This window comes from Cellulophaga sp. RHA_52, from assembly GCF_007827205.1.
GTDB lineage: Bacteria > Bacteroidota > Bacteroidia > Flavobacteriales > Flavobacteriaceae > Cellulophaga > Cellulophaga lytica.
Window position 1 is genome coordinate 1,536,029 of the sequence record NZ_VIRZ01000001.1, and the last position, 86,472, is coordinate 1,622,500.

Annotated in this window: 62 protein-coding genes, 2 tRNA genes and 1 rRNA gene (1 of these 65 running past the window's edge); 31 read left to right on the forward strand and 34 right to left on the reverse strand. The window is 32.6% G+C overall.

Going from position 1 to position 86,472, the window contains the following annotated elements; all coding sequences use genetic code 11:
• Positions 1-430: the 3' portion of an SDR family oxidoreductase gene (locus JM80_RS06830; RefSeq protein WP_013620297.1), read on the forward strand. Its footprint begins 284 nt before the window's first position; 430 of the gene's 714 nt are visible here — the last part of the coding sequence; its start codon lies beyond the left edge, outside the window; it ends in the stop codon at positions 428-430.
• Between the two features lie 85 nt (positions 431-515).
• On the opposite strand, the gene JM80_RS06835 is transcribed toward JM80_RS06830, so the two are convergent.
• From JM80_RS06835 to JM80_RS06895, 13 genes are all read right to left on the reverse strand, one after another.
• A complete protein-coding gene (locus tag JM80_RS06835) occupies positions 516-1,769 on the reverse strand; it encodes a PQQ-binding-like beta-propeller repeat protein (RefSeq protein WP_144709558.1) in 1,254 nt (417 codons plus the stop codon).
• A gap of 185 nt (positions 1,770-1,954) precedes the next feature.
• Positions 1,955-3,019, reverse strand: coding sequence for an ArsO family NAD(P)H-dependent flavin-containing monooxygenase (locus JM80_RS06840; protein ID WP_144709559.1), 1,065 nt, complete (start codon positions 3,017-3,019; stop codon positions 1,955-1,957).
• Between the two features lie 113 nt (positions 3,020-3,132).
• Complete coding sequence (locus JM80_RS06845) at positions 3,133-4,650, reverse strand: leucine-rich repeat domain-containing protein (RefSeq protein ID WP_144709560.1); 1,518 nt, start codon at positions 4,648-4,650, stop codon at positions 3,133-3,135.
• A gap of 229 nt (positions 4,651-4,879) precedes the next feature.
• Positions 4,880-5,842 carry a TIGR03571 family LLM class oxidoreductase gene (locus JM80_RS06850; protein WP_144709561.1) on the reverse strand — a complete coding sequence of 321 codons (963 nt, stop codon included), beginning with the start codon at positions 5,840-5,842 and terminating at the stop codon, positions 4,880-4,882.
• Positions 5,843-5,900: 58 nt separating this feature from the next.
• Positions 5,901-6,839, reverse strand: coding sequence for an aldo/keto reductase (locus tag JM80_RS06855; protein ID WP_144709562.1), 939 nt, complete (start codon positions 6,837-6,839; stop codon positions 5,901-5,903).
• A gap of 3 nt (positions 6,840-6,842) precedes the next feature.
• The gene (locus tag JM80_RS06860) at positions 6,843-8,051 is read right to left on the reverse strand and encodes an MFS transporter (RefSeq protein WP_144709563.1); all 1,209 of its coding nucleotides are present in this window, start codon (positions 8,049-8,051) and stop codon (positions 6,843-6,845) included.
• Between the two features lie 18 nt (positions 8,052-8,069).
• The gene (locus JM80_RS06865; protein ID WP_038504844.1) at positions 8,070-9,008 is read right to left on the reverse strand and encodes a cyclase family protein; all 939 of its coding nucleotides are present in this window, start codon (positions 9,006-9,008) and stop codon (positions 8,070-8,072) included.
• Positions 9,009-9,144: 136 nt separating this feature from the next.
• A complete protein-coding gene (locus tag JM80_RS06870; RefSeq protein ID WP_186439759.1) occupies positions 9,145-10,242 on the reverse strand; it encodes an L-dopachrome tautomerase-related protein in 1,098 nt (365 codons plus the stop codon).
• Positions 10,243-10,275: 33 nt separating this feature from the next.
• Positions 10,276-10,758 carry a cupin domain-containing protein gene (locus JM80_RS06875; protein ID WP_144709565.1) on the reverse strand — a complete coding sequence of 161 codons (483 nt, stop codon included), beginning with the start codon at positions 10,756-10,758 and terminating at the stop codon, positions 10,276-10,278.
• Positions 10,759-10,876: 118 nt separating this feature from the next.
• Positions 10,877-11,449 carry a Crp/Fnr family transcriptional regulator gene (locus tag JM80_RS06880; protein ID WP_144709566.1) on the reverse strand — a complete coding sequence of 191 codons (573 nt, stop codon included), beginning with the start codon at positions 11,447-11,449 and terminating at the stop codon, positions 10,877-10,879.
• A 170-nt stretch (positions 11,450-11,619) separates the two neighbouring features.
• Entirely contained in the window at positions 11,620-12,489 is an 870-nt protein-coding gene (locus JM80_RS06885; protein WP_144709567.1) for a DUF4435 domain-containing protein, read from the reverse strand.
• Positions 12,490-13,890, reverse strand: coding sequence for an AAA family ATPase (locus JM80_RS06890; RefSeq protein WP_144709568.1), 1,401 nt, complete (start codon positions 13,888-13,890; stop codon positions 12,490-12,492). It abuts the gene before it with no gap.
• A gap of 318 nt (positions 13,891-14,208) precedes the next feature.
• Positions 14,209-14,281, reverse strand: a tRNA-Met gene (locus tag JM80_RS06895).
• Between the two features lie 241 nt (positions 14,282-14,522).
• Here JM80_RS06895 and JM80_RS06900 point away from each other — a divergent pair.
• The 3 genes from JM80_RS06900 (at position 14,523) to JM80_RS06910 (ending at position 18,538) form a co-directional block, all read left to right on the forward strand.
• Positions 14,523-16,001, forward strand: coding sequence for a Na+/H+ antiporter NhaC family protein (locus JM80_RS06900; protein WP_038504830.1), 1,479 nt, complete (start codon positions 14,523-14,525; stop codon positions 15,999-16,001).
• A gap of 50 nt (positions 16,002-16,051) precedes the next feature.
• Complete coding sequence (gene era / locus JM80_RS06905; RefSeq protein WP_013620291.1) at positions 16,052-16,936, forward strand: GTPase Era; 885 nt, start codon at positions 16,052-16,054, stop codon at positions 16,934-16,936.
• An 84-nt stretch (positions 16,937-17,020) separates the two neighbouring features.
• Positions 17,021-18,538 (forward strand): choice-of-anchor I family protein, encoded by a 1,518-nt coding sequence (locus JM80_RS06910; RefSeq protein ID WP_144709569.1) that lies wholly within the window; start codon positions 17,021-17,023, stop codon positions 18,536-18,538.
• 54 nt (positions 18,539-18,592) lie between these two features.
• On the opposite strand, the gene JM80_RS06915 is transcribed toward JM80_RS06910, so the two are convergent.
• Positions 18,593-19,105 (reverse strand): GTP-binding protein, encoded by a 513-nt coding sequence (locus JM80_RS06915; protein WP_144709570.1) that lies wholly within the window; start codon positions 19,103-19,105, stop codon positions 18,593-18,595.
• 78 nt (positions 19,106-19,183) lie between these two features.
• On the opposite strand from JM80_RS06915, the gene der reads away from it, so the two are divergent.
• Positions 19,184-20,488 carry a ribosome biogenesis GTPase Der gene (der, locus tag JM80_RS06920; protein ID WP_013620287.1) on the forward strand — a complete coding sequence of 435 codons (1,305 nt, stop codon included), beginning with the start codon at positions 19,184-19,186 and terminating at the stop codon, positions 20,486-20,488.
• Positions 20,489-20,530: 42 nt separating this feature from the next.
• Here the strand turns inward: der and JM80_RS06925 are convergent, their stop codons facing one another.
• Entirely contained in the window at positions 20,531-21,556 is a 1,026-nt protein-coding gene (locus JM80_RS06925) for a LacI family DNA-binding transcriptional regulator (protein WP_144709571.1), read from the reverse strand.
• A 188-nt stretch (positions 21,557-21,744) separates the two neighbouring features.
• On the opposite strand from JM80_RS06925, the gene JM80_RS06930 reads away from it, so the two are divergent.
• The 5 genes from JM80_RS06930 (at position 21,745) to JM80_RS06950 (ending at position 31,413) form a co-directional block, all read left to right on the forward strand.
• A complete protein-coding gene (locus JM80_RS06930) occupies positions 21,745-24,339 on the forward strand; it encodes a TonB-dependent siderophore receptor (RefSeq protein WP_144709572.1) in 2,595 nt (864 codons plus the stop codon).
• An 83-nt stretch (positions 24,340-24,422) separates the two neighbouring features.
• Positions 24,423-25,724: a trehalase family glycosidase gene (locus tag JM80_RS06935; protein ID WP_034646437.1), complete on the forward strand. Its 1,302-nt coding sequence runs from the start codon at positions 24,423-24,425 to the stop codon at positions 25,722-25,724.
• A gap of 11 nt (positions 25,725-25,735) precedes the next feature.
• Positions 25,736-27,382 carry a sodium:solute symporter gene (locus JM80_RS06940; protein WP_144709573.1) on the forward strand — a complete coding sequence of 549 codons (1,647 nt, stop codon included), beginning with the start codon at positions 25,736-25,738 and terminating at the stop codon, positions 27,380-27,382.
• Between the two features lies 1 nt (position 27,383).
• Positions 27,384-28,571, forward strand: a complete 1,188-nt coding sequence (locus JM80_RS06945) for a glycerate kinase (protein ID WP_144709574.1) — start codon at positions 27,384-27,386, stop codon at positions 28,569-28,571.
• Positions 28,572-28,659: 88 nt separating this feature from the next.
• Positions 28,660-31,413 carry a TonB-dependent receptor gene (locus JM80_RS06950; RefSeq protein WP_144709575.1) on the forward strand — a complete coding sequence of 918 codons (2,754 nt, stop codon included), beginning with the start codon at positions 28,660-28,662 and terminating at the stop codon, positions 31,411-31,413.
• 83 nt (positions 31,414-31,496) lie between these two features.
• Here JM80_RS06950 and JM80_RS06955 read toward each other — a convergent pair whose 3' ends face one another.
• From JM80_RS06955 to JM80_RS06975, 5 genes are read right to left on the reverse strand one after another with little or no spacing between them, the layout of a single operon-like run.
• Complete coding sequence (locus JM80_RS06955; RefSeq protein ID WP_186439760.1) at positions 31,497-32,285, reverse strand: YgcG family protein; 789 nt, start codon at positions 32,283-32,285, stop codon at positions 31,497-31,499.
• Entirely contained in the window at positions 32,266-32,703 is a 438-nt protein-coding gene (locus JM80_RS06960; RefSeq protein WP_013620279.1) for a TPM domain-containing protein, read from the reverse strand. Before JM80_RS06960 ends, JM80_RS06955 begins: the two co-directional genes overlap by 20 nt.
• Positions 32,704-32,711: 8 nt before the next feature.
• Positions 32,712-33,311, reverse strand: a complete 600-nt coding sequence (locus JM80_RS06965; protein WP_013620278.1) for a LemA family protein — start codon at positions 33,309-33,311, stop codon at positions 32,712-32,714.
• Between the two features lie 42 nt (positions 33,312-33,353).
• Positions 33,354-33,683 (reverse strand): MerR family transcriptional regulator, encoded by a 330-nt coding sequence (locus JM80_RS06970; RefSeq protein WP_013620277.1) that lies wholly within the window; start codon positions 33,681-33,683, stop codon positions 33,354-33,356.
• Positions 33,683-34,660: a M23 family metallopeptidase gene (locus JM80_RS06975; RefSeq protein WP_013620276.1), complete on the reverse strand. Its 978-nt coding sequence runs from the start codon at positions 34,658-34,660 to the stop codon at positions 33,683-33,685. Before JM80_RS06975 ends, JM80_RS06970 begins: the two co-directional genes overlap by 1 nt.
• A gap of 200 nt (positions 34,661-34,860) precedes the next feature.
• Between JM80_RS06975 and alaS the strand changes: the two genes are divergently transcribed.
• The 3 genes from alaS to JM80_RS06990 are packed head-to-tail and all read left to right on the forward strand — an operon-like array spanning position 34,861 to position 39,071.
• The gene (gene alaS / locus JM80_RS06980; RefSeq protein WP_038504819.1) at positions 34,861-37,476 is read left to right on the forward strand and encodes an alanine--tRNA ligase; all 2,616 of its coding nucleotides are present in this window, start codon (positions 34,861-34,863) and stop codon (positions 37,474-37,476) included.
• A gap of 9 nt (positions 37,477-37,485) precedes the next feature.
• Complete coding sequence (locus JM80_RS06985; protein WP_144709577.1) at positions 37,486-38,442, forward strand: GSCFA domain-containing protein; 957 nt, start codon at positions 37,486-37,488, stop codon at positions 38,440-38,442.
• Positions 38,443-38,444: 2 nt separating this feature from the next.
• The gene (locus JM80_RS06990; RefSeq protein ID WP_144709578.1) at positions 38,445-39,071 is read left to right on the forward strand and encodes a DUF4230 domain-containing protein; all 627 of its coding nucleotides are present in this window, start codon (positions 38,445-38,447) and stop codon (positions 39,069-39,071) included.
• Position 39,072: 1 nt separating this feature from the next.
• On the opposite strand, the gene JM80_RS06995 is transcribed toward JM80_RS06990, so the two are convergent.
• From JM80_RS06995 to JM80_RS16430, 3 genes are all read right to left on the reverse strand, one after another.
• Positions 39,073-40,824, reverse strand: coding sequence for an aromatic amino acid hydroxylase (locus tag JM80_RS06995; RefSeq protein ID WP_144709579.1), 1,752 nt, complete (start codon positions 40,822-40,824; stop codon positions 39,073-39,075).
• 154 nt (positions 40,825-40,978) lie between these two features.
• On the reverse strand, positions 40,979-41,533 hold the full coding sequence (locus JM80_RS07000; protein ID WP_013620271.1) for a DUF4136 domain-containing protein: 555 nt from the start codon (positions 41,531-41,533) through the stop codon (positions 40,979-40,981).
• A 79-nt stretch (positions 41,534-41,612) separates the two neighbouring features.
• Positions 41,613-41,780, reverse strand: a complete 168-nt coding sequence (locus JM80_RS16430) for a DUF5522 domain-containing protein (protein WP_161633467.1) — start codon at positions 41,778-41,780, stop codon at positions 41,613-41,615.
• Between the two features lie 168 nt (positions 41,781-41,948).
• Between JM80_RS16430 and JM80_RS07005 the strand changes: the two genes are divergently transcribed.
• From JM80_RS07005 to hemL, 4 genes are read left to right on the forward strand one after another with little or no spacing between them, the layout of a single operon-like run.
• Positions 41,949-42,278 (forward strand): hypothetical protein, encoded by a 330-nt coding sequence (locus JM80_RS07005; protein WP_075694432.1) that lies wholly within the window; start codon positions 41,949-41,951, stop codon positions 42,276-42,278.
• A gap of 12 nt (positions 42,279-42,290) precedes the next feature.
• Positions 42,291-43,196 carry a 1-aminocyclopropane-1-carboxylate deaminase/D-cysteine desulfhydrase gene (locus JM80_RS07010; protein ID WP_144709580.1) on the forward strand — a complete coding sequence of 302 codons (906 nt, stop codon included), beginning with the start codon at positions 42,291-42,293 and terminating at the stop codon, positions 43,194-43,196.
• Positions 43,189-44,031, forward strand: coding sequence for a glucosaminidase domain-containing protein (locus JM80_RS07015; protein ID WP_013620267.1), 843 nt, complete (start codon positions 43,189-43,191; stop codon positions 44,029-44,031). The genes JM80_RS07010 and JM80_RS07015 overlap by 8 nt, the downstream gene beginning before the upstream one ends.
• Before the next feature lie 9 nt (positions 44,032-44,040).
• Complete coding sequence (hemL, locus tag JM80_RS07020; protein WP_013620266.1) at positions 44,041-45,321, forward strand: glutamate-1-semialdehyde 2,1-aminomutase; 1,281 nt, start codon at positions 44,041-44,043, stop codon at positions 45,319-45,321.
• 49 nt (positions 45,322-45,370) lie between these two features.
• Here the strand turns inward: hemL and JM80_RS07025 are convergent, their stop codons facing one another.
• From JM80_RS07025 to JM80_RS07045, 5 genes are all read right to left on the reverse strand, one after another.
• A complete protein-coding gene (locus JM80_RS07025) occupies positions 45,371-45,883 on the reverse strand; it encodes a hypothetical protein (RefSeq protein ID WP_038504813.1) in 513 nt (170 codons plus the stop codon).
• Between the two features lie 155 nt (positions 45,884-46,038).
• Positions 46,039-46,218, reverse strand: a complete 180-nt coding sequence (locus tag JM80_RS07030; protein ID WP_034646448.1) for a hypothetical protein — start codon at positions 46,216-46,218, stop codon at positions 46,039-46,041.
• A 330-nt stretch (positions 46,219-46,548) separates the two neighbouring features.
• Entirely contained in the window at positions 46,549-49,029 is a 2,481-nt protein-coding gene (locus JM80_RS07035) for a zinc-dependent metalloprotease (protein ID WP_144709581.1), read from the reverse strand.
• Positions 49,030-49,369: 340 nt separating this feature from the next.
• Positions 49,370-50,800, reverse strand: a complete 1,431-nt coding sequence (locus JM80_RS07040; protein ID WP_144709582.1) for a DASS family sodium-coupled anion symporter — start codon at positions 50,798-50,800, stop codon at positions 49,370-49,372.
• Between the two features lie 101 nt (positions 50,801-50,901).
• The gene (locus JM80_RS07045; protein WP_144709583.1) at positions 50,902-52,407 is read right to left on the reverse strand and encodes a hypothetical protein; all 1,506 of its coding nucleotides are present in this window, start codon (positions 52,405-52,407) and stop codon (positions 50,902-50,904) included.
• A 149-nt stretch (positions 52,408-52,556) separates the two neighbouring features.
• Here JM80_RS07045 and yiaA point away from each other — a divergent pair, with 149 nt between their 5' ends.
• Entirely contained in the window at positions 52,557-53,036 is a 480-nt protein-coding gene (gene yiaA / locus JM80_RS07050; protein WP_013620260.1) for an inner membrane protein YiaA, read from the forward strand.
• A gap of 119 nt (positions 53,037-53,155) precedes the next feature.
• On the opposite strand, the gene lysS is transcribed toward yiaA, so the two are convergent.
• Entirely contained in the window at positions 53,156-54,847 is a 1,692-nt protein-coding gene (gene lysS, locus JM80_RS07055) for a lysine--tRNA ligase (protein WP_144709584.1), read from the reverse strand.
• A gap of 271 nt (positions 54,848-55,118) precedes the next feature.
• Between lysS and JM80_RS07060 the strand changes: the two genes are divergently transcribed.
• Positions 55,119-55,277 (forward strand): YqaE/Pmp3 family membrane protein, encoded by a 159-nt coding sequence (locus tag JM80_RS07060; RefSeq protein WP_013620258.1) that lies wholly within the window; start codon positions 55,119-55,121, stop codon positions 55,275-55,277.
• A 15-nt stretch (positions 55,278-55,292) separates the two neighbouring features.
• Positions 55,293-55,997, forward strand: a complete 705-nt coding sequence (lipB, locus tag JM80_RS07065; RefSeq protein ID WP_034646452.1) for a lipoyl(octanoyl) transferase LipB — start codon at positions 55,293-55,295, stop codon at positions 55,995-55,997.
• A gap of 4 nt (positions 55,998-56,001) precedes the next feature.
• Here the strand turns inward: lipB and JM80_RS07070 are convergent, their stop codons facing one another.
• The 3 genes from JM80_RS07070 to JM80_RS07080 all read right to left on the reverse strand — a co-directional run bounded on the left by JM80_RS07070 (position 56,002) and on the right by JM80_RS07080 (position 59,861).
• Positions 56,002-56,679, reverse strand: coding sequence for a hypothetical protein (locus JM80_RS07070; RefSeq protein ID WP_144709585.1), 678 nt, complete (start codon positions 56,677-56,679; stop codon positions 56,002-56,004).
• Between the two features lie 125 nt (positions 56,680-56,804).
• Complete coding sequence (locus JM80_RS07075; RefSeq protein ID WP_144709586.1) at positions 56,805-59,225, reverse strand: ribonuclease HII; 2,421 nt, start codon at positions 59,223-59,225, stop codon at positions 56,805-56,807.
• Positions 59,226-59,264: 39 nt separating this feature from the next.
• A complete protein-coding gene (locus JM80_RS07080) occupies positions 59,265-59,861 on the reverse strand; it encodes a ribonuclease HII (RefSeq protein ID WP_144711178.1) in 597 nt (198 codons plus the stop codon).
• A 426-nt stretch (positions 59,862-60,287) separates the two neighbouring features.
• Between JM80_RS07080 and JM80_RS07085 the strand changes: the two genes are divergently transcribed.
• The 8 genes from JM80_RS07085 (at position 60,288) to JM80_RS07115 (ending at position 76,618) form a co-directional block, all read left to right on the forward strand.
• The gene (locus tag JM80_RS07085) at positions 60,288-63,407 is read left to right on the forward strand and encodes a TonB-dependent receptor (protein WP_144709587.1); all 3,120 of its coding nucleotides are present in this window, start codon (positions 60,288-60,290) and stop codon (positions 63,405-63,407) included.
• Between the two features lie 15 nt (positions 63,408-63,422).
• The gene (locus JM80_RS07090; protein WP_144709588.1) at positions 63,423-64,841 is read left to right on the forward strand and encodes a RagB/SusD family nutrient uptake outer membrane protein; all 1,419 of its coding nucleotides are present in this window, start codon (positions 63,423-63,425) and stop codon (positions 64,839-64,841) included.
• Between the two features lie 112 nt (positions 64,842-64,953).
• Positions 64,954-65,388 carry a hypothetical protein gene (locus JM80_RS16515; RefSeq protein WP_222428949.1) on the forward strand — a complete coding sequence of 145 codons (435 nt, stop codon included), beginning with the start codon at positions 64,954-64,956 and terminating at the stop codon, positions 65,386-65,388.
• Entirely contained in the window at positions 65,385-66,179 is a 795-nt protein-coding gene (locus tag JM80_RS16520) for an IS3 family transposase (protein ID WP_255436849.1), read from the forward strand. Before JM80_RS16515 ends, JM80_RS16520 begins: the two co-directional genes overlap by 4 nt.
• Before the next feature lie 399 nt (positions 66,180-66,578).
• Entirely contained in the window at positions 66,579-69,842 is a 3,264-nt protein-coding gene (locus JM80_RS07100) for a SusC/RagA family TonB-linked outer membrane protein (RefSeq protein ID WP_144709589.1), read from the forward strand.
• A 4-nt stretch (positions 69,843-69,846) separates the two neighbouring features.
• Positions 69,847-71,361, forward strand: a complete 1,515-nt coding sequence (locus JM80_RS07105; RefSeq protein WP_038504803.1) for a RagB/SusD family nutrient uptake outer membrane protein — start codon at positions 69,847-69,849, stop codon at positions 71,359-71,361.
• A gap of 528 nt (positions 71,362-71,889) precedes the next feature.
• Positions 71,890-75,078 (forward strand): TonB-dependent receptor, encoded by a 3,189-nt coding sequence (locus tag JM80_RS07110; protein WP_144709590.1) that lies wholly within the window; start codon positions 71,890-71,892, stop codon positions 75,076-75,078.
• Between the two features lie 10 nt (positions 75,079-75,088).
• Positions 75,089-76,618, forward strand: a complete 1,530-nt coding sequence (locus JM80_RS07115; RefSeq protein WP_186439761.1) for a RagB/SusD family nutrient uptake outer membrane protein — start codon at positions 75,089-75,091, stop codon at positions 76,616-76,618.
• 150 nt (positions 76,619-76,768) lie between these two features.
• Here the strand turns inward: JM80_RS07115 and JM80_RS07120 are convergent, their stop codons facing one another.
• Entirely contained in the window at positions 76,769-77,473 is a 705-nt protein-coding gene (locus JM80_RS07120; protein WP_144709592.1) for a hypothetical protein, read from the reverse strand.
• 1 nt (position 77,474) lies between these two features.
• Positions 77,475-81,737: a thrombospondin type 3 repeat-containing protein gene (locus JM80_RS07125; RefSeq protein ID WP_144709593.1), complete on the reverse strand. Its 4,263-nt coding sequence runs from the start codon at positions 81,735-81,737 to the stop codon at positions 77,475-77,477.
• A gap of 280 nt (positions 81,738-82,017) precedes the next feature.
• Here JM80_RS07125 and JM80_RS07130 point away from each other — a divergent pair, with 280 nt between their 5' ends.
• The 3 genes from JM80_RS07130 (at position 82,018) to JM80_RS07140 (ending at position 86,385) form a co-directional block, all read left to right on the forward strand.
• Positions 82,018-83,991 (forward strand): putative porin, encoded by a 1,974-nt coding sequence (locus JM80_RS07130; RefSeq protein ID WP_013620244.1) that lies wholly within the window; start codon positions 82,018-82,020, stop codon positions 83,989-83,991.
• Between the two features lie 686 nt (positions 83,992-84,677).
• Positions 84,678-86,197: ribosomal RNA gene (locus JM80_RS07135) — 16S ribosomal RNA — on the forward strand.
• Between the two features lie 114 nt (positions 86,198-86,311).
• Positions 86,312-86,385: transfer RNA gene (locus tag JM80_RS07140), tRNA-Ile, on the forward strand.
• Positions 86,386-86,472 lie beyond the last annotated feature (87 nt).

Genomic DNA, 86,472 nt, shown 5'->3' on the forward strand with positions numbered 1-86,472 from the left:
TATAGATGAAATGAGTGCAGAAGACTGGAACTCGGTTATAGATATTAATTTAACTGGTGTTTTTAACACAGTTAAGGCAGCAATACCAGCACTTAAAAAGTCTAAAGGATACATTTTTACAATATCTAGTTTAGCAGGCACCAATTTTTTTGAAAACGGAGCCGCATATAACGCTAGTAAATTTGGTGTAGTTGGTTTTTCACAAGCAATTATGTTAGATTTAAGACCGTATGATATTAAAGTAACTACTATTATGCCTGGTTCTGTAGCTACGTATTTTAACGGACACACACCTACAGATGCAGATGCTTGGAAAATTCAACCAGAAGACATAGGTCAAATGGTAGTAGATTTAATACGTATGAACCCTAGAACCTTACCAAGCAAAGTAGAGGTTAGACCATCTGTGCCGCCATCTGCACGTAAATAAAAGGAGAATTAATAGCTAAAAAAGAAAGACAGTATCATAACAATGATACTGTCTTTCTTTTTTAATAATAGGTTTATGTAAATAATTAATTAGCTTTTACAATTTCAAAATATAAATTAAAAGCATCATTAACCTCATATTTAAGCTTAATATCTTTGTAAGTGTACTTGTTTGCTTTAAGGTTGTAGGTTACAAAATAGTTTTTTGTTAAAAATGACAAGTCACCATTATAAACAAAAATGTTAGATAATATCTTCTCTTTAGGCTGTCTTATTTTTAACTGTTTACCATCTGTAGCGTTTAACATAAAAAAAGCATTGTCGTCTGCTTTTGTAAAACCAAAAATATAGTTATTGTATTTGCTAAAGTACCTAACATCATCACCCTCAATATTTAAGCTGGTTTTCCATATTAGTTCTCCATTATCACTATTTAAAGCAATAACATCTAATGTTTTACTATCTGTTTCAGATGCAAAATAATAATTTCCACCGTCTAGTATAGTGTTACTATCTATATTAGCGTATTTACCCTCGGTTTGGTATTCCCAAGCTATAGACGCCATATCGTCAATATTTAGAGCATAGACTTTATTATATTCGTTAGCAATGTAAGCTTTTTTATCATCAATCTGCATTAAAGAATACATAGGAGTATTACCAAAACCTCTTTGCCAAATGGCTTGTCCTGTTTGTGATTTAAAAGAGTACACATAAGGCGCGTTAGATATTACAAGATTCTCTTTGTTTAAAACAGGCGTGTAATTATTATACGGAAACTGTAGTTTGTAGTTCCATACTTTGTCTCCTGTATATTTGTTAAAAGCGTATAATTGTTTGTTGTTAGAAGCTAAAAAAATTAAATTTCCTTGTATTGGTAAATGCTGACCACTAATTACATACCTCTTATCTACGCCAGAGTGCATACCAATTTCTGTTTTCCAGTAAAGACTACCATCATTTACATTAGCCGCAATAATTTCTTTCTGTGTACTAGTAGCGTATAAAATAGAGTTTTCAATTTTAAATTGATTCCTCATTTTATTATAAGAGCTATCTGTAAACTTAATATTCCATTTTTGGTCTAAACTTTCTAAATCATAAGACGTTATTTCTCCATCGTTTTTTAAAACAATAATAAGGTCTTCCTCTACTTTTTCACTACCTAAAATCTCCTTGTTATTAGTAGTGCTTAGGATCTCTTTAATTGATGTAGCAATTTTGTCATTACTGTACTGGTTTGTTTCGGGTTCATCACTCCCAAGACTTATTGTTTGCCCTAATGCAAAAGCACTAATAAGTAGTGTACATATTGTTGTTAGTAGATATCTATTTTTCATTTTATATTAGTTTTTGTAAACGTATTATGGTTTTTAGCTAAGTAAAGTAATTTACAAATGCTATAAAATGCTTAATTTTTTTTCGTGCTGTATCAGTATATATTCGTGTCATAAAAAGTAAAAAGCCACAGGTTTATAAACAAATCTGTGGCTTTTATACGGTTTGTAATTTTAATAATGCAGTCTTACAAACCGCCAACATATACAGCAATCTCCTTTACAGTTTGTTTGGCAGTTTTTCCAACACCATAAATAGTAGCAGACGCAAAACCCGTCCAGTTGCCATAGCCAACCAGCCACAAACCATTTATATCTGTAGCTTTTGTACCTGTAGTATTTATTTTATTGTTTTGGGTAATTTGCAATGCAGATAAATGCTCTAAATTAGCTCTAAAGCCAGTACACCATATAATTACATCTACAGGTTCTTTAGTAGTATCTTCCCAAATAACACCATCTTCATAAAAGGAAGTGAAAGGTCTATAATCTTTAAAAACATCTCTTTTTAAAGCTTCTTGTACTGTTTTAATTTGTACAATATCACTTAATGACACTTTCTGGGTATAGCTTTCTGTATCATTATTAACATAGCTTTCTGTAGCTTGTTTAAACAAATAACGACCATCTATCTCTTTAGGTAAAAATTTTGGTTCTTTTAAGGTGACCCATTTTGTTTTTGCAACTTTAGATACTTCCGCTAAAATTTGAGCACCAGAGTTACCTCCACCAACAACAATAACATTTTTGTTTTTTAAATTACTAGCGTTTTTATAATCTACAGAGTGTATTTGTTCTCCCTTAAAAATGTCAGCTTTTAGATATGTTGGAATAAAAGGATTTTTAGCAGTACCTGTAGCACTTACTAGTGTTTTGCTATAAAAATCACCTTTGTTTGTAGTTACTTTATAAAAATTATTTTCTTTAACTACCTGTTGCACAGTAGTACTATAGTTTACAGGAAAATTGTATCTTTTTTTATAAGCAGTAATATAATTAATAAATTCCCCTTTTGTTGGGTATTCTTCATCTGTATTAGGCATTTGCCAACCAGATAATGAACTGTATGCAGTAGGCGAAAATAGTTTTAAGCTATCCCAGGTTTTTAGCCAGGCACCACCAGCGGTATCTTGTTCATCTAGAATAAGATACGTTAATTTAGTTCTTCTAAAAAAGTAACCAACAGATAAACCTGCTTGTCCGCCACCAATTATTATACAGTCGTATATTTTATGTTCAGAGTTACTTTTCATTGGTACTAAATTTAGTAATTACAGACTAAAGTTACTTTCATTTTTTAAGTAGAAAAAGAACATTAATCATATTTAAATACAAACGAGATACTAACCATAGAAAAGCAATACACTTAGTTACAAGTTACGCCGGAGTCAATAAAAATAGTAGTGTTATTTTTACTCTTTAAGTCGCATACACTTTGTGGTATAGTACTAAGTTCATTTTTTTCTAAAAATAAATCTTCTAAATATTTAAGGTTTCCTATTTCAGCAGGTATACTAGTTAATTTATTGTTTTCTAGGTTTAAGGAAGTTAGTTGGGTTAATTTATCTATTTCTTTAGGAATGCTAACTAGTTGATTGCCGTTTAAAGACAATGTTTTAAGGTTAGTAAAAACTGTTATTTCATCAGGAACAGCATTTATATTGTTATTATTAACAGCTAAAGTGGTTAACTTAGAAAGTGTATTAATTCCTTTAGGAAAACCAGTTAAGTTATTATTATCTAAACTTAAGGTAACTAGGTTTTTTAGTGTCCCAATTTCTTCTGGAAAGCTAGCTAAATCCATATTAATAATAGACAAACTAGTTAAGTTATTAAGTGTACCTATTTCAGTTGGGAAACTAATTAATTTACAGTGTAATGTTACATGTGTTAGGTCTGTTAGGTTTTTTAAATCTATAGGAAAACTAGTTAAATTAATTAAGTTAAAGTATAACCTGTTAAGCTTAGTTAAGTTATTAATTGTAGTAGGAACATTTGCAATGTTATCACCTCCTAAAGACAGTGTTGTTAAATTACTTAGAGTACCAATTTCTGTTGGTATTTCTTTTAATTCATTATCTCTAATGTGTAAACTCTCTAAGTTTTTTAAATTACCTATTTGTTTAGGAATAGTTTTTAGTTTGTTGTTAGCAATATTAAGGTCTTTTAATTCCGTTAAATTATCAATTTCCTCTGGAATTTCTGTAATATTATTGCTAACAATATAAAGAGATGTAAGACTTGTTAAATTAATTATTTCTTCAGGTAAATTAGATAATTGCCCCTTTATAAGAGCAAGTTTTTTTATACTTTTAAGACTTCCGAATGATGGTGGTAATGTTGCAATATTTTTGTTAATAATTGTAACCTCAGTTACATTGCCATCAGTATGTTTAACACCATACCAAGAATCCATTGTAGAGTCGCTTAAATCCCAGTATAAAGTATTGTCTGGATTTGCGTTGTAAAACTCTAATAAAATTTCTCGATCACTAAGTTTTTTATCCTCAATTACTACTTCTACTTTATACTTTTGCTCTGTTTTATCTTCAGCGGTAACAGTATAATAAATAGTGTTGCTAAAATCTTGTTCTGCTTTAGTTTTAGGATTTATTAAAGAATTTGGAGATATTGATATTGTAGGTTTAAGCTTGGTAATATTAGTGTCAAAAGGAAAAGAAACCGAAATTATTTTTTTGTCTTGGTCTATTTTAGCTTCAATATTAGCTGTTAAATTAGAATTGTCTTCTGTTTTAAAAGTAAATTCTATAATCTCTTTTTTACTACTTAGGACTTTATTGTCGTCATCATTACTGCAAGATGTAAATAAGGTTAAAATGCTTATCGTTAATAGAATTGAACAAGCTTTAAATCGATTAATCATAACGTTGGCTATATTATAAAATTTGGGTTCATATTGTAATTTACAAATGCAAACTTATAAATATCACGTTAATTTGTAGTCTAATATATGTTAACAAAAAAATATGTCATCATATTTTAGATAGAAATGCAGCAAGTTTCATTGAAAATGTATACCTTAAAATAGGAGCATTAACTTTTTTTTAGAACTGCTTATCATTGCTTTTAATAAAAAGTTTAACCAAGCTTCTTTATAAAAACTCTGGCAACACCACTTCCTTAATTTTAGTAATAGCCTCACTTACGGGAGTTTCAGACTTTCTTAGGTTGATTGCCATATGGTTGACTCCCACATTTTCATAGGACTTTAAATATTCGGTAAGATGATTGATGCCTACCGTACCACCAAAACGCTGTGGTCTAAAAGTCGCGTTGTCGTCTTTTGATAGGTTTAAATGTATAGCCGAAATATAAGGTTTTGCTGCTTGGTCTTCGTCATACAACGCATTACACCAGTATTTTCTGTTCTCCAAAGTTTCGGCAACAGGTCTTGGGTAATTAAACCAAGCTTGTGCGTTTTTTGCGATCCAATTGATACTTTGTCCGGAATGACCTGCTACTACAAACGGAATGTCATTTTTCGGTTTAGGGTACACTTCTATACCACTAGTTAAAAAATCGTATTTAGATTTTAAATTGCTATTTGTTTTCCAAGCTTCTTTAATAATATCAAGATTTTCTCTAAAGATTTCAGGTCTTTTTTTATAGTCGATATTATACATTGGAAACTCTACAGGTCTGTCTCCCAAACCTAAGCCTAACAAAAGTCTGCCATCACTTAAATTTTCTATGGTAGCAGCGGCTTTTGCTAATTTTATAGGTTGTTGTAATGGCAATACTATGGCAGCTGTACCCAACAAAATGTTTTTGGTAGCAGCAGCTAAATAGCCTAAGTACGGTAAGGTGTCAAACAATTGTGCGCCATCTCCAAAATTTGGGTCGTACACAGGAACATCTCTCATCCATAAGGCTGCGAAGCCTGCTTCATCAATTTGTTGTGCTAAGGCTAAATGATTGGAGATATCTGGAACTCCGAAAGGTCTGTTATCTTCCAAGCGTTTGCGATTTCCTTCGGTTGACCAATCGTTATCTAAAGGAAACTCTATACCAAGTGTCATTTTACCTGGTTTGTATAGTTTATCAAATGGATTCATAATATTTGTTTTATTAAATTCATCAGGTATCCGTTAAGACACCTGATGAACAATGTGATTAAGCATTCCAGATACTATCTGCAGTGTATGGTCCGTTTTCAACTTCCCAGAATTCACCGTCAATAAAGCGGTGTCCTTTATCCAAATCCTTCAACAACGCCATATCTTCTTCGGTAAGCGTATGGTTTAACGTCTCTAAATTCTGAAGCAATCTCGCTTCATTTATAGATTTAGGAATTACCGCAATGCCTCGTTGTATTGTATACGCCAATGCTACTTGTGCAGGCGACATACGTCTTGCTTTGGCAATGTTTTTTATCGTATCATTTTCTAACAAACGTAGCGTGCTATTTTCATCTACAAGCGAACCTAAAGGTGCGTATGCAGTTAGCAGAATATCGTTTTTTACGCAGAATGATTGTAATGCTTCTTGCTGTAAAAACGGATGCATTTCCACCTGATTCATCTCTGGTTGATGCACTGCAGTCGCCATTATTTCTTTCAACTGATTTTCATTGAAATTGCTCACGCCAATATGTTTTGCAAGTCCTTCCTCTAAAGCAGCTTCCATCCCTTTCCAAGTATTGGTTAAAGGCACCTCGGATAATGGAATAAAATCGGATGCTGTTTCTGGCATTTCCGTTCCTTTTTTAAGAGCGACAGGCCAATGGATAAGATACAGGTCTAGATAATCTAGTTGTAAATCTTCTAAAGTCTGGTTTAGTGCAGGAATCACATTTTCCGCTCCGTGGGAAGCATTCCATAATTTGGAAGTCACCCATAAATCGTTACGCTTAACCAAACCTAGTTTTATCGCATCGGCAATGGCGTTACCTACTTCTTTTTCGTTTCCGTAAGCCGCAGCGCAATCTATATGTCTGTATCCTATTTTAATAGCCGATAGTACAGCATTGTACACTTCATTTGGTTCAGAACGAAACGTTCCTAAACCTAAAATTGGCATTTCGTCGTTATTTCTAAATTTTAATGTAGTCATTATTTATATTTTTTCTTTTTTGAATAATACTAAGGTTAATAAGAATCCCACAATTACTAGAATACCACCAACCCAAGGAGTCGCTTCAATACCTAAGCTCGATTCTACCACCATACCGCCTACATAAGCACCAATAGCAATACCAACGTTAAAAGCTGCAATGTTTAAGGCTGATGCTACATCTTCGGTTCCTGGCAAGTATTTTTCAGCCATTTTTACGACGTATAATTGCAATGCAGGTACGTTTGAAAAGGCTAATATTCCCATAAAAAACAAGGTTACAATAGCAAAAATCTGACTTGAAGCGGTGAAGTATAACACAAACAATACGATGGCTTGTAGAGCAAACATTACCAATAATGCTTTTCCTGGTTTATTGTTAGATACTTTACCACCAATGATATTCCCAATCGCGATGGCAATACCATAAATTAAAAGAAATACACTAGTCATATCCGAAGAGAAACCAGTCACTTCTTCTAATAGCGGTGTTAAATAAGTAAAAGTTACAAACGTACCACCATAACCAAATGCAGTAATGGCTAACACCAATAAAATAGACGGATTCTTAATCACCTTTAATTGATCAATAAGGCGTAATGGAGCCGATTGTTTTATGTTTTTAGGAACCAAAGCTAAACTAGTTATTGCACCTACTAATCCTAAAAGGGCAACACCAATAAAAGTAGCTCTCCATCCAAAATTCTGACCGATGTATGTTCCTAAAGGCACACCAGTTACAATAGCCACAGTAAGACCTGCAAACATTATAGAAATAGCTGTTGCTCGCTTATCTTTTGGCACCAAACTAGCTGCAATGGTAGACCCAATAGAAAAGAACACACCGTGTGTAAAACCTGTTACCACTCTAGATAATAGCAACAACTCAAAACTTGGTGAGATAGCTGCTAAACCGTTACCAATTATAAATAGTAACATAATACCCATTAGTAATTGTTTTCTTGGAATTTTACCAGTTAAGGCAGTTAATATTGGTGCACCAATGGCAACACCAATGGCGTACAGACTTACTAATAATCCTGCTGATGTTAATGATGTGCCTAGGTCGTTTGCAACGGTAGATAATAAACCTACAATTACAAATTCCGTTGTTCCTATAGCAAATGCACTTATGGTCAATGCCCATAATGCTACTGGTAGACGCTTCTTTTTGGCTACCGTAGTATCTCTATGTATTGTTGATGTTTCCATAATTTCTAATCGTTTTTGTTATTTAATGGCAACAGGGTTTATTTGTACTTGCGTAGAGCCTTCATATAAAGGGTGACCTAATACAAAAAGAAATTCCCAGGCTTTATCCTCAACCAACTCATCTACAAGAATATTTTCCAATACTTGTACACCGTATTCAGTTGCCATCATTTGATTTACAGGGAAAGACAGTGCGCTATTTTCGTGTGGTACTGCTTCAAAAGACCAGTTGTCTGCACCTGCTGCAACAATTCCTTTTTCACCTAAATAATGCGCAGCTTCCGTACCAATTCCAGGTCCGCCAGCTAGGTAACGTTTGTCATCTTTACCCATTAATTTGGTCCATCCTGTGTAAAACAAAACCACATCTCCTTTACGGATTTCAATGCCTTGTTTTTTGGCTACTTTTTCAATGTCTTCTACTGTAAAAACAGTGCCTTCTTTTACAATATCTTGATTGTAATATGAGCGCATATCTAATACAATACCTCTAGTTACAATTGGAGGTAATTTTTCTAGACCTAACTTTTTCACACCAGAAACGGTTAAAAAATCTTCTACTTTATGTCCGTTATAATGCACATTGTCTCTACCATAATGTGCCAATCCGTTTATTTGAGATCCAACACCTGTCCAACCAATTAATTGGTCATCTACGTAGGTGAATTTATTAGAACCTACAGCAGCAGTTTCTGGTTGTAACGTTTCAATATGAAAATATCTGTGACGGAAAGCTGCAGTTTGTGCATTTACTACCATTCCTAAGCGGTATACTTTTCCTTTTTTAACCAATTTTACGGCATCTAAAACCGTTTCTTCATTTAAAAGATTAAGTGCACCAATTTCATCGTCTGCTCCGTAAGGAGACGTTGGTACTTGTTGTGCGTTTGTACTTAAAGCAGTGAAAAATGTAGCTGCTAACGCTATTATTTTTAAAGTATTTACTATTGTTTTCATTTTATTATGTTTTTTTAATTTCTGATACAAATTTCCGATTAAAGCAAAGGGTGTGCGAGGATGTACATCACCATTTCAAAGTGATGTATGTCACATTTAACACTGCGCATACATCACTTGTTTTTTTTAGAGATACTTACTCTTCAATCTTCATCTTTAACACCAAGTAAGGCGGTTTACTAGCATCTTTTCCTTCATTTAACAAAGGCAGATTATGAAGTTGATTAGCTACGATATACAAGTAGTTTCCGTGTATGGCAACACCATCGGGCCAAGACAGGTCTTTTTTAGATTCCGCAATGGTTTTCATTCCAGAAGGTGTACTTTCTACAATAGCTGAATTTTCAACATCGGTGACATACACTTTACCGTTTGCACCCACTTTAAATCCGTCAGATTTTGGTTTATTGGCATAAAACTCGATGTATTTATTAAGGTCGCTATCTTGCTTGCTTTCATCCGCTAAAACAGCAGACGGAATGCGATAAATTTTAGTGTTTCCCATTGCACCATAGTAGATGTACTTGTTTTCGTCATCTATAGAAATTGGATTTAACGGATATCTTGGTTGAATGGTAGTACCGTCTTTTCTTTTGTGAGAGACTAATCTACCGTGAATTTTCACTGGTTCATCAGCCGGCAAAAATGATGCATTCCCTTCCAGAACGCGTCTTATATAACCTGTTTCTAAGTTAATCACTACAAAAGCAGGTGCAATTGGCGGATTTAAAGCATCGGTCATATCTGCAATTACAGCAGTGTTGTTTTTTACATCAATCACAAAATCCTGTAAAAAAGGTTTTGAAGACAATACTGTATTCGGAATAGGAAAAACCTTTGTGACCTTACCGGTAACCAAATCAAATCCAACTAATTTTGGTGCCTGGTTTTGTTTGATGTTACCCATATCCAACACCCAAAGGATTCCGTTAGCATCAGCTTGAATTCCGATGGTTGAATTAATCCCTTTTATACTTCCGTTTTCTGGTTTTACAATCCACTCTTTATCTCCAAACGGAATGGCTTCTCCATTAGGCAAAATTTCTTTCACCATATATTTTGAAGCGCTTAAGGCACTCATTGTTACAAATATTCTTCCGTCGTTAGACACTGTTATATTCCCTGGTCTAGATTCTGGAAACGTTGCTATAGTTTCTAATTGTGCTTGTGCTAATAGTGTAAAGTTCATTACAAATGCAAACAAGACTGTTTTTATAATTGTTACTGTTTTCATCATTATTGTTTTTAAAAATTGAATATGATTTACTTAGTTGCCTAAAAATTTCTTTTGCGTTGATGGGTCTACCCAGATAACATCGCTTGGGTCTCTGGCTATGGCGTCAAAAACGAGAACGTCTAACGGACCTTCTAAAATTTTTCCGTTACCGTGTGCTGTACCTTTTCCCCAAAATAATAAGTCGCCTTTTCCTGCAACAACAGGACCTTTATCGGCAACATAAAATTCTGCTTTGCCATTTAAAATGTAGAGGTAGGCATCAGATTTTGCGTGGTAGTGCATAGGTACTTCATCATATAACCTGAAGATTCTAACACCTGCGTGCTCACGGTCTATTAATCTGATGTCTTTGATGATACCGTTGTGGTCTTTAGGAAGTAGTGTTACGTATTCATCAATATTGATAATACCGTAGGAGTTACCCATTAACGGTCTTTTGTCTTCTTGCGCATAGGCGTTAAAACCTATGGCAATTACTGTAAATAATAGAAAAAGTGTTCTTGTATTTTTCATAGTACATTGTATTTAATTGTTCGATACAAAATTCTATGAAAACAAAGGGGTGTGCGAGGACATACATCACGGATTTTTTGTGATGTATATCAATATGGAAAAGTGATTTAGGTCACTTTTAGCTATTAAAACGACTTAAAGTCTCTCTGGATACGCCTAAATAAGAAGCGATTAATTTTTTAGGAACGCGTTGTATTAATTTCGGAAGCTTATTTAAGAGGTACTCATACCTACTTTCTGCGGTCATTGTAAGCAAAGACAAGATTCTTTGTTGCAAATTGATGTAACCGTGGTTGGATTTAATTCTGAAAAAGTTGGCAACGGCAGGGACTTCAAAACAAATTTTTTCCCTGTTCTCTAAAGACAAACAGAAAAACTCAGAACCTTCAAGACAATCTACAAAAATAGTACCTGGTTCTTGATGTTGAAAAGCGCAATGGTCACTAACCCAATAGTTTTCCATAGCAAATTGAAGAATGTGTTCTTTGCCTTTTTCGTCTATGGAATACGCTTTTACCAAGCCTTTAATAATCCAATATTCAAAATCTACAGGTTGCCCTACTTGTATTAAAAATTGGTGTTTTTTAAGACTTTTAAATTCGAAGTGCGATTTAACAAAGTTCCACTCCTCATCAGTTAAAGAAACGATTTCTTCAAAATGTTGTCTTAGTAACTGTAATTTGTCTTCCATAAAGCAAATTTATCTTTACTTAATTAAAAACAAAAATAAACATTGATTTTTTATTTTATTGAGTAGAAGCGCCTACTTAAATTTAGCGCATAAAAACTCATAGAACTTGTTTTAGAGTCTATGAGTTTTTACTTGTTTTTTACCACAGTACTTTGTTAGGCAATAGTTATTTATTCAATATATTGTTCAATTGATAATTTTAACCCATTAAGGCTTGTGAATGAACAATTTCCTGAAAGACGATAACAAAAGGATTCAACATTTCTTGATACTAGTCCAAATAGAGATTCTATTACTTGTTTAATCATTTTAACAAGATACTTTCCTGGAACATGTTTGATACATAATTGATTATTGTTAATGTTTACAATTTCCTTTACTTTCTTGAATTGTGATGTTAGTTTTAATCTTCCATCAATATTACTTAGTTCAGTTTGAATATCTAACTTATATCGATTCAATTGAACAGGTTTTAGACAAAAGTCACCGTTATTGAAATCGAAAAATCGTTCATGATTTAAAGAAATATTCTTTATTCTAGAACATTTTTTTTGTACTACTAAATGTAAATGGATTAACTCGCTTAATTTATTGTTGATGTTTTGAATATTTGCCTCTAAATCAAATAGATTATTTATATCGGCTCGTTTTAATTTTGGCTTTTCTCCAATAATATATTCAACTATTGCATCTTTTTCTATTAGGTGGTTTTCTATAGAATACCTATCTAGATAGAATAAATTATCATTATTATTGATTTTATTGAGGATGTCATCAAAATCTTTGTCAACTATAAAAACCTTTTTTTTATTTCCAATATTTTCGTTTGATTCATTTATTACATTCTCTTTTCTATTTAAAGGAAAAATTTTGTCAATTTGGATATCAGGAAATAAGTTTTTTAAAATACAGAAAAAGAAATTTTCTTGGTCTTCATCTTCTATGAAAAAAGAAATTTCATTAAATTGTAAATAGAAAATATCTTCTGCTAATCGATAATTTGTATTTCTTGTAGGTATGCTTTCTTCGATTGTTATCATTTAATACGGTAATAAAACTTTACAATAAGACTTGTTTTTACCAACAATTGCTGGTGAATGAGTTGCAAATAATAATTGTGTATTATCAGGCATAATTGTTTTAATACCATCTAAAAAGTTTTCTTGCCATCTTGGATGTAATGATAATTCAGGTTCATCAATAATAAATAACTTACCTAATTTATTATTGAATTTTATGTAAGTAAATAGAATTAATATCTGTTTTTCTCCAGAAGAGAGATTCTCAATTTCTCTATTTTCTTTAATTGATTTTGAATTTTTATCTAATATTCTAAACTTTAATCTTGACGTGTTTTTGTCGAAATATAATTCTTTTGAAGAGTCCTTTAAGAATAAGTTCACAGTATCGAGATACTGTTTTAATGGTTCAAAAAACTTTTTACTTTTATTTTCAAAATCTTCAAAGTCTTTTATTAGTTCTTTGATTTTTCTAAATTGATTTAGATTAGTTATGTATAAAATGTCTAAACCTTCTTTTTTCTCTTGATTAACTTGAATTAGTATAGCTTTTAGGTTAGAAAAATATCTTTCAATTTTATCAAAGGATTCTTTTTCATGTTTTTGCCTAATAGAACCAGCTCTTTTACGGTCTAGTATATTTTCTTGAAAATATTCTTTAACTTTAATTTCTAGTGATTCGACTTGCTTTAATGGTATTCTAGGTGATTTTAGTATTTCACTTATTGTATCGTTTGTTACAGTTTCCTCAAACGAAGAGAGCATTATTTTATCATTAAGTCTTCTATTTAGGTCAAGAATTTTATTTTTAAAACGCATATATTCCGTTCCTGACAATCTCATTACTTTTTCTAGAGGACTTTTAACCCCTTGACCCTTGCTAGAAAGTCGTTTTCTAATCACTCCATTATGGTCTTCTAGGTACGACACTTCGTCACCTTCTTCAGTAAATAAATTTCTATCTAAACCAATAACTATTGGATTTGGGATTTTACTAAAAAGAAAATTCCAAGTTTCTTCTTCATGCTTTTCAGCTGTAAGATCAGCATATTCAAGTGATAATTTTTCTACTAAGCTATCTTTTCTATTTAACTTTTTTGGATGTATTTTAAAATCAGCTTGAATTTGTGGAAAATCATAACCAGAAGAAAGGTTTTTTAAATCAATTGTTACTTCTTTAGTGTTTTGTCGACTTACTATTTTGTAATTTTCTTTTTGAAAGTTAAAATCAATTTCTATTTTGTCATATTCATTTACGCATAGATTCTGAAATGAAGGAACTAAAAGCCAATTTAGAGCATTCAATACACTTGTCTTTCCTGAACCATTGATTCCAACTAAAAGGTTGATATCGTCGTTAAACTCAATCTCTTTATTTAGATAGCCATAAAGGTTTTTTATTATAATTTTAGTTACGTTCATTTTCTTTTTTAATTATTGCCAGCTAGTTAGTAAACGCAATTTATTGCGTTTATTCCCCCATATTGGTGTAATAAACGCATATTTCTATTATTAGCGCTTAATTTTCTTACAATGTAAAACTATTTTTTTTATTGTAATTACAGATATGTGTAATTGGGCATCAATTATTTATAAATGGTATAAAATTAATGGTGAGTAACTTTTCTATTTTAAGTGTAAATAGAAAGTATGTGTAAAACAAATTAATAGAGTAGAAGCACCCATTTAAATTTAGCGCATAAAAAAAGCTTCACATTTCTGTGAAGCTTTTAAACTTTGTAGCGGGAACTGGACTCGAACCAGTGACCTTCGGGTTATGAGCCCGACGAGCTACCTACTGCTCTATCCCGCGATTTGCGTTTCCAAAATAAACAACTTAGCTTTTAACTTTCAGTTCATAACTGCTGACTGTCATATTTCGGACTGCAAATATACAACCTTTTTTCTATCTAACAAGCCAAAATCAAAATAATTCTAAAAAATATTTATTTAGCATTTTTTAAGTGTGTTTTTTGACGCCTAAAACAGCTAGTATTCTATAAAATCTTACTATTTTGTAACGTTTTATAAAACCTTTACTAAACCTATTTTTTATGGATAATTACGGTTGGCTATCAATATTACCTCCAATAATTGCAATTGTACTAGCATTACGTACCAAACAAGTATACATAGCTTTGCTTTTTGGTATTTGGTTTTCTTGGATAATTATAAACGATTGGAACTTTTTAACGGGTACTTTAAGCGCCATAGAAGGTATGGTTAACGTATTTAAGTCAGAGGGCAATACAAGAACCATAATGTTTAGTGCCTTGGTGGGTGCGTTGCTCTTATTTATTCAGTACTCAAAAGGTGTAGAGGGCTTTATAAATCAGCTTAACAAAGTAATTGTATATTTCGAGAAAAAACAAAAAGGCTACAGCAGAGTAATTGTACAGTTACTAGCATTACTTACAGGTATTTTGTTATTTGTAGAAACCAGTATAAGCTCATTAACAGTAGGTACGTTGTACAGACCTGTTTTTGATAAATTAAAAATACCAAGAGAAAAACTAGCGTATATAGCAGATTCTAGTTCTGCGCCATCATCTATATTAATCCCTTTTAATGCGTGGGGAGCTTTTATTATGGGCTTGTTGGTTACACAAGGATTAGACAATCCGTTTGGGTTAATGCTATCATCTGTAGCGTATAATTTTTATCCCATTTTAGCCATTGCAATAGTAATAATTGTAATTGTGTTTAAAAAAGATATTGGTCCTATGGCCAAAGCAGAAAAACGAACACGAGAAACAGGTAAGCTTTTAAACGACAATTCTAAACCTATGCTATCTAGTGAGGTTACTTCGTTAGCACCTAAAGAGGGTATTAAAGCAAAGGCGTATAATATGATTATTCCTTTGGCTACAATGGTATTTATGATGCCAATAAACTTGGTGTACACTGGTTGGGGTAATGTTACAGATGCTGTATCAACATCAGACCATATTTTTAAAGCAATTGGTCAAGGTTCTGGATCTTCTTCTGTGTTATACGCAGTATTAACCGCTATTTTGGTTGCAATGGTGTTGTACAGGTCTCAAAAAATAATGAAAACCAAAGAAATGATAGACTTGGTTTTAAAAGGTATTAGTGAGCTTATGCCATTAGCATTACTTATGTTATTGGCATTTGCAATTGGCGATGCTTGTAATGAGTTGGGTACAGGTAAATTTGTAGCAGAATGGTCTAAAGACTGGTTGTCTCCAGAGTTTTTACCAGCCATAATATTTGTAATTAGCTCTTTTATAGCATTTTCTACAGGTACATCATGGGGTACATTTGCAATAATGATGGCTATAGCAATACCAATGGCAGAGGTACACCAAGCACCAATAACGTTAGTAATTGCAGCAACTTTAGGTGGTGGTATTTTTGGTGATCATTGTTCACCAATATCAGACACCTCTATAATATCGTCAATGTCTTCTGCCAGTGACCATATAGATCATGTAAATACACAGTTACCATATGCATTAATTGGCGGTATTATTACAATTATATTATACTTAATTTTAGGGTTTGCATTATAGTAAAGCCGTACAATAGTGTACCTTTGCATTTTAAATGATAAAATAGTAAAATGACTCATAAAGCCGGATTTGTAAATATTATAGGAAACCCAAATGTGGGTAAATCTACTTTAATGAACGCCTTTGTGGGCGAAAAACTGTCTATTATTACCTCTAAAGCACAAACTACAAGACACCGTATTTTGGGTATTGTTAATGGTGATGATTTTCAGGTAATACTTTCTGATACACCTGGTATTATAAAACCAGCTTATGAATTGCAAAGTTCTATGATGGATTTTGTAAAGACTGCTTTTGAAGATGCTGATATTCTTATTTATATGGTAGAAATAGGAGAAAAAGCATTAAAAGATGAAGCATTTTTTAATAAGTTGAAAAATAGTAAAATACCGGTACTATTATTATTAAATAAAATTGATGCCTCTGAGCAAGAAAAACTAGAGGAGCAAGTACAATATTGGCAAGAGCAATTGCCAACTGCAGAAATACACCCAATTTCTGCCTTAATGAACTTTAATGTAAAAGAGGTTTTTCTTAGAATTATAGAGCTGTTGCCACTGTCTCCTGCGTACTACCCTAAAGACCAGTTAACAGATAAGCCAGAACGTTTTTTTGTAAACGAAACTATTAGAGAAAAAATACTTCAATTTTATAAAAAAGAAGTTCCTTACGCTGTAGAAATAGATACCGAAGAGTTTTTTGAAGACGAAGATATTATTAGAATGCGTGCCGTAATTATGGTAGAAAGAGATTCGCAAAAAGGTATTATTATTGGTCACAAAGGTTCTGCTTTAAAAAGAGTAGGTGTAGAGGCACGTAAAGACTTAGAAAAGTTTTTTGACAAGCAAGTACACTTAGAGCTTTACGTTAAAGTAAATAAAAATTGGCGTAGCAATGCAAACCAGTTAAAACGTTTTGGTTACAATAAAGGCTAAAAGCTAACCTTTCTTTGTTTTTAAGTTTACAATAAAGTTATATTACATTATCATTTTTGGGAGAACTATATAATCAACCAGAAAATGAAAAAATATGTATTAAGCGCCGCATTATTTGTTGCGCTATTTGTTTCTTGTGATAAAGACGATAACAATGGCGGTGATACTCCTATAGACACATCTGCCTTAACATTTAACAGAGTAGGTGGTTTTACCAACGGAACCGGAGATGAAGGTTTTGCAGAAATTAGTGCCTATGATAAGGTTTCTAAAAAACTGTTTGTTGTAAATCCTAATAATAATGAGGTATCTGTTTGGGATATATCTTCTCCTGAGTCGCCATCTAAATTAAACTCTATAGCATTAACAGGCACACCAAATAGTGTGGCTACTTATAATGGTTTGTTGGCTGTTGCAGTAGAGAATGCTAATAAACAAGCAAACGGACAAATTGCAATTTATAATACAGATACACAATCTTTAGAAAACACCTATACAACTGGTGCTTTACCAGATATGGTAACTTTTAGTCCAGATGGTAATTACATTATATCTGCTAATGAAGGGGAGCCAAATGATGATTATACTGTAGATCCAGAAGGGTCTATAACTGTTGTAGATTTAAAAAAGAATGAAGTTGTACAATTAGGTTTTGCTGGTTTTAACAATCAAAACATAGGTGATAATTTTAGAGTATTTGGTCCTGGTGCAACTGTTGCACAAGATATAGAGCCAGAGTATGTAGCGGTTTCTAAAGACAGTAGGTTTGCTTACGTTTCTTTACAAGAAAATAATGGTATAGCCGTAGTTAACTTAAACTCTAAAAGTATTACTCAGGTTTTTGGTTTAGGCGTAAAAGACCATATGCTGGCAGATAATATGTTAGATGCTAGTAATAAAGATGATATTGTTGGTAATTTTAAAAACTGGCCAGTAAAAGGTTTTTATATGCCAGATGCTATAACGTATGCATCTATAAACGGAGCAGGTTATATTATTTCTGCTAATGAAGGTGACTCTAGAGATTATGATGGGTATTCTGAAGAAGAGCGTGTTAAGGATGTAACTTTAGATCCTACAGTTTTTCCTAATGCAGCAGATCTTCAGTTAGATGAAAATTTAGGCAGACTTAAAATTACTACGGCAAATGGTGATACAGACAACGATGGTGATTTTGATGAGCTATATTCTTACGGAGCAAGATCTTTTACAATTTGGAATACAGATGGTTCTTTAGTTTATGATAGTGGAGATGCTATTGGAAGAAAAACGTTAGAAGTTAATCCTGCTTATTTTAATGCAGATGAAGGAGAGGCAGATGGTAGAAGTGATGATAAAGGAGCTGAGCCAGAATCGGTTGCAACTTTAAAAATTGAAGATGCTACCTTGTTATTTGTTGGTTTAGAGCGTACAGGTGGCGTTATGGTTTATGATATTAGTAACCCATCGGCACCAGAATATGTACACTGGATTTTTAATGGTAGTGATGTAGCACCTGAAGGCTTACTAACGGTATCTGCAGATGATAGTCCGTCTGGAGAAAATTTAGTGATAATTACCAATGAGGTTTCTAACACTGTATCTATTTACGAGGTTAAATAAGTATAATTTATATTCTACAAACACTAAATCCTTAATACTACATTTTTGTAGTTGTTAAGGATTTTTTTGTGAGGAGTAATTGTTAATAGTTTGCTGCATAAAGTTATAAAGTTCTTTCATTTGTGGCTTACCTTTTTGTTTTCCTATACGACCAAAAATATAGAGCGACACCCATATTACAGCCATAAAAAATACAGATGTTAACTGTAAAAAGTAAGATTTGTTTAAAGACCAGTTGGTGTATCCCCAAACAGCAAAAACTAAAAATGCAATAGCAACACTAAAATGAATAAACATAAAAAATGTCCAGAGAGATGGGTTTGGTCCAAAAACACCATATATTTTGCAGTTGTCTTTGTTAATGTTTTCTACCTCTAAATGAAGCTGAGGAGACCAAAAATGAATGTTTTTAGGTTTTATTTTTAAATACAAATGCATATCTAACCTTTGGCAATTTATACTGTTGCTAGTAGCTTGTTCAAATTCATTTAAAATTGAAGAGCTAGATAAGTTTAATTTTAGAACAAATCTGGGTCGTAAAACAAGGTTGTTGGGTAAAGTTTTCATTATGTAAATAGATAGTAAACAAAAAGATACTGTTTTTCTTCAGATATTAATAGTACTTTTGCAAAAAAATAAAAGAGAATGAGTGCTATTGTTGCCATCGTAGGAAGACCAAATGTAGGGAAGTCCACTTTTTTTAATAGATTAATTCAACGTAGAGAAGCAATTGTAGATGCTGTAAGTGGTGTTACAAGAGATCGTCACTACGGTAAAAGTGATTGGAATGGGGTTGAGTTTTCTCTAATAGACACTGGTGGGTACGTATTAGGAAGTGAGGATGTTTTTGAAGCAGAAATTGATAAACAAGTAGAATTAGCTATAGATGAGGCAGATGCCATTGTCTTTATGGTAGACGTAGAGTCTGGTGTAACTGGTATGGATGAAGATGTTGCTAAGTTGTTACGCAGAGTAGATAAACCTATTTTTTTAGTAGTTAATAAGGTAGATAATGCTAAAAGAGCAGAGGATGCCGTAGAATTTTATTCATTAGGTTTAGGAGATTATTTTACTATTGCTAGTATTAACGGTAGTGGTACCGGAGATTTATTAGATGCGGTTGTAAAAGTATTGCCAGAAAAAGAAACAGAGAATGATGATTTGCCAAGGTTTGCTGTAGTTGGTAGACCAAATGCCGGTAAGTCTTCTTTTATAAACGCTTTAATTGGTGAAGAGAGGTATATTGTTACAGATGTTGCTGGTACTACCAGAGACAGTATAGATACAAAATACAACAGATTTGGTTTTGAGTTTAATTTGGTAGATACTGCAGGTATACGTAGAAAAGCCAAAGTAAAAGAAGATTTAGAATTTTATTCTGTAATGCGTTCTGTTAGAGCAATAGAGCACGCAGATGTTTGTATTTTAATGCTAGACGCCACTCGTGGTTTTGATGGTCAGGTAGAAAACATTTTTTGGTTAGCACAGCGTAATAATAAAGGTATTGTTATATTAGTTAATAAGTGGGATTTGGTAGAGGACAAAGAAACAAATACCATAAAAGAATACACTACACGTATTAAGCAAGCCATAGCACCTTTTACAGATGTGCCTATAATTTTTATATCAGTACTTACTAAGCAACGTATTTTTAAAGCTATAGAAACTGCTGTTGAGGTATACAATAATAGAGCAAGAAAAATACAAACACGTAAGTTTAATGATGTTATGTTGCCTATTATAGAAAACAATCCTCCACCAGCATATAAAGGTAAATTTGTTAAAATTAAATTTTGTACGCAATTGCCAACTCCTTACCCGCAGTTTGCATTTTTCTGTAACTTGCCACAATATGTAAGAGACCCGTACAAGCGCTTTTTAGAAAATAAATTAAGAGAGAATTTTAATTTTGAAGGAGTTCCTATTTCTTTATTTATGAGAAAAAAGTAAAGAATTTATTTTTTTTAGAATAAAACTTTAGTTGTTAGTGGTTTATCCTTTAAAGGTAGACTCTCTAACAACTAAATTTGTTTTTACCTCTATGGTTTTGGTTACCATATTTTCTTTTGGGTTTAATATTTCATGCAATAAATAATTAACAGCAGTTGCGCCAATTTTACTTCCTGGTTGGTTTACGGTTGTAAGGCTAGGAGATATAATTGTTGCTTTTGTAGAGTTGCTAAAACCTACAACAGCAATTTCATCAGGAATTTTAATATTGTGCTCTTTTAAGGTTTGTATGGCTCCAATTGCTGCATTATCAGTAATAGCAAAAATGGCATCGGGTTTAGTTTCCATAGCTGCAATTTGTTTTGTTATTCGCTTTCCACTTTCTAACGAAACAGCTTCAGCATTAAAAATTAAAGTGTCATCCAACGTAATATTAGAAGCTGCTAAGGCACGTTTGTAACCACTAAATCTTTTTTCAGAGTTGTATGAGTTTTCTGTTTCTTTTAAAATAGCAATTCGTTTTTTACCCAGTCCAATTAAGTGCATAATAGCATTATATGACGCTTCTTCATCATCTATAACAATTTGCGAACACGGGATCTTATCAGACACTTTATCAAACAACACCAAAGGAATACGGTTTAAAATACCTAAAATGCCATCCATAGATTTTGTTTTTCTAGCCAAAGACATTAATACACCATCTACTCCAAACTGTATCATAGTTTTTAGCATTTCTATCTGTTTCTCTTCATTATTTTTAGATTCAGATATAATAACTCTGTAACCTAAAGATTCTGCTTGGGTTAAAATGCCTTTTAAAATGGTAGAGGTGTATATATGGCAAATGTTTGGTACTACAACACCTAATGTATTTGTTTTTTTAGCTCTAAAACCTTTTGCAAAAAGGTTTGGTATATAGTTTAACTGCTTAGCAAGGTCCTGTACTTTTTTAATTGTAGCCGGACTAATATCTGGATGATTATTTAATGCTCTAGAAACTGTTGATACAGATACATTTAGCCTTTTTGACAGTTCTTTTAACGTTATGTTTCCTTGTTTAGCCATTTACTTTGGGGTTTGTAAGTTAATATAGTCAAAAAAAAGCATTTATGCAATCGATTGCACAAACGTTTGCGTTATGTTTTTGTAATAAAATTGCTTATATATTACGATTATCGTTATAAATTTACTTTGCAATTGTACATTATGTAAATAACTGACTACAAACTTAACATTATTAAAAACTCAACAAAATGAAAAACTTAATTATTACATTTGCATTAATTTTTAGCGTTACAGGAGTGTTTGGTCAAACAGATATTTCTGGTACGGTTAAAGATGCAGACGGTGTTCCAATAGATGGAGCAAACATTATTATTAAAGGCACAAGTGAAGGAACAACATCAGATTTTGATGGAAACTATACGTTAAGCACTGGTTTAAGTGGTTCGCAAATAGTAAGAGTAACCTATATAGGATATACTACAGTAGAAAAAACAGTTAATTTATCTGGATCGTCAGTTACATTAAACTTTGTTTTAAATGCAGATGGTCAGCAGTTAGATGAGGTTTTACTTACAGCAACATCTACAAAAAGATCTCAAAAAGAAACGCCTTTATCTGTAACCTCTTTAGGGGCAAAACAATTGGCAAAAGTAAATACAAGTAGCCAGGCAGATGTGCTACGTAGTGTACCGGGTATTACCGCAGAAGGTGGTGGTGGTGAGGTAGCATCTAACATTTTTGTTAGAGGTTTGCCTTCTGGTGGCCAATACCAGTTTAACCCATTACAAATAGACGGTATGCCAGTGTTAAGTACATTTGGTTTAAACTCATCTGCACATGATGTGTATTTTAGGAACGATATAGGTATTAAAAGTTTAGAATTTGTACGTGGTGGATCATCAATATTATATGGTGTAGGTTCTGTTGCAGGTATTATAAACTATACAAGTATTACTGGTACAGTTCAGCAAAAAACTACATTAAGAACCGAGTTTGGTAGCAACTCTAGGTACAAAGCAGATTTTGTTACTAGCGGTCCATTAGGTGGTGAAGATTCTAAAACCTTTTATGCATTATCTGGGTTTTACAGGTATGATGAAGGACCAATTATTACAGGTTTACCAACAGAAGGTTTTCAATTAAGAGGTAATATTAAGCACGTAACAGAAAAGGGTTCAATTACAATTTCTGGTCAATATATAGATGATCAGGTGCAGTTTTTCTTGCCTTACCCATTAGAAGGTGGCTCTAGAGAAAGACCTTATGGTAATGATGGCAACGAAATTTTTACGCTACAAACAGCTGCAGCTCAAGACATATCTTACAGAACTCCAGACGGTATTTACACATCTCCAATACAAGATGGTGTGTCTACTAAAGGATCTTACATAATGGCAGACTTTAAACATGGGTTTGATAGTAGCTTTAAACTAGATGCAAAACTACGTTACTCTAAATATGCGCACCAGTTTAATTTGTTTTTAGACGGTAGTGGTGTAGACGGAGCTAAAGTTGTAGAAACACAACAAGAGTATTTAGATGCAAGAGGCTTGGCAAGTGGAGATTTTACATACTTAAATGGGCAGCCTTTAGCTGCAGATGCTCTGCTTTTTGAAAACAGAATTTTAGATAGAGATAGACCTTTGCGTGAGCTTATGGCAGATATAAAACTAACCAAAACAGCAGGCGTGCACAACCTAACTTTTGGTACTTTCTTTTCTAGATCAGAGGCAGGAGATTTTAATGTTATAACAAGGTATTTAGGAGAATACAATAACAGACCTAGCTTAGTAAATGTTTCTGGTTATAGTGTAAACGGAGTTACAAACAGAGGTTTAGCATATACAAACCGTAATATTTCTAGTAATAAAATAGCAGCTTTTATAGCAGATGAAATTAAACTAGACCGTTGGAATTTAGATTTTGGTATTAGATATGAGAGAGCTTCTGGTGATATAGAAAATGAAGGTACAACATCATACCTAGTAGATAATACAGGTATAGCAGGTTTAGATAACGTTACTTGGGGAGATGGTAGTTATACAAGAGGCCATGTGTATGCAGATGATTTTGCAGTGGCAGCAGCGGCATTATATAAAGTAAATGATAACTTAAGTGTTTATGGTAACTTTTCTAGAGGGTATTTCTTTCCTGAATTAAGAGGTACAAAGTTTGATGATTTTGGAAATCCTTCTTCATATGATACAGAAAAAATCTTTCAAGGAGAGTTAGGTATTAAATACGGCGTTCCTGGTTTTTCTGCAACAGCAGCAATATATGATGTTAGTTTAAAAGACAGACGCTCTGTTAGCTTTGTTAATGCTCCAGATGGTGGTTTTATAGAAGAAGTAGATAAGCAAGATTCTAATACATATGGTTTTGAGGGTACTTGGAACTGGAGTTTTGCAGATAACTTTGCTTTTACAGGATCTTTTACATACCAAGATCATGAGATTACAAAATCTGAAAATGACCCTGCTATAGAAGGAAACGAGTTAAGAAGACAACCAAACGTTATTAGTGCTTTAGGCCTTAGTTATGATGATGCTAAGCTAGATGCTAGTTTTGATTTTAACTACACAGGTAAAAAGTTTACTAATGAAATAAATACAATAGAATTAGACGCAATAGGTATTTCTAACCTTAATTTAGGATATACTTTTAGTTTAAGTGAAGAAGGAGAAACATTAAGAATAGGTACACAGGTATTTAATCTTTTTAATTCAGATGGTATTACAGAGGGCTCACCAAGGTTAGGTAACAACCAAACAGATGAGGAGTTTTTTGTAGGCCGTCCAGTGTTGCCAACAAGAGTATTTTTAAACGCAACATTCAAATTTTAAGTTAGTAGTTTTTTGTTTATAATTATTAAAAAACACATTGGCGGATGTCAGTGCCGCCAGTGTGTTTAATTCAACATTTTTTTATGAAAGAGAGGTTAATATCGCAAGCCATTAATGTATTAGATGAAAATTTTCAACCAGGAGGATTTACAATTCCGTGTAAGGGGTTGTATCCTTTTCAATGGAAATGGGATAGTGGTTTTATAGCTATAGGTCAGGCTTATTATGACGTATCAAAGGCAAAGCAAGAAATAGCAACTTTGTTAGACGCACAATGGGATAATGGTTTTATACCACACATTGTTTTTCATAACGAAAGCGATACCTACTTTCCAGGAGCAGATGTACACAGGTCTGATTTAAGTCCTGTATCATCAAAAAAATACAAATCTACAGGAATGACGCAACCTCCTGTAACAGGTTTTGTGCTAGAAGAAATGTACAGAATAGCAAAAGACAAAGAAGATATGTTTGGCTATATTAAGAGCCAAATAGATAAGGTTTATGACAATCATAAATATTTTTATGAAAATAGAGATGTAAATGATGAAGGCTTGGTATTTATTTACCACAATTGGGAGTCAGGTACAGATAACTCTCCTATTTGGGATGATATTTGGGAAACTATGAATCCGCCAGAGTATACTTTTGAACGTAGAGATACTACACACGTAGATGCCTCACAAAGACCAAGTAAAAGAGAGTATGACCATTACTTGTACATTATAGAAATAGCAAAAGAAAACAACTACAATGATGCTAAAATAGCAGAGTTATCTCCTTTTTTAGTAATAGACCCATTATTTAATGCTATGTTAATAAAGTCTAACCAGGCATTAATTAACTTGTATACACTTATTGGTGATAATGATGATAAAATAGCACAACTTGTAAAATGGCAAGTAAAAAGTATAAAAGGATTTAATAAAAAACTTTGGGATAAAGAATTGGGTGCGTATGTGCATTATGATTTAAGAAAAAATAAGCCTATAAGTTTTGTAACATCATCATCTTTTTCGCCATTGTATGCTAATATACCAAGTAAAGAAAGAGCAGATATACTGGTAAATACAATGATGACAAAGTTTGGAGGAGAAGACAAATACTTATGTGCTTCTTTTGATCCAGAAAGCGATCGTTTTGATCCTAAAAAATACTGGAGAGGTCCTGTTTGGATTAATATGAACTGGATTTTATTTAATGGATTAAAAAACTACGAATACAACAATATTGCAGAGCGCGTAAAAGAAGACTCAATAGAACTTATTGAAAAATATGGTTTTTACGAGTACTTTAACTGTAAAAAAGGAACTGAAAATGCAGGGTATGGAGGAGATAATTTTTCATGGAGTGCTGCACTGCTTATAGATTTTTTAAATAATTAATTAAACAGAGTATGGACTATATAGACTATGCAATTGTTGGGCTTTACCTTTTTGGTTTCTTGGCAATGGGCTATTTTTTTAAGGAAAACAAAGATTCTAGCGATTACTTTTTAGGAGGTAAAAGCTTAGGGTGGTTTCCTTTAAGCCTATCTACTATGGCCACACAATTGTCTGCTATTAGTTTTATATCTGCACCTGCTTTTGTAGGTTTAAAATTAGGAGGAGGGATGAAATGGTTAACATTTGAATTTGCTGTTCCCCTTGCAATGATTTTTATAATGGTCATTATAGTCCCTCCTTTATTTAGATCTGGAGTGGTAAGTATATATGAGTTTGTAGAAAGGCGTTTCCATTCTTCTACTCGTATGATTTTAAGTGTTGTTTTTTTAATAAGTAGAGCGTTAGCCACTGGTGTAATGGTGTATACCATTTCTATAATATTACAAGCCGTATTAGATATAGATTATGTATACACTGTATTAATTATAAGTGTAATAACCATAATATATTCATGGCAAGGTGGTATGAAAGCTGTTGTGTGGGGAGATGCCATACAAATGATAATTCTTTTTGTAGGTTTAATTGTGTGCCTATTTTATGGTTGGTCTTTACTAAATACACACGGAGGCATAGGAGAAGGCTTTGCTACAGAAAGGCTACAGGTAGTAGATTTTAATTGGGGCATAGGAGAAGGGCAAGAGTATGGCTTATGGCCAATGTTAATAGGTGGTTTTTTTCTGTATGCGTCTTACTATGGGTGCGACCAAACACAGGCACAACGCTTACTATCTGCTAAAGATGAAGGTACAATACGTAAATTGTTACTGGCTAACGGTTTATTGCGTTTTCCTGTTGTGTTATTGTACTGTACAATTGGTTTAGTAGTGGGTACGTTAGTAATAAAAGCTCCAGACTTTTTTAATGATATTGCGGTAATGACAGAAAAGTATTTCCCAGCAGAATATGCCGCTTCTGGTGCCAAAGCAGATTTAATGATACCTATTTTTATTACCAAATATTTACCCCATGGGTTAATTGGTTTGTTAATGGTGGGAATACTTTCTGCAGCAATGTCTACTTTAAGTTCTACAGTAAACTCTTTGTCTGCTGTAACAGTTGAGGATTTTTTTAAAAGAGGCAATAAAAAAATATCATCAAAAAAATACATGTTAGTTTCTAAAATGTCAGTAGTCTTTTGGGGATTGGTATGTATGGCTAGCTCATTTTTATTTGGAGGTAGTAAAAGTGCAGTAATAGAAATTATTAATGCAATTGGATCTGTTTTTTACGGACCAGTTTTGGTTACTTTTTTATTAGCTATGTTTTCTAAAAAAGTAAATTATAAAGGTATAAATGCAGGTATTTTAATAGGTGTTTTGGTAAATCTTATTTTTTCTAAAACAATGCAGAATATTGTAGGTATAGATCTAGGAATACATATTTTTTGGATTTGGTTAAACTTTACTGGGGTATTACTCACATTAAGTATTAGTTATTTGGTAAGTTACCTAACAGGGTGGCAAAAAAGCAATACTGGTTTACTAATAAATGTATTCCCTAAAAAGTCAGATTTTTTAATAAAAGAAGTATACATATTATTAGGCTTTTTTGTCCTAATACTAATTTTAAGTTTTTTAATCCCCCATATATATAGTTAGTATGAATTATTTAGTTATTCCAGACAAGTTTAAGGGCTCGCTTACTGCTAACGAGGTAATAAAATCTATTACTAATGGTTTGCAACGAGTAGACAAATCATCTTCTGTTAAATCAATTTTAGCATCAGATGGTGGCGATGGTTTTTTAGAAGCTGTTGCCTGTAAAATTATGGTGCAAAAAATATATGTAGACACCGTAAATCCATTAGGAGATAAATTAAGAGCATATTATTTATTAAATAAAGATACCAAAACAGCTTACGTAGAGTTAGCAAAAGCATCTGGTTTAGAGTTGTTAAAAGCAAAAGAACGTAGTGCTAAAAATACATCTACCTTTGGTACAGGTTTACTTATAAAAGATGCCATTAAAAAAGGAGCTACAAATATTTATATAGGTTTAGGGGGTAGTGCAAGTACAGATGCTGGTATGGGTTTGGCTGCAGCACTAGGGTACTCTTTTGTAAATGAAGATGGTATGTTGCTTAACCCAATAGGAGACAACTTGTCTAAAGTTTTTAAAATAGAACGTAATGCCACGGTTACAATATTAAACCGAATAAAATTTTATGCTGTAAATGATGTAGACAATCCGTTGTTTGGAGAAAATGGTGCAGCTAAAGTGTATGCAAAGCAAAAAGGAGCAACAGAAAAAGATATAGAAAGCTTAGATAAAGGTTTAGAGTATTTTAACTCGGTTATTAAGCATTCTTTGTTATTAGATCATTCATTTGTTCCAGGTGCAGGAGCTGCTGGTGGTACTGCTTACGGATTAAAAACATTTTTTAATGCAGAGTTTATTAGTGGAATTAAATTTTTGTTAGAGTTGGCAGAGGTTCCTAAAATATTAAAAAGTAATAAAATAGATTATATAGTTACTGGAGAAGGTAAAATTGACAGTCAAACTAACAATGGTAAATTAGTAAAAGGAGTGGTAGATTTGGCAAACCAATATAGTATTCCGGTAGTAGCTATTTGTGGCAAGTTAGATGCCAATGAGGCAGACTTAAATGTTATGGGGTTAAATAATGTTTTGGAAATTTACAATCCTAAAAAGGGTGTAAATTATAGTATTAATAATGCGGCTAAACTTGTAGAAGACAGTATCTTCAATTTTTTTTCTGCCAGTAGGCGAAAAACACAAAAAAAAGTTAAGGTAAGTAATATCTTTACAAAATTTAATATATTTTAAGAGTTGTTGTAGGTTTTTTAGGTTTTTATTAAGAAGGATAGTTTTTGATAAAATTACATTTGCTTTTATCAAACTAAGCTAAACTTACATGAAATTATTTTTATCGCTAGTAGTAATGCTAACCACATTAACTAGTTATTCTCAATCAAAACAACAACCATTTACTGTTACAGGTACTATTATTACAGCAGATAATAACCAACCACTAGAATCTGCAACTGTTTATTTACAAAGAGTAAAAGATAGTTCTTTAGTTACTTATACAATTACAGATCAAAAAGGAGCATTTACATTAGAGGGTAAAACCTATGATGCTACTTTAAATATGTTTATTTCTTATATAGGATACAAAACTTATACTAATAAAATTACAGTAGCAAAAAACAAAATTAATTTAGGGCAAATTAATTTGCAACCAGATGAAAATTTGTTAGATGAGGTAATTGTCAAGGCTACAGCACCAGTAACTGTAAAAAAAGACACCTTAGAGTTTAATGTCAATTCTTTTAAAACAAAAAAGGATGCCAATGTAGAAGATTTATTAAAAAAATTACCAGGTGTAGAGGTAGATGAAAATGGTAAAATTACAATAAATGGTAATGATGTTAGTAATATTTACGTAAACGGAAAACCTTTTTTTGGTGACGATCCTACAATTACTACTCGTAATTTAACTAAAGATCTTATAGAAAAAGTACAGATTACAGATACTAAAACAAAATCGCAAGCATTTACAGGTGAGGAGTCTGAGTCTGATGCTAAAACAATTAATCTAACAATTAAAGAAGAAAAAAACAAAGGAGTTTTTGGTAAAGCTTCTGCTGGTGGCGGTACAGATGAACGGTACGAAGCAGCTGCAATGGTAAATCTTTTTGATAACGAACAAAGATTAAGCTTACTCTTTGGCGGTAATAATATTAATTCTGCTGGTTTTAGTTTTGGAGATTTAAGTAATATGTTTAGTGTTGTTGGCGGCGGCGGAGCAGGTAGTGGAATAACAACTTCTAAAAATGCCGGATTAAATTATACTGATAAGCTAAATGATAAAGTAGATATTTCTGCAGATTACTTTTATAAAGAAAGTAATACTGAGAATGATAATTCAAGTCAGCGTGAAAATATTTTGCCAGACTCTAGGTATTTTACTGATTCTAGATCTAACTCTGTGGTAGATAACTATGAACATGATGCTAATTTAGAATTAGAAGTTGAGTTAGACTCAACACTTCGTATAGATTTTGAACCAACTTTTACTTACGGAAAAAATACAAGTTCATACACAAGTATGGAGGAATCTAGAAATGATGATAATTTTGTTACCAATGAGTCAGCTTCTAATTCTTTTTCTGAAGGCACAACTAATAATTTTAGAAATGATTTAGATATTACTAAAAAATTAGGGTCTAAGGGTTCTTTTATTCGTGTGAGTGTTACTAATGGAATTAGAGAAGCTAACACAGAAAACTTTCTTAATTCACAAACAGAAATATATGGTGATAATGCAGAATCTATTAGTAGAGACCAATATACAGATGGAGAGCAAAAAACAACAACCTTTAATACAGGACTTACTTATAGAATTCCGTTAATAAAGGAAGAACTTTCTTTGGATCTTAAATATGATTATAGGTCCGATAAAGACGAAGATGTAAAAAGTACTTTTGATTTAGATAACACATCACAACAATTTACCAATTTTAATGAAGCTTTAAGTACAGATTTTGAGTATAAAAATTACAGAAGCACTTCTGGTTTACGTATAAATTACAAAAAAGATAAATTAAGGCTAAACTTTGGAGGTAGTTATATTTATAGAACATTAGAGAATAAAGATGCGTTAAGACCAGAACTTAACTTAAAGCGTAATTTTGAAGCCTTAGAGTTGTATTCTAGATTTACGTATAGGTTTAGTCCTAAATCCAGAATATTTGCTCGTTACTCTTTAGATAATAATACGCCAAGTTTAAACCAATTACAACCTTTTGAAAATGTTAGTGACCCATTAAATACCGTAGTTGGTAATCCTAGTTTAGAGCCAACAACTACTCATAGGTTAAATTTAGGTTTTGGCAATCACAATTTTCAAAAAGGATTAACAATATGGTCTTATGCTAGTTTAAATTTTGATAAAAACCAAGTAGTTGCTAAAACAACTATTAATGATGACTTTGTACGAAGAACAACATATGCCAATGTAAATGGTGGCTACAGCGCAAGGGGTAATGTTTTTGCAAGCAAAACAAAAAGGTTAGATACTTTAAGAACATTAAAATTTGGAGTAGGATTTTTTGGTAACGTTAATAAGTCTATCAATTTTAATAATGACGTTAAATATAGTGCAACAAATACCTCATTAAACCCTTCTATAGAGCTTACGTTTAATTGGAAAGATGTTATGGAGATTATACCTAGATATTCAATATCTTTTACAGAGAATAAGTTCGATTTAGATCAGTTTAATAATCAAGATTTTAAATATCAAACTCTAGGTATAAGAACAGCTACTTTTGTGCCTAAAAAATTAGAATGGCGTAATGATGTTAACTATACATATAATCCAAATGTAGGGCCAGGTTTTCAAAAAAGTGCTTGGTTCTGGAATACAACTTTAGCGTATTCTATTTTAAAGAATAGTGGTACAGTTTCTTTAAAAGCATATGATTTGCTTAACCAAAATACAAACGCAAGGCGTATAGCAACAGGTAACTATATACAGGATAGTCAGGGTACTGTATTGCAACGTTATTTTATGTTAAGCTTTAGTTGGAAATTTAATAGCCTTGGAAGTGGTAATATGCCACAACAAAAAGGAAGAAGAGGGTCTTACCGTCACTACAGATAAAAGAAATAAAAGAATAGTAGCGTATAAAAAAACTCCCCTAGCTTAATAGAAGTTAAGGGAGTTTTTTTATTTTTTAAGTTTGGTTACCAACCTCCAGAAGCACCACCGCCACCAAAGCCACCGCCACCAAAGCCGCCACCAAAACCTCCTGTGCTGCCTCCACCAAAGCTTCCGCCTCCGCCAAAGCCACCAGATGATCCTCCACGGCCAAGATTACTTAGTATAATTATATCTAACAAGTCTATTCCTGTAGACCTGTTACCACCGTTATTACCGCCGTTGTTTCTTTTTTTATTTATCAATATTAAAATGATAATAAAGAAAACAATAAATGGCAAAAAAGATTCTAATCGAAATTTAGAAAGGTTTCTATCTTCTTTAAATTCACCTTTTAAAGCACTAAAAATGGCATCTGCGCCATAGTTTAAGCCGTTATAATAGCTACCAGACTTAAACTCGGGTATAATTACATTATTAATAATTTGGTGTGCTGTAATGTCTGGTAATCTTCCTTCTACACCGTAACCAGTATTTATGGCTATTTTTCTGTCATTTTTAGCCAATAATATTAAAATACCGTTGTCTTTTCCTTTTTGGCCAAGACCCCATTTTTGTCCCCATTGTGCTCCTAAAAAGGTGATATTTTCACCTTCTGTACTAGGTATTATAGCAATGACTATTTGTGTAGATGTGCTATCAGAATAGCTAATAAGTTTACGCTCTAAGCTACTTTTTTCTGTATCAGATAAAAGCTTTGCATAGTCATATACACTAGTTTGTAGCTTGGGTTTTTCTGGTATTTTATATTGAGCTAAAGTAAAATTAGCAACAAATAAGATTAATAAAAATAAGCTATCCTTTAGATATTTCATTGCTAAGTTCATTGGTGTCTGTATGTAACCAAGGAAAATGAGTTTCTAACTCTTTTCCGGCTTTTAATACACCATTAATAATTCCTTGTTTAAAATTTCCTTTAGTAAATTCAGCCTGTATGGCATCTTTGGTTGTATTCCAAAAATCTTTAGGTACGGCATTATTTATACCTTTATCGCCATATATAACAAATTTTTTGTCAAGTACAGCAATGTAAAGTAATACGCCATTTTCTGCTTTAGTATTATCCATTTTTAAAAAATGAAACACTTCTTGAGCTCTTTTGTAATGGTCTATTTTACTTGTAGCTTCAATATGCACTCTTATTTCACCAGAAGTATTTTTTTCTGCAGAAATAATAGCATTAACAATTTCTTGTTCTTCCGCTGTGGTTAGAAAATCTTCAACCTTAGACATAGTGTTGTTTATTTAAAATCAAAACTTGCATCTGGTGCTTTTTCTGATCCTTCATCAGCACTAAATAATGCCATAGGTTCAAAATTAGCTATTGCAGCAATAATATTTGTAGGTATTTTTTTTATATGGATATTGTAGTCACCAGCTATGTCATTAAACCTATTACGTTCTACATTAATTCTGTTTTCTGTGCCTTCTATTTGTGCTTGTAATTCTAAAAAGTTTTTATTAGCTTTTAAATCAGGATAACGTTCTACAGAAACCAGTAATTTGCTAAGCGCACCAGTTAAACCGCTTTGCACTTTACTAAATTGCGCTATCTGTTCTGGTGTCATATTAGAAGGGTCTATGTTTATAGACGTTGCTTTAGCTCTTGCATTTATAACACCAGTTAAAGTGCTTTTTTCAAAATCTGCTGCACCTTGTACTGTTTTTACTAAGTTGCCAATAAGGTCATTTCTTCTTTGGTAAGAGCTTTCTACATTTGCCCATTGTTTAACCGCTTGTCCTTTCATTTCTACTAACTCATTATTTGCGCTAACGTACCAACCACCTAGGGCTAGTAACAATACAACAAAAACGGCAAGTACAATTAATAATTTTTTCATAGTTAAGTTTTTTTTAGTGTTTAGTTTATAGGTAATTAATGGTTATAATTGATCTTTAATTTTTAGAAGCTCTGATTTTACATTTTCTAATTTTGTAATAATATCAAAATTAGAAAGTGTTTTTTTCTTTTCTTCTTTAAGGTGTGTTTTTGCACCATCTAAAGTAAAGCCTCTTTCTTTAACTAAGTGATAAATTAGCTGCAAGTTTTTAATGTCTTGCGGTGTAAATTTACGGTTGCCCTTAGCGTTTTTTTTTGGTTTTAAAACATCAAACTCCTTTTCCCAAAAACGTATTAAAGACGTATTCACGTTAAAAGCTTTGGCTACTTCGCCAATACTATAATATCTTTTTTCTGGAAGCTCTATATGCATTAATCCAATGATTGATTTTCTTGAGTTGCGTGTTTTAATAAGTTTTCAAACTCTAGAGCAGAAAGGTTACCGTAGTAAAAGTTAATAGGGTTAATTCTGTCACCATCTTTCCAAACTTCATAATGTAAGTGTGGAGCTTCAGACCTACCTGTACTGCCAACAAAGCCAATAAGGTCTCCTCTTTTTACTTTTTGTCCAGCAGTAACATTGTATTTGCTTAAGTGTGCATAAAGTGTTAGGTAGCCATAACCGTGATCTATACGTATGTGTTTACCGTAACCAGTAGAGCTGGCGTCTGCTCTTGTAACTGTGCCATTACCAGAGGCATATATTGGTGTTCCTCTAGGAGATGTAAAGTCCATACCCCAATGCATTTTACGAACTTTGGTGAAGGGGTCAGACCTCCAACCATAACCAGATGCCATACGTGTTAGGTCTTCGTTACTTATAGGTTGTATGGCAGGTATTGCTTCTAAAAACTTTTCTTTTTCTTCAGCAAGTTTGGTAATTTCATCTAAAGACTTAGACTGTATTACCATTTGTTTTTGTATAATTTCTAAACGTTTAGTAGCATCAATAATCATATCAGAATTATTAAAACCTTCTAAAGATTTGTATCTATTTACACCGCCAAAACCAGCGCGTCTTTGTTCTTCTGGTATTGGGTTAGCTTCAAAATATAAGCGATAAATGTTATTGTCTCTATCTTCTATATTGGCTAAAACTTGTTCCATTTGCTCCATTTTTTTGTTAAGCAACTCAAACTGAAACTCGTAATTATGCAACTCTCTTTGTAAAGATAGCTCTTTAGGCGTGTTCACTAAATTGGTATTTAATAGGAGTAATAAACCTAAAAAACCCAATATAGCAGCACCAATAAACATTAACGCTACATTGCGAAACTTTTTAGACTTTTTATGCTCTATCTTTCTGTAAGATAGGGTGTCTGGATCATAATAATATTTAACTTGAGACATAAAGGGAATTTATCCTATTTTTGCATTTTTAATTTATCAAAACAAACAAATATAAAAATTGTTTTGCAGAAATAGTTAATTTTATAAAAAGCTTACCATTTTAGAGTGGTATAAGCCATATAATTATGTGTTATTTGCGTTAAATATAATGCTTTTTACAAAACTATAGCAGCCAATTAAATTTACAAACATAGCAACGGATGAAATCTCAAGAAATAAGATCTCAGTTTTTAGAATTTTTTAAGAATAAAACACATAAAATTGTTTCTTCTGCCCCAATGGTCATTAAAGATGATCCTACTTTAATGTTTACTAATGCTGGTATGAACCAGTTTAAAGAATTTTTTCTTGGAAATACCGAAGCAAAAAACACAAGGGTAGTAGATACCCAAAAGTGTTTGCGTGTTAGTGGTAAGCATAACGATTTAGAAGAGGTTGGTAAAGATACTTACCACCATACTATGTTTGAAATGTTGGGGAACTGGAGTTTTGGAGATTATTTTAAAGAAGACGCTATCTCTTGGGCTTGGGAACTGCTAACAAAGGTTTTTAAAATAGATGAGTCTAGTTTGTATGTTACCGTTTTTGAGGGTAGTAAAGACAAGGATAATTTAGAAATGGACCAAGAGGCGCTAGATTTATGGAAAAAAATTATTCCAGAATCTCAAATTCTTTTTGGTAATAAAAAAGATAATTTTTGGGAAATGGGAGATCAGGGGCCTTGCGGACCTTGTTCAGAAATACACGTAGATATTAGATCTGCAGAAGAAAAAGCAAAAGTTTCTGGTGCAGAATTGGTAAATATGGATCACCCACAGGTTGTAGAAATATGGAATCTTGTATTTATGCAGTACAACCGTAAAGCAAACGGAGAATTAGAAAACTTACCTGCTAAACACGTAGATACAGGAATGGGGTTTGAGCGTTTGTGTATGGTAATGCAAGGTGTACAGTCTAACTATGATACTGATGTTTTTACGCCTATAATTAGAGAAATAGAAACAATTACCAACGCAGAATACAATAAAAACGAAGATACTAATATTGCAATACGCGTTATTGCAGACCATATTAGAGCTGTTGCTTTTTCTATAGCAGATGGTCAGTTGCCAAGTAATACTGGTGCTGGTTATGTAATACGTAGAATTTTAAGAAGGGCTATACGTTACGGATTTACGTTTTTAAATACCAAAGAACCATTTATGTATAGGTTAGTAAATGTATTAACCAATACTATGGGTGATGCTTTTCCTGAGCTTAAAGAACAAAAACAACTTATTGAAAATGTAGTAAAGGAAGAAGAGCATTCTTTTTTAAAGACACTAGACCAAGGCTTGGTATTATTAGACAGTGTTATTAATAGTGCGTCTTCTAAAACTATTGATGGCAGAAAAGCATTTGAATTGTATGATACATATGGTTTTCCTATAGATTTAACCGCTCTTATTTTAAGTGAGCGTGGTTATACGTTAGATGAAAAAGGTTTTGATGCAGCAATGCAAGAACAAAAAAACAGATCTAGGTCTGCTTCTGAGGTTTCTAAAGAAGATTGGGAAGTGCTTTTACAAGATGCAGAACAAGAGTTTGTTGGTTATGATGTATTAGAAACTAATGTGCGTTTAGTTAAATACAGAAAAGTAACCTCTAAAAAAGAAGGTAAACAATACCAGTTGGTGTTTAATATTACTCCATTTTATGCAGAAGGAGGCGGACAAGTAGGTGATAAAGGGTATTTAGAAGCACAAAACGGAGATGTTGTTTACATATTAGATACTAAAAAAGAGAATAACGAGATTATTCACTTTGCAAAGAATTTACCAAAAAATACTACAGATACTTTTAAGGCTGTTGTAGATGTAAAACAACGCCAAAGAACGGCAAGTAACCATACTGCTACACATTTACTACACCAAGCATTAAGAGAAGTTTTAGGTACACACGTAGAGCAAAAAGGTTCTGCTGTACACTCTAAATATTTACGTTTTGATTTTTCTCACTTTTCTAAAGTAACTACAGAGCAACTAAAAGAGGTTGAGGATTTTGTAAATGCAAGAATAGAAGGTAATTTACCATTAGAAGAAAAACGTAACATACCAATGCAAGAAGCTTTAGATGCTGGTGCAATGGCTTTGTTTGGAGAGAAATACGGAGATACGGTTAGGCTTATACGTTTTGGGCAGTCGGTAGAACTTTGTGGTGGTACGCACGTACAAAACACAGGAGATATTTGGCACTTTAAAATTAAATCTGAAGGTGCAGTTGCCTCTGGAATACGTAGAATAGAAGCTATTACTTCTGATGCTGTTAAAGATTTTTATGCAGATAATAATGAGGTGTTAACAGATATAAAAGAAGTTTTAAACAATGCTAAAGACCCTGTAAAAGCTGTAGTTTCTTTACAAGAAGAGAATAACAAACTTAAAAAGGAGATAGAGCAACTATTAAAAGATAAGGCTAAAAACTTAAAGGGCGATTTGCTTAACGAGTTACAAGATGTAAATGGCGTGCAATTTTTGGCTAAAAAGGTAGATTTAGATCCTGCAGGTATAAAAGACTTGTGTTTTAATATGGGAGCTAATGCTACTAATATGTTCTTGCTTTTTGGAGCAGAAAATAATGGTAAAGCAACCTTGTCTTGTTACATATCTAAAGAACTGGCTGCAGAAAAAGATTTAAACGCAGGTGCAATTGTACGTGAATTAGGTAAGTATATTCAAGGTGGCGGTGGCGGACAACCGTTTTTTGCTACAGCAGGTGGTAAAAACCCAGGAGGTATTGCAGAAGCCTTAGATAAAGCAATAGCATATATTAAATAACAACAGTGTATGAAACTACAAACTAAAGTACCACTTAAGCCAAGTACGTTTCAAATAAACTATTCTAACAAATTATTGTTGTTAGGTTCTTGTTTTGCAGAACATATAGGTAATAAATTTTCCTATTATAAAATGCAAGCTGTAACCAACCCGTTTGGGGTGTTATTTCATCCACAGGCAATAACACAGCTGGTTAAAAATGCTGTTTTAGAAGAAAAATACACAGAAAAAGATATCTTTAATCAAAATGAGCGTTGGCATAGTTTCAATGCTCATTCTGTTTTAAGTACCCCCTCAAAACAAAAACTAGTACAAAATTTAAATGCAGCAGTTACAGAAACTAGGCAGGTTTTAACTAATGCTACACACATTGTAGTTACCTTGGGAACGGCTTGGGTGTACAAACATCTAGAATTAAATAAAGTAGTTGCTAACTGCCATAAAGTTCCGCAGAAAGCTTTTAATAAGCAATTGTTAACAGTTACAGAAATAGAGGCTAGTTTACAAGAGCTTATATCATTAGTAAAAAGTGTAAATACTAATGCTAAATTTATTTTTACGGTGTCTCCTGTTAGGCATATTAAAGATGGTTTTGTAGAAAATCAGCGTAGTAAATCTCATTTGCTAACCGCTGTGCATAATACCATAGAATTAGAAAAAAACAGGGGTGATGCTTTTTATTTTCCTAGTTATGAAATTATGATGGATGAATTGCGTGATTATCGTTTTTATAAAGAAGATATGGTGCACCCAAGCAAATTAGCGGTAGATTATATTTGGGAAAAGTTTAGTGATGTATGGTTAACTAAAAAGGCCTTAGAAACTACTATAAAAGTTGGCGCTGTACAAAGAGGTTTGGAGCATAGACCTTTTAATTCGGAGTCAGAGGAGCATCAGAAGTTTTTAAAAAACATTCAAGAAAAAATTACGTATCTTCAAAAAGAATATCCTTTTATTTCGTTTTAATTATGAAGAGAATCCTTGTAGGAATTATTATTGTTTTAGTGGCTTTACTTGTATTTAAAACTTGTTCAGATAAAAAAGAAGAACAATCTATTTTACAAGAAAACTCAATGTTAATACAGCAGCAAATACAAAATGTATCTAAGCTTGTGGTAACCGAGGGTCACTTTGCAGAAGTATATAATTATAAAGATTCTCAGCAGCTTTTTGGACCGCTAATTACAGCAGAAAAAAAAGCGTTGGTTGTAGTTAATGCAGATGTTACTGTTGCTTATGATTTAAGTAAAATTGTTTTTAAGGTAGATGAAGAAAACAAAATATTACAAATTACAAGCATTCCGGAGTCAGAAGTAAAAATAAGTCCAGATTATGAGTATTATGATGTTACGGCCGATTTTTTAAATCAGTTTGATGCTAATGATTATAATAAAATAAAGAAAAGCGTTAAAGCATCACTACTTAAAAAAGTTGAAAATTCTACCTTAAAAACAAATGCGCAAAACAGACTTTTAAGTGAGCTGTCTAAGTTCTATGTACTAACAAATTCTTTGGGTTGGACATTGAAATATAATGACAATCCAATTAACAAAATTGAAGAATTAAAAGCTATAAAAGAGCTAGAGTTGCAGTAAATTATACAACCAAACTTTTATCTACCAACTCTAATCCGTCATCAATTAAATGCCCAACTTTAGGGTTGTTTTGTTTTACAGTCTCTAGGTGTTCAATAATTTCTACTGCAAAATCATCATCGTTATTAGATTTGGCTAATTCATACAATTCTACAGGGAGCAACCAATCTGTTGGGTAGTTGTTTTTTACCTCTTGAAACACTTTATTTCTAGAAATTGTAATATTAGTACCTTCTCTAAACTCACGTACTTGTTTGTATAAGTTTTCTAGCTGTGTTTTAGCTTCTGTTTGTTTAGGCTTTATTGTTTCTTCGGTAATGCTATGTGTAATTAAATCAAAACTATGTAAGTCAGCAGGGCCATTAAATGCAGAAACTATATTTTCTCCTACAGCCATATGGTACAATCCCCATTCTGGTTTAAACAATATAGTTTCATCCTGTGTAACCGTACAGTTTTCAAAAGTTATAAGTACAATTTCACCTTTAAGGTTACGTGTGCCAGTTATAATGTTTCCGTTAACCTTAATACCGCCAACAAATTCTAAAGTAATGGTTTGTCCTTCAAAAATATTATATGCTTTTAAGTCGCGCGGACTCATATCTTCTATGGCCAAGTTAATACCTTTTAGCTTGCCAATAGGAGAGCCAAAACCATCTGCGTGGTGTTTTGTGCTGTGGCCAACTAATTCTTTTTCTCTGTAAGATAAAGCAGTTTTACCAGTAGTTTGTATGTAACTAGGTTTTCCTTTATGTGTAAGTACATTTGTAAATACACCAGATATTTGTAGGCCTGTACTAAGTTCTACAGTTCCTAAAGCTTTAGAGTCTATAAGTTTGTTTACACCATCTAAACCACCAGTGCGTAGTGCCATTGTGTTAGCAAATTCTTCTAAAACCTGACTTAAATAGGCAAAGTCTGGTGTTACAAAAAGCTGAGGTTGTGGCTGTGTAATGTCAAAAGACTTATGAGCTGCCTCAATAGAGTAGTTTAGTTTTTTAACTTGGTCTGTCATACACCAAGCACTTTCACCAATAGAAGAAAGCAAGCCTGCACCATAAATTTTAGGGTTATCTGTAGTGCCAATTAGGCCATATTCTACAGTCCACCAGTGTAAATTACGAATTAACGCCATTTCACTAGGTTCTCCCATATTTTGTTGCAAGTCTTCAACGTGTTTTTCTGCTTTTTCTATTTCTTCTTCATCAGAGTCAGCAGCCTCTTTTATAATAGATAAATGTCTAACAGCTTCATACAATTCATAATCTTTTCCACTAGAAATTGCTTTGCATCCTATTTCTCCAAATCGTCTTAAATACTCGGCGTATTCAGGATTTGCTATAATAGGAGCGTGGCCAGCACCTTCATGAATAATGTCTGGTGCAGGTGTGTATTCTATATTTTCTAATTGTCTTATGTCAGATGCAATAACCAGTACATTGTAAGCTTGGAACTCCATAAAAGCAGAAGGAGGTATAAAACCGTCTACTGCAACAGCAGCCCAACCTATTTCTTGTAAAATACGGTTCATACCGTACATATTAGGAATGTTTTCTATAGAAATGCCTGTTTTTTTTAAACCATCTAAGTAAGATGTGTGTGCAACTTTACTTAAATAATCTACATTTTTACGCATAACATAACGCCAAACAGCTTGATTAATTGGAGTGTAATCCTCATAATTTTGCGGTTTTATGTATTGCTTTAAATGCGTTGGTAGTTTATCTAATATATAATTGCTTGTGTAAGACATTGCACGTTATGTTAGGTATTTACTAATAGGCAATAAAGATACAAAATTGGAAAATAATGTACGTTTTTATTTAGCTCTAATGTGTAATTATAACGTGAAACAATTTTTTAGTGCAAAGCAAAAAAAAACCGCTATTAGTAGCGGTTTTGATTTTTTAGTTAGATGCAATTGCTGGCGGATATGCTTCTAGTATTTGAGAAACAAACTCTTTTATGCGTTGTTCCTTTTTTTCTATGTTATTTGTATTGTTTAATGTGCCAATACCGCGGCCTTGCCAAACTAGTTCCTTATTTTTAGCATCAATTAAGTCTATATATAAAGATCCTTCTGTACTGGTAGAAACATTGCTTCTGTTAAAGCCATTGCCAAAATAGTAAGGATTCCAACCCCAACCAAAGCCACCGCCCCAGTAATTATTGTAAATATCTACGCGTTCTTTTTCTTTAGTAAAAATACTAACCAAGATATCAGGAGTACTAGATTTTACAAAACCTCTAGAACTCATTTCAGCATCAATAGCCTTTAGAATTCTTTTTTTGTCTAAGTCAGATATTTGCGCCTTATCTATACCTGTTTTATAAAAAGCATACGTTTTATAAGTATTAAAGTTTGCTTCTTTATCATAGTCAGACAAAACACGTACAGAGGTACAAGAACTAAATAGTACCAATGCAAATATTGGTGCTAATGCCATTTTTAATGCTTTCATATTTTTTGATGTTTTAGTTTGGGTTTAATATCACAAAAATTGTGCCGTTACTTTGTAATTGCTTGTTTTTGAGCAAATTTTAAGATTTTTTTCTGCTATTTGTTTTGGCATTATAGCCATAGGGACAATGCCTACATCCACTTTCACAACAATAACCTCTTCTTTTATGGTATTGCTCTGTAAATACTCTGTAGCCTTCTTCAGATAAATAATAGTCGCCTTCTATGGGTTGAAGAATTTTTTTCATACTTGTAAAATTACGAGTTTTTAAGTTAAGTATATAAATACACAATTGTTAAAAGTTAAAAATAGTTGGTAGTCGGTGTTTTATAGTTTTTAATCGTTTTAAGTCTTAAAAATGGTATAGTTTCTGTACTAAGTTGTTAAATTTGACATTGTTAATTAATAAGTGCGTATGATTTTAGTTTCAAAACTCTTCTTTAGAAAAAATTATGTAGGCCTATCTTTGTGGCCTTTTATAATTTTAAAGAGTGATGCGCTAAGAGATGATGACTCTTTAATTAATCATGAAAAAATACACTTAAGGCAACAGCTAGAACTTTTAGTTTTGCCTTTTTATATAGTGTATTTATTAGAGTTTTTAATACGTTGTTTGTTTTATTGGGATAGTTATAGGGCTTATCAAAATCTTAGTTTTGAGCGTGAAGCCTATTTTAATGAAGATAATCCTAATTATTTAAATGAACGTAAACCCTTCAGTTTTATTAAATATCTTTGGCGCTGAAAAATATAAAACGTGAAAGTTTTAAATCAGCAAGTAGATTTACCTATTTTATCAGAAAAAAAGATATCACTCTATATTAAAAGAGAAGATACGCTACATCCTTTTATTTCTGGAAACAAGTACAGAAAACTAAAGTACAATTTACAGCACGTTAAGCAAGTAAAAGCACAAACTATAGTAACCTTTGGCGGTGCATTCTCTAACCATATAGCTGCTACGGCCTATGCAGGAAGAGAGAACAGTATTAAAACTGTTGGTATTATTAGAGGTGAGGAGCTTGCAGATAAGTGGCAACAAAATCCAACCTTAGCTTTTGCTAAAGAAAACGGAATGGAGTTTAAGTTTGTAAGCAGACAAACTTATAGAGAAAAAAATACACCAGAATTTTTAAGCGCTGTAAAAAGAGATTATCCTAATAGTTTTATTTTGCCAGAAGGTGGTGCCAATGAGTTGGCTGTACAAGGTTGTGAAGAAATTTTAACTCCAAAAGATACTATGTTTAACGTAATTTGTAGTGCCGTTGGTACTGGAGGTACTATAGCAGGTATTATAAATGCAAGTAATGCAAGCCAAAGAGTTTTGGGTTTTCCTGCGTTAAAAGGTGATTTTTTAAAAGAAGATATTTGTAAATTTGCCAATAATGCAAATTGGAAGCTTATAAATAGTTATAATTTTGGGGGTTATGCCAAAGTAACATCAGAATTAATAAATTTTATAAACTCTTTTAAAGCAACAACCAATATACCTTTAGACCCTGTATATACAGGTAAAATGCTTTTTGGTATTTTAGATCTGGTACAAAAAAATTATTTTACACCTGGCACTAAAATTGTGGCAATACACACAGGAGGATTACAAGGTATAAAAGGAATGAATAGTTTATTAGTTAAGAAAAAATTACCACTTGTAAATGAATAAAAATACACCTAAAAATAGTTTAAGATTAGTTTATAAGACGTTCTTGTTAGTACTACTTGTTTCTTACACTAGTTGTAAATCAAAAAGAAGCGTAACCAGACAATCACATAAAAAAGTATCTACGGTTTCGCCAAAAAATAATACCAATAAGGGTAATGCTCCTTATGCTTTGCCTAAAGATGAAGGGCATTTTGTAAGTTTTGCCATAGAAAATACAGAAGATTACATAAATACATTTGCAGCTATAGCACAAGATGAAATGAAAGCTTACGGTATACCTGCAAGCATTACAATAGCACAGGGTATTTTAGAAAGTGGTTCTGGTAAAGGAGAATTGGCTCGTAAAACCAACAATCATTTTGGAATTAAATGTCATACAGGTTGGGAAGGTGATTTTGATTATCATGATGATGATGAAAAAGGAGAATGTTTTAGAAAATACAACCACCCTATGTACTCTTTTAGAGATCATAGTTTGTTTTTAACAACAAGAGGTAGGTATTCTTCTTTGTTTGATTTGCATATTAATGATTATAAAGGCTGGGCAAAAGGTTTGCGTAAGGCAGGTTATGCTACAGATCCTAAATACCCGCAAAAACTAATATATTTAATTGAAAAATATAAACTTCATAAGTTTGATGGCAAGCATAAAGCAGTGCGTACAGCTCCAAAAGAATATGTTGTAAAAAAGCACAAGGTAGAAGCAGGAGAAACCCTGTACGCTATATCTAGAATGTATTTTATGGGTGTGCCAGAATTAATGAAGTTAAATAATTTAAAAAATACAAACCTACGCATAGGTCAAGAACTTATTGTAAAATATACTAAAAATTAAATCTTAAAAATGATTTATAAAAGAAGCAGTGCTTTATTTAATGAAGCAAAAAAATATATTCCTGGAGGGGTAAACTCACCTGTAAGAGCCTTTAACGCTGTTGGCGGAGAACCTATTTTTGTTAAGGAAGCAAAAGGCGCTTATTTATATGATGAAGACGGAAACAAAATTATAGATTATATAGCATCTTGGGGACCATTAATTTTAGGTCACGCTTATGATCCTGTAATTAACGCAGTAATAGAAAAAGCTAAAAAAGGAACTTCTTTTGGAATGCCAACAGAAATAGAGACAGAGTTAGCTAAACTAGCAGTTTCTATGGTCCCAAATATAGATAAAATTAGATTTGTAAACAGCGGCACAGAAGCTTGTATGAGTGCTGTACGCTTGGCAAGAGGTTTTACGGGTAAAGATAAAATTATAAAGTTTGCTGGTTGTTACCACGGTCATTCAGATTCGTTTTTAATACAAGCGGGTAGTGGTGCGGTAACTTTTGGTAGTCCTAATAGTCCGGGTGTAACACAAGGTACAGCCAAAGATACATTGTTGGCTAATTATAACGATTTAGCAAATGTAACATCATTAGTAGAGGCAAATAAAGGCGAAATAGCAGCTATTATAATAGAGCCTGTTGCAGGTAATATGGGCTGTATAATACCGTCTAAAGAATTTATTACAGGTTTAAGAGAGCTGTGTACAAAAGAAGGTATTTTATTAATTTTTGATGAGGTTATGACTGGCTTTCGTTTAGGAAGAGGTGGGGCACAAGAAATTTTAGGTATAGATGCTGATATTGTAACGTTTGGAAAAGTTATTGGAGGTGGTTTACCTGTTGGTGCTTTTGCAGCTCGTAATGAGATTATGGATTATCTAGCGCCAAATGGTCCCGTATACCAAGCGGGTACGTTAAGTGGTAATCCTTTAGCAATGAGCGCAGGTTTGGCTATGTTAACAGAGTTAAATAACAATCCAGATATATTTAGAAGTTTAGCAGATAAAACAGAGTATTTACACAAAGGATTAAAAAAGGCTTTGGATAAAAAAGGAATTGCATACCAAATAAATAGGTTTGGAAGTATGATTTCTGTTCACTTTACAGATGAACCTGTTGTAGATTTTGCTACTTCTGCAAAAGGGAATAATGATACATTTAAAAAGTATTTTCACGGAATGTTAAGCAAAGGGGTGTATTTGCCACCTAGTGCTTTTGAAAGTTATTTTTTAAACGATGCATTATCATATAAAGATTTAGATGATACCATTGCTGCTCTTGAAGACTTAGAGCTGTAATAAATTAAAGCATATAAAAAAAGGAGCCGTTAATGGCTCCTTTTTTGTTTTAAGACTTCATAGTCTTATTCTTTTTCATCATCATTTGTCTCCTGTGCATTTTTCTTTTTTCAGGAGAATGAGATTTTCTTTTGTGCATTTTACTCCACTGTGCATATTGGTCTTTAGATAAAATTTTCTCTAAAGCTTTCTTTTGAGCAATTTGATGGTCCAATTTTTCATTTTCCATTGCAAATCTTTCTTCAGAAGTTAATTTTTTGTCAGCTTCTTTTTTTGCTTTTCTTTCTTCCATCTTTTCTTTGAAAAATTTTGCATTTTCTAAATTCAATTTTTCAATTTTTGATTGTTGATCTTCAGATAAATCTAAAGCAAGGGTCATTTTTTTGGTTTGTAAAATGGCCATTTGTTCTGGAGTAAATTTTGCCATTCTGTGCATAGCTCTTTTGCCATCCTTTCTCTTATGCATTTTGTGTTTTGCATCTTTAGAATTCTCCTTACTTTCTTGTGCTGATATAGTTAAAACGCTTAGCATTAAAACCATTACAAATGTTATTTTTTTCATATTACTATTTTTAATTGTTTGTTATTTTGACAATCATTTTTATAAATAGTTTAATCTGTAGTTGTTTTTTAGGAGCATTTTAACATTAAAAATAGGTCAAAAAAAAAGTCTGAAACCATAAAGCTTCAGACTTTTTCTGTATTATAAAAATACGTTTACTCTTCTTCAGATAACTGTACAATTAAGTCGTTACTGTTTGTGTTCTCTTCAATATTTTGAAGCTCTACCGTGTTGTTATTTTCCTCTAAAACGTTTTCGTTGTCAACTTGCACATAAGCAAAAATTGCAACAACTAAACAAGAAAAATAAACTAAGCTTTTAAGTTTGTATGACATAAGATTTGGGGTTTTTATATCGGTTCTATATCAAAGATACCTAGGTTAATTAATTTATTATAACTCTTGTTGTGTAACAACCATTTTTTGGTTGTGAAACACTTATTTTTTGTTGTTTGTTACCTGCAATATATTAAAAAAAATGAATAAACAAGATAAAATGCATAATTTTATAGATGAAATACACACTTATTTGTAGTTTTTATTCCAGTTTGTTGTAAAGTTGTTGTGTAAATGTGGTAAACTGTAGTGTGTTGTTGTTAAGTATATTACATAAAAAAGGCTGTAATGTACTATACATTACAGCCTTTAACTTAAAAGGTTTTTTTTTTATTTAGGATCTAAAATTGCTTCTATTCTTTCTTGTATATCTTTTAAGTGTGCTCTTCTAATACCAGAAGAATTTGCGGCAGCAGATTTTACAGAACGTACTAACGTTTGCAATTCAGCTCTTACTACAGCTCTAATATCAGACTGACTAACATTTACGGCAGTACCAAATCTAGAAGCTTTTGGATCTTCTGTCATTAAATATTCCATACGGTCCACATAGGCACGTTGTAAATTACGTCTGTAGGTGTCTATAGATCTTCCTGTGCTTAACTCTTTCCAAATGCCTTTTCTAACATCAGACATCATTGTAGTTAGGTTGTAAGCTTTAGAGCCATTTAAAGCTTCATTTTCAATCATACGGGCCATTCTGCCTGTATTTAATAGATTGTTTAATGTTCTAGACTGTGTACTTCTAATACGTTCTACAGCTCCAGCATTTTCAATTTTATTTAAAATATTATTATCTATTAGCCAAGTAGGTGTAGAAAACAATTGTTTGTGTAAAAATTGCACTGCTCTTTTTTGTTTTTCTTTTGGTACGTGCGTGTATACAGCACCTTCTTGGTCGTATGTTTTGTAGTTTTCATAAACACCACCAACATTGTTAGATACGTGCCCCATATACCTGTTGTATTGTCCTAAAACTTGTCCGTATAGCTCATCTAAATCATCATAAGACTTGCCGTCTTCTGCTGTCCATTTAATTAAGTTAGGAACAATTCTTTTTAAGTTAGCAATACCATAGTCACTAGCTTTCATAGCATCATCACCTAAATCTTCGGTTTGTGAGCTTGGGTCTATTACACCAAATTGTTGTTTTCCAAAACGGTAAAGAGGATCACCAGCGTGCTTTAAAATCCAGCTATCTAAAGTTTTCTTTTCTTCCTTAGCAGATTTATCTAAAATAGGACGGTAACCCCAGCTAATAGAATATTTATCATAAACACCAATGTTAGGCATTAATGCAACACCTTCATCACCAGGCTGTGCTACGTAGTTAAAACGTGCATAATCCATAATAGATGGTGCTGTACCATATTTTTTAGTAAAAGAAGCAGAGCGTAAAGAGTCTACAGGATATGCAACACTACTTCCCATATTATGAGGTAAGCCTAAGGTATGGCCAACTTCATGAGAAGATACAAAACGTATTAATCTACCCATAACCTCAGTTTTAAACTCAACACCTCTTGCATCTGGGTTAATAGCTGCAGTTTGTACAAAGAACCAGTTACGTAATAAAGTCATTACATTGTGGTACCAGTTAATATCAGATTCTAAAATTTCTCCAGTTCTAGGGTCACTTACGTGAGGACCATTTGCGTTTGGAATAGGAGAAGCTAAATACCTAACAACAGAATATCTAACATCCTCTGCAGACCATTCTGGATCTTCTTCTGGAGTAGGAGGCGTTTTAGCAACAATTGCATTTTTAAAGCCTGCAGCTTCAAAAGCAACTTGCCAATCTTCTATACCTTGCTTAATAAAAGGTACCCATTCTTCTGGTGTAGCTCTGTCTATGTAATAAACTATTTGCTTTTTAGGTTCTACAAGTTCACCTCTTTTAAACTTTTCTAAATCTTCATCTTTAACTTCTAGTCTCCAACGATCTAAATAGGTAACAGATTTACTTTTTTGAGCATCCAAACCATAATCTACTTGGCTACGAGCAAACCAACCTACACGTTCATCAAAATAACGTCTTTTCATTGGGTTGTTAGGAAGTAAAATCATAGAGTTATTTATCTCTATTGTAATAGATCCTAAAGCTGAGTTAGATGGTGGGTTGCCAGCAAAGTATGTTTTAACGTGTCTAGCTTCAATATTTAACGGGTAACTTTTTACGCTTTCAATATAACTTCTACTATCATCTAAACGGCTAACTTTATATTGCTTTCTGTTGCGTTCTGGCAAACCTAGAGTTTTAACATCTTTCTGAAAAAAGTCATTTATTTGTATAACTGTAGTAGGGTTTAGAGAATCTTTTTTTAGCGCTTTAATATCAAAAGAATATAAAACTGGCTCTAAATTAGAGTTCATTACGGCTTCATGTACAGGAAGTTTTTCATCTGCAACAATGTTTGTAGACATAATACGTAGAAGAACTTTTTTATCTTTTTTCTCCCAACGTAGCATTTGAGTGTTAATTTTTCCACCGCCAAAACCTAATCCGGTTGCTGTTTTTGCTATTCTGCTTACCATTAACATTTCTTTGTTAAACAAAGAGTCAGGAATTTCATAATAACGTTTGTCGTCTACGGTGTGTACGTTAAACAAACCAGTGTCTGTTTTAGCATCTTTTGTAATTACCTTGTTATAAGGTAAAATAGCTCCTTTTTTTGGCTTTGCAGCAGGAGTTTCTGTTTTAGCATTCTTCTTGCTTTTCTTGTTCTTCTTTTTAGATTGAGCTTCTAAATTGGTAAGGGAACCAAATAGAAAAACAACTAATAGAAGTTTGGTGAGTAAACTTTTAATCATTGTTAGTTTGAGTTAATTTTTTGAATAAAAACAAATAACCGCAAAAAAATCCTAATTCTATGTTAATAATATCATAACAAAATAGCAGGTGTATTAAAATTGAATTGTATTTATATTATTGATTTACAGTGATTTAAGTTAAAAATTAACATAACTTAACATTTGTTAATTAAATTACGATTTAATTGTTATTATGTTAAAATTTTGCATTTATTGTAACTTTTGCAATTTTTTTTCGTCTATTTATATAACAATCAACAACAAAAAGGAATTACGATATCTCTTTGTAAGATTGAATTAGTCGATTGAATAGCCTTTGCATTGCAGAGGCTATTCTGTTTTAAAAAAGTATAGGAAGTACAAATTGGAATAGTAATATTAGTAATGCTACAGCTATTAGGTTTAAAATAATACCAACTCTTGCCATTTGTTTTACTTTAATATAGCCGCTGGCGAATACTATTGCATTTGGTGGTGTAGCCATTGGTAGCATAAATGCACAACTACTAGCCATTGTAACTGGTATAAGTATATGTAACATTGGTATGTTTAAACCAATTGCAATACCAGCTACAATAGGAGCTAAAACAGTTATTAAAGCAACGTTGCTCATAAGCTCTGTCATAAACAACATTAGTAATATTAATAATGAAACTGTAAAAAAGATATTAATGTTGCTGTTAGATATTGCTTCTGTAACAGTAGTAACTATACCTGTTGTAGCCATACCATTTGCTAAAGCTAAGCCTCCGCCAAAAAGTACTAATATTCCCCAGGCTAACTTTTCTGTGTCTTTCCATTTTAAAATAAAATCTCCTTTTTTTAAGTTGTAAGGCACAGCAAATAAAGATACTGCAGCTATCATGCTAATTACAGTATCTGACAATCCTATGCTTGGAAAAACGGAATTAATTAGGGTTCTAAAAATCCATAAGAATACTGTAATTGCAAAAATTACCAGTACCATTTTTTCCTTTTTACTAGTTGGTCCAAGTTTTTTTAATTCAGAATTGATAACTTCTTTTGATGCAGAAAACTCAAGTTGCTTGTTAGGAAACATCCACTTTACAAGCACAAAGTAAATAACAGTTAGTAATACAATTGAAAAAGGTAAACCAATAATCATCCACTTTAAAAATGATATCTCTATGTTATATTGTTCTTCTAATAGCCCTATTAAAACAGAATTTGGAGGTGTACCAATAATGGTAGCAATACCGCCTGCATTTGCAGAAAAAGCAATACCAAGCATTACGCTTAAGGCAAAGTTTTTATCGCTTTTTGTAAAACCATCTTTATCATTAACTAATAATTTTATTACAGATACAGCTATTGGTAGCATTACAACTGTACTTGCGGTGTTACTAATCCACATACTTAGGGTTGCAGTAGCAATAATAAAACCCAGTACTACTTTATTGGGTGTAGTGCCAGTAATTTTTATAATGTTTAAAGCTATACGTTTGTGTAAGTTCACTTTTTCTAGGGCAAGTGCTAAAATAAAACCTCCAAAAAATAAAAAAATAATTTTATTACCATAGTTAGCACCTACTGTATTTAAAGGCATTATTTTTAATATAGGAAACAAAATTAAGGGTAGTAGTGCGGTAACAGAAATAGATACAGCTTCTGTTATCCACCAAATAACCATCCAAAGAGCTATTGCTATAACAGCATCTGCATTTGTAGATAGTATTGTAGTAGGTAGTAGTAAAATGCATAAAAAAACTAGAGGTCCGGTTACTAGTCCAATTTTTTTGCTTAATGCCATAATGTATAATGCTTATAGTTATACAAATATATAATTTGCAAGCAAACTATAAAGTTTTAGCAGGTACAAGCAAGTATTTAATAGTAAAATAACAAGTTAACTTAATCTTCTTTTGCTAATTGTACCATTTCTAAAGTTGTTTTGTAAAGCGGTTTATTTTCCATTTTACTTTTTAGCCAGGCATAAAAACTCATTACAAAAATGTCTTCTTTTTCTTTTCCTACCCACTCAAAAGAGTTTTCTACTTTTGCTTTAAATTTATCCGTAACTAGTTGTGATGGATTTTTATAGTAAAGTTCTATAAAAGATAAATATGTAATTGCACGGTGCTGATTTATTTGTTTTAAATACTTAAAGTAATTTCTTTTAAAGCTAAGTAATCTAGACTCTACAAGGTTTATGTTATTTAGTTCTATATGTAAAATAATCTCAATTAAATTCTTTTTTATTACCCAATCTTTACCAGCTTTACTCTCATAATATTTATCTGTATGGTAAAATTTAGAGAATATTTGCTGTGCTTCTTTAAATCTGCCTCCTTGAATGTAAAAAGTGCTTAAGCCTAAATGAATTTTTAGTAATGAATCTATATCACTGTGTTTACTATTAATGTGTTGTTCTAGTATACCAATGGCCTTGTCTTGTTGGTTGCTGTAGTTGGTGTTTAAAGCAAGTAAAAATTGGTGTTTTAATTTAAAAGTATTGTAATATTTTTTGTTGTTTGCTAACATTTGTGTTTCCATTAGCTTTAGATAGTGAAGTGAGTCGTTAAACTTTTTATTTCTAAACAGTGTGTTGGCAATTAAAAACAGAACTTCTATATGGTAAAACAATTGCTTGGTAGCACTTTTATGTGTTTTTAAAATAGCGTAGGTTTTTATAATAAAAGGTTCAGTTTTTAAATAGTCATTGGTAACAAAAGCAGGTATACTAACTAAGGTTATTAATTGGTATAAAGATTTAAACGATAAAGATTCTGTTATAGTTATTTTATGGTCTTGTAGTGTGTTTTTTAATAAGGTTTCTATATCTATAACATCTCCTTTGTAAGTAATGTTATTTAGTGTCTGCCTCATTTTAGCATATACTATATTTAGTTGGTCTTCTAATAATAAGTTTTTTTGATTGCTTTTAAATTGAGTAATAAGATTGGAGATATTTATTTCTGGAATTGCATATGCATACTGAATTTTAGTATGGTATATTTCGTTTAAAATGGCAAATAAATAATGAGCCTCTGCTAATACTTCTGCTTTGTCTAGTATTTTATAGGCAACTTTATAGTGCTTATTGTGTAAAAAAGACCTTGATGCTAATATGTACTTTATAATTTGCATATCAACAGAATTTTCTTCTTCCAAATTAATATTAGCTATAAAATCTATTAAAGAGTTGTACAGGCGTTTTCTTAAAGCGTGGTATGCATTTTTTTTGTTGCTGTAAAGTTGTTTGCAAATTTCTGCAGAGGACAGCTTGTTTTGTTGTAGTAATTTAAAAAGCTGAATGTTTTTAGTGTCGTTACGTTTGTTCTTTTTCTTTAAAAAAAGTACAAATTGTTGTTGCTCCTCTACTGTAAGTGTGGTTACAATTACGTTTAAATCTGTCATTTAATCGTCATTAAAAATATGAATAACTTATTAAATATAGTGTATTTTTATTTATAGTATTAAATTATATCGTCAGTTTTATGCGTAAGTTGTGTTGTTGTAGGTTTTAAATCGCCACATATTTGTACCGTAATCAAAACACAAAAATTATGGATTATCAAACAAATGTTTCAGTAGAAAAAGAATTGAAATCAAAAAAGAAGAAAAGTAAAAAAGTGTATGATCAAAAACCAACAGCAGCATTTATAGGTGCAGCTTGGACTTCTTTATTTGTAGGTATGGTTGCTTTTTGCATTGGTTTGTGGAACGCAGATATGCTATTAAATGAAAAAGGATATTACTTTACAATTTTACTTTTTGGACTATTTTCTGTAATATCTGTACAAAAAGCAGTGCGAGATAAGTTAGAAGATGTACCTGTAACAGATATTTATTACGGTATAAGTTGGTTTGCTGCAGTAGCATCTATTGTGCTGTTGGTAGTTGGTTTGTGGAATGCAGATTTATTGTTAAGTGAAAAAGGGTTTTATGCAATGTCTTTTTTGCTAAGTTTATTTTCTGCTATTGCAGTACAAAAAAACACAAGAGATGTGCAGTATATAGACCGTAATGATAAAAATGAAGATTAATTTAACAATACTTAAAAATTAAAACAAACAAGGTTATTTGTTTTGATGATGGTTATCTTTTAACCAAAAAACAGCGTTACTTAATAGTAACGCTGTTTTAAATTTATAAGTGTTTGGTATTATACTATTTCTACAAATAAACCATCATCAGTTTTATTCACTTTAGCAACACCATTTTTGGTTAATTCTTTAATAGTTTTATCCCATTTTTTATTGCTTAAACCAGATGATGATTTTAATTCATCTAAAGGTAGTTTTTCAGCCTTTTTTAAAAGAGCTAAAACAGTTTTTCCTTCATCACTTAAAGCAGCAGCTTTACGCTCTGGCTTCATTTGAGGAAAAAACAATACTTCTTGTATAGATTGGTTGTTGGTTAAAAACATAATTAACCTATCCATTCCTATTCCCATACCAGATGTAGGAGGCATACCGTATTCTAAAGCACGTAAAAAGTCCTCATCAATAAATTCTGTAGCTTCATCATCACCTTTAGCAGCAAGTTTTAATTGGTGCTCAAAACGTTCTCTTTGGTCTATTGGGTCATTAAGCTCAGAGTATGCATTTGCAATTTCTTTACCACAAACCATTAGCTCAAAACGCTCTGTAAGTTCTGGGTTATCTCTATGCTCTTTACAAAGCGGACTCATTTCTTTTGGGTAGTCTGTAATAAATGTAGGTTGTATATAATTGCCCTCACATTTTTCGCCAAAAATTTCATCAATAAGTTTTCCTTTACCCATTGTGGCATCAACTTCTATCCCCATACCTTTAGCAGCTTCAAAAATTTCAGCTTCAGTTTTACCAGTAATATCAAAACCAGTAAAATGTTTAATAGAATCTGCCATAGTTACACGTGCATAAGGAGCTTTAAAATCAATTTTATGCTCACCAAATGTAGCTTCACTTGTACCGTTAACAGCAATTGCACAATGTTCTAATAATTTCTCACAGAAATCCATCATCCAATTATAATCTTTGTAAGACACATAAATTTCCATAGCTGTAAACTCTGGGTTATGTGTTTTGTCCATTCCTTCGTTTCTAAAGTTTTTAGAAAACTCATAAACTCCATCAAAACCACCAACAATTAAACGCTTTAAATAAAGCTCGTTAGCAATTCTCATATACAACGGAATATCTAAACTATTGTGGTGAGTAATAAACGGCCTTGCAGCAGCACCACCAGGAATAGGTTGTAAAATAGGAGTTTCTACTTCAAAATAACCAGCGTCGTTAAAAAAACTACGCATAGCATTAAAAAGCTTGGTACGTTTAACAAACACTTCTTTAACGTGCGGATTTACAACTAAATCTGCATATCTACGACGGTAGCGTAACTCTGGGTCATTAAATTCGTCAAAAACTTTACCTTCAGAATCTACTTTTGGTAACGGTAATGGACGTAAAGATTTACTAAGTATTGTAAACTTTTTAACCATTACTGTTTTTTCGCCAACTTGTGTTGTAAACAAATCACCTTCAATGCCAATAATGTCTCCAATGTCTAATAATTTCTTGTAAACATCGTTATACAAAGTTTTATCATCACCTGTACAAATTTCATCTCTGTTAAAGTAAACTTGTACTCTGCCTTCACCATCTTGTAACTCTGCAAAAGAAGCTTTTCCTTGTATTCTTCTAGACATTAATCTACCAGAAATTACCACCTGTTTACCCTCTTCAAAATTTTCTTTAACTTGTTTAGAGGTAGTGTTAACTGGGTATAAATCTGCCGGATATGGGTTAATGCCCATTTCTCTTAGCTTGCCTAATTTTTCCCTTCTGATGATTTCTTGTTCTGAAAGCTGCATATATCTATAATTAAGGCTGCAAATATAGTTACAAACTAGTAATCTATCAAAGTAGAAAGTACATTAGCATACAAAGGTTTTTAAATTTTTACATTTTGATGTTAGTATGTTGTATATCACTAGTGTTAAATGTATTGTTTTTGGTTGATGAGTATTTGGTTATCAACCTTATAAAAGAAGCTTAAATAGAGTTTTTTAAGAAAATTGAAAAAAATAGTAACAAATAGTGTTTTGTTACGTCTTATAGGTACATCAATCAAAATAATAGTAAATGAGTTTTTGGAGAGTTTTATTAGCTATCTTATGTCCGCCTTTGTCTGTAATAGGTAAAGGATGCGGATCTATAGTTATTGTATTTTTATTATGGTTATGCGGTTGGGTTCCTGGTACAATTGCCGCGCTTATTATATTGAATAATCCGGACAGATAGTTGTATCTTTGTGGTATGAACAAAGAAGTATTTCTACAAGATTTAGGACAGAAAGATTATAAGGAAACTTGGGACTACCAAGAAGATCTTTTTAAAGAAACTTTAGATATAAAAATAAAAAACAGGCGAGAAGATGCAGGTTTAAAAACACCTAATCATTTTTTGTTTGTAGAGCATCCGCACGTGTATACTTTAGGTAAAAGTGGTGATATGGCTAATTTGTTAATAGATGAAGAACAATTGGCTAAAAAAAATGCAACTTTTTACAAAATAAATAGGGGAGGAGATATTACGTATCATGGCCCTGGGCAAATTGTAGGATATCCAATTTTAGATTTGGATAACTTTTTTACAGATATACACAAGTACTTACGCCTGCTAGAAGAAATGGTAATTTTAACCTTAGCAGAGTATGGCTTAAAAGCGGAACGCTCTGAAGGAGAAACTGGAGTTTGGTTAGACGTAGGAACGCCTTTTGCGCGTAAAATTTGTGCAATGGGTGTGCGCGCTAGTAGGTGGGTAACAATGCACGGTTTTGCCTTAAATGTAAATGCAGATTTAGGGTATTTTGATCTTATGATTCCGTGTGGAATAAAAGATAAAGCAGTAACATCTTTAAATGTAGAGCTAGGTAAAAAAGAAGTAAATATAGCAGAAGTAAAAGATAAATTACTAAAGCATTTTACAGCATTGTTTGAAGCTGAAATGGTTTTAAAATAGGCTGCTAATTTTTAAACTTGGTTAAAATATTTGTAGAGATGAGTTTTCCGTTTTTGTTGTAATCCTCGCTCTTTACCATACCTATACCTTCTGCAATCCATTGTTTGTATTTTGTGGTACTTTTTATGCCCATTTTTATTTCGGTGTCATTAGTTAAAATAACGCAGTCAAAGGTGCCTGCAGGGGTAGTAACAGTTTCGTTGCCTAAAACCTTTCTGTTTGTCATTTTAATAAACATTTTAAGTTTTATTGCGCCGGTTTTTACAACCATATCTAGGTTTGCATCTGGTAGGGTTGTACCAGGAGTTAGGTTGTTAGGTAAGTTAATATTATTGCCAGTTAGCTCAAGGTCCATATCTTTATACTGTTTTAAAAGTTGGTTGTTAAACATAGATTTAAAGTCTATACTAATACCTTCCTCTGTACACTCTATATCATATTCTGTATTGGTAATAAATTCTCCTTTTTTGTCATAGACCTCTGTAGCAATGGTAGCAATGTTATTATTTACGCTTTTTACAGTGTAATTTACAGATGTAGTTTTTTTTCCTTTTTTATCATATGAGGTAATTTCTGCTTTAACATCAGAATTAAAAGGATAATATTTACTGCAGTCACCTTGGGCAAAAATTGCAGTAGAGCACGTTAATATAAGAGCGAGTATAATTGTATATGTTTTCATAATCTAACAGTGTTTTAGTGTTCTGTTTTTTAATAAAAATGAACGCTTGTAAATATACTGTTTAAGATGCAAAAGGTGTAGTTAAATTGTGTAAAGTGCTGTAAATGATGTGTTAATGGTGCTTTTTAGTTTATTTTATACACAATTATAGAGTTGTCTAGGTCTTTAGCAACTAGCTCTAACTTTTTATCATTGTCTATATCGGCTAAATCAATTAATGAACTCCCGTAAACCGGAAAGTTTTGTATTGGAGCTGCATTACTATCAAACAAATATATTTTCTGATTTTGTAAATCGGTAACGCTAACATATATTTTATTGTTGATGTAAAATATCTTTGGTTTGCTATACATACCTAAATCAAGGCTTACTTTTTTTCCTTTTATACTAATGGTGTTTTGGTCCATTAACACCAAAGTATTTGTAGTAGCATCTAAACCGTGATCTTTAATAAGGTTAAACTTTGTTGCCGCTGTTTTTCCGTTTGTAGCTATTTGGTGTAATATTGCTGTGGTATCTGTAACTGTAAATTTGTTTTTAAATAAGACTACATCATTGTTAGAAAATGCAATTTTATTAGTTGTTTTAACGCGTACTTTGCCAACTCTGTTTAAAATTTTAAGCGAGCCGTCTTCAAGCATAAAAACCAAATAATCTTTATTGTCAACCACAAAATGCTTTGGTTTTCTAATAATAGAACTACTTGCTTCTGTATATGTAAAGCCATCTACTATTTTGGCTTTAGAGTTGTACATAAATACTTTTTTGTCTTGGGTGACAACAAATCTGTAGTTTTTGTTGTTTTCATAGTCAAAAACAGCTAAGTCGTTTAAGTTTCCACCATCATAAGTTATAGAGAATGGTTCTACTGTTTCTCCGTTTCTGTCTAAAATTATAAACTGGTTATTTGTTGTAAATGCAAATTGTAATCTTCCGTTTTTGTAGAGGTCTACTTGGGTTATTTCTCCTTGTATTTTACTGTCTAGTTGTTTTTTCCATAATACTTTACAATCAGTAGAAATTAAATATAAATTGTTTTCAATATCCTGAACAATAATTTCTTTTTTATTTGTTCTGTGGTTTTTTACAAACTGTGGGTTTGTTGCTAAATCATTATCTAGCTGCACTGTAAAAATAGGGGCAGTAGTATTTGCTTCTGTTTTAGTGTTTATTTTTTGAACCGTAATGTTGGTGTGGTAAAAATTAGCATCTGCTACTAGTTGGCTAGCGTAAAAGTAGTTGTTTAGCTTAAGTTTATTGTTTTTTGTAAAATTAGAAGCAATTATTCCTTCAAGCTTTTTAGAATTAGAAATTTGTAAAACTGAAGATTGTTTTGCCATAGTTTCTGTAGCAGATTTGTAAAGTGGTGTTTTATTAAAAGTAGTACCTGCTTTGTAGTTGCTAATAATGTCTTGTAAAGTCTCAATTTCTTCAGTAAAAATAAAAGCATTACCTAATATAGTATAGTAATTTGCTTTAAAAGAATTTACTAAAGGACTAAATAAAGCTGATAAGATAGTATTGTTATTTAGTGCAACTATAGGATTGTCTGTACTAATATTTTTTTTAAACGTACTTAGGTATTCATCTATATTATCTGAGCCAAAGGTTTGCAGTAAAACTGCTTTTTTAGATTTTGTTGTAATTATAGCTATTTCTTCAACAGTAGTAAAAATTGAGTCAATTTTAGTTTCTTCACCTAAATACTCTAATCGGTTTTTTGCAAATGTTACATAGTTTGTAAAAGTGTAAGACGTAATTGCTTCTGTTTGTAAAGGAGCATATTCTTGCACTCTATTGGCCACAGCTTTAGTATTTTTAAATAAACTTAAAAAGTTGGTAATACTATCATTAGTTGTGGTTATACCTGCTAAATTTAGTAGGTTTTGTTTTGTGTTAATATCTAAAGAAATCCAGTTTGTATTTTCGTTATTATGTAAACTGTCTATAGGAAAAATGTTTTTTAAAAATGTATTGCTGTTTTTACGAGTATACAGTGTAGCAGTTTTGTTGTTAGATGCATTGTATAACTTATATATATTGTTGTCTATTTTAGTATTGTTGCCAAGAACGTCTGCTATTAAACTTTTATCAGAAGAAAACAGCGTAAAGGGTTTGCTGTTTGCTACAAAACAGGAAGTGCTATCTACTTTGTATTCTTTATAATTAATATTGTTAGAAGATGTGGTGCTGTTTGTGTAAAGGCTATCAAGATTATTAAGGTTTACAGAGTCTTTGGTAATGTAAAAATAATTGTGTTTAATACTATCTTTAGCAATAAAGGCTAAAAGACCTTTAGTGTTGGGTTGTATATGATTTAGGATTTTGCTTGCGTCATAAAAGCTTTTTAATTGCTCAGAATTTTTTAATGAACTTAATATGTCATTGTTTTTTATACTGCTAGTTAGGCTATTGTAGTCGTTTATTTTTAGCACAGTAGATGCGCGGTTAGGGAGGTAATCTAAAATAACGGTTTTAGTTTGTTGCTTGTTAGTGCAACTAAAACAGCATATAGTAAGTAAACCAATAATAATTTTTAACTTCATACAAATACAACTTATAGTAACAAAGTTAAATTAATTTACTTATAGCGGAAACTTTAATTGCTCTGGTAATTGTTTAAAGCTTTTGCGGTGGTATTTGGTTAGCCCATATTCTCTAATAGCTTCTCTATGTTCTTTGGTAGGGTAGCCTTTGTTTTTTTTCCAGTTGTACATAGGAAACTCTTTGTGTATCTTTTCCATATACGCATCTCTATATGTTTTTGCTAATACAGAAGCAGCTGCAATACTCAAAAATTTAGAATCTCCTTTAATAATACACTCGTGCTTAATTTTTTTATAGGGTTTAAAACGGTTACCATCAACAATTATAAACTCTGGTTTGGTAGTTAACTTATCTATACTTTTATGCATAGCAAGTATAGATGCGTTTAAGATGTTTATTTCATCTATTTTTTTAGGGTAAATATGAGTAACCCCATAGCAAATAGCCTGTTCTTCTATAATAGGTTTTAAAAGTTCTCTTTTTTTTTCAGAGAGTAATTTGGAGTCGTTTAATATATCATTTTTAAAATTCTCTGGTAAAATAATTGCAGCAGCGGTAACGGGACCAGCCAAACAGCCACGGCCAGCTTCATCAGTTCCTGTTTCATTAATTAATTTGTAGTAAGATTTTAACATAAAAAGTGAAAATAGAAATACAAAATTAAGCATAATTTATATTTAAATTCATTATCAATATAATTCTAATTTAGATGAAGGTTAAAAAGCTTTAACTTTTTATGATAGTTTTTAATTAATTACTGTTTTGTAATAAATATCAATTGTAATTTATAAAGTAACTAATTAGTAATTATTTATGTACAATTGTATTTTTTAGTAGGTTTTTTACTATTTAATATTAAGTATTGTGTTTTGTTATTTTTAAATTTATGGGTTAATAAAGTTAAAAAAGTGTCTTTTTGTATTAGTTTTTGATATTAAAACAATAATAATGTAATAATCATTTTATTTTTAACATATGCTACTTTCATTAACAATACTTTCTTGTAAACTTAACTCTTAATTAGGATTTTTGTTAATTACTAACTCAAAAAATAATAATAAATGAGAACAAAGGTAGCTTGGATATTAACACCCTTATTGGTGTTGTTAATGAGCTTCTCTTATGCGCAAGAGAAGACAATTACAGGTAATGTTACAGATCATGAAGGTTTGGCGTTACCTGGTGTAACTGTTTTAGTTGTGGGTACAACAACAGGAACGCAAACAGATTTTGATGGTAATTATACCATTAAAGCAAGTGTAGGGCAAGTATTGCGTTACAGTTACGTTGGTCAAAAAACAACTGAAAGAAAAGTTGGAGCATCAAACACAATTAGCCTTCAAATGGAGGAGGATGCAGAAGCTTTAGATGAGGTTGTGGTAGTAGCTTATGGATCTCAAAAAAAGAAGTCTATAGTAGGTTCTGTAACTTCTCTAGGAGAAGAGATGATTGATAGTCAGCAGCTAACTACTGTTACAAGTGCTATACAAGGTACTGTAGCTGGTGTTAATGTTATTACATCGGGTGGTCAACCAGGGTCTAATCCAACTATTAGAATACGCGGTATAGGCTCTATTAATGCTAGTGCAGATCCATTAATTATATTAGACGGTGTACCGTTTAATGGTAATATTAATAGTATCAGTGGGGATCAAATTGAGTCTATGAACATTCTGAAGGATGCATCATCAACTGCATTATACGGTTCTAGAGCAGCAAATGGTGTTGTATTAATTACCACTAAAAAAGGTTCATATAATTCAGGTTCTAAAATAACAGTTTCTGCTGTTTCTGGCTTTTCTACGCCAGCAGTTGCTTTACATGATCGTATTGGTAATGATGATATGATGAGATATTCTTGGGAAGCAGAAAGAAATAAAAATTTATATGTATCTGGTCAATCTGCAACAGACGCAGGGATTAATGCTTCACAAAGTTTGATTTCTAACTTAGGTTACAATCCTTACAATGTAGCACAACCTGTAGATCAAAATGGTAATTTAGTAGCTGGAGCTACTTCTTTATGGGAAACAGATTGGGAAGATGCAATGTTAAGAAGTGCAGCACAACGTAATGAATATACTGTAAGTATTTCTGGAGGTGGAGAATCTTCAAGATTTTTCTTATCTTCAAATTACTTAAACCAAGAAGGGGCTGTAAGAGAATCAGATTTTGAAAGGTTTACCACAAGATTAAATATTGAAACGGAAGTTAAGGACTGGTTAACAGTTGGTTTAAATACCTCATTATCTACGTCAAAGCAGAATTTTCCTACTCAATCAGGTTCTACTTTTCAAAGTTCTTATCAGTGGATATATAGTATGTCTTCAATATATCCTTTATACAGAAGAAATGAAAATGGAGGGCTTGTTTTAGATAATTCTGGAAATAAAATTTATGATTATGGTTCTACACCAAGTCAATCTGTAAATGGAAGTAGACCATTGTTAGGAAACGAAAATGCTGTAGGTTCATTGTATAATTATGATGATGTAAACAAAAGAACAAATACAACTGTAAATGGTTTTGCAAAAATTAAGTTTTCAGACAACTTATCTTTTAAGACAAATTTATCATATGAAAACTATTTGTTTGATAGTAATTCTTATGACGCATATGATGTTGGTGTAGCCTCTAGTGTAGGTGGGCGAGTTGATCAGAGTAGAGATATTACTACAACTTTTAACTTTACAAATTCTCTAAATTATGATAAAACATTTGGAGACCATGGTATTCAGGCTACTGCAATTTTTGAAGCTTATAAATTAAAGATTGATGCTCTTGGGGCTCAAGGAACTGGGTTTTTGCCGGGGGTTAAGGTGTTAAATGGCAGCACTTTACCTGAAGGAGTTAGTGGTTTTGTTAACGAAGATAGATTGACATCTTACTTAGGTCGTTTGGCTTATAGTTATAAGGATAGATATTTTATAGAAGGTTCTTACCGTAGAGATGGTTCTTCAAGATTTTCTGAAGACACAAGATGGGGTAACTTCTTCTCTGTAGGTGGTTCATGGGTTATATCTGACGAAAACTTTTTAGCAGGTAGTAATACTATTAATCTGTTGAAGTTAAGAGCATCTTACGGTGAATTAGGAAATAATGGTACATCTTCTTATTTTCCTTATTTACAGGGTTTTGAAACAGGTAATAATGAGTTAGATAATACAGGTGTATTATTAGGAGATGTAACAGATCCTAATTTAACATGGGAAACTTCTGCATTATTTAATGTTGGTGTAGATTTTTCTTTGTTGAGAGATAGGTTAGACGGTAGCTTTGAGTACTACAGTAAAGAGTCTATTGATTTGATTTATACTAAACCACTGCCTATTTCTACAGGAAACTCTGGTATTACGACTAATGTTGGGTCAATTAAGAACTCTGGTTACGAAATGGCTTTAACAGGAAGGTTAATTCAAAATAATAAAGTTACTTGGTCTTTAGGTGTTAATGCCGCAATTAATAAAAATGAAATCACTGAGCTAACTCAAGATGAATTCATTACTGGTACTAAAAAATGGAAAGAAGGAAAATCTTTGTATGATTTCTTTATTCAAGATTGGGCAGGTGTAGATCCAGAAGATGGTTACGGTATGTGGTATAAAGATGTTTTGGATGCAGAAGGTAATCCAACAGGAGAAAGAGAGACAACTAAGGATTATTCTGAAGCTACAAGGTATTATCAGGGGTCTTCTTTGCCAGATGTTACAGGAGGTTTAACAACAGATTTAAAAGTTGGGGGTTTTGATTTTAATATGTTGTTTAACTTTAGTTTTGGGGCTCAAGTTTATGATAGTTCATATGCTGGTTTAATGGATGGTTTTTCTAGACCAGGTTATACAGCTTCTCCTGATGTAGCAAATAGATGGACACAACCAGGTGATATTACAGATGTGCCTTTGTTGCTAAACTCTCAAAACGATTTTAACGGAACATCTACTAGGTTTTTATTTGATAATGATTATGTAAGGTTAAGAGCTATTACTTTGGGGTACAGTTTACCATCAGATATCACTAAAAAGGCTTATTTAGACAATGTTAGAATTTATTTAAGAGGTGATAATTTGTTTACATGGCAAAGCCACAAAGGAATAGACCCTGAACAAAGTTTAGCAGGTACTACAGATAGTAGATCTTCTTTATTAAAAACTATTAGTTTAGGTCTTAATGTACAATTTTAATAAAATATAAAGAAAATGAAGAATATTATAAAAAAAGGAATACTATCCTTATTATGCACAAGCTCTTTAGTATTTGTTGGTTGTTCAGAAGATTACTTGAATGAACCGCAGCCAACTGAAGTAGTAGCGGAAAGTGTAATTTTTGGATCTAGAACAGGTGTTGAGTCTTTTTTGTCTGGAATTGCCAGAAGAGCTAGACGTCAATTTTCAAGTGTTGATGCTGCAGGTGTAAATTCAATTTATTTTGCAAGAACAATTAAGGGTAATGACTTAATTCACGCTCGTTCATGGTGGGGTTTTGATTATGACAATGATAATAGAGAGCCTACTTACCGTAGAACTTCTTTTTCATGGGAGTTTCCATATTATATGATTAATCAAATTAATGCGTGTATTAATGGAGTAGAAACCTCTGAATTATCAGAAATTGATAAACAAGAGCTTACAGGACAAGCAAAAGCACTTAGAGCATTTTATTATTTTCAGTTAGCATTAGAATTTCAAGAAGGTTATACAGAAGCTAATAGAGATTTACCTGCGCCTCCAATATATACTGAACTTTCAACAGAGGGTAAACCTATGGGTACATTAGGTGAACTTTATGACTTTATAGTTGATGATTTAAAAGTTGCTATTTCTTCGTTAACAGAAGAAAGACTTGGAAAATCATATGTGAATGTTAATGTTGCTAATGGTATATTAGCTAGGGTTTACTTGGCTATGGGTAATTGGAGTGGTGCTGAAGCTGCAGCTTTTGCTGCTTACGGTGGTAATGTTAACGAGGTTTTAGACCCAGCTACTTACGGAAACGGTTTTGATGATATTAGCAACAAAGAATGGATATGGGGTATGCCTCAAACAGGTGACCAATCTAATTATTATTATAATGCACCATCTGCCTTTGTAGACCCAATTACGCCTGCATATAATAATATTTATATCAATGAGTACTTTTCAAATGAGTTCACAGCAACAGATGCTCGTAATACTTTTCAGGTTGGTACAGCTACTGATTATACTAAGGTTACAAGTACAAAATTCTTGTTTGCTTTCTCAAGTGATATAGTTATTATGAGAACTGCGGAAATGATTTTAATTGAAGCAGAAGCTAAGTTTAGACAGGGAGATGAAGCAGGGGCTAAAGATTTGCTATTTGAATTGCAAAGTAACAGAGATCCTTTAGCTGTTAAATCAGCTAATACAGGTTCTGCTCTAGAAGAAGAAATTCTTTTAGAAAGAAGGAAGGAAATGTATGGTGAATTTGGTGTTGAGTGGTTTGATGCAAAACGTTTGCAGAGGGGTATTGTTAGAACTCCTAATCACAGAATTGTTAAGGATTTAGAGCCTAACGATAAAAGATTTTATCTTAAAATTCCTCAGGTAGAGATTGATGCTAATGAAAACATTGATAATTCTATTAATTCAAATAGATAAGAGGTAATTAATTTATCTATTATTTTATTAAACCGCCAAGAGCAATTGCTCTTGGCGGTTTTTTGTTTTATTTGTCCCGTCCTAACATAGCGATACACTAAAACTTAGTGTAATGAATACATCAGTAAAGACGGGTTATACAAAAAGAACCCAAAAAGACTACTCGCTTTCTTTTAAACTTCAAGTAGTAGAGGAAATTGAATCTGGTAAGCTGGATAGACTTTCGGTTCACCTTAAATATGGCATACAAGCAAGATCGACAATCACATCTTGGTTACGAAAATATGGTACCTTTGATTGGGAAAACCTATCCGTAGTAAACGTGGCAAAAACACCAGAACAAAGAATCGTTGAGTTAGAGGCTAAAGTTAAACTTTTGGAAAAGCAAAAGGCTCGTGCCGAGCACTTAGCTGAAAGAGCTGATAAAAAGGTAATCATTTTTGATATGTTAGTAGATATGGCGGAAAAAGAATATGATATTGCTATCAGAAAAAATTACACGCCCGAGTTATTGAACGCTTCAAAGAAGAACAAAAAGAAACAATAGTTTCCACCTGTAACTTACTCGGGCTAAATAGACAGGTATATTATAGAGCTGTTAAATCTAGGACTAAAAAGCAGCATATAGTAAAACAAGTGATTGCTTTAGTGCGCAGTATTCGTAGTATTATGCCTAAAATAGGTACTAGAAAATTGTATTATATATTGAAAGACAAACTCATTGTTTTAAATGTTGGCAGAGATAAACTCTTTAGAATACTCAAAGGAAATCATATGCTTATAAAACCTAAAAGATCATATCAGATAACTATAGATTCTCACCATCGATTTAGAAAGCATAAGAATATTGTTTGCAATGTTGAAATTAATCGACCAGAACAAGTATGGGTTAGCGATATAACCTATTTAGGTTCTAGAAGCAACCCATCTTATTTAGCATTAATAACAGATGCTTATTTTAAAAAAATAATAGGATATAATGTATCGGAAAGTCTGGCGGTTGATGGAACCATAAAAGCTTTGGAGATGGCTTTGAACTATAGGATGTATAAAGATGAACCACTTATTCACCACTCTGATAGAGGGTTGCAATATTGTTCTAATGAATATCAGAACCTATTGTCGCAAAACGCAATTAAATCCAGTATGACCGAAAAATACGACCCTTATGAAAATACATTTACAGTCGTTACCTATGAAGAGAAAATTGGTAGAACAAGCTATTTGCATTTACAACAACTTAAGGCCACACTTATCAAACCACATGTTAACACCAGAGCTTATGCATCAGCAAAACAAAATCATAATGAAACAATACAAATCAAAAAATCTCATTGAAACTAGTTTCAATGAGATTTAAATAATAAATTTAATCTTTAATAATCTGTATCGATTATTTAGGACTAGTCAATTAAATTAACATTTAATAATGTAACCTTATATAATGTTGCTTTTAAAGGGTGTTTTCTCTCTATAATTACTCTTTTAGTAATTAGTTTTTATGTTTTTCACTTGTATTATTTTCTTTTTTTTTAATTGTTAACAAGTAGTATTTTACTTAATAATTTGTGTTTTAATGCGGTTAACACTTGTTGTGTTTAGAATAACATATGTGTGAGTAATTACTTTAATTGTACACTTTAACGTAGTTCTTTGTTAATTTAATTAACAATTATTGTTTGTTTCTTTAACTTAAATTTAAGATTTTTGCTGTAACTAACTCAAAAATCAAAATAAATGAGAACAAAAGTAACTTGGATTTTAACACCCTTGTTGGTGTTATTTATGAGTTTCTCTTATGCACAAGAGAAAACAATTACAGGTAACGTTACAGATCAGGATGGTCTTCCGTTACCAGGTGTTACTGTCTTAATTGTAGGGACGTCTACAGGGACAGAAACAGATTTTGATGGAAACTACACCATCAGCGCAAAAGTTGGACAAGTATTACGTTACAGTTATATTGGTCAAAAAAATACAGACAGGAAAGTTGGTGCTAGCTCAACTATAAATGTGCAAATGGATGAAGATGCTGAATCTTTAGACGAAGTAGTAGTTACAGGTTTTGGTAACGTATCAAAAACTTCTTTTGCAGGATCTGCAAAAGTAGTTGCAGGAGAGAACATTTCTCAAAAATCTTTTACTAACGTTTCTCAAGCTTTAGCTGGTGAAGCAGCAGGTGTTTCAGTATTTAATACTTCTGGTCAACCAGGTAGTACATCTACAGTAAGAATTAGAGGTTTTGGATCTGTAAATGGTAGCCAAAATCCTTTATATATAGTAGATGACGCTCCATTTAGAGGTAGCTTAAATGATATCAATCCAAATGATATTAAATCAGTTACAGTTCTTAAAGACGCTTCAGCTACTTCACTTTATGGTGCTAGAGGAGCTAATGGGGTTATTGTAATTACCACTAAAAGAGGATCTGATACTGGTAATGAAATTAATATATCTATTAAAACTGGAGCTAACTTTCAGGGTATAGGTAGGTATGAAACTATTGAGTCTCCAGAGGAATACATTGGTATAGCCTGGGAAGGAACTTACCAAAGAGGTTTGTTAGAAAATAACGGAGATGAAATTGCAGCTATAGATTATGCAAATGCAAATTTATTTGAAGGTGATAATGCAGATGTTTCAGATATTTCTCCAGTTTATAATATGTGGAATGTTAGTGATAGCGGTGCTCAAGGTGTTTCTGAATTAATAGATCCTGCTACAGGAATGGTTAGACCAGGAGTAACTAGAAGATATACGCCAGAAGATTGGGAAGATTTTGCTTTTCAAAGTGCTAACAGAATAGAAGGTAATATATCATTAGCTAATACTGGTGAAAATTCTTCAGTTTATACATCAGTTGGTTTTATTGATGATCAAGGTTATGCAAGTAACACAGATTACCAAAGATTAAATGCTCGTATTTCTGCAACAAATAAGTTTAGAGATTTCATAAAAATGAATACATCTTTAAATTATGCACAAAGTGAAACAAACAATAATGGTACAGGTAGTTCTTCTTCTTCTCAATTTTGGTGGATAGATAATTTACCTTCAATATACCCTTTGTTTACAAGAGATGCAAACGGAGCTAAAATTGAAGATCCAATTTATGGTGGTTTCTTATATGATTATGGTTTAGAAGATGGTCGTGGTTTTGGTTTTGCTACAAACGGTGTTGCAGATTCTCAAATTAATATTAGTAGGTCTAAAGACAACTCAGTAAACTTCACAAATGACTTAAAAATTACATTAGTAGAAGGTTTAACTTTAGATAATAACTTCTCGTATCAGTATTTTATGAGTGATGATATTCTTTTAAATGAACCATTTTATAGTCCTTCTAAAGGTCAAGGTGGTGTAATTAACAGATCTAGATCTGAAACTAAAAACTATACAATTAGGACAGGACTTAGATATAACAAATCTTTTGGCGCAACAAATTTATCAGCTTTTGTATCTCACGTAGCAACTGCTTATGAGTTCAATTATTTAGAGGCAGAGCGTTCTAAATTAGTTACTCCTTTCGGAACAGATATTTCTAATGGTGTTGTAAATGCACCTAGTGATGGTTTTACTAGAGATGAAAGAACAGAAAGTTACATAGCTAATGCTACTTTAGATTTTTCTAGTAAATACTTTTTAAATGCTACTTTTAACAGAGATGCTTCTTCAAGATTTGTAAATGAAAAATGGGGTAATTTTTATTCTGTTGGTGGTGCATGGGTAATGTCTCAAGAAGATTTTATGTCTGGCTCTAAGTTTGTAGACTTTTTAAAGTTAAAGGCTAGTTACGGTGTTCTAGGTAATTCTGGTGTGTTAAATGGTACAGCTAATAACTACTATCCTGGTTACAATTTATATTCTGTTAACAACTTAAATGATAATATTTCTTTAGCTTTTGCTACAAAAGGTAATCCAGATCTTACATGGGAAAGTTCTAACCAATTTAACGTTGGTGTAGAGTTTGAACTTGGTGGTTTTGTTGATGGTTCTATTGAAGCATATAGAAAGTCTACTACAGATATGTTTTTTGACAGAAGAGTTGGCCCTTCAGTAGGTTATGCTTTAATATCAGTTAATGACGGTGAATTATTAAATTCAGGTGTAGAATTTGATTTAGATTTTAAAATAGTGGACAATGATAAATTCAATTTATCATTTGGAATTAATGGTTCTACTTTTAAAAATGAATTACAGGCAATGCCTATTGATCCTGCAACAGGTGAACAACAAAAACTTGATGTTAGTGGAAATTATGCTCGTACAGTTGGTCGTTCATTATATGATTACTATATGCCAGTTTACGCAGGTGTTAATGTAGACACTGGTGCAGCTCAATGGGAGCGTAGTTTTAATGACTTAGATGGTGATGGTGTTTTTGGAACAGGAGACGAAATCATTACTAATTTAACATCATATATGAATGATAATCCTGATGCTACAATAGTTCAAGATATCACTGAGGTATATTCTGAAGCTGCAGATAAGTTTATCAATAAAACAGCTATTCCAGATATAACAGGTTCATTTAGATTAAATGCTTCTTACGGTAACTTTACTTTAAGTACTTTGTTTAATTATTCTTTAGGTGGTTATGCATATGATACTGCTTACGCAAACTTAATGGATAACGATTATGCAGGTACTAATAACTTCCACGTAGATATTAGAGATCGTTGGATGCAACCTGGTGATGTTACAGATATACCAAGGCAAGATGCAAGATTTCAAATTCAGCAAAATGCTACATCTACAAGGTTCTTAGTAAAGTCTGATTATTTAGCTTTAAATAATGTTAGATTAGGATATACATTACCTAACGACATTAGTGAGCAAATAGGTCTAAAAAAATTGGACTTTTATATTACAGGTGATAACCTTGCATTTTTCTCAAAGAGACAAGGATTTAATCCATCTACATCTATAACTGGTGGATCTAGTATTTACAGATATAATCCATTATCTACAGTTGTTTTAGGTGTTAATTTAAAATTATAATAGTATGAAAACAATAAATAAAATAATTTATGCAGGAGCTTTATTATTTATGAGCTCATGTAGTGAAGACTTTTTGGAGGTATATCCAACAGAAACCTTATCTCAAGAACAAGTGAGTGAGGCTTCTAAAATTAATCCAGATGTTTCTAAAGCTACATTATTAGGTATTTATGAAAACTTATACCGTAGAGGTAGTGGTGGTACTGGTAGTCAGGAAGATTTTGGTATTACAACACAGTATATTCAGTTGGATATGTTTTCTGCAGATATGGCTCATTTAGGTAAGAGTTATAATAGACAAACACAAATTTCTGAGTTAACAGCCACGGTAGATCCAGATTCAGATTACAATTACAGACCATGGAGATTTCTTTTTAGAATTATTAACTTATCTAATTTAGTTATAGATGGTGCAGGTGGTAATGATGTAGTGCCAGAAACGGAAAACCTTAGATATACAGTTGGTCAAGCAAAAGCTCTTAGAGGGTATGCTTATTTCTTTTTAGCGCATGTTTTTGTAAATGATATTACAAATATGTCTCAAGAAGTACTTCCTATCTATACTAGTGCAGAAGATATAGATCAGCCAAAATCTACTTTGCAAGAGGTTTTTGATCTGGTTATTAAAGATTTAACAGATGCAGAAACTTTGTTAGAAGGTTTTGTTAGAGAAGATAAAATTGAAATTAACCAAGATATTGTTAGAGGTTTATTAGCAAAAACTTACGGAGCATTAAATAACTGGCCTAAAACTGAAGAGTATGCTGCATTAGTAGTCAACTCTGGTAATTATCCAATCATGACTGCAGATGAAGTTGCTTTATTGCCAGATGAAAGTGGTGCAGTAGGTGGTTTTAATGATATTAACTCTATTCCTGGTATTATGTGGGGTATTGATATTACACCAACAGGTCAAGGTTTAGCATCTTTATTTTCTTGGTGGGGTTTTATGGACGTGTACAGTTATAGTTATGCTGCCGTAGGTAATTCTAAAGGAATGGATGCAGATTTACATGCTAATTTTAGAGATGATGATATTAGATTAAATCAGTTTTCTGCAAGTTTACAACCTTCTGGTAAATTTTACTATAAGGGAGCAGAGCTTAATGGTTTTGCAGCCTTTTCTGGCCCGCAATCTAATATAGATTCAGATTCTCATTATATGAGAATAGCAGAAATGTATTTATTACACGCAGAGGCTGCGGCAGAAAATGGTAATGATGCAGCTGCAAGAACTAGTTTAAAAGCTTTATTAGATTTAAGATTAGATGACAGTTCTTATATTGATGGTTTATCTGGTGCTGCTTTAGCAGAGGAAGCTGCTTTACAAGCGCGTTTAGAGTTATTTGCCGAAGGACAATCTTATTTTATAATGAAGAGAAGACGTGAAACTAGAACTAGAGGGTCTAACTGGTTAGACTTTTCAGGAGATTCTTTTAGTCATGATGATGAGCGTTTAACTTATGAAATTCCTCAAGAAGAGATTTTATTTAATCCAAATATTAATTCTCAGAATTAACATTTAAATATTTATTTTATTTAACCGCCAAGAGCAATTGCTCTTGGCGGTTTTTTTTGTCTTTTTTTCTCTAACCATAATACCTTTTGTTCAGTGAGTTATGTTTTTAATGAACATTTGTACGTGTTAAATTAACAGTTAATTATCTTACTATGTAGAATTAAATTTCTTCTTTTTTTGCGTCTGAAAAATACGAATATGATAAGAAATAGCTCGTTATAGTGATTTTTAATTAATAAAAAGCAACTTTTTTTAAAAAATTCTGTAATTAACAAAGTTTTAATACGACAAAGTGCTTTATAGATACTTTTTAAGTTGCTGTTTTCTTATTTATAAAAGTTTTTTGGGTAGTACTAATTCTTTGTAGGACACTGAATTTACTAAGTATCTATTTTTTTATTAAATAATTTTTAGCCCAGTTTAATCACTTGTTATAAATCTAAAAATGCTAAAAAAATGTTAATAGTATTTTTTAAGGTGTATGCAAATAGTTAAAGGAAAGCTAAAGCTAACTCAAAACTAAATTAAATGAGAAAAAAAGTAACTTGGATTTTAACACCCTTACTGGTGATGTTAATGAGTTTCTCTTATGCGCAAGAGAAAACAATTACAGGTAATGTGACAGATCAAAATGGTTTGCCTTTACCTGGTGTTTCTGTGTTAGTTGTCGGTACAACAACAGGTACACAGTCAGACTTTGACGGTAACTATACCATAAATGCAAAAGTAGGTCAGGTTTTGCGTTACAGTTACATTGGTCAAAAAACTACACAAAGAACCGTTGGTGCTTCAAGCACAATTAATCTTCAAATGGAAGAAGATGCAGAGGCATTAGAGGAAGTTGTGGTAACTGCTTATGGTACTCAAAAGAAAGAATCTCTAACGGGATCAATAGCAGAAATTAAATCTGAAGAAATAACTAAGGTTGCTTCTGGTAATGCTGTAACAGGTTTAACGGGGAAAGTTTCTGGTGTTCAAATTTTTTCAAATTCTGGCCAACCAGGTACTGCGCCTACAGTTAGGTTTAGAGGTATTGGATCTTTAAACGGATCTTCTGCGCCTTTATATGTTGTAGACGGTGTTCCTTATAACGAGTCTATTACATCATTAAACCCTAATGATATTGAGTCTATTTCATTTTTAAAAGATGCTGCAGCTGCTGCTTTGTATGGAAATAGAGGTGCTAATGGTGTTATTATTGTAACTACAAAAAAAGGTAAAGCTGGTAAAGTAAGTGTAAACTTAGATGTTAGAACTAGCTTTACTAGTAGAGCAGTTAAAGACTATGATGTTATGGATGGTGCAGGTGAGTATTTAGAGGCTTACCATAAAATGCTAAAAAGTAACGATATTGTAGAGAATGGTACAGATGAGGCAACAGCCGGCATAAACGCATCTGCAAATTTATTTGATGGAGCACAAGGCTTGGTTTATAATCCTTTTGGAGGCGATAGAACAACTGTTGTAGACCCTACAACGGGTAAATTAAGATCTGGTAACCAGTTATGGACATCAGATTGGGAAGATGAGTTGTTTAATAACGGTAGTGGTATACAGTCTTTATACGCAAGTATAGCCGGAGGTACTGAAAAAGCTAAATACTTTTTCTCTGTAGGTAATGAAGATAATACAGGGTATAACATTAATACCGGCTTTAAAAGGTTAACCTTAAATATGAATGTAAACTCTCAAGTGAGTGATAACATTAAATTGGGAATGTCTGCTAATTATGCTAACAGAGAGCAAACAGGAACTTTAACTAATAATATTACAGGTAATTTTGCTTGGGTTAGAAATATAGCGCCTATTTATCCTGTTTTTGCTGTAGATCATGCTACAGGTGAAACAGTTTTAGATGATAAAGGAAATCCACTTTGGGATTGGGCAGATGTTACATCTCCAAATGCAACTGCAGGTAGACCATTTAATGGTTTTTCTAATCCGCACGCTCTACAAACACTAAATGTAAATAAATCTGTAAGAGATAATTTAACATCTAGAGCATTTGCAGAAATCAAATTCTTAAAAGACTTTACATTTACGTATAATTTTGGTTTAGATCTTGCCTTTTATAACACTACCAATTATACCAATAAAATTGTAGGTAGTGCATCTCCTGCAGATGTAAATGGTAGATTGTCTGAGCAATTTGGTAGAGGTACAACTTATACCAATCAACAATTATTAGGTTGGAAAAAAACAATAGGAGAAGATCACAACTTAGATATTTTGTTAGGTCATGAAAATTCAGACTACAATTTTAAATTCTTAGATGCAAACAAAAAAAATCAGTTTATCTCTAATGATATTTCTGCTAGTTTATTTGCAGAGAATGATGGAGCAGGTAATGTTACAGGAGGTCCAACAGAGTACCTTTTAGAAGGTTTCTTTGCTAGAATGTTGTATGATTTTGATAACAAATATTATATAAATGGTAGTTTCCGTAGAGATGGTTCTTCTGTTTTTGCCGATGAAAATAGATGGGGTAATTTTTGGGGTGCTGGTTTAGCTTGGAGAGTTTCTAAAGAATCTTTTATGGATAATGTAAACTGGATTTCTGAGCTTAAACTTAAATCTAGTATTGGTCAGCAGGGTAATGACTATGTTGGTTACCCAGACAATACTGCTGTTAGAAATTATGCTCCTTATTTAGATCAGTGGGATGTAACTACAGATGGTGAAGAGTTTAATTTAAATAAAACAGTTTTAGGTAACAGAGATTTAAAATGGGAGACATCTACCAATTTTAATGTTGGTTTTGAACTTAATATGTTTGATAATAGAGTGAGAATTGAATCTGAATATTTTGAACGTAAAATAACAGATTTAATATTTAACAGGCCTTTACCTAACTCTTCTGGTTTGCCTTCTATTCCAGAAAATGTAATGGATATGCAGAACGTAGGTTTTGAGGCAAGTATTTCTTATGATATTATTAGAAATCAAAATTTAAACTGGACCGTAAATTTAAATGCAACTCATTATAAAAACGAGATAACTAAACTTGCTCCTGGAAGAGAATTTATAGATCCAGGTACTGTATATAGATGGGAAAAAGGTAGTAGTGCTTTTGATTATTACATTAGAGATTTTGTAGGGGTTAACCCAGAAAATGGTAATGCTATTTGGTATACTTCTAGCGAGTTTGAGGCAGACGGTACAACACCAATTGTTAATAACCAAACTGAAGATTACTCTGTAGCGTCAGAAACTAGTTTGGGAAAATCTGCCTTGCCAGATGTTAACGGTGGTTTTACATCATCGCTTACTTATAAAAACTTAGATTTTAGTTTTGCACTTTCATACCAATTTGGAGGTTATGCTTATGATGCTATTTATAATGATGGCTTTGGAGGCGGTATTGGAGAAAATTTCCACAGAGATTTTAATAAGTCTTGGACGTATGATAATACAGACGCTCAGTTGCCTAGAGTTATAGATGGGACTAGAAATTATAGTGTGTCTGATTTGTTTTTACAAAAATCAGATTTTATTAGTCTTAATGATGTGTCTATAGGGTACACTTTACCACAAGAGGTTTCAAATAAAATAGGTTTAAGCAAAGTTAGAATTTATGGTTTAGGTAACAACTTAGCTTTATGGACAGCATCAGATGTTCAAGGTTTTGATCCTAGAGCAAGTGTAACCGGAGGTAACAACTCTGTTAGATACGCAACATTAAAAACGTTTACGTTAGGTTTAAATGTTAATTTTTAAAAGTAAAAAAATGAAAAAAATATTAGTAATAGCTACAATGTTGGCAATATCAGCTAGCTGTAGTGATGATTATTTAGAGTCTGATTTGGAAAACATAGTTACAGACGAAACTATTTCAGAATTAGCTGAAGAATCACCAGAAGCTTTGTTGTCTACTGCAAGTTCTTTTGATACAGGTACAATTAATAACATGCGTACATTTAACGTAGCTGGTTCTGGTGGAAACCATAATGATTACGGACAAAAATCTATAGATTTAATGATGGATATTATGTCTAATGATATGATAGATTCTAACAATGGTTGGTGGTATGATGATTTGTACAAATACATTGGTAGAACTCAAGAATCTGGTACAGAAACCAACACAATTTGGGATTATTACTATGAGATAATTAAAGGTGCCAACCAAACAATTACACTTATAGGTGGTTTAGATGAATCTGTTTTAACGCAAGATTTAACTTATGTTTTATCTAGATCTAAAGTGGTAAGAGGATTGGCATATTTGCAATTAATACAAATTTATCAAAAAGGAAACCCTGCAATGTCTGATGCTGGTGTGCCAATTATAGACCCTACAGCAGATTTAGTTAATGGGCCTGGTTTTGGTAGATTAACTGTACAAGATGTTTATGATCAAATAGAGTCTGATTTAAAAGAAGGTTATGATGGTCTTGAAGGATTTTCTAGACCAGATAAAACTGTAATTAATCAAAACATTGCAGCAGGTTATTTAGCTCGTTTTTACTTATTGTCTAAAGATTATACAAAAGCAATACAATTTGCAGAAATAGCAAAATCGGCAGGTTCTTTAGCAGCAGATCAATTGTTAGATGGTTTCCAATATATATCTAATCCAGAGTGGTTGTGGGGAGCAGATATTAATGGAGATACGTCATCTATTTATGCTTCGTTTTTTGCACAAATGCAATCGTATTCACCTGTGCAAAAAAGTGCTATTGGTGTAACACCAGGTTATACAGGACAATTAGGGCACCACAGAACTGTAGATGTTAGGTTGTATAATGCAGTAGCTTCTACAGATGTGCGTAGCAATTGGTTTGGACCAGATAACGGTTTTATAGATCAGCCTAAAGAGGGACAAATTTATAATTATAAGTTTTACGATGATACGTTTTTTGAAGCAGATTACGTATATATGAGAGTTGCAGAAATGTACTTAATTATTGCAGAAGCTAAGGCATCTAGCGGTGATGATGCAGGAGCGGCACAAGAATTATTTGATTTAGTTTCTACTAGAGATAATGCATACACACGTTCTACAAATTCAGGTAGTAGTTTAATGGAAGAAATTAAACTGCATAGACGTATAGAACTTTGGGGAGAAGGTTTTGGTTTATTGGATATGAAGAGATGGAATGTTGGTCTTGTTCGTGATTTTGAAGGTACAACACATCCTAATAGTCCTTCATCTTTCTTTAATATTCCTGCAGGTGATGCTCGTTTTACTTTTCAGATTCCAGAAACTGAAATTAATTTAAACGATGCTATTACGCCAGCAGATCAAAATCAATAATAATACAAATAGTATTAACATTGATTTTAAAAACTAGCCCAGATTATCAACTCTGGTATTTGGGCTTTTAATTTGTTTTAGTCAACATATAAAAAAGCTCTTAGGTTTATTTCTAAGAGCTTTTTTTGTGTGCTATAATGTTAAAGTTTTTTATTCTACTTTAAACTCAAATATTTCAGAGGTAGAAGTATTGTTTTCACTGTCTTTAGTAATTACTCTCCAATAATAAATAGTATTAGTTGTAACATTTGTGTTCATAGTAGTTTCTGTAGTTACTCCTATACTTGTAGTTGGTGTGTCATCCGTTCCAAATAATATTTCATAATCAACTATATCATCATCTACATCTTCACCAGACCATTTTAATGATACTTCATTAGTTGTAGCAATAGTTGATCCTCTAGCAGGATTAATTGCGTCTGCAGGAAAAGGAGCGTAATTTTCTCTGCCAATACCTTGGTTGTAAAATTTCCATATAGCACTGGTTGCAGTTTCTGTTGTGCCAGATGCTTTAGATATTACAAACCATTCATAAGGTGTACCCCGATCTATAATTACCGCTTCAGAGGTAGTTGTAACTGTTTTTGTTATGCTGTTGCCAGTGTTTAAATTTTTAATATTTATCTCATAGCTATCTGTATCAACGGCATCACTCCAGCTAAACTCTACAGAGCTTTGCCTGTTACTAACTATTGTTCCTTCATTACATTCTGTGTTGTTTTCAGGAAAAACTAAAGTGGTTGATTTTGGTGCTGCAATTGGTTCTGGAGTATCTGCACCACCATCATCACCGCCACCGCCACAAGACGCTAGCATTAAAGCACTAATACAAGTAAGTTTATATATTGTTTTCATTTTATTTTCTTATTATTTTATAGGTAAGTATGGTATGCTGTGTTTTTATGTTTAGTACATAAATGCCTCTTGCTAAGGAGTCTACATTAAATTGTAAAGCGCCATTATTGGTTTTATGGTCTTTTTTGTAAACTCTGGTGCCGTTTATGGTGTATAAAGCAAGTTCTACTTGTGTTACATTTGGTTTGTTTAACTCTATAGTTAAATCTCCTCCTTTAATAGGATTAGGATAAATAAAAATATCGGTGCTAGAAATAATTCGTTCTTCATAAATTCCTTGGCAGTCTTTATCAGTTTTTATACTTATTTTATTTTCTATTTTATCTAATGGGAGGGTAATTTCATTTTTGGTGGTAGTATATGTTTTATTATTTATGTTGATGTTATAGACTTTACCTCCAGTTAAATTAAATGTTACACTATTAGAAACAGAGTTTACCGCAGTTGATACAGCTAGTGGTTCTGGTTCTGAAATAGATACTGTAAAACAATTTTGATATTCTGGTTGTCCTTCAACAGTAATACAAATAGTGTAGTTACCTAAGGCCAAATCATTAAAAGATACTTCATTGGTAAATGTTTTAGATTCATTTACATTGCCACTTATTGTAGCTGTATAATTTAGTGCTATTTCTGCTGTAATATCTATAGCTCCATTGTTGCTAGAAATACAACTTTCTGCTGTTGTTTTTATTCTAAAGTTAGAAGAAGGTAGTGAGAAGATTTCGCATCCATTTATGTCAACAATAGTATTTTCTGGAGTTGCAGGGCACAAGTCTAAACTATCAATAACACCATCATTATCATTGTCGTTATCACAAACATCGCCAATGTTGTCGTTATCTAAATCTGCTTGGTCTGGGTTGGCAATTAAAACGCAATTATCATCTACATCTAAAATACCATCGTTATCATCATCAGTATCACATACATCTCCTATGCCATCACCATCGGTATCTAGTTGGTCTGCGTTGGCAATAGTAGGGCAGTTGTCGTCTACATCTAAAATGCCATCATTGTCATCATCGTCATCATCTAGTTCACCTTCTAAAACAAAATCATCTATAACAACACCTTCTTCTGATACACCTGGGTCTGAATGAAAAACTATTCTGAAAATAATACTTTCTTCTAAGCTTAAATTTGGCTCCCCTAACGCTGCATTTGTATTAAAGTTGTAGCTATATTCTGTTAGGGTTGCATTGGTACCTGTCCATTGTTTTCCAGGGCAATTTTGGCAATCGTCAGCAACACCAGATATTGCATTTGTTCTGTCGCTGTTGTACCAGTTTGGTTGGCTATTAATGTTGCCCAAAACATTCCAATCTATACCTTGGTTTGTAGAGTATTCTACATAAACAACATCCCAATTTTCCTCTAACTCATAAGCCATTTTAAACTTTAAAATAGGATTTGCTATACTGGCTATATTGTAGCAATTACTAATTAAGTACGCTTTAGTGTTATTTGGGTGATCACCATCTAAGTTAGTAGCATAAACATTAGCTCCAGAGCTGGCAGTATTTAAAACCAAACCATTAGGAACTCCCTTTTCCCAAAGAGGTGTGTCGCCAGACTCATTATAGGTTAATAAGGATTCTTCATCACTATCAAACGTATTTACAATATTAGCATTTCCGTCTCTGTTTATATATAATGTGCTGTTTTTAGAGTTGTTTGTGTTAAAAGTGTCATTTGTTATTGTTGCAGTTATTTGTAAAGTAACCTTGCCAAAATCTGTAGTACCTATGTTAGGTAAACTTATTGTGGCAGTTTCTTCAAAATCTAAAGACCCGGTCCATATAAAGCTTAAATTTGTATTGTTTAATCCGTAGGCAAACGTAACTTCTGTTATAGTATTGGTTCCGTTATTTTTAATAGTTGCTACAGGTGTAATTTCACCACAAAGAACTGAGTTTATGGCTGGTGATATGGATATTAAGCTAACATCATTATCAGGATCTTTAATTGGCAATGGGGATTGCCAAACACCTCTTCCGTATGTAGCAGCTGTAATAATATTATCTGTTGTATTAATATCAATATCGCCTATAGCTACGTTTGGCAAGTTTGTGTCGTACTCTTCCCATTCAGTAAGTGTATCATCTAACCTGTAAACACCTAAACTTGTACCTACAAAAATAGGGTTGTCTTGGTGTAAACCTTGGTGAGCAATGCTAAAATAAGCTTGGTCTGTAGGTAAATTTAAAGTAATATCTTCTAAAGTAACATCTGTGCCATCTGTTGTAATTTTATAAACTCCACGGTTAAATGGTTGTCCAGATAATGCTATGCCTACTCTGTTAGATGTAGTAGCGTAAAGTATAGAGCTATCTAAATTGTTAACTGTTACATCTGATATGTTACCGGGTAAAGAGATATAAGAAGTAAAGTTTACTCCGTTATCTTCACTTTTATAAATAACATTATTGTTAACGGCATAAATTACATCGGCATTAATAGGATCTGTTTCTAAATCTTCAATTTTTCCAAACCCTACAGATGTGCTAATTTTTACCCAATTGATGCCTTCTAATTTATAAATGGCATCAAAACCAGCAAAAACTTCCCCTCTTTTATTAATAGCAAGTGGGGTAATCCAATTACCATCTATGTCTTCATCATCAGCGTTTTTAGGCGGACCTAATTGAGCAATGTTTTCGCCAGAATTAGATGAAATGTTTAGAGATCCTCCATTTTGAGTAAAACCATATATTAGATTATTATTGTTAGGGTCTATTACATTATCCATACCGTCTCCACCGTGGTAATTATTCCATTGGTTGTTGTTAAAAACGTTTCCACCATTATCTTGTAAACCACCAATCATTTTAGCAGAATCATCTTCTGCAACAGATATTCTGTAAAATTGCCCAATAGACATTCCGTTAGTTACATCTGTAAATGTTGTTCCATTATTCTCAGAAACATACAAGCCTCCATCACTACCACAAAAAAGCTTAGAGTTAAACATTTTTAAGGTATGTATATCTGCGTGGGTATAAGCACTATTATTAATGCCCCAATTATTTAGTTTTCCAAAGCTATTGCCTCCATTTGTGCTTCTCCATACATTTAGACAACCGGTAAATAAGGTGTTTTCATCTGTTGTAGATACTTCTAAGGCTAAATCAAACCAAGCTTGGTTAGACTCCAAAATGTCTGTAGTGTTAGATGTTTTTGTAAAAGTTGTTCCGCTATTTGTAGATTTGTAAATGCCTTGAAATGTATAGTCTGTATTTGCACTTAACACATATACAAAATTTTCATTAGCGGGTGTAACACCTAAAACCATCCTGCCAGAGCTTGTTGGTAAATTACTGGTAATAGTGTTAAATGTTGTACCACCATCTGTAGATTTGTAAAAGCTGTTAAAATCTACCGCATAAACGGTGTTACTATCGTTTGGTTTAAGTTTAAAATCGGTAATGTTTTCTTGTAATGTATTTACCCACGTTACACCACCATCTATAGTTTTATATAATCCGTTATTAGATGCTACCCAAACAATATTGCTATTTGTAGGGTCTATGGTAATTTCATTAGTTAAAAATGATATTCCAGATGTTATTGTACTAGTGTTTAAACCTGTTTCATTCCAAGTATTTCCGCCGTCTGTAGACTTAAAAACTCCAATACTGTATGAGTCTGCAGCATCATCATCTCCGGTAGAAATATAAATAATGTTAGAGTTGTTTGGGTCTACTGCAATACCAGATACACCAATTTGTAGAAAATTAGAAAAAAGGTTTGTCCAACTTGCTCCAGCATTTGTAGATTTCCAAATACCGCCAGCTGGTGCGCCTGCATACCAGATATTTTCGTTATTAGGATCTACTGTAATAGCATTAATTCTCCCGTTGCCGGGTAATCTGCCAGCAAACACATTACTTGTAGATGGTCCTACAGACGTCCAATTACTAGTTGGGTTTACTTTGCCCGAGGTATTGTTTTTAGATTTCCAGGCATCATAAATTTCTTTTGAGGTTGGTATGTATCCGTTACTGTTTTGGTAGTAACTCCAATAATTTTGCCACCTCATAAAAGGTTTATATCCACTACCTTTTTCATTTTTATTTCTGGTTTTCCAATAATCGTCAAATGAAGACCTTAAATCTTCTATAGTGCTATTGTAATTACTATTTTTTGCAGCTGAGTTAGCCTTATTTTTTCTTAGATCTTTCATCCAAGGGGCGGCTTCATTAAATTGAGCAAATGAAAAGGAGCAGCTCAATAAAAATAGCACAAGTAGTTTTTTTGTCATTTTTAGTTTGTTTGGTAGTTAAGTTTAAAAGTGTTTTTTTTGGTTTTATTTAACGTTTTAGCAAAAGAAAAGTGCTAAATATCTTAATTAATAGTAGTAAACACAAGAAAATAGCACTATTTTGTTAAGTAAATCTTAAAATATGTAATTTATTTATGTGGTGTACACTTGTTAATTTTTTATTGCAACCTTGTTATATAGTGGTTGGTCTGTAAAACGTAACAAAACTTTCACAGATATTTAAATGTAAAAAATTACCTTTGCTTATATTTTTTTATAAATGAGATATATTGTATTTGTATTTTTACTTTGGGGATCAGTTGCCTTTGCGCAAAATCCAATATCAACTAAAAAAGATTTAGGTTCTAAAGGAGAAGAAAAACCAGGTAAGGTTTTAGCTAAAGGTGAAGAAGAAAAACCAAGTGTAGAAGAGTATAAAATATTTACTATAAAAAAAGATACAACCTTTTTAGATACGACACTAACCATACAAAAAGAATATAAGTATAATTATCTGAGAAGAGATGGGTTTGAGCTTATGCCATTTGCAAACATTGGAAAACCATCAAATAGGTTAGGGGTAGATTTTGATAGTGAATCAATGTATCCTTCTTTAAGTACATCTGCATTAACAGATAATTATTGGAGTGTAAACCAAATTAAGTATTACAATGTGCCAACGCCTTTAACAGAGTTAATGTTTAAAACAACAATGGCACAAGGGCAATTGTTAGATGCTATGCTAACATTTAATATGTCTCCTCAGCTAAATATATCTTTAGGATATAAAGGGTTTAGGTCTTTAGGGAAGTATAATTATGATCAGGCAGAGTCTGGTAACTTTACCGTAACATCTAATTATACATCTAAAAATAACAGATATCAATTGTTAGCACATATTGCTGCGCAAGATGTAACTTATCAAGAAAATGGAGGTTTAACAGACGGTGATACTCAGTTTGAAACCGGAGATGATGAATTTACCACAAGAGATAGGTTAGACGTTGCTTTTATTGATGCAGAAAGTATTGTTTTAGGAAAAAGATATTTTTTAGATCAGCAATATAAGTTAATCAAAAAAGATGAAGATTCTACAAGCAGTATTATAGCTACATCAATAGCGGTTGGACATCAGTTTAGTTATGAAACAAAATTCTCTAAATTCAATCAAGATAACCAATATGATTATTTTGGAGATACCTTTTTAGATGAGACAAATGATAAAGCTCATTTGCAAACAACCTACAATCAATTAAACACTACGTTTTCTAACAAATTATTAGGTGAGCTAAAAGGCTTTGTAGGTATTTATAATTATAACTACTTTTTTAAAAGTTTATTAATTACTCCAACAGGTACAATAGATAATCAGTTAAGAGGAACGGAAATATCTTTAGGTGCTGCTTACAGCAAAAAAATAGGAGAATTTAATTTAAAAGGAGAAGCTGCTTATAATGTATCAGGAGATTTAGGAGGTAGTTTTTTAAATGCAGAAGCTACCTATATATATAAGGACAAACATAAATTTAAGGCAAGTTTACATAATGAGTCTAAAATGCCTAATTTTAATTTCTTGCTTTACCAAAGTAATTATCAAAATTACAACTGGCAAAATACGGCAAGTTTTGACAAACAAAATATAAACAGTTTAAATTTTCAGTATAGCTCCAAGCCATACGGAACATTATCTGCTAAGTATACAAACATAGATAACTATACTTATTTTAAATCTACGGCTACAGAAGAGCAGATTAATAATGGTCAAGAAAACGCATATATAAAACCGTTTCAAGAAAGTGCTTCTGTTGGATATTTAAAAGTAAAGTACAGCAAAGAATTTAAATTTGGTCGCTGGGCATTAGATAATACAATAATGTATCAAAATGTATCACAATCTAACTCCGTATTAAATTTACCAGAATTTGTAACTAGAAATACGCTTTATTTCTCTAAAGATGTGTTTAAAAAAGCAATGTTTATTCAAACAGGGGTTACATTTAAATATTTTACAGCTTATAATATGAATGCCTATAACCCAGCTTTGGGTGAGTTTTACGTACAAAACCAACAAAAACTCGGGGCATATCCTATGTTAGACTTTTTTATAAACGGAAAAGTAAAACAAACAAGGATATATTTAAAGGCAGAACATTTTAACTCATCCTTTACAGGCTATGACTTTTATTCCGCACCTAACTACCCTTATCGTGACTTTGTAATACGTTTTGGTTTGGTATGGAACTTCTTTTCTTAATATTTATAACTGTACGTTATAGTATAATAGCTTTTATTCTTTAACCCTACACTCGCCTTTGTGGCGGTAAAGTAATATTGTTTTAGGCTAGTTTTTAATAATAAGCTTAGGCTTGGTAAAAAATAGGTTAAAAGTGTGTTGTTTTAAGTGCTTGAAAAATAGGGTTCTAAAGCATAAAATAAAAATACTTTAAAAAAAGAATCAAAAAAGCCTTGTGGTGTTTAAAAATGGGAGTATATTTGCAGCCGCTAACGGAGAAACAAGCAGTTGTAAAGTTAGCAAAGTTCATTGATTCAGTTGTAAAATTAGTATAATATAAAGGTTAAAAAATAAGTAACTAAAAGCTTGTTTTGTAGCAATTAAAAATACTATTTTTGCATTCCCAATTTGCTAGGGTTGTTAAAGCGAAACTAACAGTAAAATAAATTAAATTTTTATTTTGTCAGTTTAAAAAAACGTTTTACATTTGCAACCGCTTTCAGAGAGGGTAAAGCGATAAGGAATTTTGGAATGATTTGTTATTAAAAATCAACTAGTTCGAGTCTAGTATTTCTGCAAGAATTAAAAGTTCATTTGACATATTGAAGAGACAGCAAAATAATGCTACTTGTAGTATTATTGGATTAAAAAAAGAGAATGAGTTTAGTTTAGGACGATTTTAGGTTGTTAAGAATATTTACAAAACAACGATGAAGAGTTTGATCCTGGCTCAGGATGAACGCTAGCGGCAGGCTTAACACATGCAAGTCGAGGGGTAACAGAGGAGCTTGCTCTTGCTGACGACCGGCGCACGGGTGCGTAACGCGTATACAATCTGCCTTACACTAAGGGATAGCCCAGAGAAATTTGGATTAACACCTTATAGTTTATTTTTATGGCATCATTTAAATAATAAAGTTTACGGTGTAAGATGAGTATGCGTCCCATTAGTTTGTTGGTAAGGTAACGGCTTACCAAGACTACGATGGGTAGGGGCCCTGAGAGGGGGATCCCCCACACTGGTACTGAGACACGGACCAGACTCCTACGGGAGGCAGCAGTGAGGAATATTGGACAATGGAGGAGACTCTGATCCAGCCATGCCGCGTGCAGGAAGACGGTCCTATGGATTGTAAACTGCTTTTATACAGGAAGAATAAGGACTACGTGTAGTCTGGTGACGGTACTGTAAGAATAAGGACCGGCTAACTCCGTGCCAGCAGCCGCGGTAATACGGAGGGTCCGAGCGTTATCCGGAATTATTGGGTTTAAAGGGTCCGTAGGCGGGCTGTTAAGTCAGGGGTGAAAGTTTGCAGCTCAACTGTAGAATTGCCTTTGATACTGATGGTCTTGAATTATTGTGAAGTGGTTAGAATATGTAGTGTAGCGGTGAAATGCATAGATATTACATAGAATACCGATTGCGAAGGCAGATCACTAACAATTGATTGACGCTGATGGACGAAAGCGTGGGTAGCGAACAGGATTAGATACCCTGGTAGTCCACGCCGTAAACGATGGATACTAGCTGTTTGGATTTCGATCTGAGCGGCCAAGCGAAAGTGATAAGTATCCCACCTGGGGAGTACGTTCGCAAGAATGAAACTCAAAGGAATTGACGGGGGCCCGCACAAGCGGTGGAGCATGTGGTTTAATTCGATGATACGCGAGGAACCTTACCAGGGCTTAAATGTAGATTGACAGGTTTAGAGATAGACTTTCCTTCGGGCAATTTACAAGGTGCTGCATGGTTGTCGTCAGCTCGTGCCGTGAGGTGTCAGGTTAAGTCCTATAACGAGCGCAACCCCTGTTGTTAGTTACCAGCACATTATGGTGGGGACTCTAGCAAGACTGCCGGTGCAAACCGTGAGGAAGGTGGGGATGACGTCAAATCATCACGGCCCTTACGTCCTGGGCCACACACGTGCTACAATGGTAGGTACAGAGAGCAGCCACTTAGCGATAAGGAGCGAATCTATAAAACCTATCACAGTTCGGATCGGAGTCTGCAACTCGACTCCGTGAAGCTGGAATCGCTAGTAATCGGATATCAGCCATGATCCGGTGAATACGTTCCCGGGCCTTGTACACACCGCCCGTCAAGCCATGGAAGCTGGGGGTACCTGAAGTTCGTCACCGCAAGGAGCGACCTAGGGTAAAACTGGTAACTAGGGCTAAGTCGTAACAAGGTAGCCGTACCGGAAGGTGCGGCTGGAACACCTCCTTTCTAGAGAAAGACGACCGTTACATATTAGTTTATGTAGTAAGAATTTAGTTTATCTAGATTTATTTTCTTTTTTCGCTGTCACTTCAAAATATTAAGATACAACAACTAAGATTGAGTCCCATAGCTCAGCTGGTTAGAGCGCTACACTGATAATGTAGAGGTCGGCAGTTCGAGTCTGCCTGGGACTACTAAGTAAAGCTTATCAAGAGTAAGTGTTACAAAAGTAGTCAAGGTAAAACAAGAGGCTATAGTTGTTTTAGTTTGGTTGTATTGAG

What these genes read in the sequence shown, in the direction of transcription:
- JM80_RS07085 (WP_144709587.1), top strand. Translation starts at nt 60,288, where the DNA reads ATGAGAACAAAGGTAGCTTGGATATTAACACCCTTATTGGTGTTGTTA.
- JM80_RS06960 (WP_013620279.1), bottom strand. Translation starts at nt 32,703, where the DNA reads ATGTCTAAGGTTGAAGATTTTCTAACCACAGCGGAAGAACAAGAAATT.
- JM80_RS06935 (WP_034646437.1), top strand. Translation starts at nt 24,423, where the DNA reads ATGAAAGAGAGGTTAATATCGCAAGCCATTAATGTATTAGATGAAAAT.
- JM80_RS06850 (WP_144709561.1), bottom strand. Translation starts at nt 5,842, where the DNA reads ATGAATCCATTTGATAAACTATACAAACCAGGTAAAATGACACTTGGT.
- JM80_RS07125 (WP_144709593.1), bottom strand. Translation starts at nt 81,737, where the DNA reads ATGACAAAAAAACTACTTGTGCTATTTTTATTGAGCTGCTCCTTTTCA.
- JM80_RS07105 (WP_038504803.1), top strand. Translation starts at nt 69,847, where the DNA reads ATGAAAACAATAAATAAAATAATTTATGCAGGAGCTTTATTATTTATG.
- JM80_RS07070 (WP_144709585.1), bottom strand. Translation starts at nt 56,679, where the DNA reads ATGAAAACATATACAATTATACTCGCTCTTATATTAACGTGCTCTACT.
- era (WP_013620291.1), top strand. Translation starts at nt 16,052, where the DNA reads ATGACTCATAAAGCCGGATTTGTAAATATTATAGGAAACCCAAATGTG.
- JM80_RS07025 (WP_038504813.1), bottom strand. Translation starts at nt 45,883, where the DNA reads ATGAAAAAAATAACATTTGTAATGGTTTTAATGCTAAGCGTTTTAACT.
- JM80_RS06965 (WP_013620278.1), bottom strand. Translation starts at nt 33,311, where the DNA reads ATGAAAAAATTATTAATTGTACTTGCCGTTTTTGTTGTATTGTTACTA.
- JM80_RS16515 (WP_222428949.1), top strand. Translation starts at nt 64,954, where the DNA reads ATGAATACATCAGTAAAGACGGGTTATACAAAAAGAACCCAAAAAGAC.
- JM80_RS06990 (WP_144709578.1), top strand. Translation starts at nt 38,445, where the DNA reads ATGAAGAGAATCCTTGTAGGAATTATTATTGTTTTAGTGGCTTTACTT.
- JM80_RS06985 (WP_144709577.1), top strand. Translation starts at nt 37,486, where the DNA reads ATGAAACTACAAACTAAAGTACCACTTAAGCCAAGTACGTTTCAAATA.
- JM80_RS06885 (WP_144709567.1), bottom strand. Translation starts at nt 12,489, where the DNA reads ATGATAACAATCGAAGAAAGCATACCTACAAGAAATACAAATTATCGA.
- JM80_RS06970 (WP_013620277.1), bottom strand. Translation starts at nt 33,683, where the DNA reads ATGCATATAGAGCTTCCAGAAAAAAGATATTATAGTATTGGCGAAGTA.
- JM80_RS06930 (WP_144709572.1), top strand. Translation starts at nt 21,745, where the DNA reads ATGAAAAACTTAATTATTACATTTGCATTAATTTTTAGCGTTACAGGA.
- JM80_RS07060 (WP_013620258.1), top strand. Translation starts at nt 55,119, where the DNA reads ATGAGTTTTTGGAGAGTTTTATTAGCTATCTTATGTCCGCCTTTGTCT.
- JM80_RS07090 (WP_144709588.1), top strand. Translation starts at nt 63,423, where the DNA reads ATGAAGAATATTATAAAAAAAGGAATACTATCCTTATTATGCACAAGC.
- JM80_RS07120 (WP_144709592.1), bottom strand. Translation starts at nt 77,473, where the DNA reads ATGAAAACAATATATAAACTTACTTGTATTAGTGCTTTAATGCTAGCG.
- JM80_RS06855 (WP_144709562.1), bottom strand. Translation starts at nt 6,839, where the DNA reads ATGACTACATTAAAATTTAGAAATAACGACGAAATGCCAATTTTAGGT.
- JM80_RS06860 (WP_144709563.1), bottom strand. Translation starts at nt 8,051, where the DNA reads ATGGAAACATCAACAATACATAGAGATACTACGGTAGCCAAAAAGAAG.
- JM80_RS06925 (WP_144709571.1), bottom strand. Translation starts at nt 21,556, where the DNA reads ATGGCTAAACAAGGAAACATAACGTTAAAAGAACTGTCAAAAAGGCTA.
- JM80_RS06865 (WP_038504844.1), bottom strand. Translation starts at nt 9,008, where the DNA reads ATGAAAACAATAGTAAATACTTTAAAAATAATAGCGTTAGCAGCTACA.
- yiaA (WP_013620260.1), top strand. Translation starts at nt 52,557, where the DNA reads ATGGATTATCAAACAAATGTTTCAGTAGAAAAAGAATTGAAATCAAAA.
- JM80_RS07030 (WP_034646448.1), bottom strand. Translation starts at nt 46,218, where the DNA reads ATGTCATACAAACTTAAAAGCTTAGTTTATTTTTCTTGTTTAGTTGTT.
- JM80_RS06945 (WP_144709574.1), top strand. Translation starts at nt 27,384, where the DNA reads ATGAATTATTTAGTTATTCCAGACAAGTTTAAGGGCTCGCTTACTGCT.
- der (WP_013620287.1), top strand. Translation starts at nt 19,184, where the DNA reads ATGAGTGCTATTGTTGCCATCGTAGGAAGACCAAATGTAGGGAAGTCC.
- JM80_RS07015 (WP_013620267.1), top strand. Translation starts at nt 43,189, where the DNA reads ATGAATAAAAATACACCTAAAAATAGTTTAAGATTAGTTTATAAGACG.
- JM80_RS06840 (WP_144709559.1), bottom strand. Translation starts at nt 3,019, where the DNA reads ATGAAAAGTAACTCTGAACATAAAATATACGACTGTATAATAATTGGT.
- JM80_RS06845 (WP_144709560.1), bottom strand. Translation starts at nt 4,650, where the DNA reads ATGATTAATCGATTTAAAGCTTGTTCAATTCTATTAACGATAAGCATT.
- JM80_RS06880 (WP_144709566.1), bottom strand. Translation starts at nt 11,449, where the DNA reads ATGGAAGACAAATTACAGTTACTAAGACAACATTTTGAAGAAATCGTT.
- JM80_RS06890 (WP_144709568.1), bottom strand. Translation starts at nt 13,890, where the DNA reads ATGAACGTAACTAAAATTATAATAAAAAACCTTTATGGCTATCTAAAT.
- JM80_RS06995 (WP_144709579.1), bottom strand. Translation starts at nt 40,824, where the DNA reads ATGTCTTACACAAGCAATTATATATTAGATAAACTACCAACGCATTTA.
- JM80_RS07035 (WP_144709581.1), bottom strand. Translation starts at nt 49,029, where the DNA reads ATGATTAAAAGTTTACTCACCAAACTTCTATTAGTTGTTTTTCTATTT.
- JM80_RS07000 (WP_013620271.1), bottom strand. Translation starts at nt 41,533, where the DNA reads ATGAAAGCATTAAAAATGGCATTAGCACCAATATTTGCATTGGTACTA.
- JM80_RS07115 (WP_186439761.1), top strand. Translation starts at nt 75,089, where the DNA reads ATGAAAAAAATATTAGTAATAGCTACAATGTTGGCAATATCAGCTAGC.
- hemL (WP_013620266.1), top strand. Translation starts at nt 44,041, where the DNA reads ATGATTTATAAAAGAAGCAGTGCTTTATTTAATGAAGCAAAAAAATAT.
- JM80_RS06875 (WP_144709565.1), bottom strand. Translation starts at nt 10,758, where the DNA reads ATGAAAAATACAAGAACACTTTTTCTATTATTTACAGTAATTGCCATA.
- JM80_RS07075 (WP_144709586.1), bottom strand. Translation starts at nt 59,225, where the DNA reads ATGAAGTTAAAAATTATTATTGGTTTACTTACTATATGCTGTTTTAGT.
- JM80_RS06915 (WP_144709570.1), bottom strand. Translation starts at nt 19,105, where the DNA reads ATGAAAACTTTACCCAACAACCTTGTTTTACGACCCAGATTTGTTCTA.
- JM80_RS06940 (WP_144709573.1), top strand. Translation starts at nt 25,736, where the DNA reads ATGGACTATATAGACTATGCAATTGTTGGGCTTTACCTTTTTGGTTTC.
- JM80_RS16430 (WP_161633467.1), bottom strand. Translation starts at nt 41,780, where the DNA reads ATGAAAAAAATTCTTCAACCCATAGAAGGCGACTATTATTTATCTGAA.
- JM80_RS06975 (WP_013620276.1), bottom strand. Translation starts at nt 34,660, where the DNA reads ATGTCTCAAGTTAAATATTATTATGATCCAGACACCCTATCTTACAGA.
- JM80_RS06955 (WP_186439760.1), bottom strand. Translation starts at nt 32,285, where the DNA reads ATGAAATATCTAAAGGATAGCTTATTTTTATTAATCTTATTTGTTGCT.
- JM80_RS07100 (WP_144709589.1), top strand. Translation starts at nt 66,579, where the DNA reads ATGAGAACAAAAGTAACTTGGATTTTAACACCCTTGTTGGTGTTATTT.
- JM80_RS07110 (WP_144709590.1), top strand. Translation starts at nt 71,890, where the DNA reads ATGAGAAAAAAAGTAACTTGGATTTTAACACCCTTACTGGTGATGTTA.
- alaS (WP_038504819.1), top strand. Translation starts at nt 34,861, where the DNA reads ATGAAATCTCAAGAAATAAGATCTCAGTTTTTAGAATTTTTTAAGAAT.
- JM80_RS06910 (WP_144709569.1), top strand. Translation starts at nt 17,021, where the DNA reads ATGAAAAAATATGTATTAAGCGCCGCATTATTTGTTGCGCTATTTGTT.
- JM80_RS07080 (WP_144711178.1), bottom strand. Translation starts at nt 59,861, where the DNA reads ATGTTAAAATCTTACTACAAATTAATTAATGAAACAGGAACTGATGAA.
- JM80_RS06900 (WP_038504830.1), top strand. Translation starts at nt 14,523, where the DNA reads ATGGATAATTACGGTTGGCTATCAATATTACCTCCAATAATTGCAATT.
- JM80_RS06870 (WP_186439759.1), bottom strand. Translation starts at nt 10,242, where the DNA reads ATGAAAACAGTAACAATTATAAAAACAGTCTTGTTTGCATTTGTAATG.
- JM80_RS07045 (WP_144709583.1), bottom strand. Translation starts at nt 52,407, where the DNA reads ATGACAGATTTAAACGTAATTGTAACCACACTTACAGTAGAGGAGCAA.
- JM80_RS06950 (WP_144709575.1), top strand. Translation starts at nt 28,660, where the DNA reads ATGAAATTATTTTTATCGCTAGTAGTAATGCTAACCACATTAACTAGT.
- JM80_RS07130 (WP_013620244.1), top strand. Translation starts at nt 82,018, where the DNA reads ATGAGATATATTGTATTTGTATTTTTACTTTGGGGATCAGTTGCCTTT.
- JM80_RS07005 (WP_075694432.1), top strand. Translation starts at nt 41,949, where the DNA reads ATGATTTTAGTTTCAAAACTCTTCTTTAGAAAAAATTATGTAGGCCTA.
- JM80_RS07040 (WP_144709582.1), bottom strand. Translation starts at nt 50,800, where the DNA reads ATGGCATTAAGCAAAAAAATTGGACTAGTAACCGGACCTCTAGTTTTT.
- lipB (WP_034646452.1), top strand. Translation starts at nt 55,293, where the DNA reads ATGAACAAAGAAGTATTTCTACAAGATTTAGGACAGAAAGATTATAAG.
- JM80_RS06835 (WP_144709558.1), bottom strand. Translation starts at nt 1,769, where the DNA reads ATGAAAAATAGATATCTACTAACAACAATATGTACACTACTTATTAGT.
- lysS (WP_144709584.1), bottom strand. Translation starts at nt 54,847, where the DNA reads ATGCAGCTTTCAGAACAAGAAATCATCAGAAGGGAAAAATTAGGCAAG.